90 protein-coding genes and 3 pseudogenes (1 of these 93 running past the window's edge) are annotated in these 115,343 nt (G+C 71.3%); 55 read left to right on the top strand and 38 right to left on the bottom strand.

Annotated elements, in window-relative coordinates:
* Positions 1-35: 35 nt before the first annotated feature.
* Both ACIBCU_RS14375 and ACIBCU_RS14370 read right to left on the bottom strand, forming a co-directional pair.
* Complete coding sequence (locus ACIBCU_RS14375; RefSeq protein WP_399231539.1) at positions 36-1,337, bottom strand: PP2C family protein-serine/threonine phosphatase; 1,302 nt, start codon at positions 1,335-1,337, stop codon at positions 36-38.
* A 65-nt stretch (positions 1,338-1,402) separates the two neighbouring features.
* Positions 1,403-2,083 (bottom strand): type III effector protein, encoded by a 681-nt coding sequence (locus tag ACIBCU_RS14370; RefSeq protein WP_362933283.1) that lies wholly within the window; start codon positions 2,081-2,083, stop codon positions 1,403-1,405.
* Positions 2,084-2,209: 126 nt separating this feature from the next.
* Between ACIBCU_RS14370 and ACIBCU_RS14365 the strand changes: the two genes are divergently transcribed.
* The gene (locus ACIBCU_RS14365) at positions 2,210-2,644 is read left to right on the top strand and encodes an Hsp20/alpha crystallin family protein (RefSeq protein WP_362933280.1); all 435 of its coding nucleotides are present in this window, start codon (positions 2,210-2,212) and stop codon (positions 2,642-2,644) included.
* Positions 2,645-2,861: 217 nt separating this feature from the next.
* Positions 2,862-3,296 carry a DUF2267 domain-containing protein gene (locus tag ACIBCU_RS14360; protein WP_399231537.1) on the top strand — a complete coding sequence of 145 codons (435 nt, stop codon included), beginning with the start codon at positions 2,862-2,864 and terminating at the stop codon, positions 3,294-3,296.
* On the opposite strand, the gene ACIBCU_RS14355 is transcribed toward ACIBCU_RS14360, so the two are convergent.
* Genes ACIBCU_RS14355 through ACIBCU_RS14345 form a run of 3 tightly spaced genes read right to left on the bottom strand, consistent with a single transcriptional unit; the run spans position 3,280 to position 5,359 of the window.
* Positions 3,280-4,155 (bottom strand): cytochrome c oxidase assembly protein, encoded by an 876-nt coding sequence (locus ACIBCU_RS14355; protein WP_399231535.1) that lies wholly within the window; start codon positions 4,153-4,155, stop codon positions 3,280-3,282. The two genes, ACIBCU_RS14360 and ACIBCU_RS14355, sit on opposite strands and share 17 nt — an antisense overlap.
* The gene (locus tag ACIBCU_RS14350) at positions 4,155-4,718 is read right to left on the bottom strand and encodes a DUF2243 domain-containing protein (RefSeq protein ID WP_362933271.1); all 564 of its coding nucleotides are present in this window, start codon (positions 4,716-4,718) and stop codon (positions 4,155-4,157) included. The genes ACIBCU_RS14355 and ACIBCU_RS14350 overlap by 1 nt, the downstream gene beginning before the upstream one ends.
* A gap of 32 nt (positions 4,719-4,750) precedes the next feature.
* Positions 4,751-5,359 (bottom strand): DNA starvation/stationary phase protection protein, encoded by a 609-nt coding sequence (locus ACIBCU_RS14345; protein WP_362933268.1) that lies wholly within the window; start codon positions 5,357-5,359, stop codon positions 4,751-4,753.
* Positions 5,360-5,564: 205 nt separating this feature from the next.
* Between ACIBCU_RS14345 and ACIBCU_RS14340 the strand changes: the two genes are divergently transcribed.
* Complete coding sequence (locus ACIBCU_RS14340; RefSeq protein ID WP_362933265.1) at positions 5,565-5,807, top strand: cold shock domain-containing protein; 243 nt, start codon at positions 5,565-5,567, stop codon at positions 5,805-5,807.
* Positions 5,808-5,824: 17 nt separating this feature from the next.
* Here ACIBCU_RS14340 and ACIBCU_RS14335 read toward each other — a convergent pair whose 3' ends face one another.
* Positions 5,825-6,703, bottom strand: a complete 879-nt coding sequence (locus ACIBCU_RS14335; protein ID WP_399231532.1) for a Rieske 2Fe-2S domain-containing protein — start codon at positions 6,701-6,703, stop codon at positions 5,825-5,827.
* A gap of 138 nt (positions 6,704-6,841) precedes the next feature.
* Here ACIBCU_RS14335 and ACIBCU_RS14330 point away from each other — a divergent pair, with 138 nt between their 5' ends.
* Positions 6,842-7,156: a hypothetical protein gene (locus ACIBCU_RS14330; protein WP_399231530.1), complete on the top strand. Its 315-nt coding sequence runs from the start codon at positions 6,842-6,844 to the stop codon at positions 7,154-7,156.
* Between the two features lie 44 nt (positions 7,157-7,200).
* On the opposite strand, the gene ACIBCU_RS14325 is transcribed toward ACIBCU_RS14330, so the two are convergent.
* Positions 7,201-8,814: a family 20 glycosylhydrolase gene (locus tag ACIBCU_RS14325; protein WP_399231528.1), complete on the bottom strand. Its 1,614-nt coding sequence runs from the start codon at positions 8,812-8,814 to the stop codon at positions 7,201-7,203.
* Between the two features lie 189 nt (positions 8,815-9,003).
* Between ACIBCU_RS14325 and ACIBCU_RS14320 the strand changes: the two genes are divergently transcribed.
* Entirely contained in the window at positions 9,004-10,314 is a 1,311-nt protein-coding gene (locus tag ACIBCU_RS14320) for a glycoside hydrolase family 1 protein (protein WP_399231526.1), read from the top strand.
* A gap of 10 nt (positions 10,315-10,324) precedes the next feature.
* Positions 10,325-10,903, top strand: a complete 579-nt coding sequence (locus ACIBCU_RS14315; RefSeq protein WP_399231524.1) for a TetR/AcrR family transcriptional regulator — start codon at positions 10,325-10,327, stop codon at positions 10,901-10,903.
* A gap of 66 nt (positions 10,904-10,969) precedes the next feature.
* On the opposite strand, the gene ACIBCU_RS14310 is transcribed toward ACIBCU_RS14315, so the two are convergent.
* Both ACIBCU_RS14310 and ACIBCU_RS14305 read right to left on the bottom strand, forming a co-directional pair.
* A complete protein-coding gene (locus tag ACIBCU_RS14310) occupies positions 10,970-12,217 on the bottom strand; it encodes a serine hydrolase domain-containing protein (protein ID WP_362933250.1) in 1,248 nt (415 codons plus the stop codon).
* A 1-nt stretch (position 12,218) separates the two neighbouring features.
* Positions 12,219-14,516 (bottom strand): glycoside hydrolase family 3 C-terminal domain-containing protein, encoded by a 2,298-nt coding sequence (locus tag ACIBCU_RS14305; protein WP_399231521.1) that lies wholly within the window; start codon positions 14,514-14,516, stop codon positions 12,219-12,221.
* A gap of 292 nt (positions 14,517-14,808) precedes the next feature.
* Here ACIBCU_RS14305 and ACIBCU_RS14300 point away from each other — a divergent pair, with 292 nt between their 5' ends.
* Positions 14,809-15,735 (top strand): SGNH/GDSL hydrolase family protein, encoded by a 927-nt coding sequence (locus ACIBCU_RS14300; RefSeq protein WP_399231519.1) that lies wholly within the window; start codon positions 14,809-14,811, stop codon positions 15,733-15,735.
* Here ACIBCU_RS14300 and ACIBCU_RS14295 read toward each other — a convergent pair.
* Complete coding sequence (locus ACIBCU_RS14295) at positions 15,725-16,387, bottom strand: TetR/AcrR family transcriptional regulator (RefSeq protein WP_399231517.1); 663 nt, start codon at positions 16,385-16,387, stop codon at positions 15,725-15,727. The two genes, ACIBCU_RS14300 and ACIBCU_RS14295, sit on opposite strands and share 11 nt — an antisense overlap.
* A gap of 235 nt (positions 16,388-16,622) precedes the next feature.
* On the opposite strand from ACIBCU_RS14295, the gene ACIBCU_RS14290 reads away from it, so the two are divergent.
* The 4 genes from ACIBCU_RS14290 (at position 16,623) to ACIBCU_RS14275 (ending at position 21,853) form a co-directional block, all read left to right on the top strand.
* A complete protein-coding gene (locus ACIBCU_RS14290; protein WP_399231515.1) occupies positions 16,623-18,152 on the top strand; it encodes an ABC transporter substrate-binding protein in 1,530 nt (509 codons plus the stop codon).
* An 85-nt stretch (positions 18,153-18,237) separates the two neighbouring features.
* Positions 18,238-19,179, top strand: a complete 942-nt coding sequence (locus ACIBCU_RS14285; RefSeq protein ID WP_362933235.1) for an ABC transporter permease — start codon at positions 18,238-18,240, stop codon at positions 19,177-19,179.
* A complete protein-coding gene (locus tag ACIBCU_RS14280; RefSeq protein WP_399231513.1) occupies positions 19,176-20,972 on the top strand; it encodes a dipeptide/oligopeptide/nickel ABC transporter permease/ATP-binding protein in 1,797 nt (598 codons plus the stop codon). The genes ACIBCU_RS14285 and ACIBCU_RS14280 overlap by 4 nt, the downstream gene beginning before the upstream one ends.
* On the top strand, positions 20,969-21,853 hold the full coding sequence (locus tag ACIBCU_RS14275; protein WP_362933229.1) for an ATP-binding cassette domain-containing protein: 885 nt from the start codon (positions 20,969-20,971) through the stop codon (positions 21,851-21,853). Before ACIBCU_RS14280 ends, ACIBCU_RS14275 begins: the two co-directional genes overlap by 4 nt.
* A gap of 102 nt (positions 21,854-21,955) precedes the next feature.
* On the opposite strand, the gene ACIBCU_RS14270 is transcribed toward ACIBCU_RS14275, so the two are convergent.
* The 4 genes from ACIBCU_RS14270 to ACIBCU_RS14255 form a co-directional block, all read right to left on the bottom strand.
* Positions 21,956-22,441, bottom strand: coding sequence for a hypothetical protein (locus ACIBCU_RS14270; protein WP_362933227.1), 486 nt, complete (start codon positions 22,439-22,441; stop codon positions 21,956-21,958).
* An 86-nt stretch (positions 22,442-22,527) separates the two neighbouring features.
* The gene (locus ACIBCU_RS14265) at positions 22,528-23,658 is read right to left on the bottom strand and encodes a SagB/ThcOx family dehydrogenase (protein ID WP_399231511.1); all 1,131 of its coding nucleotides are present in this window, start codon (positions 23,656-23,658) and stop codon (positions 22,528-22,530) included.
* Between the two features lie 305 nt (positions 23,659-23,963).
* Positions 23,964-25,502 carry an MFS transporter gene (locus tag ACIBCU_RS14260; RefSeq protein ID WP_399231509.1) on the bottom strand — a complete coding sequence of 513 codons (1,539 nt, stop codon included), beginning with the start codon at positions 25,500-25,502 and terminating at the stop codon, positions 23,964-23,966.
* Entirely contained in the window at positions 25,499-25,909 is a 411-nt protein-coding gene (locus ACIBCU_RS14255; protein ID WP_362933218.1) for a DUF3291 domain-containing protein, read from the bottom strand. The genes ACIBCU_RS14260 and ACIBCU_RS14255 overlap by 4 nt, the downstream gene beginning before the upstream one ends.
* Before the next feature lie 477 nt (positions 25,910-26,386).
* Here ACIBCU_RS14255 and ACIBCU_RS14250 point away from each other — a divergent pair, with 477 nt between their 5' ends.
* The 25 genes from ACIBCU_RS14250 (at position 26,387) to ACIBCU_RS14130 (ending at position 66,166) form a co-directional block, all read left to right on the top strand.
* The gene (locus ACIBCU_RS14250) at positions 26,387-27,688 is read left to right on the top strand and encodes an NAD(P)/FAD-dependent oxidoreductase (protein ID WP_399231507.1); all 1,302 of its coding nucleotides are present in this window, start codon (positions 26,387-26,389) and stop codon (positions 27,686-27,688) included.
* A 14-nt stretch (positions 27,689-27,702) separates the two neighbouring features.
* Complete coding sequence (locus ACIBCU_RS14245; RefSeq protein WP_104784310.1) at positions 27,703-27,969, top strand: acyl carrier protein; 267 nt, start codon at positions 27,703-27,705, stop codon at positions 27,967-27,969.
* Positions 27,953-28,840 carry an alpha/beta fold hydrolase gene (locus ACIBCU_RS14240; RefSeq protein WP_399231504.1) on the top strand — a complete coding sequence of 296 codons (888 nt, stop codon included), beginning with the start codon at positions 27,953-27,955 and terminating at the stop codon, positions 28,838-28,840. The genes ACIBCU_RS14245 and ACIBCU_RS14240 overlap by 17 nt, the downstream gene beginning before the upstream one ends.
* A gap of 57 nt (positions 28,841-28,897) precedes the next feature.
* Positions 28,898-36,316, top strand: coding sequence for an SDR family NAD(P)-dependent oxidoreductase (locus tag ACIBCU_RS14235; protein WP_399231502.1), 7,419 nt, complete (start codon positions 28,898-28,900; stop codon positions 36,314-36,316).
* Positions 36,317-36,499: 183 nt separating this feature from the next.
* Complete coding sequence (locus ACIBCU_RS14230; RefSeq protein WP_399231500.1) at positions 36,500-43,846, top strand: beta-ketoacyl synthase N-terminal-like domain-containing protein; 7,347 nt, start codon at positions 36,500-36,502, stop codon at positions 43,844-43,846.
* A 29-nt stretch (positions 43,847-43,875) separates the two neighbouring features.
* A complete protein-coding gene (locus ACIBCU_RS14225; RefSeq protein WP_399231498.1) occupies positions 43,876-45,498 on the top strand; it encodes a PfaD family polyunsaturated fatty acid/polyketide biosynthesis protein in 1,623 nt (540 codons plus the stop codon).
* Positions 45,495-47,342: an acyl-CoA dehydrogenase family protein gene (locus ACIBCU_RS14220; protein WP_399231496.1), complete on the top strand. Its 1,848-nt coding sequence runs from the start codon at positions 45,495-45,497 to the stop codon at positions 47,340-47,342. Before ACIBCU_RS14225 ends, ACIBCU_RS14220 begins: the two co-directional genes overlap by 4 nt.
* A complete protein-coding gene (locus tag ACIBCU_RS14215) occupies positions 47,339-49,096 on the top strand; it encodes an acyl-CoA dehydrogenase family protein (RefSeq protein WP_399231494.1) in 1,758 nt (585 codons plus the stop codon). Before ACIBCU_RS14220 ends, ACIBCU_RS14215 begins: the two co-directional genes overlap by 4 nt.
* A 22-nt stretch (positions 49,097-49,118) precedes the next feature.
* Positions 49,119-49,889, top strand: coding sequence for a 4'-phosphopantetheinyl transferase superfamily protein (locus tag ACIBCU_RS14210; RefSeq protein WP_362943267.1), 771 nt, complete (start codon positions 49,119-49,121; stop codon positions 49,887-49,889).
* Positions 49,890-50,045: 156 nt separating this feature from the next.
* The gene (locus ACIBCU_RS14205) at positions 50,046-50,747 is read left to right on the top strand and encodes a sigma-70 family RNA polymerase sigma factor (protein ID WP_362943270.1); all 702 of its coding nucleotides are present in this window, start codon (positions 50,046-50,048) and stop codon (positions 50,745-50,747) included.
* A 5-nt stretch (positions 50,748-50,752) separates the two neighbouring features.
* Positions 50,753-51,163 carry a hypothetical protein gene (locus ACIBCU_RS14200; protein ID WP_362943273.1) on the top strand — a complete coding sequence of 137 codons (411 nt, stop codon included), beginning with the start codon at positions 50,753-50,755 and terminating at the stop codon, positions 51,161-51,163.
* Positions 51,156-51,596 carry a hypothetical protein gene (locus tag ACIBCU_RS14195; RefSeq protein WP_362943276.1) on the top strand — a complete coding sequence of 147 codons (441 nt, stop codon included), beginning with the start codon at positions 51,156-51,158 and terminating at the stop codon, positions 51,594-51,596. The genes ACIBCU_RS14200 and ACIBCU_RS14195 overlap by 8 nt, the downstream gene beginning before the upstream one ends.
* A complete protein-coding gene (locus ACIBCU_RS14190; protein ID WP_399231490.1) occupies positions 51,593-53,005 on the top strand; it encodes an aldehyde dehydrogenase family protein in 1,413 nt (470 codons plus the stop codon). Before ACIBCU_RS14195 ends, ACIBCU_RS14190 begins: the two co-directional genes overlap by 4 nt.
* A gap of 9 nt (positions 53,006-53,014) precedes the next feature.
* Positions 53,015-53,494 (top strand): DUF4188 domain-containing protein, encoded by a 480-nt coding sequence (locus tag ACIBCU_RS14185; RefSeq protein ID WP_362932129.1) that lies wholly within the window; start codon positions 53,015-53,017, stop codon positions 53,492-53,494.
* A 7-nt stretch (positions 53,495-53,501) separates the two neighbouring features.
* A complete protein-coding gene (locus ACIBCU_RS14180) occupies positions 53,502-54,581 on the top strand; it encodes a LuxR C-terminal-related transcriptional regulator (RefSeq protein ID WP_362932131.1) in 1,080 nt (359 codons plus the stop codon).
* Between the two features lie 111 nt (positions 54,582-54,692).
* Positions 54,693-55,178 carry a cobalamin-dependent protein gene (locus tag ACIBCU_RS14175; protein WP_362932133.1) on the top strand — a complete coding sequence of 162 codons (486 nt, stop codon included), beginning with the start codon at positions 54,693-54,695 and terminating at the stop codon, positions 55,176-55,178.
* A complete protein-coding gene (locus ACIBCU_RS14170) occupies positions 55,178-56,509 on the top strand; it encodes a methylaspartate mutase (protein ID WP_399231487.1) in 1,332 nt (443 codons plus the stop codon). Before ACIBCU_RS14175 ends, ACIBCU_RS14170 begins: the two co-directional genes overlap by 1 nt.
* Positions 56,506-57,555, top strand: a complete 1,050-nt coding sequence (locus ACIBCU_RS14165) for a transporter substrate-binding domain-containing protein (protein ID WP_399231485.1) — start codon at positions 56,506-56,508, stop codon at positions 57,553-57,555. The genes ACIBCU_RS14170 and ACIBCU_RS14165 overlap by 4 nt, the downstream gene beginning before the upstream one ends.
* 30 nt (positions 57,556-57,585) lie before the next feature.
* Positions 57,586-58,644: an aspartate-semialdehyde dehydrogenase gene (locus tag ACIBCU_RS14160; protein WP_399231481.1), complete on the top strand. Its 1,059-nt coding sequence runs from the start codon at positions 57,586-57,588 to the stop codon at positions 58,642-58,644.
* Entirely contained in the window at positions 58,641-59,735 is a 1,095-nt protein-coding gene (locus ACIBCU_RS14155; protein ID WP_399231479.1) for an aspartate kinase, read from the top strand. Before ACIBCU_RS14160 ends, ACIBCU_RS14155 begins: the two co-directional genes overlap by 4 nt.
* Positions 59,732-60,745 (top strand): TauD/TfdA family dioxygenase, encoded by a 1,014-nt coding sequence (locus ACIBCU_RS14150; RefSeq protein ID WP_362932140.1) that lies wholly within the window; start codon positions 59,732-59,734, stop codon positions 60,743-60,745. Before ACIBCU_RS14155 ends, ACIBCU_RS14150 begins: the two co-directional genes overlap by 4 nt.
* 533 nt (positions 60,746-61,278) lie before the next feature.
* The gene (locus tag ACIBCU_RS14145; protein ID WP_362932144.1) at positions 61,279-62,292 is read left to right on the top strand and encodes a hypothetical protein; all 1,014 of its coding nucleotides are present in this window, start codon (positions 61,279-61,281) and stop codon (positions 62,290-62,292) included.
* A gap of 105 nt (positions 62,293-62,397) precedes the next feature.
* Entirely contained in the window at positions 62,398-63,294 is an 897-nt protein-coding gene (locus ACIBCU_RS14140) for a LysR family transcriptional regulator (RefSeq protein ID WP_362932146.1), read from the top strand.
* 229 nt (positions 63,295-63,523) lie between these two features.
* Positions 63,524-64,525 (top strand): TIGR03842 family LLM class F420-dependent oxidoreductase, encoded by a 1,002-nt coding sequence (locus ACIBCU_RS14135; protein ID WP_362932148.1) that lies wholly within the window; start codon positions 63,524-63,526, stop codon positions 64,523-64,525.
* An 87-nt stretch (positions 64,526-64,612) separates the two neighbouring features.
* The gene (locus ACIBCU_RS14130; protein WP_399231476.1) at positions 64,613-66,166 is read left to right on the top strand and encodes an NCS1 family nucleobase:cation symporter-1; all 1,554 of its coding nucleotides are present in this window, start codon (positions 64,613-64,615) and stop codon (positions 66,164-66,166) included.
* Here the strand turns inward: ACIBCU_RS14130 and ACIBCU_RS14125 are convergent.
* Complete coding sequence (locus ACIBCU_RS14125; protein ID WP_399231473.1) at positions 66,129-66,890, bottom strand: hypothetical protein; 762 nt, start codon at positions 66,888-66,890, stop codon at positions 66,129-66,131. The genes ACIBCU_RS14130 and ACIBCU_RS14125 overlap by 38 nt on opposite strands.
* A 199-nt stretch (positions 66,891-67,089) precedes the next feature.
* Here ACIBCU_RS14125 and ACIBCU_RS14120 point away from each other — a divergent pair, with 199 nt between their 5' ends.
* On the top strand, positions 67,090-67,449 hold the full coding sequence (locus ACIBCU_RS14120) for a hypothetical protein (RefSeq protein ID WP_362932154.1): 360 nt from the start codon (positions 67,090-67,092) through the stop codon (positions 67,447-67,449).
* Positions 67,450-67,643: 194 nt separating this feature from the next.
* Positions 67,644-69,134, top strand: coding sequence for an amidase (locus ACIBCU_RS14115; protein WP_399231471.1), 1,491 nt, complete (start codon positions 67,644-67,646; stop codon positions 69,132-69,134).
* On the opposite strand, the gene ACIBCU_RS14110 is transcribed toward ACIBCU_RS14115, so the two are convergent.
* Both ACIBCU_RS14110 and ACIBCU_RS14105 read right to left on the bottom strand, forming a co-directional pair.
* Complete coding sequence (locus tag ACIBCU_RS14110; protein WP_399231469.1) at positions 69,112-69,921, bottom strand: class I SAM-dependent methyltransferase; 810 nt, start codon at positions 69,919-69,921, stop codon at positions 69,112-69,114. The two genes, ACIBCU_RS14115 and ACIBCU_RS14110, sit on opposite strands and share 23 nt — an antisense overlap.
* Entirely contained in the window at positions 69,918-70,898 is a 981-nt protein-coding gene (locus ACIBCU_RS14105; protein WP_362932160.1) for a carboxymuconolactone decarboxylase family protein, read from the bottom strand. The genes ACIBCU_RS14110 and ACIBCU_RS14105 overlap by 4 nt, the downstream gene beginning before the upstream one ends.
* A gap of 168 nt (positions 70,899-71,066) precedes the next feature.
* On the opposite strand from ACIBCU_RS14105, the gene ACIBCU_RS14100 reads away from it, so the two are divergent.
* The 3 genes and pseudogenes from ACIBCU_RS14100 to ACIBCU_RS14090 all read left to right on the top strand — a co-directional run bounded on the left by ACIBCU_RS14100 (position 71,067) and on the right by ACIBCU_RS14090 (position 75,210).
* Positions 71,067-72,203, top strand: a complete 1,137-nt coding sequence (locus tag ACIBCU_RS14100; RefSeq protein WP_399231466.1) for a sensor histidine kinase — start codon at positions 71,067-71,069, stop codon at positions 72,201-72,203.
* Positions 72,200-72,888: pseudogene (locus ACIBCU_RS14095) on the top strand (response regulator). The gene ACIBCU_RS14100 and the pseudogene ACIBCU_RS14095 overlap by 4 nt, the downstream one beginning before the upstream one ends.
* A 99-nt stretch (positions 72,889-72,987) precedes the next feature.
* A complete protein-coding gene (locus ACIBCU_RS14090; RefSeq protein ID WP_362932166.1) occupies positions 72,988-75,210 on the top strand; it encodes an NADP-dependent isocitrate dehydrogenase in 2,223 nt (740 codons plus the stop codon).
* A 103-nt stretch (positions 75,211-75,313) separates the two neighbouring features.
* Here the strand turns inward: ACIBCU_RS14090 and ACIBCU_RS14085 are convergent, their stop codons facing one another.
* A complete protein-coding gene (locus tag ACIBCU_RS14085) occupies positions 75,314-76,378 on the bottom strand; it encodes a biotin/lipoate A/B protein ligase family protein (protein WP_399231464.1) in 1,065 nt (354 codons plus the stop codon).
* Between the two features lie 520 nt (positions 76,379-76,898).
* On the opposite strand from ACIBCU_RS14085, the gene ACIBCU_RS14080 reads away from it, so the two are divergent.
* The 5 genes from ACIBCU_RS14080 to ACIBCU_RS14060 are packed head-to-tail and all read left to right on the top strand — an operon-like array spanning position 76,899 to position 82,357.
* Complete coding sequence (locus ACIBCU_RS14080; RefSeq protein ID WP_399231462.1) at positions 76,899-78,404, top strand: ABC transporter substrate-binding protein; 1,506 nt, start codon at positions 76,899-76,901, stop codon at positions 78,402-78,404.
* On the top strand, positions 78,401-79,354 hold the full coding sequence (locus ACIBCU_RS14075; RefSeq protein ID WP_362932172.1) for an ABC transporter permease: 954 nt from the start codon (positions 78,401-78,403) through the stop codon (positions 79,352-79,354). Before ACIBCU_RS14080 ends, ACIBCU_RS14075 begins: the two co-directional genes overlap by 4 nt.
* Entirely contained in the window at positions 79,351-80,241 is an 891-nt protein-coding gene (locus ACIBCU_RS14070; protein WP_399231459.1) for an ABC transporter permease, read from the top strand. Before ACIBCU_RS14075 ends, ACIBCU_RS14070 begins: the two co-directional genes overlap by 4 nt.
* Entirely contained in the window at positions 80,238-81,320 is a 1,083-nt protein-coding gene (locus tag ACIBCU_RS14065; RefSeq protein ID WP_399231457.1) for an ABC transporter ATP-binding protein, read from the top strand. The genes ACIBCU_RS14070 and ACIBCU_RS14065 overlap by 4 nt, the downstream gene beginning before the upstream one ends.
* Positions 81,317-82,357, top strand: a complete 1,041-nt coding sequence (locus ACIBCU_RS14060; RefSeq protein WP_399231455.1) for an ABC transporter ATP-binding protein — start codon at positions 81,317-81,319, stop codon at positions 82,355-82,357. Before ACIBCU_RS14065 ends, ACIBCU_RS14060 begins: the two co-directional genes overlap by 4 nt.
* Positions 82,358-82,604: 247 nt before the next feature.
* On the opposite strand, the gene ACIBCU_RS14055 is transcribed toward ACIBCU_RS14060, so the two are convergent.
* Genes ACIBCU_RS14055 through ACIBCU_RS14045 form a run of 3 tightly spaced genes read right to left on the bottom strand, consistent with a single transcriptional unit; the run spans position 82,605 to position 85,836 of the window.
* Entirely contained in the window at positions 82,605-83,507 is a 903-nt protein-coding gene (locus tag ACIBCU_RS14055) for a carbohydrate ABC transporter permease (protein ID WP_362932176.1), read from the bottom strand.
* Entirely contained in the window at positions 83,507-84,529 is a 1,023-nt protein-coding gene (locus tag ACIBCU_RS14050; RefSeq protein ID WP_399231453.1) for a carbohydrate ABC transporter permease, read from the bottom strand. Before ACIBCU_RS14050 ends, ACIBCU_RS14055 begins: the two co-directional genes overlap by 1 nt.
* 11 nt (positions 84,530-84,540) lie before the next feature.
* Positions 84,541-85,836, bottom strand: a complete 1,296-nt coding sequence (locus ACIBCU_RS14045; RefSeq protein ID WP_362932180.1) for an extracellular solute-binding protein — start codon at positions 85,834-85,836, stop codon at positions 84,541-84,543.
* 1,119 nt (positions 85,837-86,955) lie between these two features.
* Here ACIBCU_RS14045 and ACIBCU_RS14040 point away from each other — a divergent pair.
* Positions 86,956-87,153, top strand: a pseudogene (locus ACIBCU_RS14040) (NADH:flavin oxidoreductase/NADH oxidase); the annotation flags it as partial.
* A gap of 58 nt (positions 87,154-87,211) precedes the next feature.
* Here ACIBCU_RS14040 and ACIBCU_RS14035 read toward each other — a convergent pair.
* From ACIBCU_RS14035 to ACIBCU_RS14005, 7 genes are all read right to left on the bottom strand, one after another.
* The gene (locus ACIBCU_RS14035; protein WP_362932182.1) at positions 87,212-88,243 is read right to left on the bottom strand and encodes an endo-1,4-beta-xylanase; all 1,032 of its coding nucleotides are present in this window, start codon (positions 88,241-88,243) and stop codon (positions 87,212-87,214) included.
* 65 nt (positions 88,244-88,308) lie between these two features.
* A complete protein-coding gene (locus tag ACIBCU_RS14030) occupies positions 88,309-89,217 on the bottom strand; it encodes an alpha/beta hydrolase (protein ID WP_362932184.1) in 909 nt (302 codons plus the stop codon).
* A 35-nt stretch (positions 89,218-89,252) separates the two neighbouring features.
* A complete protein-coding gene (locus tag ACIBCU_RS14025) occupies positions 89,253-90,338 on the bottom strand; it encodes a non-reducing end alpha-L-arabinofuranosidase family hydrolase (protein WP_362932186.1) in 1,086 nt (361 codons plus the stop codon).
* Positions 90,339-90,826: 488 nt separating this feature from the next.
* Positions 90,827-91,801, bottom strand: a complete 975-nt coding sequence (locus ACIBCU_RS14020; RefSeq protein ID WP_399231688.1) for a LacI family DNA-binding transcriptional regulator — start codon at positions 91,799-91,801, stop codon at positions 90,827-90,829.
* Positions 91,802-92,662: 861 nt separating this feature from the next.
* The gene (locus ACIBCU_RS14015; RefSeq protein WP_399231450.1) at positions 92,663-94,072 is read right to left on the bottom strand and encodes an alpha/beta hydrolase family protein; all 1,410 of its coding nucleotides are present in this window, start codon (positions 94,070-94,072) and stop codon (positions 92,663-92,665) included.
* Entirely contained in the window at positions 94,069-95,421 is a 1,353-nt protein-coding gene (locus ACIBCU_RS14010) for an MFS transporter (RefSeq protein WP_362932192.1), read from the bottom strand. Before ACIBCU_RS14010 ends, ACIBCU_RS14015 begins: the two co-directional genes overlap by 4 nt.
* A 117-nt stretch (positions 95,422-95,538) precedes the next feature.
* Positions 95,539-96,087, bottom strand: a complete 549-nt coding sequence (locus ACIBCU_RS14005; RefSeq protein WP_399231447.1) for a MarR family winged helix-turn-helix transcriptional regulator — start codon at positions 96,085-96,087, stop codon at positions 95,539-95,541.
* 145 nt (positions 96,088-96,232) lie between these two features.
* On the opposite strand from ACIBCU_RS14005, the gene ACIBCU_RS14000 reads away from it, so the two are divergent.
* Genes ACIBCU_RS14000 through ACIBCU_RS13985 form a run of 4 tightly spaced genes read left to right on the top strand, consistent with a single transcriptional unit; the run spans position 96,233 to position 100,064 of the window.
* Entirely contained in the window at positions 96,233-97,171 is a 939-nt protein-coding gene (locus ACIBCU_RS14000; RefSeq protein WP_362932196.1) for an SDR family oxidoreductase, read from the top strand.
* Entirely contained in the window at positions 97,171-98,061 is an 891-nt protein-coding gene (locus ACIBCU_RS13995; RefSeq protein WP_399231445.1) for an amidohydrolase family protein, read from the top strand. The genes ACIBCU_RS14000 and ACIBCU_RS13995 overlap by 1 nt, the downstream gene beginning before the upstream one ends.
* A gap of 11 nt (positions 98,062-98,072) precedes the next feature.
* On the top strand, positions 98,073-99,578 hold the full coding sequence (locus ACIBCU_RS13990; RefSeq protein WP_362932320.1) for a long-chain fatty acid--CoA ligase: 1,506 nt from the start codon (positions 98,073-98,075) through the stop codon (positions 99,576-99,578).
* A 30-nt stretch (positions 99,579-99,608) separates the two neighbouring features.
* Positions 99,609-100,064 carry a MaoC family dehydratase gene (locus ACIBCU_RS13985; RefSeq protein ID WP_362932198.1) on the top strand — a complete coding sequence of 152 codons (456 nt, stop codon included), beginning with the start codon at positions 99,609-99,611 and terminating at the stop codon, positions 100,062-100,064.
* A 133-nt stretch (positions 100,065-100,197) separates the two neighbouring features.
* Here the strand turns inward: ACIBCU_RS13985 and ACIBCU_RS13980 are convergent, their stop codons facing one another.
* The 3 genes and pseudogenes from ACIBCU_RS13980 to ACIBCU_RS13970 form a co-directional block, all read right to left on the bottom strand.
* Positions 100,198-101,055 carry a PaaX family transcriptional regulator C-terminal domain-containing protein gene (locus tag ACIBCU_RS13980; protein WP_362932200.1) on the bottom strand — a complete coding sequence of 286 codons (858 nt, stop codon included), beginning with the start codon at positions 101,053-101,055 and terminating at the stop codon, positions 100,198-100,200.
* A gap of 148 nt (positions 101,056-101,203) precedes the next feature.
* A pseudogene (locus tag ACIBCU_RS13975) lies at positions 101,204-101,395 on the bottom strand (family 1 glycosylhydrolase); the annotation flags it as partial.
* A 7-nt stretch (positions 101,396-101,402) separates the two neighbouring features.
* Complete coding sequence (locus ACIBCU_RS13970) at positions 101,403-102,437, bottom strand: LacI family DNA-binding transcriptional regulator (protein ID WP_399231442.1); 1,035 nt, start codon at positions 102,435-102,437, stop codon at positions 101,403-101,405.
* 726 nt (positions 102,438-103,163) lie between these two features.
* Between ACIBCU_RS13970 and ACIBCU_RS13965 the strand changes: the two genes are divergently transcribed.
* From ACIBCU_RS13965 to ACIBCU_RS13955, 3 genes are all read left to right on the top strand, one after another.
* Positions 103,164-104,132, top strand: a complete 969-nt coding sequence (locus tag ACIBCU_RS13965) for a glycoside hydrolase family 6 protein (protein WP_399231440.1) — start codon at positions 103,164-103,166, stop codon at positions 104,130-104,132.
* Positions 104,133-104,651: 519 nt separating this feature from the next.
* Complete coding sequence (locus ACIBCU_RS13960; protein WP_399231438.1) at positions 104,652-106,457, top strand: gamma-glutamyltransferase family protein; 1,806 nt, start codon at positions 104,652-104,654, stop codon at positions 106,455-106,457.
* A 45-nt stretch (positions 106,458-106,502) separates the two neighbouring features.
* Positions 106,503-107,354 carry an inositol monophosphatase family protein gene (locus ACIBCU_RS13955; RefSeq protein ID WP_399231436.1) on the top strand — a complete coding sequence of 284 codons (852 nt, stop codon included), beginning with the start codon at positions 106,503-106,505 and terminating at the stop codon, positions 107,352-107,354.
* A 62-nt stretch (positions 107,355-107,416) separates the two neighbouring features.
* Here ACIBCU_RS13955 and ACIBCU_RS13950 read toward each other — a convergent pair whose 3' ends face one another.
* Both ACIBCU_RS13950 and ACIBCU_RS13945 read right to left on the bottom strand, forming a co-directional pair.
* Positions 107,417-108,691, bottom strand: a complete 1,275-nt coding sequence (locus tag ACIBCU_RS13950; RefSeq protein ID WP_399231434.1) for an LAETG motif-containing sortase-dependent surface protein — start codon at positions 108,689-108,691, stop codon at positions 107,417-107,419.
* 115 nt (positions 108,692-108,806) lie between these two features.
* Positions 108,807-109,664, bottom strand: a complete 858-nt coding sequence (locus tag ACIBCU_RS13945; protein ID WP_399231432.1) for a nucleotidyltransferase domain-containing protein — start codon at positions 109,662-109,664, stop codon at positions 108,807-108,809.
* Positions 109,665-109,750: 86 nt separating this feature from the next.
* On the opposite strand from ACIBCU_RS13945, the gene ACIBCU_RS13940 reads away from it, so the two are divergent.
* Positions 109,751-111,166, top strand: a complete 1,416-nt coding sequence (locus ACIBCU_RS13940; RefSeq protein ID WP_399231430.1) for a phytoene desaturase family protein — start codon at positions 109,751-109,753, stop codon at positions 111,164-111,166.
* A 51-nt stretch (positions 111,167-111,217) separates the two neighbouring features.
* Here ACIBCU_RS13940 and ssuE read toward each other — a convergent pair whose 3' ends face one another.
* From ssuE to ACIBCU_RS13915, 5 genes are all read right to left on the bottom strand, one after another.
* Positions 111,218-111,775, bottom strand: a complete 558-nt coding sequence (gene ssuE, locus ACIBCU_RS13935; RefSeq protein WP_399231428.1) for an NADPH-dependent FMN reductase — start codon at positions 111,773-111,775, stop codon at positions 111,218-111,220.
* Between the two features lie 64 nt (positions 111,776-111,839).
* Positions 111,840-112,604: an alpha/beta hydrolase gene (locus tag ACIBCU_RS13930; protein WP_399231425.1), complete on the bottom strand. Its 765-nt coding sequence runs from the start codon at positions 112,602-112,604 to the stop codon at positions 111,840-111,842.
* Positions 112,605-112,658: 54 nt separating this feature from the next.
* Positions 112,659-113,990: an NtaA/DmoA family FMN-dependent monooxygenase gene (locus ACIBCU_RS13925; RefSeq protein ID WP_399231423.1), complete on the bottom strand. Its 1,332-nt coding sequence runs from the start codon at positions 113,988-113,990 to the stop codon at positions 112,659-112,661.
* A gap of 46 nt (positions 113,991-114,036) precedes the next feature.
* Positions 114,037-114,909: an ABC transporter ATP-binding protein gene (locus tag ACIBCU_RS13920; RefSeq protein ID WP_362932222.1), complete on the bottom strand. Its 873-nt coding sequence runs from the start codon at positions 114,907-114,909 to the stop codon at positions 114,037-114,039.
* Positions 114,906-115,343, bottom strand: partial view of an ABC transporter ATP-binding protein gene (locus ACIBCU_RS13915; RefSeq protein WP_399231420.1) — the end only. 534 nt of this gene lie beyond the right edge of the window; only the last 438 of its 972 coding nucleotides appear in the window; its start codon lies off the right edge, out of view; its stop codon occupies positions 114,906-114,908. Before ACIBCU_RS13915 ends, ACIBCU_RS13920 begins: the two co-directional genes overlap by 4 nt.

The following is a 115,343-nucleotide window of genomic DNA, read 5'->3' as shown; positions in this document are numbered from 1 at the left end:
GGCGAGCCGACGGCGACTGTCAGTTGTCCCCGTCCTCAGCGGGCTGTGGGCTGTTGGGCCCAGGCGGAGGCGATCGTCTCCGGGGTGGAGGAGCGGGGCAGACCCGTCAGCGCCTGCAGCTGCGCCGGCTGGTACGGGGTCGGGCCGTGCCACTCCAGGAGCATCACGGTGGCGTCGTCGTCGAGGCGGCCGAGGTGGTACGCCAGGTGGTGCCCGATCAGACGGCGCAGGGTTTCGGGGACGGGGAGGCCGTCGGCGTGGTGGCGGATGAGGAAGTCGGTCAGGCCGTCCAGGCCGAATTCCTGCCCTTCCCGGTCGCGCGCCTCCGTGATGCCGTCGGTGTAGAGCACCAGGCGGTCCCCGGGTTCCAGTTGGTCGCTGCGCAGGGTGCCGGGCATGCCCAGGCCGGTCCCCAGGGGAGGAACGGGCGGGCAGGACAGGTGCACGACGGTACGGTGGCCGCGGATGACGACCGGTGGGTGGTGGCCGTAGTTCGTCCAGGTCAGCACGCCGGTGGTGAGGTGCAGGTCGGCCAGGATGCTCGTGGCGTAGCGGCTGCCCGCGAACTGTTCGGTGAGGGTCTCGCCGACGCCTTCGGCCGTCTCGAGTAGACCGGCGCCCTGGCGGCGGTGGTTACGGGCCGCCGCGAGGGCGAGGTTGGCGGTCAAGCCGGCGGCGGTGTCGTGCCCCATGGCGTCGAAGACCGACAGATGCACGGTCTCGCCGGTCAGGGCGTAGTCGAAGGCATCTCCGCTCACCTGGTAGGCCGGCTCCATGACCGCACTGATCAGGGCACGGTCGGTGGCGAAGGTCCGTGGCGGCATCAGCTGCCACTCCATCTCCGCAGCGACCCTCATCCGCCGGCGGCGGACCAACCGGGAGTAGGAATCGCTCGTTCCACGCTTGCTCTCCAGCAGGAGGGCCACGAGCCCGGCGAGCCTGTTCAGATCTTCGTCCGCCTCGACCTGGGAGCCCGGCACGCCGACCCGTAGCACGCCCAGACGCTCGGCGCCGTCCAGCAGCGGGACCCACCACTGCCCCCTGGAGGAGGCCGAGGCCGGAAACACCTTCCCCAGCTGGAAGGCCCGCCCTGCCACCGTCCCGTCAACGGACAGCTCAGCCGGAACATCGGCATCGCCGGGGCCGACGTCAACGTTGCCGGCCAGGAGATACAGCCGTTCCTGTTGCAGATCGGCCAGATAGATCCGCACCTGAGGCCAGCCCGCCCCGGCAGCGTGCGACGCCACCGTGCCGGGCAGCTGCTCCAGAGTCATCAGATGACTCGCAGCGATCAGATCCCCCAGCATGTGTGCACGCGTCGCTTCCACGCTGTTCATCACCGGACACCATAGGTCCGCGAAAGGAGGGCAGGTCCCCGCGACACCGGATGCGGAGGAAAAAGCTACCGAGCCCGCTCCTCGGTGCCGGGTCGGAGTGAGGTCCGCTTGTCGTCGCTGTCCTGGCGGAGTCGGTCGGTGTGACGGGTGACGGTGTCGATGCGGGCGGCCAGGTCGGGGTGGTCGGCTGTCAGGTGCCGGCGGGTATCGGTCAGCGGAACGATGAGGTTGACCACGTCGTTGTCGGCGAGGGCGGCGGCGAGCCGGGCGGTCGAGGTGCCGGGGAGGTCGGTCAGGGCGGTGATCTGGCCGGCGAGCTGCCGCAGGTCGGCGGCATTCTCCCGAGCCCACGTGGTGACGGTGCGGTCGGCGGCGCGGTGGTCGCGGGTGGCTTGCACACGTTGTTCGCCGGTGGTGCCGGGAGCTCCGGGACGCACGCGCAAGTAGCGGCGTTCGGCCGCCTGGCGGCTGGCGACCCCGAGAGGGTGAGCGAGGTCGGCCCAGCTGGTACCCGCAGCGCGGGCCGCTTCGATCAGCCCCGGCTCCCATCCGGCCAGCTGTTCGCGCAGTTCGCGCAGGAGAAGCAGCGCAGCCACAGCCTGCTGGGAATCCGCCTGCTCGCCCTCTGCCGGGTGCGGTCCGGGTGCTGGTGTCCGCGCGGCCTGAACGGCCTCATCGATGGCGTTCAGCGCTGCTGCGGCCGCGGCGAAGGATGTCGGCTCGCCACCCGAGGGGGATGGGTTCATGAAAGCTCCTTACTGCTGTCATCCGAAGGATGACAGCAAGGTTGTCATCCTTTGGATGACATGCTACAACGGTGTCAGACGAAGCGCATTGGCAGTTTCTGCCTGACCAGTGGAGGTGTTTTCGCAGTGTTGATGCGCACTGACCCGTTCCGCGAACTCGACCGTCTCGCCCAGCAGCTCACGGGCGTTTCCGGCACCTGGTCCAAGCCGTCGGCGATGCCGATGGACGCCTGTCGCGAGGGCGAGGAGTACGTGATCGCCCTCGACCTGCCCGGTGTCGCAAAGGACGCGATCGATATCGACGTCGAACGGAACATGCTCACCGTCAAGGCTGAGCGCCGTCCCGTCACCACTGGCGAGGACGTGCAGATGGAGCTCTCCGAGCGGCCGCTGGGTGTCTTCTCCCGGCAGCTGGTCCTGGCTGACACCCTGGACACGGAGCGCATCAGGGCCGACTACGACGCGGGGGTGCTGACCCTGCGGATCCCGATCGCCGAGCGGGCCAAGCCCCGCAAGATCGTCATCGGCGGAAAGTCCGACCACAGGCAGCTCGGCACCTGAACGCACCCGTGCCACCCGCCCGCAGGAAAGCTGAGCGCGGGAGGCGCGGCTCCGCAGGCCGCTCCTCGGTGCTCGGCACCCTGTGCGGCGGGTGAGCCTCAGGTCAAGCCTGTCGTCGGCCACCCGACGTCGCTGAGCAGCTACTCAACCGCAGCGCGGCTGCCGGTCCTCGCCCGGTCACAGCGGCAGCCGCCCCGTCCAGAAAGGCATTCCACCGATGCGCTTCCTGCATGAACCGATCCGTGCCACAGCGGGCATGACGTTCGATCAGATGCTGGAACGGATCAGGTACGAGGGCGCGTACCCCACGCGCGAACGAGCCGAGGCCGTCACCCATGCCGTGCTGTCCGGACTCGGCCGGCAGCTGACCGGGGCCGAACGCGCCGACCTCGCCGCCCGCCTGCCCGACGAAGCCGCCCTCCCCCTCACCGCACAGATCCCCGACCCCGAACCGCTCACCGGCTGGGGATTCGTGAAGGACCTCGCAGCTCGCACAGGCGGCACCCCCGCCACCGCGCGGTGGGACACCGGAGCCGTCCTCACCACGGTCGGCCATCTCGCAGGCTCCGGTCTCCTCGACCGCATCCTCGCCCAACTCCCTTCCGGATACGCGCTGCTGTTCGGGCGTGCAGAGCTCATCCAGGCCGCATGAACGGCTTCAGCAAGAGGCGGCCAAGGGCAGGGAGGCTCTGGTGCACGGCGACCGTCCGTGCGCCGCGACGGGGTGAAGGCCGCCAGGTTGCGACAAGGGCACCTGCCAACAGCAGTTCGGCGATGTCGCCGCCGTAATACATGAGCTCCGCCCCACCCTGCACCTGGCTGACGGGCGCGCGCACGTCGATCAGGAACCCCCCGTACATCAGCTGGGAGAGCGTCGCGTGCGCCGCGACGGCGACGCCGAGCGCCACCAGGCGGGCCGGCACGCCCGGTCGGCCAGGGGCAGGGTCCGGGCCGGCGATGGCGTGGGCGAACAGGCACCCGGACAACAGGAAATGGGCGAGCACCAGCCGGTGCAGCCCTGGTGCGTCCATCGTCGCGTTGTACACGGGCGTGGAATAGAGCACCGCGAGAGTCCCGGTGCTCAGCACCAGGGCGGAGACCGGGTGGGTCGCCACGCGCACCGGTCGGCGGTGCAGGAGGCCGGTCGGACGCCGGGCCCGCGCGGCGGGCAGAGTCCGCAGCAGGAGAGTCACCGGCGCTCCGAGGACCAGGGCGAGCGGCGCGTACATGCCGATGAGCAGGTGCTGTGCCATGTGCCCGCGGAAGTCCTGGTGGGCGAACGTGGACACGGGCGGGAGCAGCGCCGCACCGAGCAGTGCGCATCCGGTCAGGAAGCCGGCCGTCCGCCACCGGCTCCACCTCCGCACGGGATTGCGTCCGTGCGCCCGGTGAACGAGGAGGAGGTAGGCGCCGGCGAGCAGAAGCACAGCGGTGAGGGGCAGAAGAACCTCCCACACCTCACTGCTGCCACCGCGGCCGTGGTCATGCGTGGGGTGCGCGTCGCCGCCCATCAGACGCGCTGCCCGGAACTCCCGGGAGGCTCGGGTGCGTCCGGGGCGAAGGGCTTGCCGCCGCGCCGCACGAGATGGCCGACGACGAGAAGGAGGGCGCCCAGGAGCAGAAAGCCCATGTCCCACCAGATCCGGTGGGGGCCGCCGTGGACGTGATGGATGCCGAGGATCTGGTGGTCCAGGAGCCCCTCGACGATGTTGAACAGGCCCCACCCCGCGAGGACCCAGCCCCACAGCACACGTGAGGTCCACACCCGGCGCCGGTTGTGCGTGACGCGGTTGTAGAGGATGCCCAGGCCGAGCAGGACCGCCACCCAGCAGATCGCGTGGAAGACGCCGTCCCACACGGTGTTCATCTCCAGCCCTGACACCGTGTTCGGTGAGTAGTACTTCACCCCGATCCGGTCGTCGTTCGTACCGGTCAGCATGTGGTGCCACTGGAGCAGTTGGTGCAGCAGAATGCCGTCGACGAACCCGCCCAGTCCCACGCCCAGCACGATCGCCGGCAACCGGATGCTCCTGGGTGCGATACCCGGTGGCGTCTCACGTGTACGGGTGGCCATGATCGGTCTCCTCCGCGGCAGGGAGCCCGTCGTCAGGCTTTGGACTTGCCGGCCCGGCCGGCCGGCCGCTTCGTGGCCGTCCTGCGGGCAGGGGACGCGGCCTTGGCGGCCTGCTGCTCGGTCGCGGCACCGGCCGTGGAGAGAGAGCCGCCGGTGCTTTCCAGGTGAGCCCGGACGAACCACTGGAACTGCTCCAGGGAACGGAGGTGCTCGATGAGGAGGTCCTCGGTGACCGGATCGATCGAACCGGCCTTGGACGCTGCCGCTCGGTGATCCTTGATGACGCCGGTGTACACGAGGTCCAGGGCGCCGAGGTGCGCGAGCGCGTCGGCGCGGCCGATGCTGTAGTCCTCCCAGGTACGCCCGGCCACCAGGGCGCCGGGGGTGCCCTGCGGTTCACCGCCGAGCGTGGAGATGCGCTCCGCCGTGTCGTCGGCCATGACCCTCGCGGCGGCTGTCTGGGGGTCGAGCATTTCGTGGACGGCGATGAAGTGAGGACCCACCACGTTCCAGTGGATGTGCTTCAGGGTGAGCGCCAGATCGTTGAGGGCGTGCAGGCGCGTGCTCAGGAGCGAGATGAGCTGCTTGCCCTCCTTGGTGCTGAGGCCGGGGACGGTGTAGCCAGGGGTGGAAACTGCCATGACTTCTCCCTCTATGGTGATTTACGCATTTCCCACTGCCCTTTCCCGCCTGATCATTAACCGAGGGGCAGTGGTCCGCGCCGCAATGCACCTGCGGGGGTGACGCCCGTCTGCCCACTTGTCTGGTCACTGCTCCGGGGGCGGGAGACGCTGTCGCCATGTCCGCGGGGTGTGTTACCCGACTGCGTCGGCCACGAGCCTTAATGTGAAGGGGATTTTCCCCTTCCTTGCGTCGGAGGCAAGTGTGTTCAACGGGACAGTGCAGGCATTCAGTAGTGAAAAAGGTTATGGCTACATTCTGCCCAGTGCGGGTGGACCGGAGATCATCGTCCACTTCTCCGCCATCATGGAAGGCACCTGCACGGAGCTCGCGGCGGGCCAATCCGTCTGCTTCGACGTCGTCCAGGGGCAGCGCGGACCTCAGGCCGAGCGAGTGCAGATCCGGTAGCTGTGGTGACCGCGAGGTCAGCTGCCGCTCATCAGCCGGACTTCCACGCGAGTGCCGACAACCCGCGTCTCGAAGGCCGGCTGGGGCGCGGTGGCGGGCCCGCCCACGTTCCAGCCGTCGGCCAGCCGGAAGACACTGCCGTGCCAAGGGCACCGCACACAGCCGTCGCTGACGGTGCCTTCGGACAGCGGGCCTCCCATGTGACTGCACGTATCGGCGAGCACGTGCACCTCGTTGCCGCTCTCGCGGACGACCACGACGGGCACTCCGTCGACATGGCGTCGGACCGGCCGGCCGACCTCGAAGTCGGACACGGCGCCGACCTCGTGCCACCCGGCGCCCACCGTGTTCGCGACCGATTCCGCGTGGTTGGCCCCCGACGCCTGCCGGTACGCCAAGTGGCCGCCGAGTGCGCTGCCGACACCGACCACCGACAGTCCCGCGAGCCCGAGAGCCTTCCCCAGACCGGAGCGCCCGCGGAGGCGAGCGACCAGCGACCCGCCGTACAAGGCCACGGCCGTGCCGTTCACGGCTGCGTGAACGAGCCCTACACGCTTCTGCCGCGGCCCCTGCTCCGCCCAGTCGACCCAGCCCGTCACGGCCGCCGGCGCGGCAGCCGCGATCCCCACGCCGATCAGGACACCCGCTGCGCGTCCCTGCCCGGGAAGGCAGTCGAGCACCGCAGCGGAGAACCAGGTGCCGATCGGCACCTCCACCAGTACCGGGTGGACGGGGTGGCCCAGCCAGCGTCCGTGCAGCACGTCCCGCCAGGAGCCCAGGGGAAGTGCCCGGACGCGGTTGCTCAGCAGTCCGACCGCCGAGTCGAGCGCGGAGGCTCGCTCCAGCCGGTCCATGCCCCGGAGGACGCGGCCGGGGCCGAGCGGTGACGGCAGCATGCGGCGCACCGCCCGGCGCGCAGTGTCACCGGTACGACCGCGGTCATCGATTCGAGAAGTCTCGTCCATACAAGGCGGGTAACCGTTCGCCGACGCCGAAAACGGTCCTGCTGCTTTGTCCCTCCGAAGGGGGAGGCTGTGTGGAGGCCACACGTCGCGCGGTACATCGTCGTGAACGGCCGGCGCCGGCGGGCGACGGGCCCGGAGATTCCCGAGAAGGTCGCCGCCGGTCCGCGCCGTCACCTCATGGCGGCCCGGCGTGCGGTGGCAGCCGCGCGCCGGAACGAGGACACGGCGGCCGAGGCGGTGGCGCGAAGCCGGGTGCACACGGCGAAGGTGGCGCTCGGCGAACGCGGCACGCCGTGGTGGGAACAGCCCGGCACCGAGCGGCGCCTGCGCTGGGAAGCCGGGGCCGCCGAGCTCGACGCGGGCCGGTCGGAGGAGGCACCTTGAGGCGTCGGGACGGGCGGGGTGCGAAGGACGCGGCAGGGCGACCGCTAAGGGCGCACGCCGTGCGAGTTCGACTCGGCCCAGGGGATCTCCGTCGAGGCGAGGTAGGTGAGCTCGCGCTGCTGCCAGAGACGCGCGTGGCGGGCGACCCGGACGCGGTGGTCGTCCCAGCCGGGTGCCCTCCCGGTCCACGCGGCCGCCGCGACGGACGGCAGGCGCGGCAGCAGCAGGACGGTGACGTCGTCGAGCCCTTCGACCGACTCGCCGAAGACGGTCGCCTCGACGCCGGCGACGTGGTCGTCGGGGACCGCGTGGGAGGCGGGGTCCCAGGCGGCCGTGTGCCGGACGCCGAGGGGCCGGTAGGCGGGGAATCCGACGCGTGCCGCGGTCGCGGCCTGGGCGGGCGGGACCACCTCGGGGGCGTACGCCCGGTCCAGGTAGAGGTGGGACTGCGGGGACAGGAGTACGCGGCCGCCGCCTTCGAGGATGCGGGAGAGATCGTGGTCGCTGGGGGCGAAGAACCGCTTGAGTGCCGCGATCAGCTCGGGGGTGTGGCCCGCCGCGAGGAGTTCCGGGCGGCCGGCGAGCTCCTCCGGGGTGTCCGGCAGATCCATCATCGGCACGTCCACCCAGAACTGCGCGATGTCGTCCGGGCCGATCCCGGCGCGTGAGGACTCCTGCCAGGCCAGTGGACGCTTCCCCGACTCACGTACCAGCGAGCGCAGTTCACGGACCGAGTGCGCGAAGCTGTCCGGGGTCGCCCCGAACGCCTCGTCGCCGCCCACGTGTACGAACGGGCCGTCGGTCAGGCGGCACACGTCGGCGAGGACCGACGCCACGGCCTTCCGGGTGCCCGGGTCGGCGAGGTCGAGCGGTGGGACGTACGGGAAGCGTCCTTTCAGGCCCTCGGGCGCCGGTGCGTCCGGAAGTCCGGGCAGCGCCTCGCGCAGGGTGGCGCAGTGGCCGGGCAGGTCGATCTCCGGGACGACCGTCACGAAGCGTTCGGCGGCGTACTGCTGGAGGGCGCGGCAGTCCTCGGCGGTGTAGAAGTCGCGCGGGGCGCCGTCCGGCCCGGCCGCGGTGAGTCCGGGGGTGCCGGGGATCTTGAGGCGCCAGCCCTCGTTGTCCGTGAGGTGCAGGTGCAGCACGTTGAGCTTGTAGAGCGCCGCCAGATCGATGACGCGGCGCACCTCTCCGGGGGTGAGGTGGTGGCGTGCCGGGTCGATCAGGAGGCCGCGCCAGGCGAAGCGGGGAGCGTCGCTCAGTTCCTGGCAGGGGATGGGGCCGGTGGAGGTGGCGATGAGCTGGAGGGCGGTGGCCGCTGCCCGGAACACGCCGGTGGGGGTGGCCGCCAGGCAGGTGATGCCGGACCCGGTGACGGTGAGGCGGTAGGACTCGTCGACGGGTTCGGCGGCCCCACAGGGGGCGACGCCCACCGTCCGGCCCTGCGGCCCGAGTGCCTCGTCGAGGGCGAGCGTCAGGGTGGCCGCCGCGGTGTCCGTGCGGTTGCCCAGGTGGGGTTCGAGCAGCGTCCGTACGGTCCCGGCCATCGCGGTCAGGCGGTCGTCCGCCGCGTGGATCCGCCACGGACCCGTGGCGTGCGGACCCGGGCCGGGGGCGGCCGCGTCCTGCCGCTCGGGCTGGGGAATGACGGCGTTCATGGTCTCCTCCACCGGCTGCTCTCTGCGGATGCGCTGACCGGGCTCCTGCGGTGGGGCGCTGAGGCCGTTGCCTCTTCCTGCAGGCCAGGTGCGCCTGTACGCTAACACGAAAACCGATCAATGAACGCTTTTCACGGGGCGGGGGCCGGCTCACGCGGTCCTCCGCCCCGCTGCGGAAGGAGCTCCTCTATGACGCCCCCGACCGGGCCAGGACTCGCACTCCCGGATGGCTTCCTGCTGGGCGCCTCCACCTCCGCCCACCAGGTCGAGGGGAACAACGTGTCCAGCGACTGGTGGGCCATCGAGAACCGGCCCGGCACCTTCGTCGCCGAGCGCAGCGGAGACGCGGCCGACAGCTTGCACCGCTGGCCCGAGGACATGGACCTGCTCAGCGAACTCGGCTTCAACGCCTACCGGTTCAGCATCGAGTGGGCCCGTGTCGAGCCCGAGCGCGGACAGGTGTCGCGGGCTGCCGTCGCGCACTACCGCGCCATGGTGCGCGGAGCACTGGAGCGCGGGCTGACGCCGGTGGTGACCCTGCACCACTTCACCTCCCCGCGGTGGTTCAGCACCCTCGGCGGCTGGGCCTCGCCCGACTCGGCGGACCTGTTCGCCTCGTACGCGCGCGTCGCCGCGGAGATCCTCCTGCCGGGCGTCCGGCACGTCGCCACCATCAACGAACCGAACATGATCGCGCTGATGCACACCCTGATCCGCGGTGCCGGCCTCGCGGCGGACGACGGCACCGGGCGGTCGGCGGGCGGTGAGCCGACCGGTGCCGAGCTCGACCTCGGTTCCGCGGAGCCGGACGCCTCCGTCGCGCAGGCACTGATCCGCGCCCACCGGGCCGCCACCGCCGTCCTGAAGGCCGCCGACCCGACGCTCCAGGTGGGGTGGACGGTCGCCAACCAGGCCTACCAGGCCGAACCCGGCGCGGAGGAGGCCATGGCGGCGTACGCCCGGCCACGGGAGGACATCTACCTGGAGGCCGCCCGCGAGGACGACTGGATCGGAGTCCAGGCCTACACCCGGCACCGGATCGGGAAGGACGGCCCGCTGCCCGTCCCGCAGGGGGCTCCCACCACACTCACCGGCTGGGAGGTCTACCCCGAGGCGCTGGGGGAGGCCGTACGGCACACCGCGGACGTCGTCGGGCCGCACGTCCCGGTCATGGTCACGGAGAACGGCATCGCCACGGCCGACGACGAGCAGCGCATCGCGTACACCACGGGGGCCCTGGCGAGCCTGGCCTCGGCCATGCGCGACGGGATCGACGTCCGCGGCTATCTGCACTGGAGCGCCCTGGACAACTACGAATGGGGCTCCTACCGGCCGACGTTCGGACTGATCGCGGTCGATGCGCAGACCTTCGCGCGTACGCCCAAGCCGTCCGCCGGATGGCTCGGCTCGCTCGCCCGGGCCGGCCGCATCCCGGAGGGGCCCGGCGCGCCCGACGGGCTCCCGGCGGCCGGGCCCGCCCGTGTCCGCAGTGCCGGTTAGGCTGCTGGGCATGGCGAAACGGGGCCCGTACGAAAAGGGCGAGGCGAAGCGCACCGAGATCCTGCAGGCGGCTCTGGAGATCTTCGCCACCGAGGGATACCGGGGCACTTCGCTGCGCAAGGTGGCGGCCAAGTGCAGCCTCAGCCTGCCCGGTCTGATGCACTACTTCAGCTCCAAGGAGGATCTGCTCACGCAGGTCCTCCGGATGCGCGACGAGACCGCCCGGGTGCGGCAGGATGAGCGCACCAGCCCGGAGAGCTACCGCGAGATCATCCGGGAGGGGGCGAAGACCCCGGGTCTGGTGGAGCTGTTCGTCTCCATGGCGGCGGCGGCCGGCGACCCCGAGCACCCGGCGCACGCGCACTTCGCGGAGCGTTATCCGGTCCTGCGTGAGCGGGTCGCCGGTTACGTCCAGGCGCGGATGGACGAGGGGCGGATGACGACGGAGATCCCCGCCGACCGGCTGGCGGTGCTGCTGCTCGCGGTGGCCGACGGTATCCAGCTCCAGTGGCTCATCGACCGTACGACGGACATGGAGCAGCCCATCGACGACATCATGCGGTTGCTCGCGCTCGACGCGAAGGGCTGAGAGGAGCGTGGGTACCGGCGGTGCCGCCGGTACCCACGCTGCCCCTCGCGGAGGCCTGCGCCGGTGTCAGGCCGGGGCGGAGAGTCCCGCCGCTTCCTTGACAGCCGTCGTCCAAGGCACCCAGCGCGGGTCGGGGCCGGCCGACGGCTCCCAGGTCATCGCCGTGCAGACGTAGCCGACCGCGAGTCCGCTCTCCGGGTGGGCCATGCCGAGGCGGCCGCCCGCGCCGGCGTGCCCGAAGGAGCCGGTTCCCAGCAGGGGCTCGCCGGGGCGGGGCAGTTCGAAGCCGAGCCCGAAGCGGGAGCGGTCGGGGCCGTCGAACCGGTGCAGCGGCGCGGGCTGGGGCAGATGGTCGGTGTGCGGAGTGCGCGCAAGGTCCAGGGTCCGGGGTGACAGCAGCCGTATGCCGTCGACACGGCCTATGAGTGCCGCGTACAGCCGGGAGAGGGATCGGGCGTTCCCGATGCCGCCGGCGGCCGGTATCCCGGCGGCCCGCCCCTCCCTGCGGCCCAACGCCTCGATCACACCGGCCACTTCGGCGGCCGAGGCCCGTAGCGAGGTGCCGAGCGGGTGGTCCGGCGCCAGGCCGAGCCCTCCGACAGCCGCCGCGATCCGCTCCGCTGTGGGCGGCGGTCCGGTGGACTGAGGTATGAACCGGTGTTCCTCCCGCTGCGGCAGGCCGATCCACAGATCCAGGCCCAGCGGCCCGGCCACCTCGTCGGCGAACAGCCGGCCGACGCTCCGTCCCGCCACCCGGCGGACGACCTCTCCGACCAGATGCCCGTAGGTCAGCGCGTGGTAGAGGAACGCCGACCCCGGCTGCCATACGGGCCGCATCGCCGCGAGCGCGCGTGTCCGCGCCGCGGCGTCGAGCAGGCCGGGCACGGGTGTCCCCCCGGGGTCGGCTGTGAACGCGGGCAGGCCCGCCCGGTGGGCCAGCAGGTCGGCGACCGTGGTCTCCGCCTTGCCCGAGGAGGCGAACTCCGGCCAGGAGCGGGCGACCGGTGCCTCCAGGTCCAGGACGCCGCGCTCGCTGAGGAGATGGGCGCAGACGGCGACCAGGGCTTTGGAGACCGACATCAGGACGCCGACGGAGTCCGGGCCGAACGGCCGGGGGCCCGGGGCCCCCGTGCCTGGGCCCCCTGCGCCGGTGGCCGCCGCCCCCGTGGACCACAGGTCCACGACCAGCCGGCCGTGGTGGTGCACGGCAAGCTGGGCGTGACCGGGATCCTGCGTCTGGCCCTGTGCGAAGGCCTCCCGTACCGCCTCCCAGCCCGGCCGCACGCTTCCGTCCACCGTCGGGTGTCCTGTCATCTCACGCGTCCCCCGCGGGTGTGCCGGCCGCGGCCAGGGCCGTCAGCTCCGCCACCCCTTCGGGGCCCACGGGGCTCTGCGGGAACTCGGCGACCACCTCCAGGGGCATACCGGCGAGGAACTGGGCCATCGTCGGGTTCTCCATGGCGCCGGCGGCTGCTCCCGCCGCTGCCCGGGCTGCCATGAACCTCTCCATTAGCAGAGGGCCCCCGACCGGGTGGTTCAGCCACTCCGCGATCGTGCTGCGGCCGCTCAGCGCGACGCCCGACGGATCGCCCTCCACGCTGATCACCGCCGACCCGCGGATGTCCCGGGAGGACGAGCCGGCCTCGATGCCGTAGTCGCCGCCCTCGACCCGCCAGCCGGACTCGCGTGCGCTGTAGTAGGCGAGTTCACCGCGCGGAATCCCCACGGCGACCTCACGGCTCTCACCGGGGCCCAGGGTCACGGACACGAAGCCGCGCAGCTCCCTCGGGGGGCGGGCGACCGTGGACCCGGCCGGTCCGCTGCTGTAGATCTGGACCACTTCGCGTCCGGGGCGCCGGCCCGTGTTGGTGACGGTGACGTGCACGGAGAAGGCGTCACCGTCCCGTTCGACCCGCAGGCCGGAGTACGCGAAGGACGTGTACGAGAGGCCGTGGCCGAAGGGGAAGGCGACCTCGCGTGCCGCGGCGTCGTAGCCCCGGTACCCGACGAAGACGCCGTCGCCGTAGCGGACATGTCCTTCCTCCCCCGGGAAGGAGAGGTGGCTCGGTGAGTCCTCCAGGCGCAGCGGGACGGTCTCGGCCAGCTTGCCCGACGGGTTGACGGTGCCGAAGAGCACCCGGGCCAGCGAGCCGCCGCCCGCCTGCCCCAACAGCCAGCCCTCGACCAGGGCGGGAACGGTGTCGTGCCAGGGAGCGGTGCGCACCACGCCGCCGTTGGAGAGCACGGCCACCACGCGCGGGTTCGCCGCGACCAGGCGTTCCAGCAGCAGGAGTTGGTCCTCCGGCAGGCCGATGTGGCCACGGTCGAACCCTTCGGACTCGTCGGCGGCCGACAGGCCCAGGAAGACGACGACGGTGTCGCAGGCGGTCGCCAGACGCACGGCCTCGTCAGCCAGGGCCCCGGCCGTCTCCGCCGCCTCGCCGCCGGGGACCGGATAGCCGGGGACGAAGTCCACGCGGGCACCGTCGGCGAGTTCACGCAGCTTGTCCAGGGGTGCGTCGAGCCGGGTCGGGGTGACCTGGGAGCTGCCCGCGCCCTGGTAGCGCGGCGTGCGTGCCAGCTCGCCGATGACCGCCACGCTGCCGCTCGACGGGTCGAGCGGCAGGACGTCGTGCTCGTTCTTGAGGAGGACGACGCACCGGTCGGCGGCCTCCCCGGCGAGGCGGTGGTGCTCGTCGGCCGACATCCGGGGGCCGGTCCGGACGCCCTCGTCGGCCCGCCGGGCGAAGTGGGCCAGCCGCTCCACGGAGGTGTCCAGCACCGACTCGTCGAGTTCTCCCGCCGTCACCGCCGCGACGACTTCCGCGTCGGTGCGGCCGTGCGTGCCCGGCATCTGGAGGTCGAGTCCGGCGCGGAGTGCGGCGACCCGGTCGCGTACGGCGCCCCAGTCGGACATGACGATGCCGTCGAAACCCCACTCGGTACGCAGGATGCCGGTGAGCAGCCGGGAGTTCTCGGACAGGAGCGTGCCGTTGACCGCGTTGTAGGAGCACATGACGGACCAGGGGCGGTCGCGGCGGACGATGCGTTCGAAGGCCCGCAGATAGATCTCGCGCAGCGGGCGCTCGTCGATGTCCGCGCTGACGCGCATGCGGTCGGTCTCCTGGTTGTTCGCCGCGTAGTGCTTGAGTGCAGCGCCGACGCCCGACTCCTGGAGCCCCCGGACCATCGCGCCGCCCATCTCGGCCGTGAGCAGCGGGTCCTCGGAGAAGTACTCGAAATTCCGCCCGCACAGCGGGGACCGCTTGATGTTGATGCCCGGCCCGAGCAGGACACGGATCCCGTGCGAGGCCGCCTCGTCGGCGAGCGCACCCGCCACGCGGTGGGCGAGCTCCGGGTCCCAACTGCTGCCCAGCGCCACGGCGGGCGGGTAGCAGGTGGCCGGGGCGGCGCTGTGCAGATCGATCTGGCCCCCGTCGCCGCTCTCCTTCGGGAGCCGCAGTCCGTGCGGGCCGTCGGACATGGTGACGGCGGGAATCCCCGCCTCCGGCGCGGCCGTCGTGACGAAGTCACCGGCGCCACTGGTCAGGGACGCCTTCTCGGTGAGGGAGAGCCGCGGAGCGGCCGGGGGAGGAGGAGGCTGCTGGGTCATGCGGCACCTAACGGGTCGGGGCGGGAGGAGCGGCTGGGCGACGGCCGGCCGGGCGGTGCCCGGTCCCGGGCGATCTGAAAACCGTAAATTGATCGGTTTTGGACGTCAAGAGGTCGCGCCGCACGCCAGCCGTACGGCGGACATGTGGTGCGCGAGCCTCTGCGCGACCCCTTGACGGTTAGAAACCGTTCAACGTACGGTTTTCGCGCTCGAGCCGCGCCGCTCCGGGACAGTGCAGTGCACAGCGTCCTGAGGCCGCGCCTCTTTTCCCCGAACGAAACGAGGAACGGTCATGCCCCCTGCCAGTCAGCCCTCTTCACCGGCCCGACTCTCCGGCCGCGCCCGCCGGGCGGTGCGCGTCCCGCTCGCCGCCGTCACCGTCATGGCCGCGCTGGCCGCCTCCGCGGGAGCCGCCTCCGCCGGCCCCGCGGAACGCCCGGGCGTGAGCGGCAAGGAGGCCGTCCGGTACGTCGCGCTGGGCGACTCCTTCAGCTCCGGGCCGGGCGTGCCCGACCAGACCGACGCGACCTGCGGCCGCTCGTCCAGGAACTACCCGTCCCTGATCGCGGCGGAGCTCGGCGCCGCCTCGTTCACCGACGCCACCTGCGCCGGGGCCGACACGAGCCATATGACGAACCCGCAGGCGACGGCGGGTCCCCAGCTCGACGCCCTGCGGCCCGACACGACCCTGGTCACCCTCGGCATCGGCGGCAACGACCTCGACCTGGTCGGCATCCTCACGCGCTGCGTCATCCTCGGCCAACTGGCCCCGTACGGCGCTCCCTGCAAGAGCAGCTACACACTGCTCGGCACCGACGAGATCGGCTCCCGCATCGCCACCACGGCCCCGAAGGTCGCGGCGGTGCTGGCGGAGATTCACGGCAGGTCACCGAACGCCAGGGTGCTGGTGGTCGGCTATCCCGCGATCTTCCCCGACGACGGGACGGCCTGCCGTCCCACGGTGTCCCTCGCGACCGGCGACTTCCCCTGGGTCAGGGACAAGGAGAAGCAGCTCAACTCGATGCTCGCGCAGCAGGCGGGGGCGCAGCGGGACGTGTACGTCGACGCGTACGCGCCCTCCGTCGGGCACGACGCGTGCAAGCCGGCCGGAGTCCGCTGGATCGAGCCCGAGGACACGGCGGAGGCGGCCGGGTTCCACCCCAACGCCGCCGGGCACAGAAGCACGGCCGATGCCGCACTCGCGACGCTCACGCGCTGACGGGGGTGTCCCTCCCCGCGCCGCCGTCGTCGGGGTCGAGCCCGAGCCGGGCCAGGAACGCGCGTACCAGCGCCTCCATCGGCACGGCCTCGGGCTCCAGCAGCCACTGGGTCTGCAGGCCGTCCATCAGGGCGAGCAACTGGACGGCCACCACGCCGGGTTCCACGTCGGCGGGCGAACCGCTCTCGGCCTGCAGAGCCCCGACGAGTCCGGTCAGCTCCGCCCTGACGACGCGGTAGCGCTCCCTGAAGTAGTGGTGCGCGGGATGGCCGGGGTCGGTCGCCTCGGCGGACAGCTTCGTGTAGAGCGCGACCATGCCGTGCGTCCGGCTGTTGCGCACCACCAGGTCGACCAGGCCACGCAACCGGTCGGACGCCTGCGCCGGTGTCCCCGGCCGGACGATGTCGGGGAAGACGGTCTGCGCGTCCGTACGGTCCCGCTGCGCCAGCACCTCGAGGAGCATGGCCTCCTTGCCGGGGAAGTGGTGGAGCAGCCCGGCGTGGGTCATCCCGGCGTGCGCGGCGATGTCGCGCAGCGAGACCGCGTTGAAGCCGGTGCGGGAGAAGAGCTCCGTCGCCGAGTCGAGGATGCGGGCGCGGGTGCGCTCGCCCTTCGTCAGGCGCTGCGGGACATCCTCGGGTCGGTCATTCAACTCGGCGGCCTCCTGCCGTCGTGGGGCAGCCGTCCGCCCTGCCGCTCGCAGGGCCGGCGTCGAGGGTGGTCCGCCGCGACTGTCCTGACCTGCGGGTTCGTCATGCTCCCCCGGAATTTACCAGGCGAGCGAAGTCGTGCCGTAAAAACCTACCAACTGGTTAATTCCGTGTGTAGGCTCACCGCCACTCTCACCCGGGACGTCCTTCCCCGGCCCTCCAGACGGAGCGAATCTCATGAGCAGAACCACTCGAAGCGGGGCTCTCGCCGCCGCCCTGGCGATGTCCCTCGCCCTCGCGGGATGCGCGGGCTCGGGCACCAAGAGCTCCGGCGACCCGCAGTTGGACATCGCCACGCTGACCTTCCCGCAGAGCCTGGACCCGGCGCACGCCGTGGGCAGCGCGCTGCCGTTCTTCCAGGCCACCTACGACACCCTGGTCAAGCGGGAGCCGAACGGTGACTTCAGCCCGATGCTCGCCACGGAGTGGACGTACAACGAGGACGCCACCGAGCTCGCATTCACCCTGCGCAAGGACGTGAAGTTCGCCGACGGCACGGCCTTCGACGCGGCCGGCGTCAAGGCGAACATGGAGCACTTCAAGAAGGGCGGCGGGGCCGACGCGAAGTGGCTGAACGGTCTGGAAGGCGTCGAAGTCGTGGACCCCACGCATGTGACCCTCGAGCTCAAGCAGGCAGACCCGGCCATGCTCTTCTACCTGAGTGACGCGGCGGGTCTGATGGCGAACCCGGCGAAGTTCGCGAAGGCCGACAGCCTCAAGACCACCCCCGACGGCACGGGCCCCTACCGCCTCGTCAAGGCGAAGACGACCATCGGGACCAAGTGGGTCTACGAGCGGAACAAGGACTACTGGGGCGAGAAGGCACCCTACGAGAACCTCGCGATCAGCTTCTTCGACAACGAGACGGCGATTGTCAACGGCATCAGGACCGGCCAGGTCGACGCGGCCCTCCTGCAGAGCGCCGACCAGCAGATCAGCATCGAGTCCGACCCCCGGGTGAAGACGACGAAGCAGGAATTCGACTTCCAGGGGCTGCTGCTGTTCGACCGCGCGGGCGCGCTGACCCCCGCGCTCAAGGACCCCCGGGTCCGTCAGGCGCTCAACCTCGCGATCGACCGCGACACGATGCTCTCCACCATCCGGCAGAAGAGGGGCAAGGTCACGGACCAGGTCTTCGGCCCCGACACCCAGGGCTACGACCCGAAGCTGGACACCTACTGGTCCCACGACCCGGCGAAGGCCAAGAGCCTGCTGAAGGCCGCGGGTTACGCCAAGGGCTTCGAGCTGAAGCTTCCCCGGATCTCCGCGATCGTCAACGACGCCCTGGCCGCCTCGCTCGTCACCGACCTCAAGGCCATCGGCATCACGCTGGTCTGGGACGACCTCGACGGCAGCTCGGCCGTCCAGAAGGTGTTCACCGACCGCGCCTACTCCGGCATGGTCATGAACATCGGGCAGTCCTCGTCCGACTGGGTCGTCGTCAACGAGCTGGTGACTCCCGGTGCCTTCAACATGTTCGGCACCACCGACGCCACCGTGCAGAAGCTGATACCGCAGATCCAGACCGGCGCCGGCGCGGAGGTGAAGCAGGCGGCGACGGCGCTCAACACGCACCTCGTCGAGGAGGGCTGGTTCGTGCCCTTCTACCGGATGACCTACCTGCACGTCTCGGACGGCACGGTGAAGATCACCCCGCAGTCCGGCATGGCCGTGCCGTCGATCTACAACTACGCCCCCGTCTCATGACGCCCCGCCGGGGGCGGTCCGTGAGGCGGGACCGCCCCCGGCGGCCGGCCACGCACAGCCGAGTGCCGAACAGATACCGAGTGCCATGCTGAACTTCATCGCCCGAAGGATCGCGGCGGGGGCTGTGCTCCTGGTCGTCATCTCACTCCTCTCCTACCTGCTGCTGTCGGTCTCCGACGCGGACGTCGGCAGACAACTCCTCGGCCAGGGCGCCGACCAGGCGGCCGTCGACGCCAAGAACGCCTCGCTCGGCCTGGACCGGCCCGTCCTCGTGCAGTACGCCGACTGGCTGGCGCACGCCGTCCGCGGCGACCTGGGCACCTCCTGGTTCACCAGCGAGGACGTCGGGACCGCGGTCGCCGGCCGGCTGCCGGTCACCGCGAGCCTCACCCTGGGGGTCACCCTCGTCACCACCGTCGTGTCGTTCCTGCTCGGCGTCTGGGCGGGCGTCCGGCGCGGAGCGGCCGACCGCTTCGTACAGATCCTCGGGGTGGTCGGATACGCCCTGCCGGGATTCCTCGTCACCCTGGTGATCGTCCTCGTCTTCGCGGTCAACCTGAACTGGTTCCCGGCGATCGGGTACACCCCCTTCACCGAGTCGCCCAGCGGCTGGCTCTCCACCGTCACGCTCCCGGTCCTGTCCCTCGCGGTCGCCTCCGTCGCGGGGGTCTCGCAGCAGGTCCGGGGTGCCGTCGTCGACGTACTGCGCCAGGACTACGTCCGTACCCTGCGCGCACGCGGACTGCCCACCTCCCGGATCGTGTTCCGGCACGTCCTGCGCAACGCGTCCGCGCCGGCGCTCTCCGTCCTCGGCATGCAGTTCGTCGGCCTGCTCGGCGGCGCGGTGCTCGTGGAACAGATCTTCGGGCTCCCCGGCATCGGAAGCATGACCGTCACCTACACCACCCGCGGTGACATCCCCGTGATCATGGCGTTGGTCATGTTCACCGTGATCGGTGTCGTCCTGATCAATCTCCTGGTCGACACCATGATCGGCTGGCTCAACCCGAAGGCGAGGGCCGCATGAGCGAGAACCTCCCGGCCGGTGAGGCCGGCGCGTCCCGCCCGTCGGCACCGGACCCCGGCTCCGCCGGCGGAAGTCTTCGCAGGCTCCTGCTCAACCCGCTCGGCGCTATCTCGGCGGGGGTGCTCCTCCTGCTCGTCGCCGGTGTCGTCCTCGCGCCGCTGCTCGCACCGCAGGCCCCGGACGTCTCCTCGCTCGGCGACGCGTTCGCGGCGCCCGACGGAGCGCACCCCATGGGCATGGACTCCGCGGGACGGGACATCCTCTCGCGCATCCTGTACGGCGGACGCAACACACTGGGCGGGGCGGTGGTCGCCCTGGCGGTCGCCCTCGCCCTGGGAGTGCCGTCCGGCCTGTACGCCGGTTACTACGGCGGCCGGTTCGACTCCGTCGCCAACTGGGCCGTCAACCTCGTCATGGCGCTGCCCGCGATGGTGGTGCTCCTCGCCTCCCGCGCCATCCTCGGCCCCGACGTCTGGGTGCTGATGATCGTGCTCGGGGTGCTCGTGGCCCCCGCCTTCTTCCGTCTGGTCCGCGGCATCGTCGCCAACGTCCGTAAGGAGCTGTACGTCGACGCCGCGAAGGTGTCCGGGCTGTCCGACACCCGGATCGTCGCCCGGCACATCCTGATCGTCGTCCGCGGCCCCCTCATCATCCAGGTGGCCCTCGTCGCCGGAATCGCCATCGGACTCCAGGCCGGTCTGGAGTTCCTCGGCGTCGGCAGCGGCTCGGCGGCGACCTGGGGCGCGATGCTCAACGAGGCGTTCCAGAACATTCAGCGCGCGCCCCTGCTCATCCTCTGGCCCGGACTGGCCCTCGGCCTGACCAACGGCAGCCTCGTCCTCCTCGCCGGGGCACTGCGCGACGTACTGGAGGACCGCGGCGGCGAGCCGGCCGGGCGGCGCCGCGGGAGGCCCCGCACCCCTCCCACGCCGGTCGTGGACAGGCCGTCGGAACCGGGCGCACTCCTCTCGGTCCGCGGCCTCACCGTCGCCTACGCCCGCCCGGACGGCACGGGCAAGGAAGTGGTGCACGGCATCGACCTCGATGTGCACCCGGGCGAAATCGTGGGCCTGGTGGGGGAGTCGGGCTCGGGGAAGACACAGACGGCCTTCTCGGTGCTCGGGATCCTGCCCGAGGGCGGGCGGGTCGCCTCGGGGAGCGTCATGATCAAGGGCCAGCAGGTCGTCGGGCTGCCCGAGCGCGCTCACCGCGCGCTGAGGGGAGGCACCGTGGCGTACGTCCCGCAGGAACCGATGAGCAACCTCGACCCGGCCTTCACCATCGGCAGCCAGCTCATGGAACCCATGCGGCACGTCCTCGGCATCTCGCGGAAGGAGGCCGCCGACCGGACTCTCGACCTGCTGCGTCTGGTGGAGATCCCCGATCCCGCGCGGACGATGCGGCTGTACCCCCACGAGATCTCCGGGGGCATGGCCCAGCGGGTCCTGATCGCAGGCGCCATGTCCTGCGACCCGGAGCTCCTCATCGCCGACGAGCCGACCACGGCGCTGGACGTCCGGGTCCAGGCCGAGATACTCGGTCTGCTGCGCAGGCTCCAGCAGGAGCGGGGCCTGGGCGTACTTCTGGTGACCCACAACCTCGGTGTCGTGGCGGACCTCTGCGACCGCGTCGCCGTGATGAGCGACGGCAGGATCCTCGAGACCGGGACAACCGACCAGGTCCTCCGCTCCCCCCGGGACCCCTACACCCGGACCCTGCTCGGCGCGGTCCTCGACGAGGCCCCGGTCCGGGCGCCCTGGCAGCCCCGAGAGGCGAGGAAGACCACCGCATGACCAGCACCGCCACCACCGAATCCACCGTCCCCGACGCCCTGCTGCGGATCAGGGACCTCCGGGTCTCCTACCCGGGCAAGGGATGGCGCGCCCCGCGCACCGAGATCCTCAAGGGGGTCTCCCTCGACATCCGGCCGGGCGAGACCCTGGGACTGGTCGGCGAGTCGGGCTCGGGCAAGACCACGATCGGGCGCGCCGTCCTCGGGCTCGTACCGGCCCGCTCCGGCAGCATCACCTTCGACGGCGAGCGGATCGACACGGCGAAGGCCTCGCGCCGCCGTGAGCTCAGCCGCGACCTCCAGGTCGTCTTCCAGGACCCGTACACCTCGCTGAACCCCTCACGCACCGTCGGGGACACGCTCGGCGAGCCCCTCCTGGGGCACGGTGCGAGCGCCCGGGAGGCACGCGGCCGGGTGGGCGACCTCCTGGAGCGGGTCCATCTCCCACCGGACGCGGCGAGCCGTCTGCCCCGGGAGTTCTCGGGCGGCCAGCGTCAACGGGTCGCCATCGCCCGCGCGCTGGCCCTGCGTCCCCGGCTCGTGATCTGCGACGAACCGGTGTCCGCTCTCGACCTGACCACCCAGCGCACGGTTCTCGAACTGCTGCTGGAGATCCAGGAGGAGACGGGCGTCGCCTATCTCTTCGTCACCCACGACCTCTCCGTCGTGCGCTTCATGAGCCACCGGGTGGCGGTGATCAAGGGCGGGTCCCTCGTGGAGACCGGCGACGCCCACGACGTCACCACCGACCCCCGGCACCCCTACACCCGGGCCCTGATGCTGTCGGCTCCCGTGGCCGACGTCGCGGAGCAGCGGCGCCGCAGGGAGTCGGCCGCCACTCTCGGCGGGGGAGCCGCCGCACCGGCCGGCGACGGCGGCTGACGCCGACGGGGCGGGGCGGGGCAGGCCCGTCGGGAGGATGCCCGACGAGCCGGCCCGGCACCGCCCCGTCGGTACGGCGCACGGGCTCCGGGGGGAGCCCGTTCACCGGGTCTCGGTGACCTCCAGGAAGCCGAGCGCGTCGACCAGCGCGCCCAGATCGAGCTCCGGACCGCGACGCAGGGAGTCGAGCGCGGGGGCGGCGGCCGCCGGAGGCCGCGCGGGGTGCGGACCCGTCGTCGGCTGCGCGCCGCCTTCGTCCTGCTCCGTGGCCCTGTACCCGGCGCCGTCGAGGGGGCGGCGGGGCTCGGCTCCGTCCTCGGGGAGTACGGAGACGGGTGCCGGGGCCACTGACCTCAGCGCGGCCTTGCGTACGGCCCAGAGGAGGTCGGCGGGATCGGCGGTCTTCGCCGACGTGGCCAGGCGGTCGGCGGCCTCCAGGAGGACGCTGCGGGCCAGTTCCCCGTCGTTCTCCAGTGCGTCGAGCGAGACGGTGGCCGTGAGCCAGCGGTCGTCCCCGACGGCCTGGCTCACCAGTTCGGTGAGCAGTTCGTGGCGGGTGACCGGAGGGCGGGCGACGGTGGGGTGCATGGACGGGTCCTCCCGGATGCGCGGCGGATGGAAGGTGCGGGCGGGTCGGACGGTGCGGCGCGGGGCGCCGCACCCGAGGAGCCGGATCAGCCCGCCGCCGGCCACGGCGCGGGGGCCGCCCAGGGCGCGGGCGTCGCCTCCGGGAGCGGCGGGAAGGCGAAACCGGTGGGAGCCAGGGGGCCGGGACGCTCCGGGATGCCCGCCGAGAGCAGGTACACGGCGAACTCCTCGTCGGGGTCGACACCGAGGAACCGTTCCACCTCGCTGTCGGCGAAGGCGACCGTCTGGAAGGGGCCGAGACCCAGCCCGGTGGCGGTCAGGGCGAAGGTCCGGCCGTAGTGGTCGGCGTCGTGCATCCACCGCCGGTAGGCATGGGGGTGGCGGTACTTCCAGGCCAGCCGGTCCGCGACAGCTGTGGTGAAGACCGTGAACGCACCTTCGTAGGAAGGTTCCTGATGGTAGGTCAGCGCGGCCACGCGTTCGCGGGAGGCGTCCGTGCCGAGCAGCTCCAGGGCGTGGCGGGCGGCCGAGTAGTGGTAGAGGCCCGGCTGGACCCCCTCGACGTCGTAGGCCACGACGTACGCCTCGGCCTCGTGCCGGCCGCCGGCCGGGGAGCCGGCCCTGTCCCGCTGGGCACCGGAAGGGCCGCCGTGGAGGGAGCGCTGTGGGGCGAAGCTGTGGAAGAGCAGGGTGCCGAGCTGGTCGAGCGAGACCGGGGCGCCGCTGAATCTGCGGTGGCTGCGCCGGGTGGTGAAGGCCGAACCGACCGGTGCGGCCAGGCGCAGCGGCCGGCGCGGCAGCATCACGACCGGTCTGCCGGGGTACTCCTTGAAGATGCCGGGGGAGCCGTCCTCGCCCCCGAGGTCCTCCGCGCGCTCCACGCGGGCGGGGGAGTGCACCAGGTGCCCGGCGCCCCGGGTCTCGGCGGGGAACCGCCCGGCGACGGGGTCCCGGCGATCCCGCAGCGGCGGAGCGTCCTCGTACGGCACCAGCACACCCAGCTCCGTGAGGGTTCCCACGGCGCTGCGGACCCGGTCGTGCTCCTCTGCGGGGAACCGCCTCGCCAGCTCGTCCGTGTCGGTCCCCTCGCCGGCTTTCGAAAGGAGGTCGAGCAGATCGGGGGTGATCTCGATCCAGCGACGCTCCCCGGGAATTCCCATGCGCAACCCGTCCGGATGCCAGCTGCAGACCAGGTGATCCCGGCGGCGGACCTTCATGGTGGAATCTCCTTGTCTGTTTCCTGGACGCACCGGGGGGCGTTGCGGCGGAAGGTGCTTATTGATCCGGCGGGGCGCGCCCGGCTGCGGGACAGGGTCCGTCTCGCAGCCGGAACGCTTACCACCCAGGCCCCTCGTCAGTCGTGCGGGGGTATTTCCCTGCCTCCCCTCGAATTACCGGACCGGCGAGGTGAGTTCTCCGCTTTGATTCAATGACACCACTCCGCGGACGCCGGGTACATACTTTTCCGGAGGCGCTCTGCGCACTATCAGAATTCCTGAACCCGTATCAGGAATTCGAAATGCTAACTTTCCTTCTTCTTACTGGAAATGAACGCGAAGGCGAGCACGGCGGCCAGCGCGGACACCCCGGCGACCACCCACAGACCGGTGTGGATGCCCACGTTGAACGAGGCGCTGACGGCCTCCGTGACCTCAGGCGTGGAACGGCCGGCGCTGTTGCCGCCCTCCCGCGCCACGGCCACGACCTGCGTGGCGACCTCCGGGGGCACATGCGCGGTGTCGAGCCGTTCCGGCAGCGCGCCGATGAACCGTACGGCGAGCACCGAGCCCAGGACGGCGGTGGCGAGCACCGAGCCGACCTGGCGGAAGGCGGTCACCGCGTTGGAGGCCGCGCCCATCTGGGCCGGCTCCGCCACGGCGAAGGCCGCCGCCGTCGACGGGGCGACCACGAGGCCGCTGCCCAGGCCGAGCAGCGCCAGGCCGACGGCCGTGATCCCGTACGAGCTGTCGGGCTGCTGCCGGACCAGCACGATCGCGGCCGCGGCCGTGACCAGTGAGCCCACGGCGAGCAGCCGGGCGGGCCCGACCTTGCTCGCGATCCGCTGCGCCACCAGGGTGGACAGGACGAACGCGACCATCGCGGGCAGCAGCTTGAGACCGGTGGCCATGGGCTCGGTGCCCTGGACCCGCTGCAGGAACAGCACTTCGAGGAAGACGACGCCGACGAAGGTGAAGAGCGCGCTCGCCGCCACCACCAGCGTGGCGGACAGCGGGACCGAAGCCATCATGCGTACGTCCAGCATGGGCACCGGCGCCCGCCGTTCGACCAGGACCAGTGCGGTCAGGGCGACCACCGCGACCACCAGGGTGGCCACCACCACCGGGTCGCCGTAGCCCTCGCGGCCACCGACCGCGATCCCGTACACCAGCGTGCCGAGGCCGACGACGGACAGGAACTGGCCCGGCAGGTCGAGAGCGCGGTCGGGGACCTTCGTCTCCTTGACCGCGTAAAGGGTGACGGCCACGGTCACCACCGCGAGCGGGGCGTTCACCAGATACACCGCGGGCCAGTCGAACCGGTCCAGGAGCGCACCGCCGAGCAGCGGACCCAGGGCGAGGCCTACGCCGGACATGGACACCCAGATGGTGATGTAGCGCAGCATGCGCGGCAGATCGACGAAGAACGTCGTGGTGATGATGGCGAGTGACGTCGGCAGCACCAGCGCGCCGCCGACCCCGCTGATCGCCCGGCCGACGAGCACCTGCGGGAAGCCGCTCGCGGTCGCCACGACGAGTGAACCGGCGGCGAGCGCGACCACCCCGATGACGAACACCCGGCGTCGGCCGAAGCGTTCGCCCAGTGCGCCGCCGGAGAGCACACAGGCGGCCACGACCAGGGTGTAGGTGCTCGACACCCAGCTCAGGTCGGCGGGGGCGACGTGCATGTCCACCTGCAGGGCACGCAGGGTCGAGATCGCCGCCGTCACCTCGATGAACGACATGAACAGCCCGAGGCAGGCGGCGGTCAGCACCAGCCCGCCGCGCGGGATCACCGGCTTCGGGGGCGTGTCGGCGGGGGCCTGTCCCGTGACGGCGCTCATCGGCCCGCCTCCTTGTCGGCCAGCCGCTTCACCGCGTCGTCCCAGCCGGCGGGCAGGCTCTCGCGGTCCGCCGGGTAGAAGACGAACACCGAACGGGCCATCACCTTGCGGAGCCGGCCGACGATGCCCTTGTGCGGGTCCGAGCGCGAGAACGTGTCCAGGGCCTCCTGGCCGCTCCACGCCGACAGGGTCCAGAAGGTCTTCTTCAGCGGCTCGGCCCGCAGCGAGGCGCCGATGACGCCGGGCGCTGACCGCACCTGCTTCCAGACCACGAGTGACAGCAGGAAGAAGCGGGGGACGTGGAGCAGCGAGCTGACCTGAAGCTTGGACGCCATGACCACGGCTTGGCCGGAGTCGGCGGTCGCTTCGTCGGCGGCTGCCCCTGGCATCCAGGGAATGGTGGGCATGGAAGCCTCTCCTCTACTACTGCGACATGACACAGGGCTCTGGGGGCAGGGTTACCTGCCTCCTACAAGAGCCCACCCTGGCCCCGATCCGGACAGTCACGAAGGATGAACTTCGGATGGTGCGCGGAGTTGGCCGAATAGCGGCTACGAGCGCAGAGACGTTCGAATCCGGACACCGTTCTTTCAGCCCATCGGATCTTCCGATGGGCGCTCGGGCATCCCCGATCCGGTGATTGACCCCCGTGCGGCGGCCGACCTACGTTTCTGGCCATGCCGGCCCCGTCGCCGGACACAGTTCACACCGCCGTCGTCACACCCCGCCGTAGCAGCGACGCCGCCGTCACACCGGCCGTCAACGCCGCAACGGGGCACAGGCGAACTCTCCGCCCCAGAGGTCTCACTCCTCTGCGCCCCAGCCGTCGTCGCGCCGCCGCGACCGGTTCCACGAGTACCGCTCACGCCGAAGGGCTGCCTGCCATGACCACCCGTGTCGCTGTCGTCGGTGCCGGCATATCCGGACTGTCCGCCGCCCACCACCTGCCGGACGACGTCGAAGTCACCGTGTACGAGAAGGACGACCGGCCCGGAGGTCACGCGCTGACCGTCGAGGTCGAGGAGGAGGACGGCCGGACGATCGGCATCGACACCGCCTTCGTGGTCTTCAACTCCCGTACCTACCCGCAGATCACCGCGTTCTTCGAGGAGATCGGCGCCCCCGCCCTGGACCACTCGGGCGGATTCGACTTCTTCGACCTCGACCGTGGCCTCGACTACGGAACGACCGAGTTCGAACTGACCGAGGAGGAGATAGCCCAGCGCTATCCGGCCGACTTCCTCACCCTGTGGCGGGACGCCGAGCGCTTCCACCGCGAGGCGCCGCGCGACTTCCTGCGCAAGCGCACCGACATGGCGCTCGGTGAGTACCTGAGCAGGGGCGGCTACTCCGACGCCTTCAAGTACGGCTACGTCGTACTGCTCGCCACCGCCGTCTGGTCGGTCCCCGCCGAGCTCATCTGGGAGATGCCCGCCACGACCGTCATCGCCTTCTTCATGTCCCACGACCCCGGCGGCCTCGGCGGGCGCACGGTCGCCTGGAAGACCGTGGCCGGCGGCAGCATCGAGTACGTACGCAGGGTCGTCGCCGGGATCCACGGCAAGGTCCGCACCTCCAGCCCGGTCACCCGGGTCCGCGAGGAGGCCGACGGCGTGGTCATCGGCACGGCCGACGGCGAGGAGCGCTACGACTACGCGGTCCTGGCCTCGCACGCGGACCAGACGCTCGCGATGCTCGAACAGCCCAGCGCGCTCCAGGCCGACATCCTCGGCAAGGTCCGCTACAGCTCCACCAGCGCCGTCCTGCACACCGACCCGGCCGCCATGCCGCCCAACCGCGAGCGCTGGCAGAGCTGGAACTACGGCCTCAAGACCGTGGACGGGCGCACCCGCACCTGGGTCGCGTACTACATGAACTCGCTCCAGGGCTTCACCGCGAGCAAGGACTACTTCGTCACGCTCGACTCGCCCATCGTCCCCCGGGACGAACTCGTCATCCGCGAGCTGCCGTTCACCCACCCGATCATCGACCTGGACGTGCGCACCATGCAGCGCACCATCTACTCGGTCAACGAGACCGGACGCGTCAAGCTCGCCGGTTCGTACTTCCACTCCCCGAAGATCGGCCACGACCTCATCGGGTCCCACGAGGCCGGCTTCGTCTCAGGGCTGAAGGCCGCCGAGTCCATCACCCGTGATCTCCGCCCCCACGCCGTCAAGAAGTGAATCGAGGTACTCCCATGCAGACTGTCACCGCTAAGGAAGCACAGGCCTGGCTGGTCGAGAAGCTGGCCGTCCGCCTGGAGGTCGAGCCCTCCGAGATCGACGTCGAGCGCTACTTCGACGAGTTCGACCTCGACTCGACCGAGGCCCTCATCCTCGCCGGCGAGCTGGAGAAGTGGCTCGGCTTCGAACTGGAGGCGACCGCCCTCTGGTACCACCCGACCGTAGCCGCGCTCTCCGAGCACATAGCCGAGGAGAGCGCGAACCATGTCGCCGCGGCCTGACCCGTCCGCACCCCGCCCCGTACTGCGCACCCTGCGGGACGCGGGCGGGGACACGGCCCACCGGATCTGCGCCGTCCACCCGGGCGCGCTCGCGGCCGGTGAGTGGGAGGCGCTCGCCGGGCAGCTGCCCGAGGACACTGCCCTGTACCTGCTCGACCTGGGCAACGTCCCCGAGTTCCTCGCCGCGGCCCTCGACCCCCGCGCACCCGTCGTGTCCGTCGGGGCGCTGGCGGCCCGCTGCCTCGACGAACTCGCCGCTGCGGGCGCCGACTCCGCGCCGTTCTCGCTCGTCGGCTGGTCCTTCGGCGGCGTCGTCGCCTACGAGATCGCCACCCGGCTCGAAGCGGCCGGGCGCGGTGCCGTCCTGCGGGACCTCGTCCTGCTCGACAGCATCGCCCCCGTCCCCGCCTTCAAGCGCACCGACGAACTGCTCGACGCCTCGATGCTCCTCGACTGGTTCGCGATGTACCTCGGGGCGAAGCGCCGCAGCCCCTTCACCGTGAGCGTCCCGTCCCTCGCCGCACCCGAGGACGGACTGCCCCAGGTGCTCGACGCCGCCGTCGACCAGGGGCTCCTGCCGCGGGGCACCGAACTCGCCGGACTGCGCAAGCTGTACGCCGCCTACCAGGGCGGCCTGTCCCGCAACAACCGCTGCACCGCCCCGTACGAGCCGGGCCCCATCGAGCGCCCCCTCACCCTCGTCAAGCCGGAGCGCTCACTGCTGCCCGACAGCGGGGACCTCGGCTGGAGCGGCCTCAGCGCACATCCCGTACGACAGGTGGCCGTCCCGGGCGACCACTACACCATGCTCCGGGACCCCGAGGCCGTGAGCGCGCTCGCCGGACTGCTGGCCGGCTCCGCCGTCGTCTGAACACATCCCGCGGACCCGCGCCCTGCCCACCCGCCGCACTTGAACGAGAGGACCGTCGTGCACCACTCACGTCTGGCCGAGACACCCATCGCCATCGTCGGGTTGGCCGGCCTGTTCCCCCAGTCGCGCAACGTGCGCGAGTTCTGGCACAACATCGTCGACGGCAACGACTGCATCGAGGACGTACCGGACACCCACTGGAACCTCGACGACTACTACGATCCCGACCCCACGGCCGAGGACAAGACCTACGCCCGGCGCGGCGGGTTCCTGCCCGAAATCGCCTTCAACCCCATGGAGTTCGGCCTGCCGCCGAACACCCTGGAGGTCACCGACATCCTCCAGCTCCTGTCGCTGACCGTCGCCCGCGACGTCCTGCGTGACGCGGGCACCGAGGGCTCCGGGTGGTACGACCCGACCCGCACCGGGGTCATCCTCGGCGTCACCGGCGCCAACTCCCTGACACAGCCGCTCTCCGCACGGCTCCAGACGCCCGTCCTCAAGGAAGTGGTCCGCAGCGTCGGACTGAGCGAGGCCCAGGCCGAAGAGGTCGCCGAGCGCTTCAAGAAGGCATACATCCCGTGGGAGGAGAACTCCTTCCCCGGCATGCTCGGCAACGTCGTCGCCGGCCGCATCGCCAACCGCTTCGACCTCGGCGGCACCAACTGCACCGTGGACGCGGCCTGCGCCAGCGCCCTCGCCGCGGTCAAGCTCGCCGTCAGCGAGCTCGTCGAAGGCCGCTCCGACCTGATGATCACCGGCGGCTGCGACGCCGAGAACACGATCCTCATGTACATGTGCTTCAGCAAGACCCCGGCGTTCTCCAAGAGCCAGATCATCCGGCCCTTCGACGAGTCCGCCGACGGCACGCTGATCGGCGAGGGCATCGGCATGCTCGCCCTCAAGCGGCTCGCCGACGCCGAGCGCGACGGGGACCGGATCTACTCCGTACTGCGCGGCATAGGCACCTCGAGCGACGGCCGCTTCAAGAGCATCTACGCCCCGCGCGCGCAGGGCCAGCAGCTCGCCCTGCGCCGCGCCTACGAGGACGCGGACGTCCCCGCCGGCTCCATCGAGCTCTTCGAGGCGCACGGCACGGGCACCGCCGTCGGCGACCACACCGAGCTGTCCGCCCTCGGCTCCTTCGTGGCCGAGGGACAGGACGCCCGCGGCTACGCCGCCATCGGAAGCGTCAAGTCCCAGATCGGGCACACCAAGGCGGCGGCGGGCGCGGCCGGGCTGATCAAGCTCTCGCTCGCCCTGCATCAGAAGGTCCTGCCGCCGACCATCAACGTCGAGCAGCCCAGCGCCGCCGTCGACCCCGCCGAGACCCCGTTCTACGTCAACTCCCAGGCCCGTCCCTGGATCGCCGACCCGGGCCGCGACAAGCGCCGGGCCGCCGTCTCCTCCTTCGGCTTCGGTGGCACCAACTTCCACATGGTCCTGGAGGAGCACGACACCACCGGCGGCAAGGTGCTCGGCCCCGTCGCCCGCACCGGCCTCTGGCACGCCGCCGACCCCGAGGCCCTCGTCCGGCGCCTGGAGCAGGGCGCGGCGCCCGACCCGCTGGGGTGGGTGCCCGCGGGTGACGCGCGCATCGGCATCGTGGCCGGCTCGGACGAGGAGTTCGAGGCGCTGCGCGCCACCGCCGTCGAGCTGCTGCGGGCCAAGTCCGGAGCGGACGCCTGGCAGCACCCCAAGGGGATCACCTACCGGCGCTCCGGCATCCCGGCCGGCACGAAGGCCGCCGCGGTCTTCGCGGGGCAGGGCAGCCAGTACGTCGGCATGGGCCGCGAGGCCGCCCTCGCCGTCCCGCCCGTGCTCGCCGCGTACGACAGGGCCAACCGCCTGACCGCGGGGGCCGAGACGCTCGGCCGCGTCGTGTTCCCGCCGCCGGCCTTCGACGACGCGACGCGCAAGGCCCAGGAGGAGTCGCTGCGGCGCACCGAGTTCGCCCAGCCCGCGATCGGGGCGCTGTCCGCCGGACAGTTCGCCTGGTTCAAGGAGCTCGGGTTCGCCCCCGACGGTGTCATCGGACACTCCTTCGGTGAACTGAGCGCCCTGTGGGCGGCCGGTGTCCTCGACGACGACGGATTCACCGAGCTGGCCCGCGCCCGCGGCCTCGCGATGGCCCCGCCCGCCGATGCCTCCGCCTCCCACGACCCCGGCGCCATGGCCGCCGTGCGCGGCGAGCTGAGCGCGGTCGAGGCGCTCGTCGCCGGCTACCAGGACGTGTCGGTCTGCAACATCAACGCCCCCGGGCAGATCGTGGTCGGCGGCCCGACCGCGGAGATCGACCGCCTCGTGGCGGACGCCGCGAGCGGCACGATTCCCGCGAAGCGGCTCCCCGTCTCGGCGGCTTTCCACACCCGGTTCGTCGCCCACGCCGCCGACGCCTTCCGCGAGGCGGTCTCGGGCGTCGCCCTGAACGCCCCGCGCATTCCCGTCTACGCGAACACCCCGGGCGCCTCCTACGGCGCCGACCAGGCCGAGAGCCGCCGCACGCTGGTCGACCAGCTGCTCCGGCCGGTCGCCTTCGCCGACCGCATCGAGGAGATGTACGCCGACGGCTTCCGGGTCTTCGTGGAGTTCGGCCCGAAGCGGGTCCTCTCCGACCTCGTGGACCGCGTTCTCGAGGGCCGCGACGGCGTGCGGACCGTCGCGGTCGACGGCGGCCCCGCCAAGGACGGCGAGCTCGCCCTCAAGCGCGCCGTCATCGAACTGGCGGTCCTGGGCCTCCCGGTCTCCGGCATCGACAACCACAGCGCCGAGGTGCCCGAGGTGCCCGCGGGCAAGGGCATGGCCATCCCGCTGCGAGGTATCAACTACGTCACGGAGGCCCGACGTTCGGCGTACCGCGACGCGATCGCCGAGCCCTCTCGCGAGGCGGCGCAGCCGGCGCAGCCGGCCGCCCAGCCCGTGTCCGAGCCGGTGACACAGCCGGCGGAGGGCGCTGGGGACGCTCTGAGCGCGGTGGCCCGAGAGGGGCTCGACCTCCAGGCCGAGATCCTCGACGCGCACGTCGAGACGATTCGCGAGGCGGTGAAGACCCTCGAACTGTCGGTCCGCTCCGGCACCCACCCCGACGCCGACGCCGCCCTGCGGCTCATCGAGCAGCACGGTGCGTCGATCACGTCGGCGCACGAGCGCGCGACGCGGCTCCTGATCGACGCGCTGAAGAGCGAGGAGGCACCTGCGGTGGCGCCCGTTGAGCCTGTCACCGCTGCTGCTGCTCCGGTGGTGGCGGAGCCTGCGCCTGCGCCCGTACAGGCCGAGAAGTCTCCGGTGCCTGCTGCTCCCGCTGCTCCGGTGGCGGAGGTGGATGCTGCGGTGCTGGGTGCGCTGCTGGAGGTGGTGGCGGAGAAGACGGGTTATCCGGTGGAGATGTTGGAGCCGGGTATGGACGTGGAGGCGGACCTGGGGATCGATTCGATCAAGCGGGTTCAGATCATGGGGGCGTTGCAGGAGCGGTTCCCGGTCTCCGGTGAGGTGGATCCGGAGCGGATGGGTGAGCTGCGGACGCTGGACGACATCGCGGGCTTCCTGGCCTCGGCGTCCGGTGCGACCGCCTCGGTTGAGCCTGCCGCCGCTCCCGCCGCTCCCGCCGCTCCCGCTCCTGCGGTGGTGGAGTCTTCCGTCTCTGCGCCGTCCGCCGAGGTGAACGCCGCTGTGCTGGGGGCGTTGCTGGAGGTGGTGGCGGAGAAGACGGGTTATCCGGTGGAGATGTTGGAGCCGGGTATGGACGTGGAGGCCGATCTGGGGATCGATTCGATCAAGCGGGTTCAGATCATGGGGGCGTTGCAGGAGCGGTTCCCGGTGTCGGGTGAGGTGGATCCGGAGCGGATGGGTGAGCTGCGGACGCTGGACGACATCGCCGGTTTCCTGGCCTCGGCGTCCGGTGCGACTGCCCCGGTCGCGCCTGTCTCCGCTCCGGTCCCTGCTGAGCCGGCTCCGGCCGTCGCTGCTTCCGTTCTCGTGACTGAGGTGCCTGTTGCTTCCGCCGAGGTGGATGCTGCGGTGCTGGGTGCGCTGCTTGAGGTGGTGGCGGAGAAGACGGGTTATCCGGTGGAGATGTTGGAGCCGGGTATGGACGTGGAGGCGGACCTGGGGATCGATTCGATCAAGCGGGTTCAGATCATGGGGGCGCTTCAGGAGCGCTTCCCGGTCTCGGGTGAGGTGGATCCGGAGCGGATGGGTGAGCTGCGGACGCTGGACGACATCGCGGGCTTCCTGGCCTCGGCGTCTGGTGCGACCGCCTCGGTTGAGCCTGCCGCCGCTCCCGCCGCTCCCGCCGCTCCCGCCGCTCCCGCCGCTCCCGCCGCTCCCGCCGCTCTCGCTCCTGCGGTGGTGGAGTCTTCCGTCTCTGCGCCGTCCGCCGAGGTGAACGCCGCTGTGCTGGGGGCGTTGCTGGAGGTGGTGGCGGAGAAGACGGGTTATCCGGTGGAGATGTTGGAGCCGGGTATGGACGTGGAGGCCGATCTGGGGATCGATTCGATCAAGCGGGTTCAGATCATGGGGGCGTTGCAGGAGCGGTTCCCGGTGTCGGGTGAGGTGGATCCGGAGCGGATGGGTGAGCTGCGGACGCTGGACGACATCGCGGGCTTCCTGGCCTCGGCGTCCGGTGCGACGGCTCCGGCTGAGTCTCCCGCTCCCGCTGCTCCCGCTCCTGTGGTGGTGGAGTCTTCCGTCTCTGCGCCGTCCGACGAGGTGAATGCCGCTGTGCTGGGGGCGTTGCTCGAAGTCGTGGCGGAGAAGACGGGTTATCCGGTGGAGATGTTGGAGCCGGGTATGGATGTGGAGGCCGATCTGGGGATCGATTCGATCAAGCGGGTTCAGATCATGGGGGCGCTTCAGGAGCGCTTCCCGGTCTCCGGTGAGGTGGATCCGGAGCGGATGGGTGAGCTCCGGACCCTGGACGACATCGCCGGCTTCCTGGCCTCGGCCTCAGGTGCGGCCCCCAGTGACACGGCCGCCGAAGGTTCCGGCCCCGCCGTCGAGTCCCCCCTCGTCATCACCTACCCCCAGGCGGACGGCGTGGGAAGGACCTTCGCGGCCGTACGCGAACTCCCCGCGGTCTGCCGTGTCGTACGGGCCTACGCGGAGCAGCCCGTCGCCCTCGTCCTCGACGACGGGTCGACGCTGACCCGGCCGCTGGTTGCCGGTCTGCGCGCCGACGGCTGGAGGGTGGAGGTCGTCGTACTGCCGGGTGCCACCACGTCCGCGGGTGAGGCCGACTCCTTCCGCCCGCTCCGTACGTGGGACGAGAAGGAGCTCGCCGCGGCTGTCACGGCCGAACGGCTCGACCTGGTCGTGCAGATGGCCGCCGAGGCCGGACAGGAGTGGACCGAGGCGGCACGCCGTCTGGCGCACACCGTCCTCGTCGCCAAGCTGACCCAGGCCCCGCTGAAGGCAGCGGCCGGCGACCGCGCCGCGTTCGTCGCGGTAACCCGGCTGGACGGAGCGAACGGCTACCGCGGCAGCGGCACCGGATCCGCCCTCCTCGGCGGTGTGAGCGGACTCGTCAAGACGCTGGCGATCGAGGTCCCCTCGCTCTTCACACGCACCGTGGACTTCGCTCCCGGTCTGGACGACCGCACCGTCGCGGCACGCTTCCTGGACGAGATCCACGACGTGTCGGCCGACCTCGCGGACGTGGGTGTCGACCCGGAGGGACGCCGCACGATCGTGCCGTCCGCCGAGCCGCCGGCCGGGCACGTGACGGCCGTACAGGAGATCGGCGTCCGGGATCTGCTCGTCGTCACCGGCGGCGCCCGCGGCATCACCGCGGACTGCCTCCAGGCGCTCACCGAGGCCCGTCCCGTGGGTCTGCTGCTGCTCGGCCGTAGCCAGGTGACCTCCGAGCCCGAGTGGTCGGCGGGTGTCGAAGGCGCGGCGCTCAAGGGCCTCATCGCCAAGCGGATCACCGCTACGGGGGAGAAGGCCACCCCGCGCGGTGTCGAGGCCGTCTACCGCGAGCTGACCGGCAGCCGCGAGATCCAGGCCAACCTCGACCGGCTCCGGGGTACCGGCGCCACCGTCGAGTACCTCGTGGTGGACATCACCGACGCCGCCGCGGTCCGGACCGCCCTCGCCCCGTACGCCTCGCGTGTCACGGGCGTCGTGCACGGCGCCGGTGTCCTGGCCGACCGGCTGATCGCGGACAAGACGCCGGAGGAGATCGCCCGGGTCCTCGGTACGAAGATCGTCGGCCTCGGCCACGTGCTGGACGCGCTCCGCGGCTCGGCCGACCTGCGCCACCTGGTGTTCTTCTCCTCGGTCGCCGGATTCTTCGGCAACCGGGGCCAGTCGGACTACGCCGTGGCCAACGAGGCGCTCAACCGTCTCGCGGTGCGCCTCAGGCAGGAGCTGCCCTCGGCGCGTGTGACCTCCGTCAACTGGGGTGCGTGGGACGGCGGGATGGTCACCGACGACCTGCGCCGGATGTTCGCCTCGAGGGGCGTGGCGCTGGTTCCGGTGGCGACGGGTGCGGGCATGTTCGCCGAGCAGTTCACCGCCGCCCGCGGCCAGGACACGGTCGTCGTCGCCGGCCCGCTCACTCCGCTCTCCGCTCCGCCGGCCGAAGGCTCCCCGGCCTCGCCGACCCTGCTCGTCGACCGTACGCTCGCGGACATCTCGGCCGACCCGCTGCTCGCGGACCACACGATCGGCGGCAAGCGGGTGCTGCCCGCCACCGCCGCGCTCGGCGCCCTCGTCAACACCACCGAGAGGGTGACCGGCAAGCACGTGACCGAGGTGTCCGCGTTCAAGGTCTTCAAGGGCCTGGTGATGGACGCGGCGGAGGGCGAGGGAGCCGACGCCTCACGGCTGCGGCTCTTCATCGAGCCCGGACCGGCCGCCCGCCCGCACGCGATCGAGGTGCTGGCCTCCGCGGTGGACGACGCCGGACGGAGCAGGCCGTCGTACGGGGCGAGCCTCTCCACGGACGCGCCGCCGGTGCCCGCGGACCGTACGGACCTCGCCCGTGCCGCGCGTGCGGCGACCCGTACGGACGCCGCTCCGCTGTACCGGGACGGCACGCTCTTCCACGGTCCCGCGCTCCGCGGGATCCGCTCGGTGCTGGTCGCGGAGGAAGGACTGCTGCTGCTCGCCGCACGGCTCGGTGATGGGCTGCCGGCTCGCGGTGCCTACCACGGCCGGTTCCACAGCCCGGTCATCGCCGATCTGCTCCTCCAGTCCGCGCTGGTGTGGGTGCGACGGTTCCGTAACCGCGCCTCCCTGCCGATGGAGATCGGCAGCGCCCGCTTCCATGCGGAGCTCCCCGCCGACCAGGAGTTCCTGATCGCGGTGGAGAACGTCACCTCCGGGCCGAGCGGCATCAGCTGCTCGATCACCGCGCTCGACCGGGAGGGCCGTGTGCTCCAGGTCCTCGACGGTGTGGTGGTCGTGGAGGACCCGCAACTGGAGGGCAAGTTCGGAGCGGCCGAAAGGACCGGGACCGCCGCCGTCTCCGTCTGACGGCGACCGGGCGGGTCCGGCCCCGGCCCCCTCCGGGGCCGGACCCGCCCGGTACTTCCCGGGCCGCACGGGCCCCGTGCCCGACGGGACGGCAGTCCCCTCGTGACCCGGCCCGTACCGCCCCCTCTCCCGACCCCTGACTCCCGAACCGAACCATGCGGACACCCGGAGGCTGACCCAACCATGGGCAAGTACGCGATCGTCGGCCTGGCCTGCCTCTTCCCGGGGGCAGGGACACCCGACGACTACTGGCGCAACCTGATCGAAGGTGTGGACTCACGCACCGACGGGGACGACCGTGTCTTCGGGCACGCCCCGGAGGCCCGGGAGACCGACCCCGAGGACAGGCACCGCATCTACTGCACCAGGGGCGGTTTCCTGGACGAGTACGACGAGCGTGCCGCAGGACTCGACCCGAAGAACTACCGCCTTCCCGCCGACTACCTGGCCGGCCTGGACCGCTCGTTCCACTGGGCGCTCCGGGTGGCCGGGGACGCGCTGGCCGACGCGGGCCACCCCCCGACCGCGGACGGCCGGCAAGGACGGAGGACCGGGGTGGTGTTCGGGAACTACCCGTTCCCCACCCCGGCCTCCGGCCGCTTCGCCGGTGAGCTCTGGGACTCGGCCGTGGCCGACGGTCTCGCCGAGGCCGGTCTCCCCGTGCCCGACGGCCTGATCACGCCCGGCGCCCCGGACCCGTCCGGTGCGGTCACCGCGCACAACCTCTGGGCGGGCGGCATGCCGGCCCTCGTCGTCGCGGCCGCCCTGGGCCTGGAGGGCCCGAGGTTCACCCTCGACGCGGCGTGCTCCTCCGCGCTGTACGCGCTGAAGCTCGCCTGCGCCCATCTGGAGACGGGCCGGGCCGATCTCATGCTGGCGGGGGGTGTCTGCGCACCCGACCCGACCGTCATCCACCTGTCCTTCTCCGACCTGCGCGCCTATCCGCAGGACGGCTTCAGCCAGCCCTTCGACGCGCGTTCCCGGGGCATCGTCACCGGGCAGGGAGCCGCGATGATCGCGGTGAAGCGGCTCGCCGACGCACAGCGCGACGGCGACCGCATCCACGCGGTGATCGACGCCCTCGCCCTGACCAACGACGGCCCCGGCAAGCACCTGCTCGCGCCGAACGAGGCCGGTCAGCTCGCCGCGTACGAACTCGCCTACCGCGAAGCCGGGGTCGACCCGTCCGCGATCCAGTACCTGGAGTGCCACGCCACCGGTACGCCGCTGGGTGACAGCACGGAACTCGGCGGCGCCGAGGCCTTCTTCGGCCGTGGCCCGCTGCTGGGGTCCGTCAAGGCGAACATCGGCCACCTGCTGACCGTGGCCGGCATGTCCAGCCTCCTCAAGGTCGTCCTCTCGCTGTCGCACGGTGTCATCCCCCCGACGATCGGAGTGGAGCAGCCGCTGCCCGGCACGATCGCGGACCGGGTCGTACGCGAGGCCGTGCCCTGGCCGGAACCCGCCCCCGGCGCGCCCCGCCGCGCGGGCGTCTCCGCCTTCGGCTTCGGCGGTACGAACGCCCACGTCGTCCTCTCCGCACCGGAGACGCCGGAGACGCCGGAGACATCGAGCGCACCGGCCGCCACGGCCGCACGGGAAGCGCCCGCCGCCCCCACCGAGCCGCCCCCGCTCGCCGTGATCGGCATGGGCGCGCACTTCGGGTCCTTCGCCACCCTGGACGAGTTCGAACGAGCCGGCTACGACGGTCTCGTCGGCGTACGCCCCTTGCCCGAGCAGCGCTGGCGCGGCTTCGAGACCGTGGAGGGCGGCCCCCTGGACCGGGCAGGTCTCGGCGGGGACGCGGCCCCTCAGGCGGCCTACATCGAGGACTTCGAGGTCGACACCACCTCGTACCGCATCCCGCCCAAGGACCTCGCCCACTTCAACCAGCAGCAGCTGCTGCTCATGCGCGTGGCCGAGGAGGCGCTGCACGACGCGGGATTCGAGCGCAAACGCCCCGGCGGCGAGGACGGTTCCGCCGCACGGCGGGTCGGCGTCGTCATCGGCATGGAGATGGAACCCAGCGCGCACGGCCACGGCTCCCGCTACGAGCTGGGGCGCAAACTGACCGAGTGGTGCGCGGCAGCAGGCGTCGACCCCTCGCCGCAGCAGCTCGCGGAACTGACCCGGGCCGCGCGGGACGGCGTCCACGACTCCATCGAGCCCAACGAGGTCCTCAGCTACATCGGCAACATCATGGCGAGCCGGGTCTCCTCGCTGTGGAACCTCACCGGCCCCTCCTTCACCCTCTCCTCGGACAGCGCCGTCGGCGTCGAGGCGCTGGACGTGGCCCGGCTGCTGCTCCTCGACCCCACCGTGGAAGCCGTCCTGGTCGGCGCGGTCGACCTCGCCGCCGGACCGGAGAGCACCCTCGCCCGCGAACTGCTCGAACCGGGCACCGTGCGGGACGGGCTGCGCATCCTGGGCGAGGGCGCGGGCGCCGTCGTCGTCACCCGGCCCGACACAGTGCCCCAGGGGCGCAGGGTGTACGCCACCGTCGAGTCGATCGCCGTGCACCACGCGCCTGACGTCACCCCCGCCACGAGCGCCGAACTCGTCGAACGCGCCGCCCGGGACGCGCTCGCCGCCGCCGGAATCGGCCCGTCGGACGTCGAGCTGGTGGAAGCCGGCGGAGCGCATCCCGCGGAGCTCGACGGCCTCGCCCGCGTCTGGAGCACCGAGCGAGCGGGCGGCGAACTGCGTACCGCCCTCTCCTCGGCCCGCCGGGCCGTGGGCGACACCGGGTGCGCCTCCGGACTCGCCGCTCTCATCCGGGCCGCGCTCTGCCTGCACCACGCCTACTTCCCCGCGGCCCCCGAGGGCGTCGCGGCGGACCGGACCGAGGGCTCCGCCTTCTTCCTGGCCGCGGACTCCCGGCCCTGGCTGCGCTCCCACCGCGAGGGCAGGCGCGCCGCCTCCGTCAGCGTCGTCGGCGCGGCAGGCAGCCACGCCCACCTCGTGCTCACCGGCGGTCAGGTGCGCGGCGAGATCACCGAGGCCGACTGGACCCGTTCCGGCGGGGGAGTGGTCGTGCCGGTCGGCGCGGACGACTTCGACGGGCTGCTGCGGCGGCTCGGCGAACTCCGTACGGCCATCGGTGCGGCCGAGGCCGGAAGCGACTGGCAGGCGGACTTCGCGGACCGGCCGGCGAAGGTCAAGGCCGTGCTCGTCGCGGACGACCAGGCCGGCCTCGCCCGCCAGATCGACCAGGCGCTCAAGGACCTGCCCGGCGTGTGGCGTTCCGGCGGTGAATGGTCCTCGCCGTCCGGGAGCTGCTTCACCGCCAAGCCGATCGGCCCCGACGCCAAGGTCACCCTGGTCTTCCCCGGGGCGTTCAACTCCTATCTCGGCCTGGGGCGTTCGATGTTCCGGGCCTTCCCCGGACTGCTTCCCCGCTTCGAGGCCCAGGCCGAACTCCCCGCCGACCTCCTGCGCAGCGCGGCGCTCTACCCCCGCTCCCGGGAGCCCCTGGGCCGGCGCGAGCTGATGCGCATGGAGGGCGAACTCGTCGAGGACATCCCGCTGATGCTGGCGGCCGGCACGAGTTACGCCCTGCTCTCCACGGACCTGGTGCGGGAGGTGCTCGGCGTCCCCGTGCACGGAGCCCTCGGGTACAGCCTGGGCGAGAGCAGCATGCTCTTCGCCACCGGAGGCTGGGTCAAGAGCGCACGCGGGGACGAGAAGATCAGCGCCTCGCCGCTCTTCGACGACATGCTGCGCGGGCCCAAGCGCACCGTGCGCGCGCTGTGGGACCTGGCCGACGAGGTCCCGGACCCGCAGGTGTGGGCCACCCATGTGCTGCTCGCACCCGCCGACGACGTACGGGCCGCACTGCGCCGCTACGACCGGGTGTTCCTCACCCACGTCAACACGCCGCAGGAGGCGGTCGTCGCGGGCGACCCGCAGCAGTGCCGCGACCTGATCGCCGAGCTGGACTGCCGCAGCGCCCGCTCGCCCGCCAACCACGTGATGCACTGCCCGGTGGTGGACGGGGTCCTGCCCGAGCTCGCCGACCTCAACCGCTACCCGACCGGCGACGTCGGGGACCTGGTCCTCTACAGCAGCCGGCACTACGCGCCGGTGACGGACTTCGACGCGGACGCGGTGGCCGGGAACATCGCGGTCACACTGCGCGAGACGGTCGACTTCCCCCGGCTGGTCCGGCGTGCGTACGACGACGGCTACCGCTGCTTCATCGAGGTCGGCCCGAGCAGCACGTGCTCGCGGTGGATCCACGAGACCCTGGGCGACGAGCCGCACCTGTCGGTCTCGGTGGACCGGCGGGGCGCCCGCGGGGCGACCGACATCGCCCGGCTGGCGGCCCGCCTCGCCGCCCATGGCATCCCGGTCGACCTCAGCGCCTTCGCCCCCCTCCCGGACAGCCGTCCGGACCGCTCGCCCGGTCTGCGGGCCTTCCTGGCCGGCGGTGCCCCGGTCCCGCCCCTGGTGGCGTCGGCCGCCGCCCCGACGGTGGCCGCGCTGCCGCGCATCCCGGTCCCGGCGGTGGCCTCCGTGCCGCGCACCGCGTCCCCGCAGGCCCCGGCGGCCGTTCCGTCCGCGCTCGCAGCTCCGCGCGTGGCGCCGGCCGCGCCGAGCGCCCGGCCCGCCGTCGCTCCCGCCACCACCCCCACCGCCCCGCCCGCCCGTCCTGCCGCGCCGGTCGCGGCGTTCGCGGCGCACCCCGACAGCCCGGCGGAGGCCACGACGGCCGTCGTGGCCCAGGGCTCTCTGCTCGCCGATCCGGCGCCCGGAACGGGCGCCGAAAACTCCACGGAATGGGACACCGCGATGCCGACCCACCCCTCCGCGCAGCCGCCTACGCCATCCCTGGCGTTGGAAAGGGAGCCCATCACGATGATTCCGGCCGGTGCCCAGGTGCCGCCCGCGAACACCCCCGCGCCCCCGCGGGCGGGCGCCGTGTCCGGTACGCCGCAGCCGGCGCAGCCGGCTCCCTCGAGGAGCCAGGCGCTCACGGGCGACGAGACCGCCGCCGTGCTGGTGCGCGGGCTCCGCAGCGAGATGCTGGAGGCCCACCGCGAGGTGCTCGCGGCCCAGCGGGAGCTGCGCGACCAGCTCGTCTCGCTCCTGACCGAGGGAGGCACCCCGCCGCCCCGCCCGCCCAAGCCCGAGGGCGTGATCTGGGACGAGCACGACCTCCTCGAGTTCGCCACCGGCAAGGTCGGCAACGTCTTCGGCCCCCGCTTCGCGGAGATCGACGAGCACCGCCGCCGTGTCCGGCTGCCCGCCCCGCCCTACCACTTCGCGACCCGGGTCACCGCCCTGGAGGCCGAGCCGGGAGAGTTCAAGCCCTCCTTCATCCGCACCGAGTACGACGTACCGGAGGACGCCTGGTACGCCGTCGACGGTCAGGTCCCCCCGGCCGTCACCATCGAGGCCGGCCAGTGCGACCTGCTGCTGATCAGCTACCTCGGCGCCGACTTCACCAACCGCGGTGACCGCGTCTACCGCCTGCTCGACAGCAGTCTCAGCTTCGTCGGAGACCTGCCGCGCGTCGGCCAGACCCTGCGCTACGACATCTGGATCGACCAGTTCGTGCGGCAGGGGGACACCCTCCTCTTCTTCTTCCACTACGACTGCTACGCGGACGGCGAGCTGATCCTCAAGCTCAACAACGCCTGCGCCGGCTTCTTCACCGACGAGGAACTGGAGAGCTCCCTCGGCATCCTCCAGGCCAAGGTCCGCCCGCCCGTCGGCGACGGCACGTTCACCGGGTCCAGCGCCTTCAAGCCGCTCGCCCGCACCGGACGCACCGCGCTGAGCCCCGCCGACCTGGCGCGCCTCGGCGAAGGCCGGATCGCCGACGTGTTCGGGCCGGGACACGCACAGCCCGCCGGCTGCAACACCTCGCTGAGGCTCCCCACCGAGCGGCTCCGCATGGCCGACGAGATCACCGTCCTGGACCGCAAGGGCGGCCCCGCCGGGCTCGGGCGCATCGAGGCCGTCAAGCATCTGGTGCCGGACGGCTGGTACTTCACCAGCCACTTCCCGGACGACCCGGTACTCGCCGGTTCACTGGTCGCGGAGGGCGCCGTCCAGCTCCTGGAGGTGTACGCGCTCTCCCTCGGGCTGCACCTGTCGTTCCCCGACGCCCGCTTCCAGCCCGTACCGGACCTGCGGACCGAGGTCAAGGTCCGGGGGCAGATCACGCCGGAGCACGAGAAGATCGAGTACCAGGTCGACATCACCTCCCTCACCCTGGTGCCACGCCCCGCGATCACCGCCGACGTGGTCGTGCTCCGCGACGGCAAGCCGTCCATCGGCGTCACCGGGCTCGGCATCCGGCTGGTGGAGAAGCCGGGCGCGCCCTACCGCCCCGAAGCCGGGGGGACGGTCCCGCACTTCCTGGGCCGGCTGAGCCCCGCGAGCGGAAAGCCCGCGCTGCTCAGCGAGTTCCACATGGCCCACGCCGCCAAGGGCGACCTGGCCACGGCCATGGGACCCGAGTTCGAGGTCTACGCCGACAGCCGTGCCCCGTACATCCCCAACGGCGACTTCCTCTTCGTCGACCGCGTCATGGAACTGGAGGGCACCCGTGGCGTCCTCAAGCGCGGGGCCGTCATGGTCACCGAGTACGACTCCCCGGACGACGCCTGGTACTACGACCACAACGGCCACCCGCACATGCCCAACTGCGTCCACATGGAGTCCAGCCTCCAGGCGGCCATCCTCCTCGGCTACTACCTGGGCGCCACCCTGCCCTTCCCCGAGGAGCAGTTCAGCATCCGCAACCTCGACGGCCGCGCCACCCTGGTCAAGGACGTCGATCTGCGGGGCAAGACCATCCAGCACCGGTCGACGCTGCTGTCCAGCGACCAGATGCCGGGCTCCATCCTGCAGAACTACAGCTACGAACTGTCCGCGGACGGCGAGGTCTTCTACCGGGGCGAGTCACTCTTCGGCTACTTCAGCGCCAAGGCCCTGGAGAACCAGGTCGGCCTGGACAAGGGCAAGCACGTGGCGCCCTGGATCGACCGCCGGCCCCCGCACCCCACGGAGGTCCGTCGCGTCGACCTCAAGGCCTACCGGGCCGCCGAGGCGTCCTGTCCCGGGCCCCGTATCGGCCGGGACCACCTCGACCTCGTCCAGTGGGTCGACATCGTGGCCGGCGGCGGCGACCACGGCCGCGGCTACCTCCGCGGACACCGCACGATCCGCCCGGACGACTGGTACTTCTCCTGCCACTTCCACCGCGACCCGGTGATGCCCGGTTCGCTCGGCGTCGAGTCCCTGCTCCAGGGCCTCCAGGTCTACGCCGTGGAGACCGGCCTCACCGACGGCCTCGTCAACCCTCGCTTCGCCCTGCTCTCCGAAGCCGAGACGACCTGGTCCTACCGGGGCCAGATCCTGCGCGACGACCCCGAGATGGAGTTCGACGTGCACATCAAGGAGGTGCGCCGCGCACCGGGCCGGATCCAGCTGGTCGGCGACGCGAGCGTCTGGAAGTCCACCCTGCGGATCTACCAGCTCGGTGGCATCGGCATCGAGATCCACCACGACCAGGCCTGATCCCGCGTACGACCGACAGGAGACGCAGCATGACCACCGATCAGCACCGGCCGCGGTGGGCCGGGCCGGGAGACCCGGCCGTCGGCGACACCGGGGTCTACGACACCCTGATGCGCCTGGACGAACCCGTCTACATCCTGCGTGGGCCGTACGGGCTGGGCGCGGCCGCAGGCGGGGAACTCACCGGCGACGGCCCCCACGAGGTGGTCGCCGCGGTTCCCCCGCTCGGCCCCGAACGGCTCGGCAGCGCCGCGTTCCTCGCCGCGCACGGCCTCCAGCAGGCGTACATGAGCGGCGCCATGGCCAACGGCATCGCCTCCGCCGACCTCGTCGTCGCGATGGCCCGCGCGGGATTCCTCGGCTCGTACGGAGCGGCCGGGCTGCTCCCCGAGGCGGTGGAGAAGGCACTGATCCGGTTCCGCGACGAGATCCCGGGCCTCGGCTACGCCTGCAATCTCATCCACAGCCCGAGCGAGGACCGTCTCGAGCGGACCTCCGTCGACCTCTTCCTCACGTACGGCGTGCCCTGCGTGGAGGCGTCCGCCTTCCTCAAGCTGACGCCCCACCTGGTCCGTTACCGGCTCGCGGGTCTGCGGGCCGGCGGGCCGAACGGGGTCATCGCCTCGAACCGGGTCATCGCCAAGATCTCCCGGACCGAGACCGCCGAACTCTTCATGCGGCCCGCCCCCGAGGCCATGGTGAGGGGACTGCTCGCGGACGGTCTCATCACCGAGGAGCAGGCCCGTCTCGCGCCCCGGGTGCCGCTCGCCGACGACATCACCGTCGAGGCGGACTCCGGGGGCCACACCGACCGGCGGCCGCTGCCCGCCCTGCTGCCCGTCATCATGCGGCAGCGCGACGCGATCATGCAGGAGGCCGGCTACGCCGAGCGCATCCGGATCGGGGCAGCCGGCGGCATCGGGACCCCGGACGCGGCGGCCGCGGCGTTCGCGATGGGCGCCGACTACATCGTGACCGGCTCCGTGAACCAGTCCTGCGTGGAGGCGGGCACCTCCCCGCGCGTCAAGGAGATGCTCGCCCAGGCCGGCATCGCCGACTTCGACATGGCCCCCGCCGCGGACATGTTCGAGATGGGCGTCGAGCTCCAGGTCCTCAGGCGCGGCACGTTCTTCCCCATGCGCGCCAAGCAGCTGTACGACCTCTACCGCACGTACGACGGCATCGAGGCGATCCCCGACGACGTACGGACCCGGGTCGAGCAGCAGATCTTCCGTCGGCCGCTGGACAGCGTCTGGGAGGAGACCGCCGAGTACTTCGCCCGTCGCGACCCGGGCCAGCTCGAACGGGCCGAGGGACACCCCAGGAGGCGGGCGGCGCTCGTCTTCCGCTGGTACCTGGGCATGGCGTCCCGCTGGGCGAAGACCGGTGAGGCCGACCGGGCGGTCGACTACCAGATCTGGTGCGGGCCCGCCATGGGCAGCTTCAACTCATGGGTGCGCGGGACCTACCTGGCGGCGCCCGAGCACCGCGGGGTCGCCGACGTGGGGCGGCAGATCATGAAGGGCGCCGCCTTCCACCAGCGGCTCGCCATGCTGAGAGCGGCAGGCGTCGCCTTCCCCGCGGGCATCGCCACCCGGCCGTCGCCGGAGGACTCCGCGCCCCGCGACTCCTCCGTCGGGGTGGGGCAGTGACCCTCATCGACGCGCCGGCCCCGGCCGCCGTGCCCGCCCACGCGGCGCCCCCGGCCGGGGCCTTCGCCGGGGCGGAGCGCCTCGACCGGGTGCTCGGCGACCCCTGGTCGCCGGAGAACCCGTACGGCTTCGCGGCAGGGGTGGCCCGGGACGCCGCCGAGGAGTACCCGCACGAGGCCGAGGCCCGGCTCCGCGCGGAGGACTTCCACCTGTGCCACCTCCCCGGCACCCTCGGCGGGACCCTCCGCTCCTTCGAGGACACCCAGATCCTCGTCCGTGTCGCCGCCCGGCGCGACGTCAACGTCATGCCCGCCACCATGTTCAGCATCTCGGCGGTCATGACCGTGCTCGCCGCCGGGACGGAAGCCCAGCACCGGACCGTCGCCGACTGGCTGCGCGAGGGCCGCACGATCGCCTTCGGGTTCTCCGAGGAGCAGGCCGGCAGCGATGTGCTCGCGAACAGCTGCTCGCTGACCCCCGAAGGACTGCTGAACGGTACGAAGTGGCTGGTCGGCCGGGGTAGTTCGGCCGACGCGGCGGTGATCGTGGCACGTACCGCGGAGCGCGGTGCGGGTGCCTTCACCGCCGTCCTGCTGGGACCGGAGGAGCTGTCCGGCCCCCAGGTGCGCCGACGGGCGCCGCAGCCCACCACCGGGATGCGCGGCATCGACTTCGCCGACCTGGAGTTCGACGGGCTGCCCGTGCCGCCGGAGGCCGTCGTCGGTGATGTCGGCAGCGGTCTGGCGGGCGCGCTGCGCGCCCAGCAGATCGTCCGGATGATGAGCACGGCCGGCTGTCTCGCCACCGCCGACACGGCGCTGCGCACGGCACTGCGGTTCGCGGCCGGGCACCGCACCGGCGGAGAACGCGTAGCGGACACCCCCTACGGTTCACGTGAACTCGCCCTGGCCGCCGCCGGACTGATCGCCACCGACCTCACGGTGCTGACCGCCGCACGCCAGGCGCACGTCGCGCCGGGCACGTTCGGCCTGGCGTCCGCCGTCGTCAAGGACGTCGCCGTCCGGCTCACCGCCGACTGCGTCACCCGCTCCCACGCCCTGATCGGTGCCCGGGCCGTCCTGCGGGACGGCCCCGGCGCCGTACTCGACAAAGCGGTGCGCGACAACGCCATGGTCGCGGTCATCGACACCAGTGTGCTCGGCAACCTGCGCGCCGTGGCGATGCACCTCCCCGGGTACGTGCCGGCCTTCCCGGAGGACGGGGAGGTACCCACCGAGCTGGAGGAGCCCGCGCGGGAGCGGTTGCGCGCGGTCTTCGCCCTGGGCGACCCCACGTCGCTGCCCGGACTGAACCCCGCCGCACTGGACCTGGGGGTGCGGCCCAAGGACGATGTCCTGCTCGGATTCGCCGCGTACGCCCCGGCGATCGGCGAGGTGCTGAGCGGCCGGGGCGAGGACCGGGCGGCCGCACTGGTCGCCGGGGTGCGGTCGGCGCTCGCCGCGGTGGTCCGCGAGGCGGCCGGTGCCCAGCGTGACCGTGCCCGGTCCGCGAAGGTCTCGCCGGAGACCCTGGACCTCGCCGGCCGGCTGTGCCTGCTCCGCGCGGCGGCCACCGCCGCCCTGGCCTGGTGGTACCACCGTGACGGGGACGGCCTCTACGGCGCGGCCCCCGGCGACACCTCCTGGCTGGTCCCCGTACTCACGCTGCTGACCACCCTCGCCGACGGCCGCGACCCGCGCACCGCGCCGTACCGGGATCTCGCCCCGGCCGGACGCCTGGTCACCGCACTCGACGCGTCACAGCGTCTGTTCACCGCGATGCCGGTGCGGCTGAGCGACACACCAACGAAGAGCGACAGGAACGAGGAGGTCGAGGAGCGATGACCGATCTGCCGGCCCTCATGGCCGACCTGGAACGCCACATGGGCGATCCCTTCGACGAGGACGGGCCCCTCTCCTTCGGCCGCGTCCTCGAACTGGACGAGCGGGAGACGTACCCCGACGAGTTCGTCGACCTGCTCGCCTCCTGGGGGCTGTACGACTGGAGCATCCCCGCCGAGAGCGGCGGCCGGGCCGTCGACATCCAGGACGGCTTCAACCTCTACCGGCTGGTCGCCCGCCGCGACCCGACCACCGCGACCGCCATGGTCATCAGCACCATCAGCTACATGCCGCTGTGGGTCGCCGGTACCCCGGAGCAGCGCCGGTACTTCGCCGACCTGATCAAGAGCGGATCGAAGCTGGCGTGGGGCCTCTCGGAACGGGAGCACGGCAGCGACATCCTCGCCAACGGGACCACCGCCCGGAGGACCGAGGGCGGCTGGGTGCTCGACGGCGAGAAGTGGACCATCGGCAACGCCACCGTCGCCGACGTCGTGATGGTCTTCGCCCGTACGTCGGAGAAGGGCGGCCCCGGCGGGTACTCCGTCTTCGCCGTCGAGAAGGGGCGGCTCGAGGAAGGACAGTGCGAGCCCCTGCCGCACGAGCCGCTGCACGGCCTGCGCGGCCTGGACATGAGCGGGGTCCGGCTGCGCGACTGCTTCGTGCCCGACTCCGCGGTGGTGGGGCGGCCGGGCCAGGGGCTGGAAGTCGCCCTGAAGAGCAGCCATCTGGTCCGCATCGCCATCACCAGCATCGCCATGAGCTGCGCGGACACCGCACTGCGTGCCACCCTCGACTTCGCGACCCGGCGGATGATCTTCGGCGGGCCGGTCTCCGAGGTGCCGTACTCCCAGCGCCAGCTCGTGGAGAGCTACGCCGACCTCCTCGTCGCCGACGCGCTGACCACCGGTGCGATACGCAGCCTCCAGCTGACGCCGGAGCAGTCGAGCATCTGGTCCTCGGTGGTGAAGTACTTCGTCCCCACCCTGCTCCAGGAGACGCTGGCCAGGCTCGCCATCGTGCTCGGCGCCCGCCACTACCTCCGGACCCACCCCCGGTACGGGATCTTCCAGAAGGCCGTGCGGGACTGCGCGGTCGCCGACTTCGCCGACGGCAACACCGTCGTGAACCTCAAGAACATCGCCCTTCAGCTCGGGAACCTCCTGGACACGGCGGTCACCCAGGACCCGGAGAAGGTGGCGGGCGCGGTGGAGAGGACCCGCGCGCTCTTCGACCCGGCCCACCCCATGAAGCCCTACCGGCCCGCCGAACAACAGCTGTTCAGCCGCGGCGTCGACGACCCGGTGCTCGCGCTCCGGTCGGCCGTCGGCGACCTGCACCGGGCCGCGGCCGCCGCCGCCGGGACCGACGCCGCACGCCTGGCCGCCGCGGCCGACGCCGCGGGGGCCGTCGCCGACGAGCTGGACCGCATCGCCGTGGAGCACCGCAAGCTCTTCTCCGACCTCGGCAAGGGCGCCGGCCAGTCCGCCGAACTGTACGACCTGGCCAAGCAGTACACGTTCGTCTCGGCCGCCGCCGCCGTCGTCCACCTCCATCTGCACGGCCACGACAGCGTCCATCCGGCACTGCGCTCGCCGGCGGTCCTGCTCGTCTGCCTGGAGCGGCTGCTCAAGCGCTTCCACCCCACGGTGGGCGTGGCCGGGCCCCAGGAGATCAGCGAGGTGGCGGACGCACTGACCGCCGCGCACCGTGAGGGCCGCCTCTTCTCGTTCCGGTCCTTTTCCGTCAACTGGTGAATCAAGGAAGGAGACCGAGCCCATGGACAGCACGGCACCGTTCGCCGACCCGCTCGCCGACACGGCCGAGGTCTGGCTGCTGGCGGAGGAGGACGTGGACCGGTTCGCCGAGGCGACGGGCGGCGCCGCGTTGCTGACGGACGAGGAACGGGCCCGGCACGACCGGCTCCTGTTCCCGGCGGCCCGCCGCCGCTTCCTCGGCGCACGTCTCCTCTCCCGTCAGGTCCTGTCCCGTTACGCCGACGTGGCCCCCGACTCCTGGCGGTTCAGGACCGGCACCTACGGGCGCCCCGAGGTCGAGGGGTGCGCCTGGGGGCTCGACTTCAACATCACCCACACCAACGGTCTGATCGCGGCCATCGTGGTCCGCGGCCGGACCGCCGGCGTCGACGCCGAGGTCACCCCTGCCAGGCCCGAGGCGATGCAGTTCGCGCCGAAGGTCTTCACCCCGCTGGAGAACGAGGTCCTCCGCCGTAACCGGGAGGGCCAGCGAGGCCACGCCTTCGCCGACTCCTGGGTGGCCAAGGAGGCGTACACGAAGGCCACCGGCATGGGCATGTGCCGGGGCTTCGACGCCTTCTCCGTCCACCGGCTCAGGGACGGGAGCCTGGCGGTCGTCGACGAGGACATCCCCGAGAAGGACAGGGACCTGTGGCAGGTGCAGGTCCTCCAGATCTGGGACCGGTACGCGCTGGGCGTCGCCATCCGGGCCGACCGGGGCGACGCGGGCCCGCTGCCGGTCAGGCTGCGCTCGGCGATCCCCGACCTCCTGCCGGAGCAGGCGCTCCGATGACCGGGCCGGCCCTGAATCACCGCTGTCCACCTGTGGCCGGTCCCCTACCTGACGTCGTATCCGCTTGCCCCGCGCGCCCCCCAGCGGCTTGCATGGTCGTACTCCCGTTGACGGCGTTCGAAAACCTTGCCCCCACCCCTCACGAAGGGAATTCCCATGCCCCGTAAAGCGAACGCGGAACTGCTGGCGGGGTGCGCACGTGGAGAACAGGCGTCCTGGGACGCCGTGGTGGAACGATTCGGCAGACTTGTCTGGTCCGTTGTCCGGAGCCATCGGATGAGCGATGCCGACGCCGAAGACGTACGACAGCTCACCTGGCTCCGGCTCGTGCAGAACGTCGAGCGGATCCGGGACCCGGAACGCGTCGGTGACTGGCTCGCCACCGTCGCGCGCCGGGAATCCCTCAAGGTCCTCTCGCGCAGGAATCGACTCGTCATGGTCGGTGACAGCGAGACCCTCGACGGACTCTCCGGTCACAGCGAGAGCCCCGAACAGATCACGCTGCGCGCCCAGCGCAGGGAGGACGCACAGCGGGCCATCGACACCCTCTCCGAGCAGTGCCGCGGCGTGCTGATGCTGGCCCTCGCGGACCCGCCGGCCTCGTACGACGAGATCTCCACCGCGCTGGCCATGTCGGTCGGCTCCGTCGGCCCCGTCCGCACCCGCTGCCTGCGCAGACTCCGCCACGCGCTGGCCGCCGCGGACGCCGGCGAACGCCTCCCCGCGGCGGCGGGGCACTCCCGCTGCCCCCTCGTATCGCTACATGCGGACCTGTCCGGTCCGCGGCACCGGAAGGCTCTGGTGGGGGGAAGCCCCGAAGCGGGGGCCGCACAGGCCGGGCCGGCCGGACAGGAGTGACGCGCATGTCCCACTACGACGTGAACGAACTGGTGCGGTCGATCGTCATCGACACGCTGGGAATTCCCATGGACCTGTACAGCACGGATCTGGTCTTCTCCGCCGATCTGGGCCTCGAATCCCTGGATCTGCTCGACATATTCTTCCGCATCGAATGCACCGCACCGGTCATTCTCTCCGTCGAGAAATGCGGGGAGTATCTCCAGGGAGCCGTCCCCGACACGGAGTTCTGCGACGCCCGCGGAATCGTCAGCGGGCGCGGGATGGCGCAGCTGAGCACCGTCATGCCGCAGCTCGACACCGTCCGGTGGGAAGGGAAACTCACCCTCGACCGCATGCTCGCGGAAATGTCCGTCGGCAACCTCATCTCCATGGTCGAGAACCTCCTCGCCGAAGGGCAGGCCGCCCATGCCTGAAACGGCGAACCCGGCGGCCGGGCACGGCGGCCACCCGCCCGTACGGGCCGACAGCGTCCTCAGGGTGGGCAGCTACGGCGTCGACACGCACGCCGTCGAGCGGCTGGTCGCCTGGCACGGACCGGGGGCCCTCCAGCTCTCGTCCGGCGGCGGCTCCGTCGTCGGCTGGGCGTTGCGCCAGGCCGCCCTGCGCGCCCTCGCAGCGCCCCCGCGGATCGCCTCCCGGTGGAACGACATCCTTCTCCGCGGCACCGAGGAAGGCCCCTGGACCCTGGTCTTCCGGGGCGAACTCGCCCGGTTCGCCGAACTCGTCCTGCACGGGGACATCTCCTTGTCGGTGACCTCCGGCCCCGGCCGGGTCACCGCCCACGCCGTCCTCACCCGTGCCGGCACCCCCCGACCCTCCTCCCGAGAATCCGAGGTACCCAGGTGAGCACCGTCACCGAAGCCGGCCTGCTGACGAGCCGCGAGATCATCACCGGCGACGAGCTGGGCAGCGTCCCGCTCGCCACCTCCGGCGCCGTCCTCTCGGCGGCCCGCCGGGCGGCCGCTGCCGCGCCGCGTTGGGCCGCGACGCCGGCCGCCGACCGGGCCGCGATCCTGAGCCGCGCAGCCGACCTGCTGCTCGAACGCGCCCAGGAGGCCCAGGACCTGCTGGTCAGGGAAGGTGGATCCATCACGGGCAAGGCCTTCTACGAGGTGCACGCCGGCGCGGCGGAGCTGCGCCACGCCGCCGAGCTCGCCACCGCGCCCCAGGCGCCGCACGGCCCCGGCTCCGACCCGGGCCGGGAGACCGAGGTGCGGCGCGTACCGCTGGGCGTCGTCGGCGTGATCGTGCCCTGGAACTTCCCGGTGCTGCTGGGCATGCGCTCGGTCGCCCCCGCCCTCGCGCTGGGCAACGCCGTCCTCCTCAAGCCCGACCCGCACACCCCGCTGAGCGGCGGCCGGCTCTTCGCGGAGGTGCTGGCGGCGGCCGGGCTGCCCGAGGGTGTCCTGGAGGTGGTGTACGGCGACGCGGACGCGGGCGCCGCACTCGTCCGGTCGCCGGACGTCGCGATGGTCTCCTTCACCGGATCCACCGAGGTGGGCCGCGAGATCGGTGCCACCGCGGGACGGCTGCTGAAGCGTGTGGTCCTCGAACTGGGCGGGCAGAACGCCTACGTCGTCCTGCCCGACGCCGACATCGAGGCCGCCGCATCCGCCGGCTCCTGGGGCTCGTTCCTGCACCAGGGACAGATCTGCATGGCCGCCCGGCGCCACCTGGTCCACCAGGACGTGGTGGAGAGCTACACCGAGGCACTGGCCCGCCGCGCCGCGGCGCTGCGCATCGGCGACCCGTACCGTACGGACGCCCAGATCGGCCCGGTCATCGACCGGGGCCAGCTCACCCGGATCGCCACCGCGGTCGAGGACGCCGTCGCGCAGGGGGCCCGCCTGGTCACCGGCGGCCGCGTGCAGGGGCAGTTCTTCCCGCCGACCGTGCTGGCCGACGTGACGCCGAAGATGTCCGTCTTCCACGCCGAGGTGTTCGGCCCCGTGGCCACGGTGACCTCCTTCGCCGACGATGAGGAGGCCGTGGAACTCGCCAACACCTCCGACTACGGCCTCACCGCCGCCGTCTACACATCGGACGCCGACCAGGGCCGGGCCCTGGCCTCCCGGCTGCGCTGCGGTGTCGTCCACGTCGGCGACCAGACGGTCAACCACGACCCCCACCTGCCGTTCGGCGGGGTCGGCGCCTCGGGCAACGCGTCCGGGTTCGGCGGGCAGGCGGCGATCGACGCCTTCACCCGCTGGCACACCCTCACCGTCAGCAGCCCGGCGCGCTCCTACCCCTTCTGAGAGGAAACCATGGATCTCAAGGTCGTCACCGAACCGCGCATCGCCTCGGCACCCGAGGGCACGGTGGTGCTGCTGATCGGCACCCGGATCAACAAGTTCTGGATGGTGCACCGCTGGGTGCCCGTCATCGCCTCGATGATCCCGATGCTGATCGAGCTGAAGAAGAACAAGGACCACGGGTTCCTCTACTCGCGCGCCTGGTTCAACCGGACCGTGATCATGCTCCAGTACTGGCGCAGCATGGACGATCTGATGCGCTACTCGCACAACACCACGGGCAAGCACCGCTCGATGTGGGCCTGGTTCAACCGCGCGGTGCGCAACGACGGCGCCGTCGGCATCTTCCACGAGGCCTACATCGTCGACCCGGCGCGCATGCACACCGTGTACCGGAACATACCCGTGTTCGGGATCGCCGCCGCCACGGAGTCCGTCCCGCAGCGGGTGCGTCCCCCCGTGCCCGGCGCCGCCGGCGCCGAGAAGGCCTGACACCGCCGTGCGCCAGGGGCAGGAGCCGGTACGCGCCGGCCAGGACGTGAGCGTCTCCGGCCCCGGGGCGCGTGCCACCGTCCCCCGACACGACCCCCTCCCGGCCGACGAGCCGCTCACCGACGAGGACATCAGCGTCTACCGACAGCTCCTGGAGGTCTCACCGGACGCGGACGAGGCCGCGGCACAACTCGGTCTGACGCCCGACCGGTTCGCCGGGTCCGTCCGCAGGCTGACGGCCCGGCAACTGCTGCGCCCCGACGGACCCCGCCGCCTCGAGGCCCTCTCCCCGGGGCTCGCGGCGGTCGCGCTGACCACCTCCTCCCAGACGCGGGTGCGCGAACTCCTGCGGCGGATCGACACCACACACCGCGAACTCGGCCCGCTGGGCCCCCTGTACGAGCGGCAGGTGCGCCGGGGCCTCGAAGGCGGCGCGACCGAACTGCTCACCGACGGGGAGGCCGTGCGCCACCGGCTCGCCGAACTCTCCGCGCAGGTACGGCACAGCGTGCTCACGGCACACCCCACCATGGGCAGCCCGGAGACGCTGCGCGCCGCCAGGGAGCTCGACCAAGACCTCCTGGACCGGGGTGTGCGGTACCGCACCGTCGTGCCGCACACCGCTCGTCGGCAGCGCGAGGCGCTGCACCACATGACGCTCCTCAACGGCCTCGGCGCCGAGGTGCGCTCCGCCGCGGTGATCCCCGGGCGGCTGATCATCCTCGACGACGACACCGCGGTCGTGCCCACGGAGACGGGCGGCGCGGCCGTGCTCCGCGACCCCACCGTGGTCACCTTCCTCACCGTGATCTTCGACCACATCTGGGAGCACGCCCGGCCGGTCGGCACCGGCGGTGCGGACAACGAGGTCTTCGAGGACGTCGAACTGGCCGTCCTGAGCCACCTGGAGCGCGGCAGATCCGACGACTTCATCGCCCGCAAGCTGGGGATCTCGACCCGCACCATGCGCCGCTACCTCGCCGGGCTCTGCGAGAAGCTCCAGGTCGAGACCCGCTTCCAACTCGGCCTCGCGGCCGCGCGGCTGGGCCTTCTCAGCGACGCCCGGCCCCAGGACGACGGCGGATAGGAATTCCTGATCGGCCGCATCGGGAAACCCCGTCGAGGCGGCTGGACCGGGCCGCGGAGCGGGGCGGATAGTTTCCACGACCGCTCGCTCACATACCCCCGGGGGGACAGCATGAACGGCACGGCCTTCGCCGGGCGTCGCCTACGCGTCGTCGTCTCCGGCCTGTCCTCCGACGCCCACCTGTGGAACCTGGTGCACCTCCAGCTGTTCCTGGAGGACCGGGGACACGAGGTGGCGAACCTGGGCAACACGACGCCCGACGCGACGATCGTCGAGGCCTGCCGCACCGGCCGCCCCGACCTGCTCGTCATCAGCACGGTCAACGGCCACGGACGGACGGACGGGCTCCGCCTGATCCGTACCCTCCGCGCCGTGCCGTCACTCGCGGCCCTGCCCGCCGTCATCGGCGGCAAGCTGGGCATCGACGGCCGCGACCACGCCGACGCGCGGCTGCGGGCCGCCGGATACGACGGGGTCTTCGACGACGCCGCCGAGGGCGGACCCGAATCCGGCCTGGTCCGCTTCGAGGCGTTCCTCGGCCGTCTGGCGGCCGGCCACTCCCGTGGACGGCCCGACGCAGGGGCCGGAGCCGCCTGATGACGGCCACCGACCGGTTCACCGGCTTCGTGGACCGCGCGCACGCCTCGGGCCGTCTCGTCGTCCAGCCGCGCATGGGCTTCGGCGAACTCCACCGCATGCGCGCCGGCCTGGCCGCCGTCCGGGAGGCGGACGCCACCACCGTGGGCACCGTCACCCTGGACAGCTACACCCGGTGTCTCGACGACGGGACCGCGCGTCGCGCGCTGCGGGACGACCCCACCGGCCTCAACGGCTTCCCGCTCCTCGCCCACGGCGTCCCCGCGGTGCGGGCTCTCCTCCAGGACTGCTCGTCGGCCGCCTTCCCCGTGCAGATCCGTCACGGCACGCCCCGGCCCCTGCGGCTCTTCCGCGCGATGGCCGAGGCCGGGGCGGACGCCACGGAGGGCGGCCCGGTCTCGTACTGCCTGCCCTACGGCCGGGTTCCGCTGGCGCGGGCGGTCGCCGAGTGGAGCGCGGGCTGCGAGCTGCTCGCCGCGCAGCCCGTGCCCCCGCACATCGAGACCTTCGGCGGCTGCATGCTGGGTCAACTGTGCCCGCCGTCGCTCCTGGTCGCGCTCGCGGTGCTGGAGGCCATGTTCTTCCAGGAACACGGCCTGCGCGGCATCTCCCTCAGCTACGCGCAGCAGATCCACCAGGGGCAGGACCTGGAAGCACTGGCGGCTCTGCGGAGGCTCGCCGGCGAGCGGCTGTCCACCACCCACCACATCGTGCTCTACACCTTCATGGGCGTCTTCCCGCGCACCGAGGACGGCAGCCGCCGTCTCCTCGCCGAGAGCGCCCGCCTCGCCGTCCACGGCGGCGCCGAACGCCTGGTCGTCAAGACCCCGGCCGAGGCGCACCGCATACCCACCGTCGAGGAGAACGTGGCGGCACTCGAGTACGCGGCCTCCGTGGCCGCCGCCACCTCGGACGGCGCCGGCGGCCGCCCCCGTGCCACCTCCTCGGACGGCGCCGGCGGCCGCCCCCGTGCCACCTCCTCGGACGGCGCCGACGGCCCCTGTGCCACCTCCTCGGGCCTCTACGAGGAGGCCCGCACCCTGGTCGACGCCGCCCTGGAGGCCGGCCGCACGATCGGCGACTGCCTGGTCAGGGCCTTCGCCCGGGGTGTCCTCGACGTGCCCTACTGTCTCCACCCCGACAACGCCAACCGCGCACGCGCCACGATCGACGCACGGTCCATGCTCGGCTGGAGCCGGGCCGGCGGCATGCCCGTGGCGGCCGGGGGAGCGGCGCCGGTCACCGCGCGCCACCTGACCGAGCTGCTCACCTTCAACCGTCGGCGCTTCGACCGCGACGCCCGACGCCACCCGCCGAGGAGCGCCTCATGACCCGCCCCGTCCCGGCTCCGAGGCTGCGCGCCACGGGCCGTTCCCTCTCCCGCCCTCCGGCCCCGGCGCCGCATTCGCCGTCCCGCACGGCGGCCACCCCCGGGCCGCACGACGGCGGGCCCTCGGGGTCCCGCCGGACCGCGACGGCCACGCTGCGTGCCGCCCGCGCGCGGGGAGCCCTGCGGGCAGCCGTCTCGCAGGGCATCCACGGACTCTCGCGGTGCACGCCGGAGGGGCGCTGGACGGGACTCGACACCGACATCGCACGCGCCGTCGCGGCGGCGGCCCTCGGTGACCCCGAGGCCGTCGACTGGCGCCCCGTCACGGCCGGTGACCGGCTGACGGCGCTCGAAGCGGGGCACGCCGACCTGACGACGTGCAACCTGACCTGGACCATGGGCCGGGAGGCCACCCGCCGGGTGCTCTTCGCCGGAGTCACCTGCTACGACGGCGAGGGGTTCCTCGTCCCGGCGGACTCGGACGTCACCGGGCCCGAGGACCTCGCCGGCCGGCGTCTGGCCGTCCACAAGGGCTGCACCACCACGTTCAACCTGGACGCCTGGTACGGCCCGCGGGGCCTGGAGGTCGAGCCCGTCCCCTTCGACGACCCGGCCGACGCCCTCGCCGCGTACGCCGACGGCGACTGCGCGGCCTACGTCCTGGACCGCACGGCGCTCGCCGGTGCCAGATCCCGGCTGCCCCGGCCGCGGGACCACCACATCCTGCCGGTCTCCATCTCCCGCGAGCCGATGGCCGCCGCGGTCCACGAGACCGACCCGCAGTGGTTCCGCCTGGTCCGCTGGGTGCTGCAACTGCTGCTGGCGGCCGAGTACGAGAGCCCCGGGGCCGCTGCCCGGCACGCGGGACCTCACGGCCCGGCGGTCGGCCTCGACGAACGATGGGCCGACCGGGTCCTGTCGGCGGTCGGCACCTACGCCGACGTCTACGAGCGCAACCTCGGCGCCGCCTCCGGCCTCGACGTGCCCCGTGGACTCAACCACCTGTGGACGTCGGGCGGGCTGCACTATCCCGTGCCCCTCCACTGACCCGCCCCTCGCCCAGAACGGAGAAGTCTGATGACTCTCGTCACCGACCCCGCAGCCCCTCGTATCGCCGTCATCGGTGCCACCGGAGCCGTGGGCAGCACCCTCATCGAGCTTCTCGAGGAACGGGGTCTGCACTACCGCGAGTTGTACCTGGTCGCCTCGGTGCGCAGTGTGGGCCGCCAGATCCTGGTCGGCGGACGGCCGCACGAGGTGTTCTCCCTGGAGGACTTCGACTTCGGTCTCGTCGACATCGCCTTCTTCTCCGCCGGAACGTCCGTCAGCAGAGCCTGGGTGCCGGCCGCCGTCGCCAAGGGCGCCCTGGTCATCGACAACACCCGTGCCTACCGGATGGACCCCGACACCCCCCTCGTCGTGCCACAGGTCAACCACGCCGTCCTGGACCGGCCGCCGGGGAGCGGTGTCATCGCCAACCCCAACTGCTCGACCATCCCCCTGGTCCGGGTGCTGCAGCCGGTGGAGCGGCGCTGGGGGATCCGGCAGGTCGTCGTCAGCACCTACCAGGCCGCGTCGGGGCAGGGACACCAGGGCATCGAGGAACTGCTGGAAGGCGCCGAGGTGGCCCTGCGCGATCCGGACGCCGACCTGCCGTCCGAGCGGTTCAGCCCGCCGCTGGCGTTCAACGTGGTCCCCTTCATCGACGAGCTCCAGGACAGCGGATTCACGCTGGAGGAGCAGAAGATGGTCCAGGAGTCCCGGAAGATCCTGGGCCTGCCCGATCTCGAGGTCACCGCGACCTGTGTCCGCGTCCCGGTCGTCAACTCCCACTCCGAAGCGGTCTGGGTGGAGACGGACGAGCCGGTGGACCGCCGCGAGCTGGTCGGGCTGCTCGGCCGCCAGACCGAGGTCACCGTGCACGACGCCGAGAACCGCTCGGCCTTCCCCACCCCGCTCAACGCCGGCCACCCCGATCATGTGCACGTCGGCCGGGTGCGGGTGTCGCCGCAGAACCCGCGCGGCTTCTGGCTGTGGCTCGTCTCCGACAACCTGCGCGTGGGCGCGGCCCTCAACGCGGTCCAGATCGCCGAGTACGCCCTCGCCCGCGGCTTCCTGTCGGGAGGAGTGCGGTGAACACGCCGGTGGTACTGAAGTTCGGCGGCTCCACCTTCCGCGCCCCCGACGCCTATCACGAGCTCGCCGCCGGACTCGACGAGCGCATCCGTCGCGAGGGCCGGCCCATGGCCGTCGTGGTGAGTGCGATGCAGGGGGAGACCGAAGGGCTGCGCGACCGGCTGCACGAGGTCAACGACCGGCCCGGGCCTGAGACCGCCGCCGGCCTGCTGACCACGGCCGACCTGGTCAGCGCCCATCTGCTGGCCACCGCCCTGCACCGGACAGGACGCAGCGCCACGGTCCTCGCGGGACACCAGCTGGGACTGACGACCAACGCCTCGTTCCTCTGGGCCCGGGTGACCAGGATCGATCCCGGCCCGCTGCGCCGGGCCCTCTCGGAGTACGAGGTCGTGGTGGTGCCCGGGGGCCAGGCGGTGGACGCCGAGGGGCGCCCGACCTGGCTGGGCAAGAACAGCTCCGACCTGTCGGCGCTGGCGGTCGCCCGCGCCGTCGGAAGCCGCTGTTGCGAGATCCACTCCGACGTCGACGGGATCTACACCTCCGATCCCCATCTGATCACCGGGGCCAGGATGCTCCGGGAGGTCTCGTACAACATGGCGGCCCTGATGTCGCTGTACGGGGCGAAGGTGCTGCACCGCCGCGCCGTACAGCTGGCGCTGCGGCACCGGATCGAGATCGTCCTGCGTTTCAACCGCGCCCCCTACACGGCCGGTACGACGATCAGCGGGGCGGGCACCCAGGCGGCGGCCGTGGTCTTCAACCAGCGGTCCGTGGTGCTGGACTACCCCGACGAGGCGCGCGCCGACGCCGCGCACCACGCCTTCCACCTCGAAGGGCTCGACGCCGTGCGGCTCAACCGCCGTCCGTCGGTGGCGGTCGTCGGCGGATACGTCGACACGGAGGGGGTCCAGCACCGGCACGGGGTGGCGCCCGGGCGGGTGGCGGGAGTACCCGTGGCGGAGATGCGGGGGAGCAAGGTCACCACGCACGTGGCCGACGGCAGCGCCGAAGCGCTGCACCTGGCCCAGCAGTTGCACGACGGGCTGGACTTCCCGGCCCCGCGGACCGGTATACGAGCGGGGGTATGAGCGACATGAGTGAGTCCACCATGACCTTTACGGACCTGGTGCTGCCCGATGCCGTACGGGAGGCGATCGGCCGGCAGCTGGCGGAGCTGCCCGATCCCGGACACGACATCGACGCGACGACGGCGCGCTGCCATCAGATCTTCGCGGGACTGCCCCTCGGACTCCTGCGCACCCTGCTGGACTTCGGCAGGCACATCGACACCCCGGGTGTCGCACTGGTGCGCAATCTCCCCGTCGACACGGAGACGGGACCCACTCCGCTCGACGGCGGTCCGGGCCGGGGCAAGAGCGGATTCGTCAGTGAGGGCGTGCTGCTGGGCCTGACCGGCCTGCTCGGTGAGGCGCTCGGTGTGCTCACGGAGAAGGGCGGCCGCCTGGTCCACGACGTCGTTCCGGTCGCCGGCGGCGCCCGGACGCAGACCAACCAGAGTTCAGCGGTCTTCCTGAACTTCCACAGCGACATCACCTACGACGCCACGGGCCGTTACGACGTCGCCAACCCGGACTTCCTCGTGCTCAACTGCCTGCGGGGCGACCCCTCGGGAGCGGCGGTCACCTATTACGCGGACGCCCGCGACCTCTGCCGCCGGCTGGACGGCGACGCGCTGGAGCTGCTGCGCCGTCCGCTCTTCCGGCTCAACGCGCCCGGCAGTTACACACGCAGCGCCGCGGGCGGCGCGGAGGTCCTGTCCGACCCGGTGCCCGTGATCAGCGGCACCGGGCCGTACCCGGAGATCGCCGTGTCGGCGAACGGTGTGCGCGCCCTCGACCGGGAGGCCGAGGCCGCCTTCGAGCACCTCCAGGAGGTCGCCCGGGAGGTGGCGCACGCCGTGCGGCTGGAGCCGGGCCAGGCCCTGCTCATCAACAACCGCAAGGGCGTCCACGCCCGTTCGCCCTTCGAGGCCCGCCACGACGGATCGGACCGGTGGCTGCAGCGGACCTATGTGCGGCGGAGCCTCTGGGACATCCGGTACCGGGTGACCCCCGAGGACCGCCGCGTGCACTTCTGACTCTCACCTGCCGTACTCGTCCCGCACCCCCCCGGGTGCCGCAGGCGCTACGGGGTCCGGCGCGGCCAGTGCAGCGTTCCGGAATCAGCCCGGAGTGTTTCGAGAACGGTCGCGGAAAGTTTCCTCTGGAACACGGTTGCTCCTTGGTATTTCAGCGCGGATTCAGGAAAGGGAAGAGAAGGTGGCGGTGGATCTGGTACCGGTCGGCGGCGCGGGCGGGACGACGTCCCACTTGTCGTCGGCGACGATTATCCGGCCCGCCGTTTCGTCCGTTCCGGTGCTCGTGGACGTCATCTCGGCGGAGTGAAAGATTCCGATTGCCAGTGCGGTCGCGGCGATGCCATGAGTCAGGAAAGTGCGAGCCTTCATGTCGAGTCCCCCCAGTGAGTCTCATTCGTTTGCGGCGCCGTCCGGGCCGCACTGGAAATCTGTCAGTTCCGGAGATCCAGTTCGAGTGCCGTGGGGTGTCCTATGATGGTGCGGCAGCAAGTGGATAGCGACATATCGGGCATTCGATGGGGGTTGGTGGCCGAGTGGACGAGCATCACGAGTTGGACGAAGTCGCCGTCGCGACTTATGAGTTCGCGTTGCGGGCCGGTTCCTTCGGGGACGAGGACGTCGCCGGTCATCTCGGTGTCGACGTCCGCCTGGTCTCCCAGGCGCGCAAGACCCTGCAGGACATGAGGCTGCTTGCCTCGGCCGGGAGCGGGCGCGCGGTCGTGGCGCTCGACCCCGAGATCGCCGAGGCGGAGCTGGTCACACCGCTGGAGCTGTCGATCGCCCAGCGCCGCCGGGAGATCTCCAGCATCCACCAGCAGTTGCGCGTCCTGTCCTCGATGTACCGCGCGCGGGCCCAGCCCGTCGCCGAGGACGTGCCGATCCGCGTCCTCGACGACTTCGAGGACGTCAGGCGCGAGATCGACCTGGCACGAAGACGGTGTACCGACGAGCGCATCACCCTTCAGCCCGGTGGGGGCCGCAGCGCGGAGCTGCTCGACCAGGATCTCCTCCAGACCCTGGAGATGCGGGAGCGCGGCATCCGCATCCGTACCCTCTACCAGCACACCGCGCACGCCAGCCTCGCCACCCGCGCCTACGTGCGCCAGATATGCGAGGCCGGCGCCGAGGTCCGCACCGCCGAGGAACTGTCCGAGCGGCTGATCATCTACGACCGCAAGGTCGCCTTCATCCCCAAGGAACGTACGGGCAAGGAGCCGCCCGGCGCGGCGCTCGTCACCGACCCCACGATCGTCGCCTATCTCTACCGCTCCTTCGAGTCCGTCTGGCAGGGGAGCCAGACCTTCGACATCGGTGGGACCTCCGAGTACCACCATGCCGAGGACCTGCGGATATCGGTCGTCCGTCTGATGGCCATGGGCCTCAAGGACGAAGTGATCGCCCGTCGACTGGGAATGTCCACCCGCACATGCCGCCGTCATATCTCCGGAATCATGGGGGAGGTGGGAGCGACGAGTCGCTTCCAGGCGGGCATCCTGCTCGCGAAGCAAGGGCTGGATCAGGGCGACGAAAGCGTGACCGTTTCCTGACGGCGTCTGTCCTCGATGAGACAGCTGGTTGTTCTGGTCCACCCTCCCATGGGCTGATTTTCTTGTGTTCGCCACGTTCGGCGAAAACCGGACCTCGGAGGGGACATGGATATTCGGCAGTTGGCGACGTTTCACAAGGTGGGGACGCTGCTCAGTTTCACTCGTGCGGCGGCTGAACTGAAGTATGCGCAATCCAGCCTGACCGCCCACATCAAGAGCCTCGAGGAATCGCTCGAGGTGAGCCTTTTCGACCGGCTCGGTGGTCGGATCGAGCTCACCGACGCCGGGCGGCGTCTCCTGCCCTACGCCGAGCAGATGCTCACGCTCGCCGGTGAGGCGCGGGGCGCCGCCCTGGGCTCCGACGAGCCCACGGGCGCGCTCACCGTCGGCTCGATGGAGAGCATCACCTCCTACCGCATGCCGATGCTGCTGGAGTTCTTCCACCACCGTCACCCCGCCCTCCAGATCGTCCTCCGCCCCAGCCTCTGCGCCGAGACCTGCCATGCCCTGCGCCAGGGCCTGTTCGACCTGGGCTTCCTCATGGAGGCCGAGACCCGGCACCCGGGCGTCCAGACGGAGGTCCTCGGTTCCGAGCCCCTCACCCTCGTCGCCTCCCCGGGGCACCCCTTGGCGCAGGCGGAGAAGGTGACGACCGAGGCCCTCCGCAACGTCCAGGTCCTCTCCGCCGAAGCGGGCTGCGCGTACCGGGAACTCTTCGAGGCGGAACTCAACGACGGCACCGGCGAGTCGCTGCCCTTCCTGGAGTTCGGCACGATCGAGTCCATCAAGCGAGGGGTGTCCGCCGGACTCGGCGTCAGCCTTCTCCCCACGGCCACGGTCGCCGACGCCCTGGGGGCCGGGTCCCTGGTCTCCCTGCCCTGGGCGATCCCGTTCACGGTGTACACCCAGATCGCCTGGCGCCGGGGCAAGACCCTCACCCGCGAGATGCGGGTCTTCATCGACCAGACGATGCGGTTCCTCACCGAGGAGTACGCCCAGTAGCCGGCCTCTTCCTCCGCGACTCGCCCGAGCGGCTGTCGTCGCACGAGGTTCGACACGGCCCGATGTGGAAAGCTCTACCGGAGCACGTCGCTCACGGACGCGCCCGCGGAGCCGCTCCGGCGTGCCCCGGGACACCCGAGGACCGCGGCTCGGAGGGTTCCCGAGCGCAGCCGGTCCGGCCTCCACATCCCCGCGCTCCCTGCCGGCACCTGGACCAGGAGTATCTGCCATGGATTTCGGACTCGTCCTCCAGACCGATCCGCCCGCCTCGGCCGTCGTCGGACTCATGCGCCGCGCGGAGCGGAACGGGTTCCGCTACGGCTGGACCTTCGACTCGGCGGTGCTCTGGCAGGAGCCCTTCGTCATCTACAGCCGGATCCTGGAGCACACCGAGCGGATGGTCGTCGGCCCGATGGTGACGAACCCCGGGACCCGCACCTGGGAGGTCACCGCCTCCACCTTCGCCACGCTCAACGAGATGTACGGCAACCGGACCGTCTGCGGCATCGGGCGCGGCGACTCCGCGATGAGGGTGGCCGGCCGCAGGCCCAACACGCTGGCCCGGCTCGGTGAGGCGATCGAGGTGATCCGCGACCTCGCCGAGGGACGCGAGGCGGTCGTCGACGGACAGCCGGTCCAGATCCCGTGGGTGAAGGACGGCAGGCTGCCGGTCTGGATGGGCGCGTACGGGCCCAAAGCCCTCGCACTGGCAGGGGAGAAGGCCGACGGCTTCATCCTCCAGCTGGCCGATCCCTACCTCACCGAATGGATGGTCAAGGCGGTACGCGACGCGGCCGCCGCGGCCGGCCGCGACCCGGACTCCGTCACCATCTGCGTCGCCGCACCCGCCTACGTGAGCGAGGACCTGGACCACGCGCGCGAGCAGTGCCGCTGGTTCGGCGGCATGGTCGGCAACCACGTGGCCGACCTCGTCTCCCGGTACGGGGAGCACTCCGGCCTCGTGCCCGAGGCCCTCACGGCGTACATCGCCGGACGCTCCGGATACGACTACAGCCATCACGGCCGTACGGGGAACCCGGACACGGCCTTCGTCCCCGACGAGATCGTGGACCGCTTCTGCCTCCTGGGCCCCGCCGAGGCCCACATCGAGAAGCTCCAGGTCCTGCGCGACCTCGGCGTCGACCAGTTCGCCGTCTACAACATGCACGACGCGCGTGAGGCGACCATCGACGCCTACGGCTCGACGGTCATCCCCGCGCTGTCCGCCTGACCCGTCCCGCGTACCGGCGGCCGCTGTCCAGGCCCCGCACACCCGCGCCCCGCACGGCACCTCTCCCGAGCGAAGGGTCACGCCACCATGACCGCTACCGTCCCACCCGTCCCGCCGTCCGCCACCGGCGGCCCGATAACCGAACCGCCGGGCCGCGTCGAACTCGCTCCCGGAGCCGTCCCGGAGGACTCCCGCTTCGTCAACGCAGATCTCCTGCCGGTGCCCCTGGAGCGGCGCGAGTGGACGACGTACAACTTCGCGGCCCTGTGGGTCGGGATGGCCCACAACATCCCCTCCTGGCTGCTGGCATCCGGGCTCGTCGCGCTCGGCATGGACTGGAAGCAAGCCGTCCTCACGATCGCGCTGGCCAACGTGATCGTGCTGGCGCCGATGCTGCTGACCGGACACGCCGGGCCCAAGTACGGCATCCCCTTCCCCGTCCTGGCCAGGGCCTCCTTCGGGCTGCGCGGCGCCAACCTGCCCGCGCTGATCCGGGCCGCGGTCGCCTGCGCCTGGTTCGGCATCCAGACCTGGATCGGCGGCGTCGGGATCTTCACCCTGCTCGGCAAGCTCTTCGGCGGCTGGGCGCGCGCCGGTGAGATCGGCGGGCAGCCCTGGACCCTCTGGCTCTGCTTCGTCCTCTTCTGGGCACTCGAACTCGCCATCATCTACCGGGGCATGGACACCCTGCGGCGCTTCGAGAACTGGGCGGCGCCGTTCGTCATCGTCGGTGCGGTGGTCCTGCTGGTCTGGGTCGCGGTCAAGGCGGGTGGGTTCGGCCCGCTCCTGGACCAGCCGTCCGCGCTCGGCTGGGGCGCCGACTTCTGGCCGGTCTTCTTCCCCTCCCTCATGGGCATGATCGCCTTCTGGTCCACGCTCTCCCTGAACATCCCCGACTTCACGCGCTTCGGCGCCGGCCAACGCGCCCAGATCCGGGGCCAGTCGCTCGGGCTGCCGACCACGATGACCTTCTTCGCGCTGCTCTCCGTCCTCGTCACGTCCGGCTCGCAGGCCGTGTACGGGGAGGCGATCTGGGATCCGGTCCAGCTCGTCGCGAAGACGGACAACGTCTTCGGGCTGCTCTTCGGACTGATCACCGTGCTGGTCGCGACCGTGTCCGTGAACATCGCGGCCAACGTCGTCTCTCCCGCGTACGACTTGGCCAACCTCGCCCCGAAGCTCATCAACTTCCGTACCGGCGCGCTGATCACCGGGGTCGTTGGTGTCCTGATCATGCCGTGGAAGCTCACCGAGACGCCCGAGCTGTACATCTTCACCTGGCTCGGCCTGGTGGGCGGCCTGCTCGGCACGGTGGCCGGCATCCTGATCGCCGACTACTGGATCATCCGCCGCACCGTGCTCGACCTGCCGGACCTCTATCTGCCCGGGGGCCGCTACTGGTACACGGGCGGCTGGAACTGGCGCGCCGTCGTGGCCTTCGCCGTCGGCGGAGTGCTCGCGGTGGGCGGCTCCCACTCCGCACCGGGCAAAGGCCCGTTCCCGGCCGACGGCCTGATCCCGTTCCTCGAGCCGCTCGCCGACTACGGCTGGGCCGTCGGGCTGGCCTCCTCGCTGCTGCTGTACACGGTGCTGAGCCGGGGTGTCAGGACTGCGCCGGCGCCCGGCCCAGCACCGCGCTGACGTCCACCGTCTCGTCAGCGGGCGGCGTGGCCGTGGGCACCGGCTCGTCGAAGCCGGAGAAGTCCACGGCCGCGTCCGCCCCGTCTCCCCGCACGGTGATCCGCACCGGGTAGTGCTCGCCCTCGGTGCCGACGTACGCCGTCAGCTTCTGTCCGTGCAGTGTCCTGGTGACCGGCACGGTCCGTACGCCGTCGACCGTCGTCACCTTCCCCTTGGTGAACGCCCCGGCGGAGTGGCCGGCGTTGTCGGAGACCAGCTCGCGGAAGGTGTCCAGATCGCACGCCTCCACGACGGGCCGCAGCCTGGAGTCCGAGGCGGAGCCCTTCATGTACCGTCCGGCGAGAACGGCCTCGAAGGCCGAGCCGCCCACCGGGACCTGGTTCTCCCAGAAGTCCGCGTCCGGCTTCAGCCAGACCGAGTCGCCCCGTTTGACGATCTCGACCGAGCCCTCGTCCTCGCCGAGGTCCACGCCGCCCGCGCAGTTGCCGTTCCGGTCCAGGCGGAGGTCCACCGTCATCGGAGACCGGCCCTCCCCGAGGTCGCCCCGCGCACGCAGATGCACGGATCCGACGTCCAGCAGGGCGTCCCGGGAGCGGTCGGCGATCTGCTCGGCGGGGAGCGATTCGATGTCGTCGTCCGCCTGGGCCGCCGTGGTGCCGGTGACGGCGAGCACGACCACGGCCGCACAGGCGGCGGCACGGGTGGCGATGCGCTGTCCTGTCACGGCGCCTCCTCGGAAACGTCCCTGTTCAGGGCCTTCGCGAACGGGATTCACCCCATCTGGCGAGCGTACGCCCGCGTACGGTCGCGTGCACGGCGGGCCGGGCGTACGGAGGGTGAGGTTCGGCGCTGTTTTCGGCTACGGAACGTCGGGGAGCACTGCCCTGAAGATCACCGGAACCCGACCGGAACCAAGGGGAGACATGAAGAAGCTGTTCAAGGGGGACGTCGTCCGCACGCTGGCGCGGGGTGCCGCCGTCACCGGTCTGACCGTCGCGCTCGCCGTGCCGGCCACCGTCGCGATGGCTGTCGCACCCGCTGCCGCCATTCCGCCGGGTCTGTCCTGCGACACCGGCAAGCACGCGATCGACGACTACACCGGCTACGCGCTCTGCCGGAACAACGGTTCGGCCACGCAGACCTTCTGGGTGCACCTGGTCTGCGGCTGGTCGCCCGATGTGGACGGTGAGCACGTCACGCTGAGGCCGGGCGAGTCCGGACAGTCGACCGCCCACTGCGCCGGCCTCGGTACGGGGATCGGCGAGATCCACGTGCGCCCGTAGTACCCGCTGCCGGACGCCCGTCTCCCGCATGTACTCCCGGAGCCGCCACCACCCGGGGGAGGGAGACGGGTGCCGGTCCGTGTGCGGCGTGCTTGAGCGGACCTCCCTGCCTCGTTACCCTCCGGTAGACCGCTCGGCGGACTCCGGGCGGACCCCGGGGCCGGTGCTCCGGCGGACGCGAGGAGGCGGTGGCGATGTCCTCAGCAGACCCCACGGAGCGGACCGGGCCGGTCAGGCCGACGGAGCCGCCCGTACAGCCCGGACTCACGGACTGCGCCCGGGAGCTGGCCGAGGGCCGGACGACCTCGGCCGCACTCGTCGCCGCGGCGCTCGCGCGCATCGAGGCGAGCCGCCACACCCTCAACGCCTTCCGCCAGCTCCGTACGGAAGCCGCACTCGCCGAGGCCGCCGAGGCCGACCGGCGGCTGGAGGCGGGGGAGCGGCTTCCGCTGCTCGGGGTGCCGGTCGCCGTCAAGGACGACACCGACGTCGCGGGGATGCCCACCTACTTCGGCTGCGACGGCGCACTGCCGCCCGCCACCGAAGACAGCGAGGCGGTCCGCCGGCTCCGGGCCGCCGGGGCCGTCGTCGTCGGCAAGACCAACTCCTGCGAGCTCGGCCAGTGGGCCTTCACGGAAGGGGCCGCCTTCGGCGTCACCCGTAATCCCTGGAGCACCGCGCACACGCCCGGGGGCTCCTCCGGCGGTTCCGCGGCGGCCGTGGCCGCGGGGCTCGTCCCCGCCGCACTGGGTTCGGACGGCGCGGGCTCCATCCGTATCCCCGCCGCCTGGACCCACCTCGTCGGCATCAAGCCGCAGCGCGGCCGGGTCTCCGTCCACCCCAACAGCGACGCCTTCCAGGGCCTCACGGTCAACGGTCCCCTCGCCCGCACCGTCGCGGACGCGGCCCTCCTCCTGGACGCCGCGGCGGGACCGCACCCACAGGACCCGCACCGCCCGCCCGCCGTCGACGCGTCCGCCGCCGCCCGCCGCGACCCGGGCAGACTGCGCATCGGCCTCTCCCTGCGGCCTCCGCCCACCCTCACCCGCAACGCGCCCCACCCGGAGGTCCTGCGCGCCGTCACCGCGCTCGCCGAAGTCCTCGCCCGGCTCGGCCACCACGTCGAGGAGGCCCACCCCCGCTACGGGCTCATCGGCCTCTCCTTCGTCCCCCGGGCCACCGCCGGCATCGCCGAACTCGCCGCGCTGCACCCCGAGCCCGCGCTCCTCGACGCGCGCACCCGCAGTGCCCTGCGCACCGGGACCCGTCTCGGCGGCCGGATCGTGCGGGCCGCCCGCGCCCGTGAGGTACGCCAGCACGCCAGGATCGGCGCCTTCTTCGACACGGCCCGGGGCGGCCACGGTTACGACGTGCTGCTCACCCCGACCACGGCCGCCCCGCCGCCACGGGTCGGGGCGTTCGACCGGCTCAGCGCCTGGCGCACCGACCTCGCGATGACGTCGGCCTGCCCCTACGCCTGGCCCTGGAACGTCCTCGGCTGGCCCGGCGTCAATGTCCCGGCGGGCTTCACACGCGACGGCCTGCCCCTCGGCGCCCAGCTCCTGGGCCCCTCCCGCAGCGAGGCCCGGCTCATCTCACTCGCCGCGCAGCTGGAGGCCGACCGGCGCTGGTACGAGCACCGGCCGCCGGCCCCGGGCGCGATCAGCGCGGCCGACGGGCGCTGACCACCCATACGCCCGCCCGCAGCAGGACGCCCTCCGGGGTCTCGTGAGGGCGGAACACGTCCGTCATCGCGGCACGCGTCCGGTCCGTGACCGGCGGCCCCTGCGTACGGGAGACGAAGAAATCCACCGCGTCCGCCGCGTCCCCGCCCCAGCGGGTCGCGGCGGTCACCGGCACCGAGGTGATCTCCTCGAAACCCGCGGCCCCCAGCACCGACGTGATCCGCTCCGGATCCGACAAGGACGCCATGGCCGCCGCCACGGAGGTGTCCACGGCGTGGTCCCCGCCCACCAGAGAGGCCAGAAGGCCCAGTGCCCGGCGCTCCTCCCCGTCCGGCGGGGCGGGCCGGGGACAGACGAAGACCAGGCGGCCGCCGGCGCGCAGAGCCTCCCCGATATGGGCGAAGGCCGCGACGTGGTCGGCGAAGAACATCACCCCGCCCCGGCTGATCGCCACGTCGTAGCCGCCCGGTTCGAACGGATGGACCTGGGCGTCGCCCAGCTCGAAGGTCACGTCGCCGTCCCGCGCGGGATCGGTCAGGGCACGGGCCCGCGCGACGAGGGGCGCCGAGATGTCGACGCCGGTGACCCGCCCCCGTGGTGACAGCCGGGCGGCCGCCCGGCTCGTTCCCCCGCTGCCGCACCCGATGTCCAGCACCCGGTCGGTCACGCCGATGGCCGCGGCGTCGAAGAGAGCCGCGTCGAAGGGCGCCAGCATCGCGTCGTACCGGTCAGGGTGATCGGCCCAGTGCCGGCCCAGAGGGCCGTTCCATGCCTCCGCGGTGTTCACATGCGCTCCTCGGCAGTCGTCCGCATGGTGGCCTCGACGCGCTCGACGGCGCAGATCGCGCCGAAGGCGATCAGATGGACCAGGCAGTGATCCGTGAACGGCGGCACGCGCCAGGCCGCCACGTCCTCGTCGGTGATCCGGTACGGGGCCCGTGCGGCGAGCAGCGCGAGCCTGGCTCCGGGCCTCTCCGCCCGGTCCGGCAGCGGTGCGTTCAGGGGCAGCGGTGCGAGACCGTCCCAGCCCGCCACCGACTGCCGTACGAACGCGGCGTCCTCGTCGCTCAGCAGCCCCGCCCCTTGGTACGCGGCGGACAGCAGTGCGCCGTAAGCCGTGCCGACCGGGCTGTCCGCCGCCCACGGCGGCGCCTCGCCGGCCGTTCCGAGCAGCGGCAGGGACGTGCCGGGGCGCAGGTCGCGGCGCACGGTCGCCGCCAGCGAACGGCCCGCCGTCCTCCGCACCAGGCGGTACTTCTCCAGACCGCCCGGCAGCATCTGTTCGGACAGCAGCGAGGACACCACCCGGTTGATGAAGTGGAAGGCGAGCGCCGTCCCCACGTACTCGGCGGTCTCGTGCTCAGGGAACGGCCGCGGTGTGGTCATGTCCTTGCCCCAGGCGAGCAGGCTGCGGTCGCCGGGGTCCTCCGGCTCGCCACCCCGCAGCACGGTCTCGGCGAGCCGGTGGTCACCGGTGGCGTGCAGCAGCACGGCGTGCGCGGTGGCGCAGAACGGACACCGGTTGGCCAGGGACACCCCGGCCGCCACCAGCTCCTTCCCGGTGCGCGAGGCGCGCCCCGCGAGCAGCGACTCCCGCATCAGGGCCCAGGTGGCTGTGAGCAGGGGAGGGGAGGCGGACAGGACGACGAACGTCGTGGCGTCCTTGATCCCGAAGTCGGTGGCCAGTTGCGCGTAGACGTCCGCCACCTCTCCGGTGGCGGACTTCGGCGGTGCGGGCGAGGTGTAGCGGAAAGGTCCGGTCATGGCGACGATGCTCACCCGCGCCGCCCGCCCGGGTCGTCGTACGGGGGATGACGGTTGCGGCTGCCCCGGGGCGACGGGAAAACGTCCGTACTACTTCCCCGGGAGCAGTGGCGACACCGTCCTCCAGGACGACGCGCCCGCCGGCGTACGGGAGTTAGTGTGCCGCTCATGCGGGGGGACATCGACCGGCGGACACTGCTGGACGCGGCGGCCGCGGCGGTCATCGGGGCGGACGTCGTCACGGCGGCGTGCCTGGCCTCCTCGCCCGGCGGCCTCGACGTTCTGCTCGTCCTGGCCGGCTCCCTCGCGCTCGCCGCGCACCGCCGGGCGCCCCGCGCCGTGCTCGTGGTGACCACGCTCTGCATGTCCGGGTACGCCGTCCACGCGCATCCGGGGAGCTGGGTGGCGCTCCCCGTGGTCGTCGCCGTCCACGCGGCGGCGCGCAACGGGTACCGGGCGCAGGCGGCCGGAGTCGGGGCGGTGTTCCTCGTCGGCTACTCCGTGGTGCTGTTCGTCTCCGTGCCGGGAGTCCAGGACACTGTCGAGCGCACGCTGCTCCTGCTCGGCTGGTTCCTGTGCGCAGGGGTCACCGGCCTCATCGACAAGAACTGGCAGGCCTATCTGCGGCAGACCGAGAAGCGTGCGCTGGACGCCGAGCGCACACGGGAGGAGACGGCCCTGCGCCGGGCGGGCGAGGAAAGGCTGCGCATCGCCCGCGAACTGCACGACTCGCTGACCCACTCCATCTCGATCGTGAAGCTCCAGGCCGGGGTCGCCGTCCATCTGGCCCGCAAGCGGGGCGCGGAAGTGGAACCGGCGCTGCTCGCCATCCAGGAGGCGAGCGGCGAGGCGATGCGGGAACTCCGCTCGACACTGGAGGTGCTCCGCACCGACGTGGTGGACCCGGGCTCCGGTCTCGACCGGATGGACGAGCTCGCCGGGCGGGCCCGGGCCGCGGGCATCGTGCTGACCGTCGCCGTCGGGGGAGACGTACGGGCCGTGCCGGCCGAGGTCGACGGCGCGGCGTACCGCATCGTGCAGGAGGCACTGACCAACGTCGCCCGGCACGCGGACCGGGCGGGGACCTCGGTGCGGCTCACCTACGCGGACACGGCGCTCGTCGTGTCCGTCGACGACGAGGGCCCCTGTCTGCCCGGCGACCAGGTCACGCCCGGCACCGGACTGACCGGCATGCGCGAGCGCGTCACCGCTCTCGGCGGCACCCTCGAAACCGTGCCCCGCGCCCGAGGGGGCTTCTCGGTCCGCGCCGAACTGCCGCTGGCACCCCGGAGGGGCACCGGATGATCCGCGTCGTGATCGTCGACGACCAGGCCCTCATGCGCGCCGGATTCCGTGCGCTGCTGGACGCCGAGGAGTGCATCGAGGTCACCGGGGAGGCCGCCGACGGGCGGGCGTGGAGCTGGTCCGCGCGCACACCCCGGACGTGGTGCTCATGGACGTACAGATGCCCGTCATGACCGGGATCGACGCCACGCGCGAGATCGCGGCCGACCCGGCGCTCGACGGCGTGCATGTGGTCATCCTCACCAACTACGGTCTCGACGAGTACGTCTTCGACGCCCTGCGCGCCGGGGCCGCCGGATTCCTGCTCAAGGACACCGAACCGGCCGAACTCCTGAGAGCCATCGAGGTCGCGGCGGGCGGTGAGGCCCTGCTCTCCCCGTCCATCACGCGCCGGCTGATCGGCGAGTTCGTCTCCAGGCCCCCCGACCGTGCCACCGCCCCGGGCCTGGAGACGCTCACCCGCCGTGAGCGTGAGGTGACCGCCCTGGCGGCGCGGGGGCTGTCCAACGAGGAGATCGCCGTCCACATGGTGGTCAGCCCCTTCACGGCCAAGACCCACATCAGCCGTGCCATGACGAAGCTGGGCGCCCGTGACCGGGCCCAGCTGGTCGTCTTCGCGTACGAGTCCGGGCTGGTCGAAGCGCGCAGGGCCCCCGGCACTCCGCGCCCCGCCGGACAGGAGTGACCGGTTCCGCCGGAATGGGCGCGGGCCACTGTGGAGAGGGGGCCGGTCACGAGATATCTTGATGTCAAGCAATGTTGCAGACGTGGAGCGGAGCACCCGGTGACTGACTCGACCATCATCTATACGCACACCGACGAGGCCCCTGCCCTGGCGACGTACTCGTTCCTGCCTGTCATCGAGGCGTACGCCTCGACCGCGGGTGTCACGGTGGAGCGCCGCGACATCTCCCTGGCGGGGCGGATCATCGCCGGCTTCCCGGAGCGTCTCAAGGCCGATCAGCGTATCGATGACGCCCTCGCCGAGCTCGGTGAGCTGGCCAGGACTCCCGGCGCGAACATCATCAAGCTGCCCAACATCTCGGCCTCGATCCCGCAGCTGAAGGCCGCGATCGCAGAGCTCCAGGAGCAGGGATACGCGCTTCCGGACTACCCGGACGACCCGCAGACCGACGAGGACAAGGACGTCCGCGCGCGGTACGACAAGGTCAAGGGCAGTGCGGTGAACCCCGTCCTGCGTGAGGGCAACTCCGACCGCCGCGCCCCCGCGTCGGTCAAGAACTACGCCAAGGCGCACCCGCACCGCATGGGCGCCTGGACCGCCGACTCGAAGACGAACGTCGCCACCATGGGCGTCGACGACTTCCGCTCGACGGAGAAGTCCGTCGTCATCTCCGAGGCCGGTTCGCTGCGCATCGAGCTCGCGGGCGACGACGGCACCACCACGGTGCTGCGCGAGTCCGTCCCGGTCCTCGCGGGCGAGGTCGTGGACGCGGCCGTCATGCGCGTCGCCGCGCTGCGTGAGTTCTTCACCGCACAGGTCGCGCGCGCCAAGGCCGAGAACGTCCTGTTCTCCGTGCACCTGAAGGCCACGATGATGAAGGTCTCCGACCCGATCATCTTCGGCCACGTGGTCCGCGCCTTCTTCCCGAACACCTTCGCCAAGTACGGCGACGCGCTCGCGGCGGCCGGCCTGACCCCGAACGACGGCCTCGGCGGCATCCTCAAGGGCCTCGACTCCGTGCCGCACATCGGCGCCGAGATCAAGGCGTCCTTCGAGGCCGAGCTCGCCGAGGGCCCGGCCCTGGCGATGGTCGACTCCGACAAGGGCATCACCAACCTCCACGTGCCGAGCGACGTCATCGTCGACGCGTCCATGCCCGCCATGATCCGCACGTCCGGCCACATGTGGGGCCCGGACGGCAACGAGGCCGACACCATCGCGGTCCTGCCCGACAGCAGCTACGCGGGCGTCTACCAGGTCGTCATCGACGACTGCCGCGCCAACGGCGCCTTCGACCCGTCGACCATGGGCTCCGTGCCCAACGTCGGTCTGATGGCGCAGAAGGCCGAGGAGTACGGCAGCCACGACAAGACCTTCGAGGTCCCCGTTACCGGCACGGTGCGGGTCGTCGACGGCAAGGGCGACGTCGTGCTGGAGCAGGCCGTCGGCGCAGGTGACATCTTCCGGATGTGCCAGACCAAGGACCTCCCGATCCAGGACTGGGTCAAGCTCGCCGTCACCCGCGCCCGCGCGACCGGCAACCCGGCCGTGTTCTGGCTCGACGAGGGCCGCGCGCACGACGCCAACCTCATCGCCAAGGTCAACACCTACCTGGCCGACCACGACACCGACGGCCTGGACATCTCCATCCGGACGCCGGAGGAGGCCACGGCCTTCTCCCTGGAGCGCATCCGCCGCGGCGAGGACACCATCTCGGTCACCGGCAACGTGCTGCGTGACTACCTCACCGACCTGTTCCCCATCCTCGAGCTGGGCACCAGCGCGAAGATGCTCTCCGTCGTCCCGCTCATGAACGGCGGCGGACTGTTCGAGACGGGTGCCGGCGGCTCCGCGCCCAAGCACGTCCAGCAGCTGGTCAAGGAGGACTACCTGCGCTGGGACAGCCTGGGTGAGTTCCTCGCCCTCGCGGTCAGCTTCGAGCACCTCGCCACCACCACGGACAACGCGCGCGCCAAGGTGCTCGCCGACACCCTGGACCGGGCCACGGGCACCTTCCTCAACGAGGACAAGTCCCCGAGCCGCAAGATCGGTGGCATCGACAACCGCGGCAGCCACTTCTACCTGGCGCTCTACTGGGCGCAGGAGCTGGCGCGGCAGACCGACGACGCCGCGCTCGCCGAGGCGTTCGGACCGCTCGCCAAGACGCTGTCCGAGCAGGAGCAGACCATCATCGACGAGCTGGCCGCCGTCCAGGGCAAGCCGGCCGACATCGGTGGCTACTACCAGCCCGACCCCGCGAAGGCGGAGGCCGTCATGCGTCCGTCGGCCACCTTCAACAAGGCCATCGCGACCCTGGGCTGATCCCCCCCGCATCGCGCTGAACGACGGCCGCCCCGGCAGGTGCCCACCTGCCGGGGCGGCCGCGCGCGTTCCGGGCTCCGCCCCGCCCGGCGCCGGAGCGCGCCTACGGCACCCGTGCCGTCCACTCCGTGCTGCTGAACTTCGTGGCGGCCAGCTCCTCCGCCCGCGCCAGCTCCTCGCGGGTGACACCGCCGGCGGCGAGTCCGTAGCGGTCGCGGAAGGACCGCACCATGCGGTCGATGACCGCCTCCCGGGGCAGGCCGGTCTGACGGCGCAGCGGGTCGACCCTCTTCTTGGCCGACTTGGTGCCCTTGTCGGACATCTTCTCCTTGCCGATGCGGAGGACATCGAGCATCTTGCCGGCGTCGATGTCGTAGGACATGGTGACGTGGTGGAGGATCGCGCCCGGCCCGCCGTCGGGGCCGACCATGCGTTTCTGGGCGGCTCCGGCGATTTTGCCGACGTCCGTCGCGATGTCGTTGAGGGGCTGGTACCAGGCCTTGATCCCCATGTCGCCGAGCGCGTCGAGAACCCATTCGTCGAGATAGGCGTAGGAGTCGGCGAACGAAAGTCCTGAGACCAGGGAGGAGGGGACCGAAAGGGAATACGTGATGGTGTTCCCGGCCTCCACGAACATGGCTCCGCCGCCGGAGATGCGGCGCACGACCGTCACGCCGTGGCGCGCCGCGCCCTCGGCGTCGACCTCGTTGCGGAGGGACTGGAAGCTGCCGATGATGACCGCCGGGGCGCCCCACTCCCAGACGCGCAGCGTCGGGGGCCGGCGCCCGGCGGCGACCTCGGCGGTGAGCACCTCGTCGAGGGCCATGTGCAGGGCGGGGGACTGCGGTCCCTCGTGGATGAGCTGCCAGTCGTAGTCGGTCCAGTCGGTGGCCTGGGCGAGTGCGCGCCGGACCGCCACGGCGACGCCCTCGGCGGTGATTCCGTACATGACGGTGCCCTCGGGCAGCATCGCTTCGACGCGGGCGGCCAGACCTGCGGTGTCGGTGTCGGCGGGGGCGCCTTCCAGCGCCTCGTCGATCGCGGTGATGGCCTCGTCGGGTTCCAGGAAGAAATCGCCCGCGACCCGTACGTCGCGCAGCACGCCGTCCTGATTCTTCAGGTCGACCACCACGAGTTTGCCGCCAGGAACCTTGTATTCGCCGTGCATCGCCGGGCCTCCGATGAGTTGAACCGCTTGTGACATCAGCGCTCGCCGGGCTCGTTGTCTTCCCCGCGAGTGACCATCGGTAATGAGGCTGCGGGACAGGAGATCAGGAAACCGCCGCGACGCGCGGTGACTCCGGTCCGTAGTCATGACGACGGCTGCCGGCGCCGCCGCCCAGGCCGCCGTCGGATGCGGAGCGGAAGGCTCCGGGCATCCGTATACGAACCGGAGGCCGCATCCGGGCCGTCGCGGCCCCGGGACCCGCAGGTGAGCGGTCGTGCCGGGGCGACCACAGGCGTTCCGTTATCCGATCGTCAGGTAAAACCCGTCCGCTATGTGGGCCGAGGCCTTGCCTTGCGGACTGTATGCGAAATACGGTCGGCGATATTCCTTGATCACCCCTGGCGGGAGGTAGGCCCCCGTGCGCCGAAAAGCGGTTGCCCTGGTGGCGGTTGCGTTGGTGTCCCTCACCTCGGGCTGCGCGTCGTTGCAGTCCTCGGCGACCGAAGTCGGTGGTGTGCGCATGACCGACGACCGGTCCGTACGCGACGGCGGGACACTCACCGTCGCTCTCAACTCCGACCCGGACAAGCTGGACCCCACCCTCGCGCAGACCCTCGTAGGCCGCACGGTCTTCGCGAGCATGTGCGAGAAGCTGTACGACATCGACGAGGACGGCACCGTCGTGCCGCAGTTGGCCTCGTCGCTCCCCACCACCTCGGCCGACGGCCGTACGGTCACCTTCAAGGTGCGTCCGGGGGTGAAATTCAGCGACGGCACCCGGCTGGACGCCGACGCGGTCGTCACCTCGCTGATGCGCCACCGCGATCTCCCCGGATCCGCGCGCTCCACCGAACTCGCACCGGTCAGCAAGGCCGAGGCCACCGGGCCGCTCACGGTCCGGCTGACGCTCGACCACTCCTACGTCCCGCTCACCGGCGTGCTCGCCGACCGGGCCGGGATGGTGATGTCACCCACCGCACTCGAGAAGTACGGGAAGAACTTCACCAACCACCCCTCCTGCGTCGGCCCCTTCCGCTTCGTCGAGCGCGTCGGCGGCGACCGGATCGTGCTCAAGAAGGACACGAACTACTACGACGCCGACCAGGTGCACCTCGACGGTGTGGTCTACAAGCCGATCCCCGACGGCAACGTCAGGCTCGCCAACCTGCGCTCCGGCGACCTCCAGGTCGGCGACCAGATGGCACCCGTCGACGTACAGAGCGCCCTGACCGAGCCGAAGCTCCAGCTGTTCAACTCGCCCTCGCTCGGCTACCAGGGCATCGGACTCAACGTCGGCAACGTGAAGGGCCTCGGGCAGAAGCCCGGGAAGATCGACACCCCGATCGCCCGTGACGTCCGGGTCCGCGAGGCCTTCGAGCTGGCCGTCGACCGCGACCTGCTCAACAAGGTCGTCTTCCAGGGCATGTACGAACCGGCCTGCGGCCCCATCTCCCCGCAGTCCGCCATCGCCCCGGGCGTCGAGCCGGAGGACTGCCCCCGGCGGGACGTCGACCGCGCGAAGGAGCTGCTGAAGGAGGCCGGGGTGAAGACCCCGGTGAAGATCGAGCTGAAGACGTCCACCACCCCTGAGCAGGGTCGCGTCGGGCAGGTGCTCCAGGCCATGGTCAAGGAGGCGGGCTTCGAACTGTCGCTGCGTCCCACCGAGTACGCCACCATGCTCGCGGAGACCGACGCCGGCGACTACGACGTCTTCACCAGCGGCTGGTCCGGCCGGCTCGACCCGGACGGCAACGTCGCCAGCTTCCTCAAGACCGCGGGCGCCATGAACGCCTACGGTCTCGGCGATCCGGAGATCGACAAGCTGATCGCCGAGGGCCGCAGTGTCGCGGACCCCGAACGGCGCACCGAGATCTACGACGAGCTCACCCGGCGCGTGCAGGACGCCCACGCCCTGATCTACCTCTACCGGCAGAAGAACTACGTCGTCGCCGGCAAGGACATCGCGGGCATCCACGTCTACGGCGACGGACTGGTCCGGGTCAAGAATGCGGGGTACACCCGATGACGAAGTACCTGCTGACGCGCCTGCGTCAGTCCCTCATCACGCTCTTCCTCGTCAGCATCGTCGTCTTCGCCGGCATCCGGGCCCTGCCCGGCGACCCGGCGCTCGCGCTGGCCGGTGAGGAACGCAGCCCCGAGGCACTCGCCGCCGTCCGCGAGAGCTACGGCCTGAACGACAACGTCGTCATCCAGTACGGACGGTTCATCGGGCACGCCCTGACCGGCGACCTCGGCACCTCCTCGCGTACCGGCCTCCCCGTCGCCGACGCGATCGGGCAGGCCCTGCCCGTCACGCTGGAACTGGCCGCGCTCTCCCTGCTCCTGGCGATCGTGGTCGGCATCGGCGCCGGAGTGGTCGCCGCCGTCCGGCGCGGCAAGCCGGAGGAGTGGATCGCCAACGCCATCGCGCTGATCGGTCTCTCCATCCCGACCTTCTGGCTCGGCATCGTGCTCGTCCTCGGATTCGCCATCGCCATCCCGGTGTTCGCCGCTTCCGGTTACGTACCCTTCGGCACCGATCCCGTCGACAACCTGCGCCGCATGGTGCTCCCCGCGATCGTGCTCGGCTCCGGCCTCGCCGCCGTCGTGATGCGGCAGACGCGGGCCGCGATGCTCGACTCGCTCTCCGCCGACTACGTCAGGACCGCCCGCGCCAAGGGCCTCTCCAGGGGCTCCGTCGTCGGCGGTCACGCGCTGCGCAACTCGCTCGTCACCGTCGTGACCGTGCTCGGCCTCCAGCTCGGCCACCTGATCTCCGGCGCCGTGGTCACCGAGCAGATCTTCGTCCTCCCCGGCTTCGGCAAGCTCACCATCGACGCCGTCTTCACCCGCGACTACGCGACACTCCAGGCGGTGGTGCTCTGCACCTCCGCCGCGTACATCCTCATCAACCTGCTGGTCGACGTGGTCTATTCGGTCATCGACCCGCGCATCCGGCTCGGAGGTGCCCGGTGACCACCGCGACCACAGTGCTCCCCACCCCGCCCGCGGCGGACAAGCGGAAGTCCGGCGGCGGCAAGCTGCGCGCCCTGCGCAGGAACCGGCTCGCGCTCACCGGCGCGGTCATCGCCGCCGTCTTCATCCTGGCCGCCCTGTTCGCCCCGCTCATCGCCCCGTACGACCCGTCGCAGCCCGACTTCGGGAACGTCCTGGCCGAGCCCAGCGCCTCGCACTGGCTCGGTACGGACGACCTCGGCCGCGACCAGCTCTCCCGCATCGTGCACGGCGCCCGCGCGTCCATGCAGGTCGGCATCGTCGCCGTCGTGCTGGCCTTCCTCGTCGGCGTACCGCTGGGGCTGCTCGCCGGGTACTACGGCCGGTTCGCGGACACCGCGGTCTCCCGCCTCACCGACACCATGCTGGCGTTCCCCTTCCTGGTGCTCGCCGTCGGACTCGCCGCGATCCTCGGCCCGTCGCTCACCAACGCGACCATCGCCATCGGCATCTCGCAGATCCCCGCCGTCATCCGGATCACCCGGGCGGAGACCCTGCGGCTCAAACACGTCGACTACGTCGCCGCGGCCGTCGCCAACGGGGGCGGCGACGGCACCGTCCTCTTCCGGCACATCCTCCCCAACGCCACCTCCGCCCTGATCGTCCAGGCGACCGTGGGCATCCCCGCCGCGATCATCGGCGAGGCGCTGCTGAGCTTCCTCGGCCTCGGCGTCCAGCCGCCGAACCCCTCGCTGGGTGTGATGCTTTCGGGCGCCCAGTCCTTCCTGGCGCCCGCCCCCTGGCTGGCCGTCTTCCCCGGCCTCGCGATCGTCGCCGCGACGCTGGCCTTCAACCTGCTCGGCGACGGGCTGCGTGACGTCCTGGACCCCCGAGGAGCGACCCGATGACCGAGACCGTTCTCGAACCCGCGCGGAAGACGGCGGCCGAACCCGCGCTGAGCGTGCGCGACCTGTCGGTCTCCTTCCACTCCGACGCCCGCACCGTGCACGCGGTCGATGGGGTCTCCTACGACCTGGCTCCGGGGGAAGTCCTCGCCGTGGTGGGGGAGTCGGGCTGCGGGAAGTCCGTCACCTCGATGGCCGCCATGGGCCTGCTCCCGCCGACCGCCCGCGTCGGCGGCTCGATCAGGCTCGGTGGGCGGGAGCTGGTCGGCGCTCCGGAGAAGGAGCTCCGACACGTCCGCGGCAAGGACATCGCGATGATCTTCCAGGAGCCGATGACCTCGCTGAACCCGGTCCTCACCATCGGCCGGCAGATCGGCGAGGTGCTGCGCCGGCACCAGGGTCTGAGCCGTAAGGAGGCCAAGGCCCGCGCCGTGGAGCTCCTCGAACTCGTCGGGATCCCGGCGCCGGCACGCCGGATCGACGAGTACCCGCACCAGCTCTCCGGCGGCATGCGGCAGCGCGTCATGATCGCCATCGCGGTTGCCTGCGACCCGGCCGTCCTCATCGCCGACGAACCGACGACCGCCCTGGACGTCACCGTGCAGGCCGGCATCCTCGAAGTCCTCCAGTCCCTGCGCGAGCGCCTCGGCACCGCCATCGTCCTGGTCACCCACGACCTCGGGGTCGTCGCCGACGCCGCCGACCGGGTGCTCGTCATGTACGCCGGACGAGCCGTCGAACAGGCCCCGGTCCACGACCTGTTCGCCTCCGGCCGGCATCCGTACACCCGTGGTCTGCTCGGCGCCGTGCTGCGGCCCGGCGGCGAGGGCAAGCGGCGGCTGCCCGAGATCCCCGGCCTGGTCCCGAGCCTGGACAGCCAGCCCGACGCCTGCACCTTCGCGCCCCGCTGCTCCCGCGCCGACGACACCTGCACCGGCAGCCGCCCCGGCTTCCGTGCCGTCGGCCCCGAGGCCGGAGCGGACGCGCCGCACCGGGCCGCCTGCTGGCACCCGTACGCCGCGGAGACAGGCCCCGGGGCCGGTCCCGGAACCAGCACCGAAATCCAGGAGGCCGGAAAGTGACCACCGCACAGACCACCGTCCCCGCACCGCGCGAGGGTGACGCGGACGCCCCGCACCCCCCGGTGCTGGAGATCAACGGCATGGAACGGCACTTCGGTGCCTCCGGCGGCGGCACCGTCCGGGCCGTCGACGGCGTCTCGATCACCATCGGCCGCGGCGAGGTCGTCGGCCTCGTCGGCGAGTCGGGCAGCGGCAAGTCGACCGTCGGCCGGTGCGCCGTACGCCTCGACGAACCCACCGCCGGCACCGTCCACATCAACGGCACCGACATCAGCCACCTCTCCCGCCGCGCCCTGCGCCCCCTGCGCAAGGACTTCCATCTGGTCTTCCAGGACCCCTCGTCCTCGCTGGACCCCCGGATGACGGTCGGCCAGATCATCGCCGAGCCCATCCGGCTGCACCGCCGCGCCAGTGGAGCGGCCGTACGGGAACGGGTCGAGCAACTGCTCGGCCAGGTCGGGCTGCGCCCCGAGCACGCCGACCGGCACCCCCACGAGCTGTCCGGCGGGCAGCGCCAGCGCATCTCGATCGCCCGGGCCCTGTCCTGCGACCCCGACCTGGTCGTCGCCGACGAACCCACTTCGGCGCTCGACGTCTCGGTCCAGGCGTCCGTGCTCAACCTCCTGGCCGACCTCCAGCGTGACCGGGGCTTCGGCTGCCTGTTCATCACCCACGACCTGGCCGCCGTCGAATTCCTCGCCGACCGGATCGCCGTGATGTACCTCGGGCAGATCGTCGAACAGGCCCCGACCGCCGAACTGTTCGCCGCCCCCAAGCACCCCTACACCCAGGCACTGCTCTCCGCCGCGCCGGTCCCCGACCCCGTCGCCCAGCGCTCCCGCGAGCGCATCGTGCTGCACGGTGAGCTGCCCAGCCCGCTCGACCCTCCGCCCGGCTGCCGCTTCCACACCCGCTGCCCGCTCGCCGTCGACCGCTGCCGCACCGAGGTGCCCGCTCTGCGCGAGATCCCCGGCGGGCGGCAGGTCTCCTGCCATCTCGTGGCCGACGACGGCACCGCCCCGGACGCGGCGGCCTGACCTGCCCGCCGGGGCGCCGTCTTCCGTACGTACGATCCGCGAACGCACTCCCACCACTCGGGAACTGCACTGGAGGTTCGTGTCCGGGATGGCGGCTGCCTCAGCGCAGGCCGTATCCCGTCGATGGCTGGCTGACGTGGCGGGGCGTGCCGCGGGCTGAGCGATGCCGCCGATCAGCCGCCTGCCCCTCCCGGAGGTACGGCAGGGGCATGCGTGAGACGGTCCGGTGCAGATCTTGGTGCCGGCTTCAGCCCTTCACGGCACCGGTGAGACCGCCGACGATCCGCTTCTCGAAGATCGAGAAGAAGACCAGTGCGGGCAGCATGGCGAGTGAGGTGAACGCGAGGACCTGCGCGGTGTCCGCGGAGTACTGCGAGGAGAACGCCTGCACGCCGAGCGGCAGCGTGAAGTTCGCTTGCGAGTTGAGGATGTACAGGGGCAGGACGTAGTTGTTCCAGCTGCCGATGAACGAAAGGATGCCGACTGTCACGACACCGGGCAGCGACAGCGGGACCACCATGCGGAAGAAGAATCCGAGTCGGCTCGCACCGTCGATGGCGGCGGCCTCCTCGATCTCATTGGGAATGGCTCTGAGGAACGGCACCAGGATGATGACGGTCGTCGGCAGGCCGAAGGCGATCTGCGGGACGATCACGCCGAACAGGTTGTCGACGAGGCCGAGGCCCTTGATGACGATGTACAGCGGGGTGATCGCGATGACCATAGGGAACATCAGGCCGGCGGCGAACAGGGAATACATCGCGCCCTTGAACTTGAAGTCGTAGCGTGCGATCACGAAGCTCACCATCAGGCCGAGGACGACGATGCCGGTGGTGCTCACGAACGCGACGATGAGGGAGTTGGCGAATTCGCCCCAGAACGTCGTCGACGTCAGGATGTTGACGTAGTTGCTGATGACCCAGGGGTGCGGTAGGGCGGCCGGGCTCGTGGTGATCTGCGAGTTGGTACGGAATCCGCCGAGCACGATATAGAGCACCGGTGCGATGCAGCCCCCGATGAAGAGCAGGGCGATCAAGTAGGTGAACGGATGCCCCCACTTCTGCGGCTTGTCACGACTGTCGCGACGGTCGATGGGCGCACTCGGCTCCCCGGCGGAGGAAAGCCAGGAGGTTCCGGTCGTCGCGCTCATCAGGCTGCTCCTTCAGTGACGGCGCCCTGGAGGTCACGGCGCAGGACGAAGCGCTGGTAGATCAGCGCGACGATGAGCGAGATCAGGAACATCACGACCGCGACGGCGCTGCCGTAGCCGTAGTTGCCCGCATTGCGGCCCTGGGCGAGCATATAGATCGCCATGGTCGAGGTGCCCGCAGTGCCCGAGACGTACTGACCCCAGATGATGTAGACGAGATCGAACAGTTGCAACGAGCCGATGATCGAGAGGAACGCCCAGATGCGGATCGTCGGCCCCAGCAGTGGCAGCGTGATGCGGCGCTGGATCTGCCAGTAGGAGGCGCCGTCGATCTGAGCGGCCTCGAAGAGCTCCTCGGGTATCGACTGCAGCCCGGCGAGCATCAGAATCACCGCGAAGCCGATGTACTTCCACGAGATGATGCCCATCAGGGTCCAGATGGCCAGCTCCGGGTCGGAGAGCCAGTCAGCCTGCAGGAAGCCCAGGCCGATGTGCTGCAGCAGGTCGTTGACGGCGCCGTTGCTCTGGAGCATCAGGCTCCAGCCGGTTCCGACGATGACCTCGGAGATGATGTAGGGCACGAAGATCAGGACGCGAATGATCGAGCGGCCGCGGATCTTCTGGTTGAGCAGGAGCGCGAGGATGATCGCCAGCGGGCCCTGGAAGACCAGCGAGAGCACCATGATCAGGGAGTTGTGCCACAGAACTTGCTGGAACGCGGAGTCGGTGAGGATCAGCTTGTAGTTGTTCAGGCCGACCCAGTCGGTGGCCGCCCCGTAGCCGTGCCACCGGTAGAAGCCATAGTACGCAGCGAGCGCGACCGGGAAGATCACGAACGCGAAGAACATGATGATCGCCGGTCCGGACAGGACCGCGATCTCGAGTCGCATCTTGGCACGGCCGCGGCGGCGTCCAGCCGCTCGCGGCGAAGTCGAGGACGCGGACTCGGCCGCGCCCCCGACTCGAGGCGTGCCCTGCGACTGGCGGTCGGTGGCCGCGTCCGTACCCAGGGTGTCGCTCATTGTCTGCTTACTCAGCCCTTCGCGGCAGCTGCGTTGATGTCCTTGACGACATCGGCGGCGCTGCCCTTGCCGGCCATCAGGTTCACGACGGCGGTGTTCATGGCGTTGCCGACGTTCTGGCCGTACTCGGTGTCGAGGAACTGCATGGCGTATCCGGCCTTGTTGAAGGTTTGCAGCGCCGAGACGTTGTAGGAGTCGGTGACGACCTGCTGCGCTTCCTTGTTCACCGGGATCGAGTTGAAGGCCTTGGCAAAGGCCTCCTGCTGGTCCTTGGTCACAAGGAACTGGAGGAAGCCGAAGGCTTCCTTCGGTGCGTTCTTGGACAGCGAGTATCCGTCGCTGCCGCCCATGATGGCGGTCGGGTCGCCCTGGCCACCGGACACGGCGGGGAAGGGGAACCAGCCCAGGTCAGGGAGCGGCTTCTGGTCCGGGGTCAGGCTGGCGATCGTTCCGGGGTTCCAGTTGCCCATGAGCTCCATGCCGGCCTTGTGGTTCGCGAGCATGCCCGCCGACGACCCGGCGCCCTGCTGCGCCGAAGTCGTCAGGTAACCCTTCTGGAAGGGGTCGACCTTCAGGAACGCGTCCAGATCGTCGCCGGCCTTGGTCCAGCACGCATCGTCGAATTTGAGCGACTTGGCAGCCGTCGACATGGTGTCCTGGCTGCACTCGCGCAGGGCGAAGTTGTAGTACCAGTGCGCAGCCGGCCAGGCGTCCTTGGCACCGACCGCGATCGGCGCGACCTTAATCGCCTTCAGCTTCGCGACAGCGGCCTCGAGCTCGTCCATCGTCGTCGGCGTCGAGGTGATGCCGGCCTTCTTGAACAGGTCCTTGCTGTAGTAGATGCCCTCGGGCTGCGTGTTGGCCGGCATGGCGTAGACCTTGCCGTCGATCGTGTTGCCCGCGACACCTGCCGCGCCCGCGTTCGCCTTGTCAGTGGCGGTGAGGTCCAGCGCCTGGATCTGGCTGGCGGCGACCATGGCCCGCATCTTGCCGCCCCCTCGCTGCAGGAAGATGTCCGGCGCGGAGCTCGAGTTGAGCGAGGTCTGCAGCTTGCCGTCGAAGTCCTCGTTCTGGATGCCCTGGATCTTGATCGTAACGTTCGGGTGCAGCGCGTGGTACGCCTTCGCGGCGTCCTGCCAGTACTTCACGCCGGGTCCGGTTGTCGCGTTCTCCCAGATGGTCACCGTGACTTTGCCATCGGACGAACCGTTGCTGATGTCGTTGCCGCCGCCGGCGCAGCCGGTGGCAGCGAGTGCGATCCCCAAGCCGATCGCGACAGCCGTCGCGCTGGGTGCTCTCCTCGTCATCGTGGAAACTCCCTGATCTGTCGTCATTGTCACAATGGGGGCGAATGGTTTGCGTAAAGCAATGGCCTGTTGGGTGCCAAGGTCTCGTACATGTGGTGATCTGGGCGTGCAAGCGGCAGGCCGACCGTGGCGACAGTGAGAGTCGGGCCCAGTGCGCGAAGTCGTGTCGATCACTGCAACCCTTGCTTTCCGGCTCCGGGCATGCGCGTGTGGACGTGCCAGGTGGACGGGTATGTCCGTAAGGAGTCGTGTCCGTTACGGGGAGGTGTCGATAGCTGGAGAGTATGCGCTCGGCGCAGAGCGGCAGTCAATGACTAATTTCCGAAAGTTCACCGAAACTTACGGTGTCGTGCGCAGCTGTGGCTGGTGGGTGATTACCGCTCTGCGGCGAGGTCGGCGACGGTCGGATGGGTCGGCGGCCGAGGTACCGCTGGAGAGGCCTCCACTGCTCGTGCTCGGCGTCGGCGTGCTCGACGCGTATCCGCTCCGAGGATTGCTGCTCAACACCCTCGCGGTGGCGTGGGCGAAGGAATCGGCCAGTGTGTGCCAGGGCCGCGATCACCGGGTCGGTGAAGACCGGTTGATGGCTGGGTCCGCCGCCCTCGGCGCGTACGGTCATGGCTCCGCCGCTCGCCCAGCCGGGGCTCTTCCCGCGCCATCCACGGGCTGGCCAACTCGGCGATGAGCGCCGGTGGTCGCGAGGAGGCGGAGCAGTCGTCCGCCTGATCGTCCGGGCACACCTCGAGCTCCTCTTCCCGGGGGATCATTTGAAGAGGGTCGAGATCTCGGACGTCGTTCGGAAAATGGGGTGTCACGGAGATGAGAGGCGACCGGCCAGGTAAACACCGTCCACGAAACCGCCGATCCGACTGTCCATCCGTTCGGACCGGCCATTCGATCGGCTTGACCTGCGGCGTTTCATCCATAACGTCCTGCGAATGTTTCGGTGTTGATTGCGACTCATGTGACAGGTAGCAGCGCATGCGCGAGCAGGTCGCCGCCGAGTGTGCAGCGGCTGAGCCGCCGGAGGTGCAGGTCGGGGCCGTGGCGCGCTGCGCACCGCCGCAACTCGGGGGCCATAGGCTGCTGTTGGGGATGTGTGACCAAAACCAAAAGCACGCCGAGGCCGGGGCCCCGGTCGCAGCCGTCGGCCTGATCACCGAGCCGCAGCAGGCCGAGAAGATCGTCACGGACAGCGAGGCCGACGCGGTCCTGCTCGGGCGCGAGCTGCTGCGCGACCCGTCCTTCGCCCGGCACACGGCGCGTGTGCTGGGCGGCGACGTGCACGTGCCGGAACAGTACCTCCACTCCCTCTGACGTTGTGCTCGCGTGAAGATGCGGGGCCCGGCGGGACGGCCGCCGGGCCCCGCCGGCTTCAGCTCGCTGCGCTGTTCAGCGCAGCGAGGACCGCACCGTAAGCCTCCTTCTTCTGGTAGTTGCCGTTGAAGAGCAGCGGGGTTTCCTGGGCGCGCCAGGAGTACTTGTCGGTGATGCCCCACACGGTGATGCCATTGCACCGGGCGACGGCCACGCACGCCTGGGTGACCTGCCGGTACACGTTGGCCTGTGCCGCGCCGGAGCCCCCGACGTCGAGTTCGGTGATCTGCACGTGCACGCCGAGGTCGGCGAAGCGTTGGAGGTTCTGCCGGTAGGTGCTGAGGTCGGAGTTGGAGGAGAGGTGGCTCTGGAAGCCGACGCAGTCGAGCGGTACGCCGCGGGCGCGGAAGTCCTGGACCATCCGGTAGATGGCGTCGCTCTTGGCGTTGATGCCGTCGGTGCTGTAGTCGTTGTAGCAGAGCTTGGCCTTGGGGTCGGCTGCTTTCGCCGCGCGGAAGGCGTCCTCGATCCAGCCGTTGCCGAGCTGCTGCTGGAGGTTGGACTGGCGGCGGCTGCCGTCCCATTCGAACGCCTCGTTGACCACGTCCCAGGAGTCGATCTTGCCCGCGTAGTGGCCGGCGACCCCCGCTATGTGGCCCCGCATCGCCTGGCGTAGGTTGTCACCGGTCAGTCCCTGTACCCAGCCGGGCTGCTGGGCGTGCCAGACCAGGGCGTGGCCGCGGACGAACTTGCCGCGCTGCTGGGCATAGGTGACGAGTTGGTCGCCTCCGCTGAAGTTGAACTGCCCCCGGCTGGGCTCGGTGGCGTCCCACTTCATCGCGTTCTCGGCGACCACGCTGGAGAACTCCCGGTTGAGAGTGCCCTCGTAGTCGGTCTCACCGAGGTGCGGGGCGACCGCGGCGCCGAAGTACCGGCCGTGCTGGGCGGCCGCGCCGCCGAGGGTATCGGCGGCCTGAGCGGTGGGCGAGAACGCCAGGACGGCCGCTGCCGCCAGGGCGCCGGTCGCCGCGACGGTGATCGCCGACCGGGTGCGTCGCGTTGTGCGGCTTCTGGAGGATCTGTCGGTCATTGCGTGTCCCTCTCTTATGGGGGGTGGCAGTGCTGCAGGGCCTGGATTCGTACGGCCGTCGGCCGTCAGGTCAGAGCGGATTCCCAGCGGGTTCCGGCGCCGGTGGCGTCGGCGGGGAGCCGGTCACGGGCGGCGGTGTCGTCGTACAGGCGCCAGCGGAACCAGTCCACGAGGGTGTTCTGGGTCCGGTCGAAGGTGGGGAACCCCGGGTTCAGGTACGCGGCATGGTCCGCGCCGACGTGGGTGAGGAACGCCTTGGGCGCGCGCAGCTCCTCGTACGCCCGCCGGGCAAGGGCATAGTCGCAGGTAGGGTCCCTGTCGCCGTGGATGAACAGCACGCCTGCATGGACCGAGGCGGCGGGGTTGCCCATGTCCACACAGGCGACCGGGACGGCGGCGACGATACGGTCGTCGGGCCATGCGGTCACCAGGCCGTGGGTGGTCATGCCGCCCATCGAGTGCCCGGAGACGCCGACGCCGGCCGCGGTGTCGATGTGCCCGGCGAAGGGGCCGCCCGTGGCGTCGTTGAGCGCCAGGGTCCGGGTGATGACCTCGGAGACGTCCTTCGACCATTCGCCTCCGTAGACGGAGCCGAGGTTGGTGTTGTCGGAGAACGAGGGAGCGGGGCAGATGAAGCCGGCGGAGGCTATCGCATGGGTCTGCGAGGCGTAGGAGTCGGAGTTGCCGCCCATGCCGTGGCTCCACTCGGCGACGGGGAACACACCGTCGGCGAGAGGTGCGTTGGGGACGGGGGCGCCGCCGGGGGTGCCGGGGGTGGGGTAGAAGACCTTGGTGAACAGCGAGCGGGCACCTCGGCTCCAGTTGAACTGGCGCACTCCGATGGCGAACTTCGGCGCGGGCGCGGCCAGTTCGGCCCCGGAGGCACGATGCAGTCCGGAGCCGAGCAGGGAGGTGCTCAGGCCGGCTGTCGCGGCCGCGGTCAGGCCGAGGAAGGTACGTCGTCTCAACGACATGCGTGACTCCTTGTGTGTGTGGGGGGAGTGAGGTCTCAGCAGGCGGAGCCGGTTTGTGTGGCCAGACCGAGTCGGTAGGGCAACTGCGAGTACTCGCCGCTGGAGTTGGGGTTCCGGCCCTGGTAGAGGAGCCGGAGGTGGCATGGATCGACGGTCATGGTCTGGTCATTGGTGGAGCGGAGCAGCTCGCCATGACTGATGTCCTTTGTCCAGGCGCCTCCCGGGAAGGTGACGTTGGTGGAGCGGGCGAAGGGGCTCGCTTCGGTGGCGGCGAGCGGCTGCCACGTGCCGGTCAGGCCCTTGGAGGTGAAGGAGCGGTAGTAGCGGTTGCCGTCGGAGCCGATGGCCTCCCACATCAGCAGGTAGGTGTCGGTGCCCTCGACGCGGTAGACCGCGCCTCCTTCGAACAGGGCGAAACGGGAGTCCTGGAGCACGATCCGGGTGTTGCCGAAACCGTTGGGGAAGTTGGCGACGGTGGTCTCGGACCGGTACACATGGCCGTTGTCGTCCGCGGAGAACAGATAGCACTTCACGTCGTCGCAGATCACGTAGAAGTCGAGCCAGTTGCCGTTGCCGATGTTCTGCCGGACGACATCGGGCACGCTGTTCATCAAGTTCTTCGGCGCCGACCAGCTGGTCGGGTCGTTGATGTCCTTGGTGGTGGAGTACGACGGCAGCCCGGTCTGGTAGACGAGGTACCACTCGCCCTTGGGGGCGAAGTAGAAGGCGTGCGGAGCGGCGCGGTAACCGGGGCCGATGGCGGAAGCGGTCTCCAGGTGGGTCTGCTTCGCGCCGGCGGCCTGGGACCAGTCGTCGAAGCTGGTCTCGGCCAGGCTCCAGTCACCGGAGGTGCTCGCGGTGGTCATGAAGACGTGCCATCTTCCGCTCTTGTCCTGAACCACCGACGGGTCCTTGACGGCGACGGAGTTGCTGCCGTCCGGTTGCGGTGAGATCAGCGGCCCCGTGGACGACCATCGGAAGCTGCTCGGCAGGCCCGGCTGGAGGGCTCCCGTTGGCGTGGCTCCCTTGGCGGGCACGGCTAGGAACGCCGCAAGCAGGGCGATGAGCAGGGCCACACAGGCGTGGCGGCGGCAGGGGCGGACACGATACGGCAGGGGCATGGGTAGCTCCAGCGGCTCGACCGATGGACCCGCTCGCGGCGTCTGGTGCGCCCGGCTGCACGAGGACCGGGGTCGCGAGAGGGGGAGTCTCACCGGAACAGGAAGTGGGGGGTGGTGCGCATGCGGTGGAGCGGGTTCGGCCGGCTGTACGGCCAGCCCGACGCCTGGTCGATATACCGGACGACAGACGGGCCTTCGGACGTAGGAATGATGAAGCGCTTGACGGTGTCTGGTCAATGCTGCGCACGCAAAAGTTTCAACCCTCGCTAAGAAAATCTTGCGCGAAAGTTTCGACACCGGATGTTCCTGAAACCCCGGCGGACACGGGCCGGGGTGAGCCGGTCGGCGATGGTGGGTTTCTCCCAGGGCCGGCGGAGGCCCTGTGTGAGCGGCCGGGGGAGTCGGAGCAATGAGTGGGCGACTTGGAGGGCGCCGGGGCGCACCTGGGTCGCACGGGCACCGCGCTCGGTTCGTCGGCCGAGCCGCGCTCAGCTCTGCGGCGGGGCCGTGCTCTGGCGGACCACGAGTTCCGTGGCGATCTCCAGGCCGAGCTGCGGGACCCTCTCCCCGCGGCCGAGCGCGAGGGCCAACTCGGTGGCGGAGGCCGCCATTTCGCTCAACGGCTGCCGCACCGTCGTCAGCGGCGGATCGGCCCAGACCGCGACCGGCATGTCGTCGAAGCCGACCACGCTCAGGTCCTGGGGGACGCGCAGCCCGGCCTCGCGCGCCGCCTGGTAGACACCAAGCGCCTGCATGTCGTTCGCGGTGACGATCGCGGTGGGCCGATCCGGCCGGCCGAGCAGGGTGCGCGCCACGGCCTGGCCGCCCTCGCGCGTAAGCTGGGAACGGACCGTCAGATCCGGGTCCACGGGGAGTCCGGCCGCCTCGAGTGCGGACCGGTAGCCCGCCGCCCGGGCCAGGCAGAATGCGTGATCGGGGCCGCTGACCATGGCGATGCGCCGGTGCCCCAGCGCGATCAGGTGGCGCGTCGCGGACCGGCCCCCCTTGAAGTTGGTGGCGCCGACATAGGGAACACCTTCGGGAACATCGTCCACCGGATCGAAGACGACATAGGGGATGCCCTTCGCCTTGAGTCGCTCCCGCTCCGCTTCAGGGAGCTGGAACACCGACAGGACACACAGCGGGCGTCGCCCCACGGTGTCGTCGACCGAGGCGTCGGCGTCGTGCAGGCCGAACTTGGAGACCACGACACCGGCGCGGTTCCTGCGGGCCACCTCCTCGACACCGCGGATGATCTCCCCCACCCACATGCTCTCCAGCTCGCGGAAGATCAGCTCTACGAACTTCTGCTTGTTGTCCGAGGGCTTGCGGTATCCGTACTCGTTGATCAGTTCCTCGACCCGGGACCGGGTCTCGTCCGACACCCCTGGCCGGCCGTTGAGCACCCTTGACACCGTGGGCACCGATACACCCGCCAACTCGGCGATTTGCGCGATCTTCACCGACGTCGGCCCGTCAGTCCGCACGGCCTTCTCGCTGCGCACCGGCGCTCCCTCATGGCTGTCCGACACTACTGCTCTTCCCCGCTCCGGACAGACGCGCTGCATGCATGGCCAGGTATGCCACCCACCCGATCGACACCGCCTGCGAGCCGTGACTCCGAGAGGGCGTTTACCCAGGTCAAGGCAGGTATGCGAGTGACACACGTGTCCCACTTCGAGACAGATGGATTGACATGCGCGGAACGCCGTCCGGCGGGGCGAGAGCCCCGCCGTCCATCTCATCCGTTTCTGGGCCCGGAAACCCGTCTGGCAGAGAGATTCTACAGAACCGCCCGGTCGCCAGCGGAGCGCGAAGTTCCGGCATGCCCTCGGCGTGCTTTTCGGCTTTGGTCACACATTCCCAACAGCCGCCGGGGGCGCCCTGGTTGAGATTGGTCATCTTCCCGCGCAACGGCTCCAGCCGCCCGCGCAGACCGACAGTCCAGTCCCTGGGGCGGTTGCCGATCGGCTCGCTCAGGCCGCCCTTCGTGCGGCCCTGGTGGCGCCCGGTGCAGAGGCTGAACCGGGTGGGCGAGCAGCTCGCCGTCCACTACCGAGTAAGGGGGCGGTGGAGCCACAGAGGCGGTGGTCAGTGCGGTGGCGGCGGCGATGGCACCGCCGCCGAGCAGCCCACCCGGAAGGCGGCGGGACATGCCGTTGGGAGCAGCGTCGGGGGAAGCAGCGTCGGGCACGTCAGAGCGGTCGGTCAGGAGGACTCCGTACGCTCAACGGCGCCAGGTGTGAGCGCATGCGGACAGCGCCGCGGCCCGGGCTGTGTGGGCCCGGGCTGTGTGCGGCGGTGCCGGTCCGGGTCGGCAGGTGTCAGTCCTGGGGCTGCCTGTCGCCGTCCGTGGGATGGGCGAGGTCGAAGGGCCTCGGGTAGGGGTCCGGCCGGTAGGTGAGGTAGCGGGCGGTGGCGCCGGCGTCGATCCTGCGGGCCTCGGCGTTGAGTGCGGCGGCACTGGTGTCGCCCCAGTGGCCGGTGGTGATCCGCTGGTCCAGCTTGTGCAGTGCGGCGACCTGTTCGGCAGGGGTGAAGGTGCAGTGCCCGGCGTTCTCCACGTACGCCTGGCGGAGCAGGGCGGAGGCGCCGGAGGCGGTCACCGCGCGCCGGTGGGCGCTTGTGGCCTGTACCGGGATGAGGGGGTCGCCGGTGGTGTGGATGTCCAGTTGGGGCTTGCGGAGCTTTCCGGTGAAGGCGACGTTCTTGACCATGTAGTTGACGGCGGAGGGGTCGGCGTTGACGCGCGGGGCCTTCTCCAGCTGGTCGAGGTCACCCTTGAGGGACAACCCGGACGCTTTGTACAGGGCCTTGACCTCCTGGTAGCCGGATGAGTCGCTGAGCATGGCCGCGTAGTCCACGCCGGTGTTCCATGACATGTTGCCGCCGGCCCGGCTCTCGGCCTCCTGGCGCCACCTGAAGGCGGGCGTCGCGATCAGACCGGCCAGTGCCTGGTACTGGTTCGCCTGCTGGGCCTCGTAGTCGGTCGGCGCGGGGCGGGTCTGAGCGGGGTCGTTCCAGCCGGGGATGTTGTGCAGGGCCGCGGCCAAGGCGATCCGGGCCCGGCCGGTGGCGCTGTCCTGTGCCTTCGACACGACGTCCGTCAGCGAGTTCGCGGCAGTGGTCGCGGTGGCCGCGTCGCCCAGGCCGGCCAGCGGGATGTCCGTGCCGGGGGCGAGCAGGGTCTTGAGGGCGAAGACCGGGTCGAGGGTGGAGTTCCAGTTGGCGACGCCGCCCTGGAGGAGCCCGCACGTCGACAGTGAGCCGTCGATCCGGTCGGGGTGACGCTCGGCGATGGTGGTGGTCACCAGCCCGCCGTAGGACTGGCCCCAGGCGATGGTGCGGCGGGCCTTGCCGACCTTCTCGGTGAACGTGTCCAGAGCGGCGAGTTGGTCGGGCACCGCCTGTTCCACCGCCCAGCCGGTGGTGGCGTAGGAGGAGCCGGCCAGCGCGTAGCCCTGGCCCAGCAGAAGGCTCTGCGTGGTGTCGTCCGGGGCGTCCTGGGCGGGGTTCGCGGCGCCCGCCGGACGGTAGCCGTGGCTGAAGAGCAGAACGGTGCCGTTCCAGCCTGCGGGCACGTCGATCACGTAGGTGGCGCCGGAGGACAGGGCGCCCTGGAGGTGGACCGGCTCCTGGGCGGCCTGCGCCGGAGCGGTCGCGCTGACGGATGCGGCGAGCAGAGCGGCGGCCAGGACGGCGGTGACCCGCGGGCGGAGCGTGCGTGGCTTCACGGGCGTACTTCCTCTTCGATCGGGGTGGGGGGAGTCGTGGCCGACGGCTCGGCGAGCTCGTCGCGGCTGGTTTCGCGGATCAGCCAGACCGACGTCGCGGTGACGGCGGCGCCGGCGGTCAGCAGCAGGGCGACGGGCGTGCTGCTGCCGTCGTACGAAGCCAGCAGGCTCCCCGCCAGGAGCGGGGAGAAGCCCCCGCCGAGCAGCGTCGCCGTCTGGTAGCCCAGCGAGGCGCCGGTGTATCGCACACGGGTGCCGAACAGCTCGGTGAGCAGGGCACCCAGCGGTCCGTACATCGTGGACTGCGAGATGCCGTGCCCGATGACGAGCGCCAGGATCAGCAGGCCCGGCGAGCCGGAGTCGACCAGCGCGAAGACCGGGAAGGCGGTGGCCGCGGACAGGACGGCCCCGGTCAGGACCACCGGGCGGCGACCGAATCGGTCGGACAGGGCGCTGGCCGTCGGCAGTACGAGCAGGGCTACGCAGGAGGCGATCGTGACACCGGCGAGGACCTGGGAACGGGTGTAGCCGATGCCCACGGCGTACGCGATCATGAAGCTGGTCAGCAGCGACTGGGCGACGAAGGCGCCGATCCCGACGCAGGTGGCGAGCAGTACCGCGCGTGGTCGGCGCAGGACCACCAGCAGCGGCAGCTTCGCCTCCGACCGCTCCTGCTTGACCGTCGCGAACAGCGGGCTCTCGGTGACCTTCAGCCGCACGTAGAGCCCGACGCCGAGGAGCACCAGGCTGAACAGGAACGGTATCCGCCAGCCCCAGGTGCGGAACTGGTCGTCCGGCAGCGCGGCGACCGCGGTGACCATGGCGGCGGAGAGCACCGATCCGAGCGGCGCGCCCATCTGCGTGAAGCTGGTCCACAGTCCGCGGTGTGCCCCTGACGCGTGTTCGGCGACCATGAGCGTCGCGCCGCCCCACTCTCCGCCGATCGCGATGCCCTGCACCACGCGCAGGGTCACCAGCAGCACCGGCGCCCACACGCCGATCGCGTCGTGCGTCGGCAGCAGGCCGATGAGGAAGCTGCTGGTACCCATCAGCACCATCGTCAGCAGCATCATCGACTTGCGGCCGAGGCGGTCGCCGAAGTGGCCGAAGACGACGGCGCCGAGCGGGCGGGCCACATACCCGGCCGCGAAGGTGCCGAATGCGGCGACGGTGCCGACCACGGGGTCGGCCTGAGGGAAGAACAGCTCGCCGAAGACGAGGGCGGCGAGGGTTCCGTAGACCAGGAAGTCATAGAACTCCACCGCTGTGCCGAGCAGACCAGACAGCGCGACCCGGCGCAACTGACCTGGTGGGACGGTGGATTCAGGGACGGGGACGGGCGGCTGCATCGCGAACTCCCTTGGCTGGGCGGTGAGTACGCGAAGTTAGGTACATATTTTTCAGCCGTCAAGATTTCGCACAAGGTCAACTGGGTCCGCTGTGCACCGGGGTCTGTCGCGGTGCCGTCAGGTTCGGCCGGGCTCGGCGATGCGCAGCAGCAGCGCGTGCAGCGCCTCCTGCTCGCCCTTTGAGAGGGGGTGAAGCAGCTCGTCGGTGACGCGGCGGCTCATGCGGTCGGTGTCGCGCAGAAAGGTCCGGCCGCCGTCGGTGAGGACCACGACGCGGCTGCGCCGGTCGCCGGGGGCGGGTCGCCGCTCGACGAACCCGAGCCGTTCGAGGTCGTCGACGAGGCCGACGATGGCGCTGGGGTCGTAGCCGAGGCGGTCGCTCAACTCGCGCTGGAGAGCGCCCTCGACGGTGGCGAGATAGCGCGTGAGCGCATAGTGGCGCAGCCGCAGTCCGGACTCCTGCAGCGCCGCGTTGAACAACTGCCCCGAGCGCAGGCCGAGCCGGTAGAGCACATAGCCGGTGTCGGCGTGCAGGCCGAGCATCCAGGGCTCGTCCGCGTCGACGGGCTCAGCCTTGCGGGCATGCGGTCGTTGGGTGGTGATGGCGTACTCCCTGGTCCGGGCCCCGGGGTGGGTGGGGCGGCGCGGTGTTGAGGTTCTCAGCATGGATCAGGAGAAGGTTGAGTACAACTATTGACGTCAACAATTATTGGTCCTAGCTTCCCATACGGCGGACCGGCGCGGATCGAGCACGGGCTCTCCGGATCATCCGCTGCCTGAAGCCTCTCCCGCCTGTCGAAGGGACATCCCCATGCCGCACACCCCCACCCTCGATCTCACCGTCGATCTCACCGGCAAGGTGGCCGTCGTCACCGGCTCCGGCCGCGGCCTAGGCCTCGCGTACGCCACCGCCTTGTCCGAGGCCGGCGCCGCCGTGGTCGTCAACGACATCGACGAGGCCGTCGCCGAACAGGCGGCCAAGTCCCTCACCGAGGCCGGCGGCAAGGCGGTCGCCGAGACCGTTGCGGTCGGGACCACCGAGGCCGCCGACCGACTGGTCGCCCGCGCCGTGGACGCCTTCGGCCGGCTGGACATCATGGTCACCAACGCCGGGATCCTGCGCGACCGGGTTCTGTGGAAGATGAGTGACGACGACTTCGACGCCGTCATCACCACGCACCTGAAAGGCACCTTCACGTGCGCTCGCGCCGCCGCCGTCCGCATGCGGGAGCAGGGTGAAGGCGGCAGCCTGGTGCTCGTAGGCTCGCCCGCGGGCCAGCGCGGCAACTTCGGGCAGACCAACTACGCGGCTGCCAAGGCCGGTGTCGTCGCCATGGCGCGGACCTGGTCGATGGAGCTGGGACGCGCGGGCATCACGGTCAACGCCATCGTGCCGGTGGCCGCGACCGCGATGACGGAGACCATCCCCGCCTTCGCGCCGTACGTCGAAGCCATGCACCGCGGCGAGCCGCTGCCGGACGCCCTGCGCAAGGGCGAGGGATTCGGCACCCCCGAGGACTGCGCCGGCCTGGTGCCCTTCCTCGCCTCCGACGCGGCTCGTGGGATCACCGGCCAGTGCGTCGGAATCGGTGGGGACAAGCTCACCCTGTGGTCGCACCCTCAGGAGGTCGCGGCCGCGTACGCCGACGGCGGCTGGACCCCGCAGACCATCGCCGCCGTCTGGCGCACCTCGGTCGGCAGCGAACCGCAGACCGTCGGCATCCCCGCTCCGATGCTCCCGGAGGCATGATGAGCAGCACCATTGACGTGGCCGAGCTCACGGCCATCGACGTCCACACCCACTGCGAGGTCTCCTCCAAGGGGCAGGCGTCGCTGTCGGAGGACCTGCACGACGCCTCCAGCGCCTACTTCAAGGTCGAGGGCAGGCGAAAGCCGACACTTCAGGAGACAGCCACCTACTACCGGGAACGGAAGATGGCCGCGGTGATCTTCACCGTGGACGCCGAGCACGCCACCGGCACCGAGCCGGTCCCCAACGAGGAGGTTGCCGAGGCCGCGGCCGCCAACCCGGACGTGCTGATCCCCTTCGCGTCCATCGACCCCTTCCGCGGCCGCGCGGGCGTCAAGCAGGCCCGCAGGCTGGTGGAGGAGTACGGGGTCAGGGGCTTCAAGTTCCACCCCTCCATCCAGGGCTTCTTCCCCAACGACCGCCTGGCCTACGGGCTGTACGAGGTAATCGAGGAGACCGGCGCCATCGCGCTGTTCCACACCGGCCAGACCGGCATCGGCGCCGGCGTCCCCGGGGGCGGAGGCATCCGGCTGAAGTACTCCAACCCGATGTACGTCGACGACGTGGCCGCCGACTTCCCACACCTGAAGATCATCCTGGCGCACCCCTCCTTCCCCTGGCAGGACGAGGCGCTGGCCGTGGCCACCCACAAGCCGGGCGTGCACATCGACCTGTCCGGCTGGTCGCCGAAGTACTTCCCGCCGCAACTGGTGCAGTACGCCAACACTCTGCTCAAGGACAAGGTCCTCTTCGGCTCCGACTACCCGGTGCTCACCCCCGACCGGTGGCTCGCCGACTTCGACAAGCTGCCGATCAAGGACGAGGTCCGTCCGAAGATCCTCAAGGAGAATGCCGCCCGGCTGCTCGGACTCACCGACTCCGGCTCCTGAAGGGGGACATGATGCGCAACGAGGGACTGGGGTCGTGGCCCGCCCGCCGGGCCCGTAAGACCCCGCACCGCACCGCCTTGATCCACCAGTCGACCGCCGTCACCTACGGGGCATTGCACGAGCGCACCACCCGGCTCGCCCACGCCCTGCGGGCAGCCGGCATCCGGCGCGGCGACCGCGTCGCCTATCTCGGCCCCAACCACCCCTCCTTCCTGGAGACCCTCTTCGCCACCGGGCTTCTTGGCGCGGTCTTCGTCCCGCTCAATACCCGGCTCGCAGCGCCCGAAATCGCCTACCAGCTGACCGACTCCGGGGCCCGCGCCCTGCTTTACGCCCCCTCGCACGTCGCCCTGGTGGATTCGGTGCGCGGGGAAACGGACGTGCGGACCGTCATCCCGGTTGGCGGCACCGGGTACGAGGAACTGCTCGCGGCCTCCTCGGCCGAGCCGATCGACGAACCCGTCACGCCCGACGACCTCTGCATCATCATGTACACCTCCGGAACGACGGGCCGGCCCAAGGGCGCGATGCTCACCCACGCAAACCTCACCTGGAACGCGATCAACGTCCTGCTCGATCACGATCTGATCTCCGACGAGACCGCCTTGGTGTCCGCCCCGCTGTTCCACACCGCCGGGCTGAACATGCTCACCCTGCCGGTCCTCCTCAAGGGCGGCGCCTGCCTGCTGGTGGAGTCATTCCACCCGGGCGGCACGCTCGACCTGATCGAACGGCACAAGGTCACCTTCATGTTCGGGGTGCCGACGATGTTCGACCAGGTCGCCAGGCATCCGCGCTGGGCGGAGGCAGACCTGTCCAGCCTGCGCATCCTCACCTGCGGCGGTTCGCCCATACCGGCCCCGCTCATCGCCGCCTACCAGGCGCGGGGGCTGACCTTTCTCCAGGGATACGGGATGACCGAGGCCTCGCCCGGCACGCTCTTCCTCGATGCAGAGCACGCCGTGACCAAGGCCGGGTCGGCCGGAGTGCCGCACTTCTTCAGCGACGTCCGTGTCGTGCGGCCCGACATGAGCGCGGCCGGGGCGGGGGAGACCGGCGAGGTGGTTGTCCGCGGCCCGCACGTCATGCCCGGCTACTGGGGTCTGCCGGAGGAGACCGCGGCCGCATTCGCCGACGGCTGGTTCCGCAGCGGGGACGCCGCCCGGATCGACGCCGACGGCTACGTCACCGTCGTCGACCGCATCAAGGACATGATCCTGTCGGGCGGGGAGAACATCTACCCGGCCGAGGTGGAGAACGCCCTGCTTGCCCACCCCGACATCGCCGAGTGTGCGGTCATCGGCGTGCCCGACGAGAAGTGGGGTGAAGTGCCCCGGGCGGTCGTCGTCGCCCACGAGGGCACCACGCCCGACGCGGACGACATCCTCGCGTCCCTGAGTGGACGCCTCGCCAAGTACAAGATCCCGAAGTCGGTCGTGGTGGTGGAGGAACTGCCGCGCACCGCCTCCGGGAAGCTCCTCAAGCACCGTGTCCGTACGCGGTACGGAACGGCGTGACCATCCAAACCCATTGTGAACGGAGACCCCGTGGGCATCACGGTCAACGGAATCGACGAACTGAAGAAGATCGCCGCCGGCGAACTGGGCACCAGCGACTGGATCGACATCACTCAGAAGCAGATCGACGGCTTCGCCGACGCCACCGGCGACCACCAGTGGATCCACGTGGACGTCGAGAAGGCCAAGGACGGCCCCTTCGGCGCTCCGATCGCCCACGGCTATCTGACACTGTCCCTCTTCATCCCGCTCTTCACCCGCCTCCTCGACGTCCGGGGCGTCACCACCAAGGTCAACTACGGGCTGAACAAGGTCCGTTTCCCCGCCCCCGTCCCGGTCGGCTCACGGCTGCGGCTCACCGCGCGGCTCGCCGCCGTCGAGGACGTCCCGGGCGGAGTGCAGGTCACCGTCGACGGTGCCATCGAGATCGAGGGCGGCGCCAAGCCGGCCTGCGTGCTGCAGAGCCTCTCCCGCTTCTACGTATAGGAGAACCCTCGGGCGCTCTCGCCCCCGCGCCCCGCGCAGGAATGATGTCCGGTGCCCTGTCCGCCGTCCGGCGGGCGGGCTCCGCCGTCCCCTCGGCTCATTGCCGAAGGCCCTCTGGACTGGAAGGCGCTGATCAGGCAGATGCCGCCGAGCCCTCCTGGGGCGTACCCACCTCGATGGTGTCGAGCAGGTCCGCGGCGAGAGCCCGCGCCGGTGTTTCGTACTGCTCGGCCAGAGTGCGGAAGACCAACTCGGCGCGGATCGCCGGCCAGTCGGCCGGCAAGTGTTCGGCGGGCAGCCGCGGGTCGGAACGGACCAGCTGCAACCAGTCGGCGTGCAGCAGGAGTTGCCGGGTGAGGTCGTCCGACGCCGCCACCGTCGGCCGTGCACGGTCCCACCGGTCCAGGAAGGCTTCGTAACGCTTGGCGGTGTCCGCGGTGTCGAAGGCGCGCTCGATGAGCTGGTCGGGGCGGGTGGGACCGGCCACCTGGGCGCGCAGCACGTTCAGGTGATCCTCCAGGCCGAGTCCCTCGAGCACCGCGGAGACATCGACGTCGCCAGGGGCGATCCACATGCCGTTCTGCAGGGGGCCGAACCCCGCCCAGATCAAACGCGAGCGCAGGTCGTGACGCCGGCTGCGCCAGGCTTCCGGCAAAGAGAAGCCGACCACGGTCCAACTCCCGTTCCAGTCACGGTTCACAGCCCCGGCCCGCCATATCCTCTCGTGCCCCTCCCGGAGTACCTCGGTCGAGCGCACTGTGAGCCCGAAGTACATCTTGCGCCCGCGCCGGTGCCTGGAGAGCAGGTCGCGCTTGACCATGCGGGTGAGGGTGGAGCGTACGGCCTCCTCGGAGACGCCCACGCGCGCGAAGAGGTTGATCACACTGCCCGAATACACCGCACTGCCGTGCCCCAGGACGTGGATCCCGAGGAAGCCGAGCATCAACGACTGCGGCCGCGGCGACTCCTCGGCGCCCGCCTCTTCTCGCACCGTAAACCTCCCGCCGGACCGTTCCCGGCGTCAGTCTAAGCCTCGATCCACCGACGCGGGATCTGTGGATGACTTTCGGGAGAAGGAGGAAGTGCCTTGTGAACTGCGATGATGCAAGGTCTTGAGGCTTCCGGTGCGCACGATCAGCCGGGGTGTAGTAGTTGATGCCGATCTGGTCGATCGGGGCGGCGGTGGCCTCCAGGTCGCCGGGGCGCACCAGCTCGGCCCGGTCCACCAGGTGTGCGGTGTCCTGGAGTAGGTCCTCGTCATACGCGCCGCGCAACATCGGGCCGAAGAAGACCCGGTTGCCCACGGCGTCCATGCGGTGGGCGGCGTGGGCTCCGTACTCAGCGCAGCGCAGTCGCGCCCGGCGCGGCGGACTCGCGTACCGTCAGTCGGGTCGGCAGGATCAGCGGGCTCGGGTCCTGTCCGTCGATCGCGCTGACCAGCATCCGTGCCATCTCGTGCCCCAGCGCTCTGACCGGCTGGTGCACGGTGGCCAGCGGCGGATTGGTGTGCCGGGCTCCGGCCAGGTCGTTGAAGCCGATCACCGACACGTCCTCCGGAACCTGCCGCCCCCGGCGGCGCAAGGTCTGGAGCGCGCCGATCGCCATCCCGTCCGATGCTGCGAAGACCGCATCCAACTGCGGGTGCGCATCCAGCAGTTGCTCCATCGCTTCGCTGCCGCCCTCTTCTTGGAACGCGCCGGAGGCGACATCCAGCAGCGGGACGCCGGCCAGTGTCAGACCTTCGGCAAAGCCCTGCTCGCGGGCAACCGAGACCCGGGTGTTCACCTGGCCGGTGATCATGACGGGCCTGGTCCGCCCGGTGCGCACGAAGTGCTCGGCGGCCAGCCTGGCCCCGCCTCTGTTGTCGGCATCCACGTACCAGCGGGGCTCTCCGGTCAGGGGCAGGCCGCCGAAGACGACCGGCATCCCGGCCTCCTCGGCCAGCCGCCCCAGCGGGTCGTCGCCCCGTAGCGCCATCAGCATGATGCCGTCGGCACGGCGGGAGCGAATCATCTGCTGCAGGCGTTCGCGGCCGCGCGGGGTATTGGCGAGCAGCAGGATCAGCTCCAGGTCGGTCTGCTCCAGGGCCGCGCTCACCCCGACGATGACCTCGGCGAAGAACGGGTCCGCGAACAGCCCGGCCTCGTCGCTGGAAGCAGCCAGCACCACCGCACCGACCTTGCGGGTGGCCAGCGCCCGAGCGGTCGGGTTCGGCACGTATCCCAGTTCGCGGACGGCCCGTTCGACGGCATCCCGCTTGGCCCGGCTCACGTGTGGGACGTTGTTGATCGCCCGGGAAGCCGCGGTGCGCGATACGCCCGCACGTTCGGCCACCTCGTCGAGGGTTGGCATGCGCCTGGGCGACGGCTCCATCGAAACACTTGCTCCTCGGCTTCACGCGACGGCGGACACAGTGATGTTCCCACGTGCCCGACGGCCTGAACTGTGGCCCCGGGGGATCGGGCGGACGGGTTTCTGTGCCGCCCCTGGGCTGTGTTTCGGTAGCGCTTTCAGTAGTTGGGCCGTGAGGCTCGGGCCGGCGCGCGTTCGCCACCGGCATCCCCGCGCTCGCGCTACCGCCCCCACCACTGTGACCAGCGGGTTCTCTGGCGACATCGACTCCGCGGTCGGCAGCTGGTGGCGCAGCCTTCGTGTCGCGACGCGAAGGCTGCGCCGGCCTTGGGTATCCCTTGACGCGGCACATCCGCTGGCGTGGGTTGATCCTTCCCCGTGGCCGATACGAGAGTTTCTCCTGCGGGACCTGGCGGAAATCTGGGATGGTAGCGCTTCCAGTTCCGTTGAGCTACAGCTCAGTTGCTGTTGCCCCGGAGTCAGGAAAGGAAGTTGCGTGGAGCCACTTGACAGGCTGAACGGCGCATCACACGATACCGGCCAGCACCCCAAAGCTTTCGGATGCCATCCGGGAGCGCTTCCAGTGGGAGCGCTCCCTCGGCTTCCCTGAGTTGCTCGTTGTTGTGTTTCGTCCCGGCCCGAGTTGCGGGATTTCCGGGACATCGAACCACCGCACCTCCTCCGCGCGCCGCACGCTCAGGACGAGAGCCGTGCGATGTATCCCCCGTCAGGAACTGAGGTACCCCCATGCATCACCTCACCCGTGTGGTGACGGCAGCACTGCTCGCCCTGCCGTTGTCCCTCGTTGCCTCGCCGTCCGCCCAGGCTGCCGACCCGACCACGCTGACCAGTGGCTTCTACGTGGACCCCAACTCCAGTCCTGCCCTGTGGGTTGCCGCCAACCCCGGCGACGGACGAATGTCCGCTGTCCGGGACAACATCGCCACGAAGAACATGGCCCGCTGGTTCGGCAACTGGAGCGGCACCATCGGCACCGCGACCGGCGCCTACGCCGGCTCGGCCGATGTCGCGGACAAGCTGCCCGTCCTCGTGGCCTACAACATCCCCAACCGCGACATCTGCGGCGGGCATTCCGGCGGAGGGGCAGGCTCCGCGGCCGCCTACAACGAGTGGATCGCCGCGTTCGCCAGCGGCATCGGCAACCGTCCCGCCGTCGTCATCCTGGAGCCGGACTCGCTCGGGGACACCGGCTGCATGACAGCCGCCCAGATTGCCGAGCGCAACGCCCTGCTCAACAACGCGATCACCCAGTTCAACGCGAAGGCCCCCAACACCTGGGTCTACCTCGACGCGGGCAACCCGGCCTGGCTCAGCGCCACCACGATGGCCGCGAACCTGAACGCTGCGGGCCTCAGCCGCGCCCGCGGCTTCTCGATGAACGTCTCCAACCACTACACCACCGCGCAGAACATCACCTACGCCAACGCGATCAACGCCGCGCTGAGCTCGTCCAGGGGATACACCAAGCCGTTTGTTGTGGACACCAGCCGCAACGGCAACGGCTCCAACAACGGCGAATGGTGCAACTCCGCCGGCCGCAAGCTCGGCACCCCCAGCCAGAAGGGCGGGGGCGCCGAGATGCTCCTGTGGATCAAGACCCCGGGTGAGTCCGACGGCTCCTGCGGCGTCGGAGCCGGCTCCGCGGCCGGTCAGTTCCTCCCCGAGGTCGCCTACAAGATGATCTACGGCTACTGACCTCCCCGGACTCCCGTGCCTGGCCTCCTCGACCCGCCATAAGGCACGGGACACCGTCACCCACCGGCAGGGGCCGCCGATCTCACGTCACCTGGCGGCTGCCCCGGCCGGTGGGACGGACAACCCGACGTGTCCCGGTCCTCATCGCGTACAACATCCCAGGCCGGGACTGCGGTGTTGTTCCGCCACTCGCCAAGGGGCGAAGCCCCGGCAGTGGCAGGCGGCGCCCCGGGATGGCTTCCGTGTGCCGCGGCACACGGAAGCCTCAGTTGTCCTTGAGGCGGGGGAGTCAGTGGTGACTCTGGCCAGGTGGCCGGGGCACGCATCTCCCACCGTCACGCTCGACCACTACGCGCACTTCATGCCCGAGGCGGGTCGCAAGGGGCGACAGGCGATCGATAGCCTGCTCGACGATCAGGTGAACGACCTTGCAGGGCGGAACTCCCCAGATTCTCCCCAGGCCCGATCGTGAGCCGTGATCGGTCCGTTTGGCACGTACAAATAGCAAGGTGACGCGCGATGTTCACGACCCGACCGACCCTCCAGGGCACCTTCGGCATGGTGTCCTCCACCCACTGGCTCGCCTCGCAGTCCGCGATGGCCGTCCTGGAGGACGGCGGCAACGCCTACGACGCCGCCGTCGCCGCCGGATTCGTCCTGCACGTCGTCGAGCCGCACCTCAACGGGCCGGCCGGTGAAGTCCCGATGATCCTCGCGCCGAAGGACGGCGACGTGCGGGTGCTGTGCGGCCAGGGCCCCGCCCCCGCCGGCGCGTCGGCCGCGCACTACCGCTCGCTCGGCCTCGACCTCGTTCCCGGTACCGGCCCGCTCGCCGCCGCCGTACCGGGCGCCTTCGACGCCTGGATGCTGCTGCTGCGGGACCACGGGACGAAGACCCTCGCCGAGGTCCTTCGCTACGCCATCGGATACGCCGAGGACGGCCACGCCACCGTCGAGCGCGTCGGCCAGACCGTGGAGACCGTCCGCGAGCTCTTCGAGACCGAGTGGCCGACCTCCGCCGAGGTCTACCTCCCCGGCGGGAAGGCGCCCGAGCCCGGCAAGCTGTTCCGTAACCCCGCACTCGCCGCCACCTGGCGCCGCCTGACAGCCGAGGCCGAGGAGGAGGGCGGCACGGACCGCGTCGCGCAGATCGATGCCGCCCGCGCCGTCTGGCGCACCGGCTTCATCGCCGAGGCGCTGGTCCGCCAGGCCGCCGTCCCCACCATGGACACCAGCGGAACCCGCCACACCGGCACGCTCACCGCCGCCGACCTGGCGGACTGGTCCGCGACGTACGAGGCGCCCGCCACGTACGACTGGAACGGCTGGACGCTGGCCAAGGCGGCGGGCTGGAGCCAGGGCCCCGCCTTCCTCCAGCAGCTCGCCCTCCTCCCGGCCGAACTCCCCGCCTACGGCTCCGCCGACTACGTCCATCTGCTCATCGAGGGCTGCAAGCTCGCCATGGCCGACCGCGAGGCCTGGTACGGCGACGCCACCGGCGTACCGCTCGACACCCTGCTGTCCGGGCCGTACAACGACGAGCGCCGCGCGCTCGTCAAGGACACCGCATCCCTGGAGCTGCGCCCCGGCAGCCCCGATGGCCGCACCCCCCTGCTCAGCGCGCATGCCCACGCGGTCGCGGCCGGCAAGGCAGGTTTCGACGCCATGGGCATACCGGCCGCCGGTGCGGGCGAGCCGACCGTGGCCAAGGACGGCGCGACCCGAGGTGACACCTGCCACCTCGACATCGTCGACCGCTGGGGCAACATGATCGCCGCCACGCCCAGTGGCGGCTGGCTCCAGTCCAACCCGGTCGTGCCCGAACTGGGCTTCCCGCTCGGCACCCGGCTGCAGATGGCCTGGCTCGACGAGGGCCTGCCGAACACGCTGACCCCAGGCCGCCGTCCGCGCACCACGCTCACCCCGTCCCTCGCCCTGCGCGACGGCGTGCCCGTTATGGCCTTCGGCACGCCCGGCGGTGACCAGCAGGACCAGTGGCAGCTGCACTTCTTCCTGGCCGTGGCGCTGCGGGACCGGGTCCGTGGCGGCCTCGACCTCCAGGGCGCCATCGACGCTCCCAACTGGCACAACGACAGCTTCCCCGGCTCCTTCTTCCCGCGCGGGATGCGCCCGGGCAGCGTCACCGTCGAGGAGGGCATGGACCCGGAGGTCGTCGGCGAGCTGCGCCGGCGCGGTCACGACGTCACGGTGGGCGACGCGTGGTCCGAGGGCCGGATGTGTGCCGTCGCCAGGGACCCGGAGACGGGCGTCCTGTCCGCCGCCGCCAACCCCCGCGGGATGCAGGGCTACGCGGTCGGCCGCTGACCACCTGCCCGGGGCGCACCCGGCGGACCGTGCTTAGCTGGAGTCATGATCGATGACTTTCTGTACGGGAACGCCGGGCACGCCGGGCCGGCGGCCGAGGTGGAGGCGGCGGTCCGGGCAGCGGCCGCCGCCGAGATCATGCCGCGCTACCGGCAGCTGGCCGCACACGAGATCGTCGAGAAGAGCGGCCCCCACGACCTGGTCACGGCCGCCGACCGGCTCGCCGAGGAGCACCTCGCCGCGTCCCTGACCCGGCTGCTGCCCGGCTCGGTCGTCGTCGGCGAGGAGGCCGTCCACGCCGACCCGACCGTCCTGGACGCCCTGGGCGGCGACGCGCCCGTGTGGATCGTCGACCCGGTCGACGGCACCCGCCAGTTCGTCCACGGTGAACCCGGCTTCTGCACCCTGGTGGCGCTCGCCCTGCACGGCGAGGTGTACGCCTCGTGGACGTACGCCCCTGTCCTCGACGAGATGGCCGTCGCCGTCCGCGGTCGGGGAGCCACGCTCAACGGCACTGCTCTGCACAGTGGTTCACCTGCCACCGGCGCGGTGCTCAAGGTGGCCATGTCCCACCCCGACTACACCTCCGACGCCCAGAAGCGCGCCCTGCTCGGCCTGCGGACCGACGGAATCGACGCCCGTGCGTGCGGATCGGCCGGCCTGGAGTACCTCGCGGTCGCCTGTGGCGCGCAGGACGCGGTCGCGTTCAACTGGGAGTTCGCGTGGGACCACGCGGCAGGGCTGCTCCTGGTCACCGAGGCCGGCGGCGTCCAGTCGACACTCTCCGGCGCCCCTTACCGGATCACCGGCGGAAACGCTCTGCCGTTCACCGCGGCCAGGGACAGGACGACGGCGGAGAGGGTCCTTCAGGCTCTCCGGGCCGGCGGACAAGCCTAGGGCCATACGGCTGTGGCCGGTGCGGGGCTCCCGCACCGGCCACAGCCGGAGTGCCCGTACCGCTAGTTGCCCGCAGCCGCACGCCGCCGGACGGCGTAGAAGATCCCGCCGCCCGCGATCAGCGCCGCCGCTGCCGCGCCCACCATCGGCCCGGTGGAGTCGGAGCCGGTCGCCGCCAGGTTGCCGCCCGTCATCGTCTTCGGGTCGGAGCCCCCGGCCGTGGAGCCACCGGAGGCGGAACCGCCGGAGGTGTCCGTACCGCCGGTGGTCGAGGAGCCTTCGGTCGAGGAACCGCCGGTCGTGGAACCACCCGTCGTGGAACCGCCGGTCGTGGAACCGCCGGTCGTGGTGCCGGTACCGGCGTCGATCGTGATCTCCGCGGTGTCGTTGGCCGGGTTCGTGTCGAAGGGCCTGTCCGCCCCGGTGAAGGAGACCTTCCCGGTCGCACCCTCGACGGCCTTGTCGATCCGGAGGACGAACGGGTACGTCTCGCCACCCGCCTCGTCCACCCATGACTGCGAGGTGCCGCAGGTGTAGTGGGTCTTGGTGACCGGGCTGCAGTAGTCGTGCGCCTTCACGACCGAGGTTCCCGAGGGGATCCGGACGTCGACGGTCGCGGCACCCTGGCCCGGTTCGCGGTAGACCCAGGCCGGGCCCTTGTTGAGGAACTTCACCGACGCGGTGACCTCGTCGCCGACCTTGCCCTCGAGCCGGGCGCCGGTCAGCGCGAAGTCGGCCGTGTTGACCGCGGTGACGTCGGCTGAGGAGGAGCCCTCGCCGTGGCTCGCCCGGTCGGCGTCGGTCGCCGGAGCCTTCTCGACCAGCTTCAGCGGTGCGCCCGTGCCCGGCACGGGGTCCGTCCCGCCGCCGTCGCCCGTTCCGGGATCCGTGGCCTCGACGGTCATGCGGACCTTGTCGTACAGCGCGTTGTCCAGGGCCTTGAGCCCGACCGGCTGCTCCGGGACGTAGACGACGCCCGGCTTCAGCGGCTGCTCGACGGCGCACACAGCGAGGGTCTTCCCAGGCTCCTCGTCGGCCGACGACTGCGTCGAGTAAAGGCAGTTGCCGTAGGAGTCGGCCGTGCCGAGACCCGACGTGACGGAGTACGTCACCCAGGTCTTCCCGACCTCCTCGGTGCCCTTGTTCAGCACCGAGAACGGCACGTCGACGCCGCTGCCGGGCTGCGCACCCGTGATCGGCGCCAGCGGCCCGATCCCGAGGTCGGGCTCCGCGGCTACGGCGACGGCGGGCAGGGAGGCGAGCCCGGTCAGTGCGGCGGCGGCGAGTACACCGACCACGGTGCGCGACGGACGGCGGCCGGGAAGGGGGTGAGTCATAGAGGTTCCCTCGTCATGGCGTGCGGTGGAAAAATGCCGTCTCCGGCACAATCACTTACCGCGACAGAAGACGCTTACGGCCGTCGAACGGTTGCATGCACGCGCCACCGATAGTTCACCCGTCCGAAAGCCCCTGGACACCACCGGCTGCCGGGGAGTTGCCGCCCAGGACGGCCCGAACATCCCGTACGACCCCGGCCGCCGCCTCCACCGCCGGGGCGTCCAGGCCGCGCAGAGCGGCGGACACGCGGTCCGCGAAGTCCGCCGGGGTGTCCGGCAGAGCGGCGGCGGAGGCGAGCGCCCCCTTCTCGTTCAGGCACCAGGCGCGGTGGTGGGCGTGCAGGGCCTGGGCGAGGATCCCGAAGGCCTTCGACAGGCAGAGGGCGACATGGAGCGTGTCCCCGGACGGGGCCGACTTGCGGGCGGAGGCCACGGAGAACTCCGCCTCCCACGCCGCATCGGTCAGCGCGCGGCGCAGCGGCTCGGGGTAGGAGCGCGTCGCCTCCTGAAGGGACGTCAGCTCGCCGCCCGGGTCCACCAGGACCCGGCCGAGGGCGACCTCACCCACGTAACACGGGGACCAGAAGCCCAGCGGATGGCCGGGCTGGACCCCCACCTCGAAGCGACCCGCCCGGCAGTCCGACCACACCGACTCCACCCGGTCCAGATCGCGCAGGATCCAGTCGACGGCGACCCCGTCCACCGTCAGCCACGCCCCGCCGTTCACCCAGGGACCCCACCCGCCGGGTCCCGCCACGTCGGCCGGCGCCCCTTGGACCTCGGACGCCAGTGCGGTGAGGGCGTCCAGATCCGGTGCGCCCCGGTAGTAGACGCCCAGATCCCAGTCCGAATCGGGACGATGGGTGCCGCGGGCGCGGCTTCCGCCCAGGGCGACGGCATCGATACCGGATACCTGGGCGAGCCGGGAGGCCATCGCGGCGACGGCGGGGGAGGGCAGGCATGCGTTACTCATCGGACGGGAGGCTACCCGGAGCCCTCTTGTCGGCGTACACGAATATCCTGGGTGCCCTGGCCACCGGCTGACAAAGGAGTCCGAAGGTGCCATCGATGCTGGATGCCGTCGTCGTGGGGGCGGGCCCGAACGGGCTGACAGCCGCTGTCGAGCTGGCCCGCCGCGGTTTCGCCGTGGAGGTGTTCGAGGCCGGGGAGACCGTCGGGGGCGGCGCCCGCACCGAGGAGCTGACCCTTCCCGGCTTCCGCCACGACCCCTGTTCCGCCGTGCACCCGCTGGGCATCGGTTCCCCCGCCTTCAGGGCGATGCCGCTCGCCCGGCACGGCCTCGAATGGCTTCAGGCGCCGCTCTCGCTCGCGCATCCGTTCCCGGACGGTTCCGCCGCGGTGCTCACCGGGTCCGTCGGGGAGACGGCCATGTCGCTGGGCCCGCAGGACGCGGGCGCCTACCGCAGGCTGGTCGCACCCTTCACCGGCCACTGGGACACCCTCGCCGCGGACTTCCTGCGCACTCCATGGGACGGCCTGCCCCGGGATCCGTACCGCTGGGCACGCTTCGGGCTGGACGCCGTCCAGCCGGCCACGCTGCTCTCCCGGCGCTTCAAGGGGGAGAAGGCGCGCGGTCTGCTCGCGGGCCTCGCCGGGCATGCCATCGCTCCCGCGAGCGGCCTCGCGACCGGTGGGATCGCCCTGCTCTTCGCGCTCGCGGCGCACGAGTACGGCTGGCCGGTGCCGCGCGGCGGCTCGCAAGCCATCTCGGACGCCCTCGCCGCCTTCCTGCGCGAACAGGGCGGCACCATCCGCACGGGCATCGAGGTCAAACGCCTCGATGAACTCCCGCCCGCCCGTGCCTACGTCTTCGACACCTCGCCGACCGCGCTCGCCCGGATCGCCGGACTCGGCGGCGCCTACGACCACTACCGCTACGGGCCTTCCTGCTTCAAGATCGACTACGCGCTGTCGGGCCCGGTGCCGTGGACGGCCGAGGAGGCCCGGCGCGCCGGCACGGTGCATGTCGGACCCTCCGCCGCCGAGATCGACGCCGCCCTTCGCGCCGCCGTGGCCGGCCGTGACCCGGACGTGCCCTTCCTGATCACCGCGCAACCCAGCATCGTCGACCCGACCCGCGCCCCCGAGGGCCGCCATGTCTTCTGGGTGTACGGGCATGTCCCGTCCGGCTGGGAGGGCGACGCCACCGAGGTCATCGAGCGTCAGCTGGAGCGGTTCGCCCCCGGATTCCGCGACCTGGTCCTGGCCCGCGCCGTCGCCGGACCGCCCCGCCTCGCCGTACGCAACGCCAACTACGTCGGCGGCGACATCGCCACCGGGGCGTTCGCCGGGCTGCAGACGGTGCTCCGCCCCAAGCTCGCCCGGGTGCCGTACGCCACCGCGCACCCCGCGGTCTTCCTCTGCTCGTCGGCGACCCCGCCCGGCCCCGGTGTGCACGGCATGTCGGGGCACCACGCGGCGAAGGCGGTGTGGCGGCGGCTGCGGGCGGCGTGAGCCGCGGAAGCAGCAGTGGCCGCCGGGCTGCGATGCCGCGGTGACGCTCCCTCAGCCCGTGGGCGCCAGCACCGCCGTACGCCCGCCGAGCAGCCGGGAGAAGGTGTCGGTGACCTGGGCGAGAGCCTCCGCCGCGCCGGGTGCGACGCTCAGCGTGCCGTTCTCGCCGGCGGTGAGGTCCTTGTCGAGGGTGAACCAGCCCGGGACGATGTGCGCCGCGCCCATGGAGCTGAGCACCGGGCGCAGCGCGTAGTCGATCGCCAGCACATGGGCCGTGCTGCCCCCGGTGGCCAGCGGCAGCACCGTCTTGCCGGTCAGCGCGTACTGCGGGAGCAGGTCCAGCAGTGTCTTCAGCAGGCCCGAGTAGGCGGCCTTGTAGACGGGGGTGCCTATGACCACCCCGTCCGCCTCCTCGAAGAGCGCCGTGGCCTCGACGACGGCCGGGTGCTGGAAGTCGGCGCCCAGCAGCGCCTCGGCGGGCAGCGTGCGCACGTCCAGCGGTGTCACGTCGTGCCCCTGGTCCCGGAGCCGGTCGTCCAGGTGGCGCAGGAGCCGCGCCGTGCGGGAGGTGGCTGAGGGGCTGCCGGAGACCGACAGGATGGTTGCCATGGGGAGCCTTTCTCTACGGGTCAGGAATGCCGGTGGCGTGGGACATGGCCGAGGGCGGCGGCGCTCACCACGCGCTCGAATCGACGGTGACGACCGGCACCAGTTCGTTGCGCAAGGTCTCCAGGAAGGTGACGATCTCCGCGGCCACCGAGCGGTGCTGCATGTCGTTGAGGACGTCGTGGTGTGCGTCCCGCACCACCGACAGACGGGCCCGCGGAAGGGACTTCGCCGTACGCGCGAGTGCCTCACGGTCCGCGAGCGGATCGGCGTCGCCCGTCAGGAGCAGTGCGGGAACGCCGATGTCACCGGCGTACGCCGCCGCGAGCAGGGCCTCCGGTACCGCTTCGTCGAGCGCCCCTCGCCGGAGCCCGGTGTCCTCGGTGAGCGTGCCCCGGTGTGCGGGGCAGGCGGTACGCACGTCGAGCTCGTCCTGCCACCCGCCGACGGAGGCGGCCCCGCCGGAGGGGATCCCCGCCAGGACGACGGCGTCCGGCCGGGCCGCGGACGGTACGTCCTCCCGGCCGAGGAGCGCCGCGACGGCGACAGCTCCGCTGTCCGCTCCCACCAGCACGAGGGGGCGTACGACGCCGTCCTCGCCCGAGTCCTCGGCCGCGGCGGAGAGTTGTGCGCCGAAGCGCGTCAGCGAGCCGGCGGGATCGCCCTCGTCGAGGCCGGGGGCGTCGATCACGCGGACGCGGTAGGCGTCGGCGGCCAGCCGTCTGCCGAGCCGGGTGTAGGTCGCCCGGGTCTCGCCCCGGCCGGGCACCACGACGAGGGTGCCGCGCGTGCGAAGTCCCTCGGGGGCGTGGTGGTCGGTGTACTCGGTCATCTGGATCCTCCGTGTGCGTGCCTGTTCAGGGGGTGCGCGGACCGCGTCAGCCGTTCACGAGCTCGCGCCGGAGGTGTGGCGGTTCGCGGGGACGGGCAGCCCGAGGTTGCCGCGCAGGGTGTCCGCCTCGTACTCGGTCCGGAACAGGCCGCGCTTCTGCAGGAGCGGCACCACGCCCTCGACGAAGCGGTAGAGGTCGTCGTTGTTCCGGAACGCCAGGTTGATGCCGTCCAGCGTGCCGGCGTCCGACCACTTCTCGATGGTGTCGGCGACGGTCTCCGGAGACCCGACGAACGGCGAGCGGCGGAACGCGTTCACGGACTCGGCGACTTGACGCAAGGACAGGTTCTCTGTCCTCGCGCGCTCGATGATCTTCCCGGCGCCCGTCCGGCCACCCTTCTCCGCGAGATGGGCGACGTCGGGGAACGGTGCGTCCAGGTCGTGCACGCTGAAGTCGTACGCGCCGAAGGACCGGCCCAGGAGCGCGAGGTTGCTCGCGAAGTCGTTGTCCTCCTCGAAGATCTCCCGTTCCCGGCGCCGGGCCTCCTCGTCGGTCGCGCCGACGATCGGTCCGCCGTGGATGAAGACCTTGATGTGGTCGGGGTCGCGTCCGTGGGCCGCGGTGCGCTTCTTGATGTCGGCGTAGTACTCCTGCGCCGACTCCAGCGTGCCGCCCGGTGCGTAGATGCCCTCGGCGACGCGCGCGGCGAGGTCGCGGCCCTCGGCGGAGACCCCGGCCTGGAAGATGACCGGCTGCCCCTGCGCCGAGCGGGAGATGTTGAGCGGACCGGCGACCTTGAAGTGCTCCCCGACGTGATTCAGCGCGTGCAGCCTGGACGGGTCCAGGAAGATATCGCGCTCCACGTCGGCGGGGAAGGCGTCGTCCTCGTAGGAGTCCCAGAGCCCGCGGGCGACCTGGACGAACTCCAGGGCGCGGCCGTACCGGGTGGCGTAGTCGAGGTGTTCGTCGAGCCCGTAGTTCTTCGACGTACCGGTGTCGAAGCTGGTCACCACGTTCCAGCCGGCGCGTCCGCCGCTGATGTGGTCCAGGGAGGCGAACCGGCGGGCCAGGTTGAACGGGGAGTTGTACGTCGAGCTCGCCGTGCCGACCAGGCCGAGGTGCTTGGTGTGGGTGGCGACGGCGGAGAGCAGGGTGAGCGGTTCCAGCCGGTTCAGGTAGTGCGACGGGTAGGTGGAGTTGATGAACTGGCTGTCGACGACGAACAGCGCGTCGAAGAGGGCGTGTTCGGCCGCCTGGGCCTGCTGGATGTAGTAGTTGATGTCGATGCTGGCGTTCTTCGCGACGAGCGGGTCCTTCCACAGACCGTGCTGGCCGGGGCCCCCGACGCCGTACGGGTGCAGTGCGAGATGGATCCTGCGGGACATGGGTGTTCCTCTCGGTGGTGCGGGGATGTGCGGAGGCGCTCTGCGGTCAGCCGGTCAGCTGTGCGCGCAGGGCCTCTCGCTCGGAGCGGTCGGCGGTCCGCGAGTGCAGCGTCGGCGCGGAGCCGACGAGCAGCCGCGTGTACACGTGCCGCGGGTGGTTGATGACGTCGCGGGCGGAGCCCACCTCGACGAGCTCCCCCCTGTAGAGCACGGCGATGCGGTCTGCGGTCCCGGCGATGGAACCGAGGTCGTGGGAGATGAAGACGAGGGACGTCCCGGCGGCGCGGAGCTCCTTGAGGATCTCCAGGACCTGCACGCGGTTGGCGGAGTCCAGGGCACTGACCGGCTCGTCGAGGATGACCAGGGCGGGCTCCGTGACCAGGGCGCGGGCCACGGCGACACGCTGGCGCTGGCCCCCGGAGAGCTCGCCGGGCAGCCGCCCGAGCAGTTCCGCGGACAGGTGGACCCGGTCGAGGAACGCGCGGGCCCGTTCCACCGCCTCCTTACGCGGCACCCCCCGGATGAGCAGGGGTTCGGTCAGGGAGTCCTCGACGGTGAGGTCCGGGTCGAGGCTCCGCAGCGGGTCCTGGAAGACGTACTGGACGATGCCCCTGCGGCGCAGGGCGCGCCAGCGGCGGTTGCCGTAGCCGGTCACCTCCTCGCCGTCGACCCGGATCGAGCCGGCCGAGGTGCGCACGAGGCCGAGCACGGCGCGGGCCAGCGTGGACTTCCCGGAGCCCGTCTCGCCGATGACGCCGACGGTCTCCCCGGGCGCGACGCTCAGCGAGACCCCAAGCAGGGCGCTCCGGCCGCGGCGTCCCCGGCCGTAGCGGACCTCGAGGCCCTCGACGGCCAGGACGGGGGCGGGTGCGTCCTCCTCCCGGCCGGCGGTCCTCGCTTCCGGCGACGCGGTGGTCATGACGCCTCCTCGGGGTCTTCGGGGTCCTTCGGTTTCTCCGCGGCCTCCGGGTTCCCGGGGTTCTCCGGGTCCTTCGGGTCCTTCGGGGTCAGGAACTTGTCCAGGCCGTACTGCTCGTGCTCGGCCATCAGCAGCCGGGTGTACGCGTGCTGCGGATCGTGCAGCACCGACCGCGTCGGGCCCTGCTCCACCACCTCGCCCTGCCGCATGACCAGGACCTCGTCGCACAACTGGGCGACCACGGCCAGGTCGTGGGAGACGACGACGAGCGCCAGGCCGGTGCGCTCGCGCAGTTCGGCCAGCAGGTCGAGGATCTCGGCCTGGACCGTGACGTCGAGGGCCGTCGTGGCCTCGTCGGCGATGAGGGCCCGCGGCTCGACGGCCACGGCCGCCGCGATCAGGACGCGCTGGAGCATGCCCCCCGACAGCTCGTA

The sequence above is a fragment of the Streptomyces sp. NPDC051064 genome (genome assembly GCF_044455985.1).
GTDB lineage: Bacteria > Actinomycetota > Actinomycetes > Streptomycetales > Streptomycetaceae > Streptomyces.
This window is presented reverse-complemented; position numbering and strand designations above follow the sequence as displayed.

Excerpts from the sequence above, each read along its gene's own strand:
- ACIBCU_RS14135 (WP_362932148.1), top strand. The coding sequence starts at position 63,524 with ATGGATTTCGGACTCGTCCTCCAGACCGATCCGCCCGCCTCGGCCGTC.
- ACIBCU_RS14315 (WP_399231524.1), top strand. The coding sequence starts at position 10,325 with ATGGCGAAACGGGGCCCGTACGAAAAGGGCGAGGCGAAGCGCACCGAG.
- ACIBCU_RS14165 (WP_399231485.1), top strand. The coding sequence starts at position 56,506 with ATGACCCGCCCCGTCCCGGCTCCGAGGCTGCGCGCCACGGGCCGTTCC.
- ACIBCU_RS14280 (WP_399231513.1), top strand. The coding sequence starts at position 19,176 with ATGAGCGAGAACCTCCCGGCCGGTGAGGCCGGCGCGTCCCGCCCGTCG.
- ACIBCU_RS14205 (WP_362943270.1), top strand. The coding sequence starts at position 50,046 with ATGCCCCGTAAAGCGAACGCGGAACTGCTGGCGGGGTGCGCACGTGGA.
- ACIBCU_RS14185 (WP_362932129.1), top strand. The coding sequence starts at position 53,015 with ATGGATCTCAAGGTCGTCACCGAACCGCGCATCGCCTCGGCACCCGAG.
- ACIBCU_RS14215 (WP_399231494.1), top strand. The coding sequence starts at position 47,339 with ATGACCGATCTGCCGGCCCTCATGGCCGACCTGGAACGCCACATGGGC.
- ACIBCU_RS13995 (WP_399231445.1), top strand. The coding sequence starts at position 97,171 with ATGAGCAGCACCATTGACGTGGCCGAGCTCACGGCCATCGACGTCCAC.
- ACIBCU_RS14245 (WP_104784310.1), top strand. The coding sequence starts at position 27,703 with ATGCAGACTGTCACCGCTAAGGAAGCACAGGCCTGGCTGGTCGAGAAG.
- ACIBCU_RS14325 (WP_399231528.1), bottom strand. The coding sequence starts at position 8,814 with ATGAACGCCGTCATTCCCCAGCCCGAGCGGCAGGACGCGGCCGCCCCC.
- ACIBCU_RS14025 (WP_362932186.1), bottom strand. The coding sequence starts at position 90,338 with ATGCCCCTGCCGTATCGTGTCCGCCCCTGCCGCCGCCACGCCTGTGTG.
- ACIBCU_RS14260 (WP_399231509.1), bottom strand. The coding sequence starts at position 25,502 with ATGAGCGCCGTCACGGGACAGGCCCCCGCCGACACGCCCCCGAAGCCG.
- ACIBCU_RS13955 (WP_399231436.1), top strand. The coding sequence starts at position 106,503 with ATGATCGATGACTTTCTGTACGGGAACGCCGGGCACGCCGGGCCGGCG.
- ACIBCU_RS14370 (WP_362933283.1), bottom strand. The coding sequence starts at position 2,083 with ATGAACCCATCCCCCTCGGGTGGCGAGCCGACATCCTTCGCCGCGGCC.
- ACIBCU_RS14195 (WP_362943276.1), top strand. The coding sequence starts at position 51,156 with ATGCCTGAAACGGCGAACCCGGCGGCCGGGCACGGCGGCCACCCGCCC.
- ssuE (WP_399231428.1), bottom strand. The coding sequence starts at position 111,775 with ATGGCAACCATCCTGTCGGTCTCCGGCAGCCCCTCAGCCACCTCCCGC.
- ACIBCU_RS14150 (WP_362932140.1), top strand. The coding sequence starts at position 59,732 with ATGAGCGACATGAGTGAGTCCACCATGACCTTTACGGACCTGGTGCTG.
- ACIBCU_RS13925 (WP_399231423.1), bottom strand. The coding sequence starts at position 113,990 with ATGTCCCGCAGGATCCATCTCGCACTGCACCCGTACGGCGTCGGGGGC.
- ACIBCU_RS14000 (WP_362932196.1), top strand. The coding sequence starts at position 96,233 with ATGCCGCACACCCCCACCCTCGATCTCACCGTCGATCTCACCGGCAAG.
- ACIBCU_RS14035 (WP_362932182.1), bottom strand. The coding sequence starts at position 88,243 with ATGACCGACAGATCCTCCAGAAGCCGCACAACGCGACGCACCCGGTCG.
- ACIBCU_RS14225 (WP_399231498.1), top strand. The coding sequence starts at position 43,876 with ATGACCACCGATCAGCACCGGCCGCGGTGGGCCGGGCCGGGAGACCCG.
- ACIBCU_RS14030 (WP_362932184.1), bottom strand. The coding sequence starts at position 89,217 with ATGTCGTTGAGACGACGTACCTTCCTCGGCCTGACCGCGGCCGCGACA.
- ACIBCU_RS14310 (WP_362933250.1), bottom strand. The coding sequence starts at position 12,217 with ATGACAGGACACCCGACGGTGGACGGAAGCGTGCGGCCGGGCTGGGAG.
- ACIBCU_RS13920 (WP_362932222.1), bottom strand. The coding sequence starts at position 114,909 with ATGACCACCGCGTCGCCGGAAGCGAGGACCGCCGGCCGGGAGGAGGAC.
- ACIBCU_RS14160 (WP_399231481.1), top strand. The coding sequence starts at position 57,586 with ATGACTCTCGTCACCGACCCCGCAGCCCCTCGTATCGCCGTCATCGGT.
- ACIBCU_RS14300 (WP_399231519.1), top strand. The coding sequence starts at position 14,809 with ATGCCCCCTGCCAGTCAGCCCTCTTCACCGGCCCGACTCTCCGGCCGC.
- ACIBCU_RS14275 (WP_362933229.1), top strand. The coding sequence starts at position 20,969 with ATGACCAGCACCGCCACCACCGAATCCACCGTCCCCGACGCCCTGCTG.
- ACIBCU_RS14075 (WP_362932172.1), top strand. The coding sequence starts at position 78,401 with ATGACGAAGTACCTGCTGACGCGCCTGCGTCAGTCCCTCATCACGCTC.
- ACIBCU_RS14350 (WP_362933271.1), bottom strand. The coding sequence starts at position 4,718 with ATGGCCACCCGTACACGTGAGACGCCACCGGGTATCGCACCCAGGAGC.
- ACIBCU_RS14250 (WP_399231507.1), top strand. The coding sequence starts at position 26,387 with ATGACCACCCGTGTCGCTGTCGTCGGTGCCGGCATATCCGGACTGTCC.
- ACIBCU_RS14130 (WP_399231476.1), top strand. The coding sequence starts at position 64,613 with ATGACCGCTACCGTCCCACCCGTCCCGCCGTCCGCCACCGGCGGCCCG.
- ACIBCU_RS14210 (WP_362943267.1), top strand. The coding sequence starts at position 49,119 with ATGGACAGCACGGCACCGTTCGCCGACCCGCTCGCCGACACGGCCGAG.
- ACIBCU_RS14355 (WP_399231535.1), bottom strand. The coding sequence starts at position 4,155 with ATGGGCGGCGACGCGCACCCCACGCATGACCACGGCCGCGGTGGCAGC.
- ACIBCU_RS14270 (WP_362933227.1), bottom strand. The coding sequence starts at position 22,441 with ATGCACCCCACCGTCGCCCGCCCTCCGGTCACCCGCCACGAACTGCTC.
- ACIBCU_RS14100 (WP_399231466.1), top strand. The coding sequence starts at position 71,067 with ATGCGGGGGGACATCGACCGGCGGACACTGCTGGACGCGGCGGCCGCG.
- ACIBCU_RS13930 (WP_399231425.1), bottom strand. The coding sequence starts at position 112,604 with ATGACCGAGTACACCGACCACCACGCCCCCGAGGGACTTCGCACGCGC.
- ACIBCU_RS14120 (WP_362932154.1), top strand. The coding sequence starts at position 67,090 with ATGAAGAAGCTGTTCAAGGGGGACGTCGTCCGCACGCTGGCGCGGGGT.
- ACIBCU_RS14115 (WP_399231471.1), top strand. The coding sequence starts at position 67,644 with ATGTCCTCAGCAGACCCCACGGAGCGGACCGGGCCGGTCAGGCCGACG.
- ACIBCU_RS14360 (WP_399231537.1), top strand. The coding sequence starts at position 2,862 with ATGCGCTTCCTGCATGAACCGATCCGTGCCACAGCGGGCATGACGTTC.
- ACIBCU_RS14375 (WP_399231539.1), bottom strand. The coding sequence starts at position 1,337 with ATGAACAGCGTGGAAGCGACGCGTGCACACATGCTGGGGGATCTGATC.
- ACIBCU_RS14255 (WP_362933218.1), bottom strand. The coding sequence starts at position 25,909 with ATGCCCACCATTCCCTGGATGCCAGGGGCAGCCGCCGACGAAGCGACC.
- ACIBCU_RS14045 (WP_362932180.1), bottom strand. The coding sequence starts at position 85,836 with ATGACGAGGAGAGCACCCAGCGCGACGGCTGTCGCGATCGGCTTGGGG.
- ACIBCU_RS14005 (WP_399231447.1), bottom strand. The coding sequence starts at position 96,087 with ATGCTGAGAACCTCAACACCGCGCCGCCCCACCCACCCCGGGGCCCGG.
- ACIBCU_RS14265 (WP_399231511.1), bottom strand. The coding sequence starts at position 23,658 with ATGAAGGTCCGCCGCCGGGATCACCTGGTCTGCAGCTGGCATCCGGAC.
- ACIBCU_RS14085 (WP_399231464.1), bottom strand. The coding sequence starts at position 76,378 with ATGCACGGCGAATACAAGGTTCCTGGCGGCAAACTCGTGGTGGTCGAC.
- ACIBCU_RS14010 (WP_362932192.1), bottom strand. The coding sequence starts at position 95,421 with ATGCAGCCGCCCGTCCCCGTCCCTGAATCCACCGTCCCACCAGGTCAG.
- ACIBCU_RS14320 (WP_399231526.1), top strand. The coding sequence starts at position 9,004 with ATGACGCCCCCGACCGGGCCAGGACTCGCACTCCCGGATGGCTTCCTG.
- ACIBCU_RS14335 (WP_399231532.1), bottom strand. The coding sequence starts at position 6,703 with ATGCTGCCGTCACCGCTCGGCCCCGGCCGCGTCCTCCGGGGCATGGAC.
- ACIBCU_RS14080 (WP_399231462.1), top strand. The coding sequence starts at position 76,899 with ATGACCGACGACCGGTCCGTACGCGACGGCGGGACACTCACCGTCGCT.
- ACIBCU_RS13990 (WP_362932320.1), top strand. The coding sequence starts at position 98,073 with ATGCGCAACGAGGGACTGGGGTCGTGGCCCGCCCGCCGGGCCCGTAAG.
- ACIBCU_RS14240 (WP_399231504.1), top strand. The coding sequence starts at position 27,953 with ATGTCGCCGCGGCCTGACCCGTCCGCACCCCGCCCCGTACTGCGCACC.
- ACIBCU_RS14285 (WP_362933235.1), top strand. The coding sequence starts at position 18,238 with ATGCTGAACTTCATCGCCCGAAGGATCGCGGCGGGGGCTGTGCTCCTG.
- ACIBCU_RS14055 (WP_362932176.1), bottom strand. The coding sequence starts at position 83,507 with ATGAGCGCGACGACCGGAACCTCCTGGCTTTCCTCCGCCGGGGAGCCG.
- ACIBCU_RS14230 (WP_399231500.1), top strand. The coding sequence starts at position 36,500 with ATGGGCAAGTACGCGATCGTCGGCCTGGCCTGCCTCTTCCCGGGGGCA.
- ACIBCU_RS14175 (WP_362932133.1), top strand. The coding sequence starts at position 54,693 with ATGAACGGCACGGCCTTCGCCGGGCGTCGCCTACGCGTCGTCGTCTCC.
- ACIBCU_RS14140 (WP_362932146.1), top strand. The coding sequence starts at position 62,398 with ATGGATATTCGGCAGTTGGCGACGTTTCACAAGGTGGGGACGCTGCTC.
- ACIBCU_RS13950 (WP_399231434.1), bottom strand. The coding sequence starts at position 108,691 with ATGACTCACCCCCTTCCCGGCCGCCGTCCGTCGCGCACCGTGGTCGGT.
- ACIBCU_RS14200 (WP_362943273.1), top strand. The coding sequence starts at position 50,753 with ATGTCCCACTACGACGTGAACGAACTGGTGCGGTCGATCGTCATCGAC.
- ACIBCU_RS14065 (WP_399231457.1), top strand. The coding sequence starts at position 80,238 with ATGACCGAGACCGTTCTCGAACCCGCGCGGAAGACGGCGGCCGAACCC.
- ACIBCU_RS13965 (WP_399231440.1), top strand. The coding sequence starts at position 103,164 with ATGCATCACCTCACCCGTGTGGTGACGGCAGCACTGCTCGCCCTGCCG.
- ACIBCU_RS13970 (WP_399231442.1), bottom strand. The coding sequence starts at position 102,437 with ATGGAGCCGTCGCCCAGGCGCATGCCAACCCTCGACGAGGTGGCCGAA.
- ACIBCU_RS14105 (WP_362932160.1), bottom strand. The coding sequence starts at position 70,898 with ATGACCGGACCTTTCCGCTACACCTCGCCCGCACCGCCGAAGTCCGCC.
- ACIBCU_RS13960 (WP_399231438.1), top strand. The coding sequence starts at position 104,652 with ATGTTCACGACCCGACCGACCCTCCAGGGCACCTTCGGCATGGTGTCC.
- ACIBCU_RS13945 (WP_399231432.1), bottom strand. The coding sequence starts at position 109,664 with ATGAGTAACGCATGCCTGCCCTCCCCCGCCGTCGCCGCGATGGCCTCC.
- ACIBCU_RS14290 (WP_399231515.1), top strand. The coding sequence starts at position 16,623 with ATGAGCAGAACCACTCGAAGCGGGGCTCTCGCCGCCGCCCTGGCGATG.
- ACIBCU_RS14170 (WP_399231487.1), top strand. The coding sequence starts at position 55,178 with ATGACGGCCACCGACCGGTTCACCGGCTTCGTGGACCGCGCGCACGCC.
- ACIBCU_RS14050 (WP_399231453.1), bottom strand. The coding sequence starts at position 84,529 with ATGAGCGACACCCTGGGTACGGACGCGGCCACCGACCGCCAGTCGCAG.
- ACIBCU_RS14305 (WP_399231521.1), bottom strand. The coding sequence starts at position 14,516 with ATGACCCAGCAGCCTCCTCCTCCCCCGGCCGCTCCGCGGCTCTCCCTC.
- ACIBCU_RS14345 (WP_362933268.1), bottom strand. The coding sequence starts at position 5,359 with ATGGCAGTTTCCACCCCTGGCTACACCGTCCCCGGCCTCAGCACCAAG.